This window comes from Rathayibacter sp. Leaf296, assembly GCF_001423045.1.
Taxonomy (GTDB): Bacteria; Actinomycetota; Actinomycetes; order Actinomycetales; family Microbacteriaceae; genus Rathayibacter; species Rathayibacter caricis.
This window is the reverse complement of sequence record NZ_LMNR01000001.1, coordinates 1466129-1579734: the sequence shown is the minus strand read 5'-3', so window position 1 is coordinate 1579734 and position 113606 is coordinate 1466129. Positions and strand designations below refer to the sequence as shown.

Here is a 113606-nt window from a genome sequence, read left to right as displayed (position 1 = left end):
CGCCTCGCCGCCCGCGCCCTCCGGGTCCGCGACGACGCCCTGCGGAACCTGCTCGACGCGGCCCGCGAGGAGCTGTCCGGAGCGGAGGCGGCGGCGGGCGTGCGCGGCTTCACCCTCGAGCGTCCGCGCCGGGGCCGGAGAGCGGTGTCCCGGGACGAGACAGGCGAAGGGGCCGTCGCTTAGGCTGGAGTGCATGTCCCGCTCCCCTCTCGGCCTCCGCGTCGCCTCGCGCACGCGTCGACGCCTGATCGCGGCGGGTACCGGGACTCTCCTCGTCCTCTGCGCGTCCCTCGCCTCGCCGCTCACCGCGTCCGCCGCGTACGATCCGGCCGACTACCCGTCGTGGTCCGACGTCGAGGCCGCGAAGGACAGCGAGGGCGCGACGGCGGCCGAGGTCGACAGGATCACGGCCTTCCTGGCCGATCTCCGCGATCAGGCCGCTGAGCTGACCGACGCCGCAATCGCCCGGGCGTCCGAGGCCGACGCCGCTCGGACCGCCCTCGACGAAGCGGGTCAGCGCGTCACCGCGCTCGAGAGCCGCGCCGATGCGGCGCGCTCCGCCGCCGACGCCGCGAAGGAGCAGGCCGGTCGGCTCGCCGCCCAGCTCTACCGCACCGGCGGCACCGACGCCACGCTGAACCTCCTCGTCGGCGGTCAGGAGTCGGACGAGCTGCTGTACCGCATCGGCACGATGAGCCAGCTGACGCTCCAGACGAGCACTCTGCAGACGGCGGCCGAGACGAGCGAGAACGAGGCCGGCGCTCTCGCCGCCCAGGCCGAGAAGGCCCGGTCCGAGCGGGTCGCCCTCGCCGACGCGGCCGGCCGCGCCCTCGACGAGGCCGAGGCGGCGCAGGCGGCGGCCGACGCGAAGGTGGCCGAGCAGGAGCAGTACAGCTCGACGCTCTACGCCCAGCTCGCCGAGCTCAAGGACACGACCGCGGCGCTCGAGGAGCAGTACGCGACCGGGCAGCAGGAGAAGGCGGTCTTCGAGGACCAGCAGCGCCGCGCCAGGGAGGCCGCCCAGCAGGAGGCGAACCGCACCGCGCCGTCCGCCGGCTCGCGCCCCGTGGTCGCTGCTCCCGCCCCTGCCGCTCCCGGCGGCGGGCCGCTGCAGCTCGGGAACGACGACCCGACCGGAGCGCGCAACAGCTCCGCCGAGACCATCGCGGCACTCAGCACCTACGCCGGCCGCACCGACGGCCTGTCCCCCTCGCAGGCGCAGGCGTACGCACGGACGGTCCTCGGGAACTACGGCTGGGGCCAGGACCAGATGGACTCGTGCCTCGTCCCGCTCTGGAACGGCGAGTCCGGCTGGCGCTGGAACGCCCTGAACCGCTCCTCCGGCGCCTACGGGATCCCGCAGGCGCTGCCGGCGAGCAAGATGGCCTCGTCCGGGTCCGACTATCAGACCAGCGCGGCGACCCAGGTGAACTGGGGCCTCTCGTACATCAAGAGCTCGTACGGATCGCCCTGCAACGCCTGGGCGAAGTGGAACTCCCGCTCGCCGCACTGGTACTGATCCCGCGTCTCACTTCGCCTCGTCGTAGGCGTCGACCACCGCCACGGTCACGGGGAAGTCGATGTCCGCCCCGCCGAAGAGGGCTTGGCCCGCGCGAGCGGCCGACTCCCGGACGATCCCGGCGACCTGCTCGGCGACGTCCGCCGGTGCGTGCACGATCACCTCGTCGTGCAGGAAGTACACGAGGTGCGCCCGATCCAGGCCCGGGCCGCCGTCGCGCAGTCGGGCGCGCAGATCGCCCATCCAGCAGAGCGCCCACTCGGCGGCGGTGCCCTGCACGACGAAGTTCCGGGTGAAGCGGCCCCAGTCCCGCGCCCGCTGAGCGCTGCGCGCGTCGGGACTCTCGTCGTTCGCTCCGACCGCTCCCGGAGGGGAGCTGCGGCCGAGCCAGGTCGAGACGCTCTCGCCCCGCTCCCCCGCGCGGGCGGCGGCCTCGACGTGCGCGACGGAGCGCGGGTAGGCCCGGGTGAGCCGCGGCAGAAGGCTCCCCGCCTCCCCGCTGGTCGCTCCGTACATCGCACCGAGCATCGCGACCTTGGCCCGCGGACGGTCGGGGACGACTCCGGCGTCGACGATGCCCTGGTAGAGGTCGCGCCCGCGCCCGGCTGCGGCCATGGCGGAGTCCCCCGCCAGTGCGGCGAGGATCCGGGGCTCCAGCTGGGCGGCGTCGGCCACGACGAGCTTCCAGCCGTCGTCGGCGACCACGGCGGTGCGGATCTGCCGTGGCAGCTGCAGCGCGCCTCCGCCGGAGGTCGCCCAGCGGCCGGTGACCACGCCTCCCACGACGTACTCCGGCCGGAACCGGCCGCCGTGCACCCAGGCGTCGAGCCACGCCCAGCCGTTGGCGGTCAGCAGCCGCGAGAGCTTCTTGTACTCCAGGAGCGGAGGGATCACCGGGTGCTCGAGGGACTGGAGCTCCCACGAACGGGTCGACTCGACGGCCAGGCCGGCGCGACGGAGCGAGCGGATGAGGTCGGCGGGCGAGTCGGGGTTGAGCTCGGGTGCCGCCAGAGCCGAGCGGATGCGATCGGCCAGCGCCTCGAGACGGGCGGGGCGACCGCCGAAGACGGGCCGCGGACCGAGCGCCTCCGTCAGCACGCGGTCGTGCACGTCGGCGCGCCAGGGCAGGCCCGCGGCGGCGATCTCGCGCGCGATGAGCGCGCCGACCGACTCCGCCGCGAGGAGCAGGCGCAGTCGGCCCGGCTGCGAGGACGCCGTGACCGCCTCCTCCTGCCGGGCGAGCTCGACGACGGGGTCGAGCTCGGCGGGGTCGGCGTCGGCCTCCTCGAAGCCGACGAGCGTGTCGGCAGCGGCGGGCGCGACGGCGTCCGAGTCCCACGCGTCGCGGGGAGCCCGGGCGAGCGGCGAGCCCGCTGCGGCGACCGAGCGGCGGAGGATCGCGCGGCCGAGCCGCAGATCGTGGCACCGCGACACGCGGACGTCGGCATCGAGCAGCGCGGGATACCAGCGCGACGTGTCGTCCCACACCCAGCGCGGACGCCGGGACTCGTTCGCCCGGACGAACCGGGCGAGGTCCCCGGCGCCGCGACCGCTCCCCTCGGGCGACGACTCTCCCGTCTCGGCGACGGAGACGGCCCACCAGGCACCCGAGGGGGAACCGGCGAGGACGAGGAGCATCCGTCCATTCTCCTCCGGCGAGCGGACGTCCCCGGTGCCGGGACCGCTCATCCCTGACGCTGCGAGGCCGGGTAGCCGGGGAAGGGCTTCTCCTGCGCGGTCGGCGGCTGACGCTCCCAGAGCGCCTTCGCGATGGTCTCCATGTCGCGGGAGTAGCCGACGAGCGTCCGCTTCTCGGGCTCGGCCGCCCAGGTCACCGCACGGAACCATGTCTCGCGGTACGGGCCCGTCTCGATCCGGCGCACGAGTCCGATGCGGCCGGTGCGCACGGCGTCGACCATGACCCACTCGTCCGGGCCGCTGCTGCGCAGCATCTGCAGTGGACTCCACTCGATCATCGCGCCTCCCCGCCGTTCGCTCGTGGCCGTGGCGGGTGACTTCGCCGCGGCGTACACTCGCAGACTATCGAACACATGTTCGAACGGCCAACCGGCACCGGAGCATCCGGGCGGGTCGCCGACGAGGAGGAACGGGGCGCGAGGATGGCGGTGATCGACGAGACGGCGCTGGTCTCGACCGACGGCGAGGGCGTGCCGATCGCACTCGACTGGCGGGGCGGGCGCTACCGGGTGACCGACCGGCCGACGGTGTGGACCTGCACGAGCGCCTGGTGGGCACCGCTCGAGGGCTTCCGGCCCACCTTCGGACGACCGCCCGTGAGCATCGGGGGCTGGCGGTTCCAGGCCACCCACGTCGAGACGGGCGGATCGTTCGTCCTCGACGTCATCGCGTCGACGGAGCCGAGCTGGAGCGTCGTGCGGGTGTACGAGTGAGGCGCGACGGCGCCGGTGCTACTTGTCGGCCGACCAGGGCGCCACGGTCATGGCGATCAGGGCGGCAGTGCCCGAGACGAGGCCTGCGGCGGTGATACCTGCGATGACGAGCCAGAGCACGAGTTCCATACGACGAGTCTACCGAGCGCGTCGAGTCCTCCTTCCATCCCCCGGCTATGGAATACCGTCGGAGGAGTGACCGACGCCCCGACCCGTGCCAGCGTCGGACTGCGCTCCGAGCGCGGTCCGATCCTCCTCTCGCTGATGATCTCGACCGCGCTGGTCGCCCTCGACGCCACGATCCTCGCGACGGCCGTGCCGTCGATCGTCGACGACCTCGGCGGATTCGCCCAGTTCCCCTGGCTGTTCTCGATCTACCTGCTCGCGCAGGCCGTCTCGGTCCCCCTGTACGGCAAGCTCTCGGACGTGATCGGGCGCAAGCCCATCATGCTGATCGGCATCGGGCTGTTCCTCCTCGGCTCCCTGCTCTGCGGGCTGGCCTGGAGCATGCCGGCGCTGATCGCCTTCCGGGCCTTGCAGGGGCTCGGCGCGGGCGCGATCCAGCCCATGGGCATCACCATCGCGGGCGACATCTACACGGTCGCCGAGCGCGCGAAGACCCAGGGCTACCTGGCGAGCGTCTGGGGGATCTCCTCCGTCGTCGGGCCGACCCTCGGCGGTGTGCTGTCGGACCTCGGCGCCTGGCGCGGGATCTTCCTGATCAACATCCCGCTCTGCCTCCTCGCCGCGTTCCTCCTCATCCGGAGCTTCCGCGAGACGACCAGAGGCGAGCGGCAGCCGATCGACGTCGCCGGAGCGGCCGTCCTCGCCGTCGGCACCGCACTGCTGATCCTCGGCCTGCTCGAGGGAGGGACCGCCTGGCCGTGGCTCTCGCCGGCCGGGATCGGCGTGTTCGCGCTCTTGGCCCTCGCCTTCGCCGTGTTCGTCGCGATCGAGCGGCGCGCCGCCGCCCCTGTGCTGCCGCTCTGGGTGCTCAGCCGACGACTCCTGCTGTCGACGAGTCTCGCGTCCGCCGCGGTCGGCGCGATCACCCTCGGCGTCACGTCCTACTTCCCGACCTTCGCCCAGGGCGTGCTCGGCAGCTCGGCGCTCGGAGCGGGCTTCGCCGTGGCCGCGATGACGCTCGGCTGGCCCGTCGCGGCGAGCCTGTCGGGGCGCCTCTACCTCCGCATCGGCTTCCGCAGCACGGGGTTCATCGGGGCGGGGCTCGTCGTCGTCGGCACCGCGCTGACGATCCTCCTCGGCAGCACCTCGACGCTCTGGCAGATCGCGGGGTTCTGCGTGCTGATCGGTGCGGGCATGGGTCTCGTGGCGACTCCGACCCTCATCCGGGCGCAGTCCAGCGTCGAGTGGAGCGAGCGCGGCGTCGTGTCCTCGACCAACTTCTTCGCCCGCAACATCGGCAGCGCGGTCGCCGTCGCGGTCTTCGGGGCGATCGTCAACGCCGCGACCGGCGACGGCACTCCCGCCCCCGAGGATCTGGCCGCCGGGACGCGGTTCGTGTGCATCGCGCTCGCGGTCGTCGCTCTCGGCATGCTGATGGCGGTCGCGGCGATGCCGAAGGAGGGGCGTCCCGTCGCCGACTGATCAGTCGCGCGTGCGGTCGGCCCGTGCGGCAACGGCACGGCGCGACGCGGCGATCCGCTGCAGCCGCTCGATCCGGGAGCGACGGACCCGGTGCGTCCAGCGCAGCACGGGGTCGCCGAGACCCGGGTGCCGGCGGAGCGTGTGCAGCGCGCGGTCGAGGCGGCGCATCATGTCCCTCGCGGCGCCGAACGGCCGCGCCGAGATGCCGACCTCGAGGTGGCGGTCGAGCACGATGCGGTGGCGCACGCCGAGGTGCACGCTGATCTCGACGTCGTCGTGCACGTACGAGTCCTCGCGGTGCATCTCCTCCGCGATCTCCTGCCACGCGGAGCGGCGGATCGCGCAGTTCGACCCGAACAGCGGCCAGTGGGACAGGGCGGAGCCCATCAGGGCGAAGTACGCGTCCATGTAGACCACGCGGGCGAGCAGGCGCGGCACGGGGCTCAACTCGACGAAGCGGCCCGGGCCGGTCACCGCTCCGACCGTCGGATCGGCGAAGTGGCCGGAGAGCCGCGCGATCCAGTCCGGTCCCGGCTGCGAGTCGGCGTCCAGCCGGGCCAGCACATCACCCTCGGCGGCGTCGAAGCCGAACGCCGTGCTCGCGGGGATCCCGCTCCCGTCGTGCACGACGACCCGGGCGCCGAAGGCCCGGGCCACCTCGGCGCTGTCGTCGGTGCTGCCGTCGTCGACGACCACGACCTCGAGGGGGGCGAGGGTCTGCTCGGCGAGGAGGGCGAGCAGCCGCTCGAGGTGGCGGGCGTCGTCCTTGACGGGGACGACGACCGAGATGCGACGGTGTTCCATCCGCCCAGTCAACGCGATGCGAGGGGCCGGAGTGACCCTCCCACGCCGGACGCGCGTCTCGCGCTCGTGTCAAGCCGGTCCCGTCGGCCTCCTCCGGATGCTCGGATCGAGGTGACGACGACGAACCCACTCGGCATCAGGAGACGACATGACCCACGGACCTCGAGACTTCCAGCCGACGCGCGCCGTCGTGACGGCATCGGACTCCGGCATCGGCCGAGCGACGGCCGTCGCCCTGGCCCGGGCCGGGATGGACGTCGGCATCACCTGGCACAGCGACGAGGAGGGAGCGAACGGCACCGCGGAGGAGGTCCGCTCCCACGGCCGCCGCGCCGAGATCGCGCAGCTCGATGCGACAGAGCTCGACCGGGCGGGGGACGTGATCGACGATCTCGCCGAGCGCCTGGGCGGCCTCGACGTGTTCGTGAACAACGCGGGTGGCGGAGGCGGCGAGCCGTTCCTTGAGCAGAGCGTCGAGAGCTGGCGGAGCACGGTGGCGCTGAACCTCGACGGGGCCTTCGTCTGCCTGCAGCGTGCGGCGCGGCGGATGATGGACGCGGGCACCGGAGGACGGCTGATCGCTGTCACCAGCGTGCACGAGCACCAGCCCCGCGTCGGAGCCGGAGCGTACGTCGCGGCCAAGCACGGACTCGGCGGGCTGCTCAAGGTCGCCGCACTCGAGCTCGGGGCGCACGGGATCACCGTCAATGCCGTCGCTCCCGGCGAGATCGCGACCCCGATGAACGACGCGGACGACGTCGATCCCTTCACGATCGACCGTCCCGGCATCCCGCTCGGCCGTCCCGGCGACGCGCGCGAGATCGCCGCCGTCATCGCGTTCCTCGCCTCCCCCGGAGCCGCCTACGTCACCGGCTCCTCGTACGTGGTCGACGGCGGCATGCTGCAGATGGGCCCGCAGGCCGGCTCGCACCTGCTGCAGGACGACTGGCGCGAGGCCTGAGCGGCTCCCCGCGCCGCTCCCCCGACCGGTACTCTCGAAGAGGTGCTCCGGCGGGCGGAGCGCCGGGCTCGGGATGTAGGTGACGCGCGTGTGGTTCCGCCGTCGACGCCGACTCAAGATGCGGCCGTACGACCCCGATGAGAACCCCTCGCGCGAGCCGGTCTCGGTCGAGGAGGCCACCGAGGAGGGTCTGATGCTCGCCGAGTACGCGAGCCGGATGGCCGTGAAGAACCGCGTGCTGATGGACGGGCTCACCGCCGACGTCCCCTTCGACGTGGGCCACTACTCGCGGGCCGCCGCGCTCGAGCTGACGAAGCTCGCCGACGAGTCCGTGGCCGCGGCCGAGCGCCTGCGCGCGATCGCCGCCGAGGCGACCTCGGTGGGCGGTCGCTCCGACCACGTGCACGACTACCGCTCGGCCGACGTCGACAATCTCGACCACCGCGAGCGGCTCTCGATGGCGGTCGCCGACACCCTCCGCCGCCGTGCCGAGGACGACGAGTACCTCGCCGGACTCGTGGACGGAGCGCGGCAGGACGCCTGGCGCGAGCTCTCGCAGTCGATCGAGGAGACCCTCGACCGCGCACCGCGGATCGATCCGGACGACGAGGAGTACCGGCGCGACCGCTCCGTGCGGATGGCGCTGGTCGTCATCGACGACCTCGCCAAGCTCGCCCAGGACCGCGGCGTCGACCTCGAGCCCTGAGCCGGGCGCGCTTCGGTTCAGGCCCAGCCGGCGCGGAACGACTCCGTCGCCTCGGTCGACCTCTCGCGCACGGCCTCGAGCAGCTGCTCCATCGACTCGCTCCGGAGGAACGCCAGCCGGTCGAGCTCCGTCACCGGGGCGACGCCCGCGAGCTGCCACGCGTGCGCGGCCGGATCCTCGGCGAGCTCGACGACGGCGCCGTAGCGCTGCTCGACGAACTCGCTCGCCACGGCCAGCGCCGTGCGCACCGCGGACTCCGCGGCGGTCAGCGCCTCGGCGAGACGCGGCTCCCACTCCAGGTCGGGCAGCAGACGGACCTCCGCGCGCGGGTACGGGTCGTCCTCGTACCACCGGACGACCTCGAAGCGGTGCTCGCCGACCGAGTCGAGGGTGACGAACGACTCCGCGCCGTCGACGTTCAGGATGCGCGCCACCGTGCCGACCGCGAAGCGCTGATCCCCGCCGCCCACCTCCTGGCCGCGCTCGATGAGGACCACGCCGAAGGACAGGCTCTCGTCCTCGAGCACGTCGCCGAGCATCCGCAGGTACCGCGGCTCGAAGAGCCGGAGCGGGAGCGGCATGTGCGGCAGGAGCACGGAGCCGAGCGGGAACATCGGGAGGTCAGGCACAGGACCAGGGAATCATGTCCGGCAGTCGGCGGCCAGTACGGGCGTCCGGGCGGCGGACGTGCTAGCGATCACGCGGTGGACTCCGGACGCTGTCCGAGCACGGCGACCACGAGCTCGTCGGCGTCCGCCAGGTAGCCGAGCAGCTCATCCGTCTCCCGGGCCTCCGCGAGCCCGGCGATGGTCGGTGCGCTGAACACCCCGTCGGCGGGGTCGCGGAGCAGGATCCCTCCGCGAGCGAGCGCCACCGCCGTGTCGTCGTCGAGCAGCCACGCGTTCACCCCGGCCGTCTCGACCGTCGCGTCGACGGACCGCCGCCCTCGGCCGGTGTGAACCCGGGTCGCCGACCGGACGGGGAGCGGCGCCACCGTCAGATCCCCCCGGTTCACCGCGCGGGTCACCGCGTCGGACAGGACGCCCCGCCCCAGGTCGTGCAGCCGCGTCGCGAGCTCGATGTGCTCCACCGGTGATCCTCCGTCGTCCCTCGCGGCCGGCGGGGACGAGACGGGCGGGCCCACTCGCCCGCGGCAGGCCTCCTGCAGTGCGGGTGAACGCTCCGTCGCCTCCACGACCAGGGTAGAGAGGAGAGGTCCCGCGCCGCGCCCCCCGTCGTGGACGGCGGCACCTGCTGTTCACCCGGCTGGTGCATCATTCTCCGGTGGCTGCTGACGTGAACCTCGACGAGATCGCCTCCGAAGTATCGGCGCGCCTGCGCGCCCGCTTCCCCGACCACTCGGCGGAGGAGGTCGACGCGACCGTCCGCGCCGAGCTCGACGCCCTCGCCGACCGCCCGGTCCGCGACTACCTCTCGGTGCTCACCGAGCGCGCCGCCAAGTCCCGCCTGAAGAAGTCGCCCTCGGCCTGACGGCCCGGAGCCCGCTCGGGCGGCGGTACGGTGATCCCGTGCTCCGCGACTCCGTGACGGTCGACGCGATGATCGATGCGACCCCTGAGGTCGTCTGGCGCTTCCTGACTCTCGAGCGCAGCTCCTGGTGGCCCGATCTGCGCTTCGACCCGGTCGTCGGCTCCCCGCTCGTCGAGACGTGGCTCGAGGACGGACCTCCGATGAGCGCCTCGGGAACGGTCACCCGCTGCGAGGAGCCGCACCTCCTCGGCTTCACCTGGACCGAGCCGACGTGGGTCCGCCCGCTCGACGTCGAGATCCGTCTCGTCACCGCAAAGCGATCCACTGCGGTGACGCTCACCGAGGCCGGCTTCCTCGGCGCGCGGACGGTGCCGACGCTTCCCGACGAGCACGAGGAGGGGTGGCGCTACCACCTGGCACGACTCAAGCGGGCCGTCGAAGTCGCGTCGATCGAGGACTCCCGCGACGACGGCTCCTGAGCCTGCGTCGGGCACCGGCGGCAGGAGCTCGCCGCGAGCGGTCGTGCGGAAGTAGGGCGTACGGGACTTGAACCCGTGACCGACGGATTATGAGTCCGCTGCTCTGACCGGCTGAGCTAACGCCCCGCGGACCCCGCCGGCGGGTGAGCCGTCAGGCTCGGCCAGCCGTGGCGGAGGCTGCGTCGATGGTCGGATCGGCCACCGGCTCCCCACGATACAGGCTCTCGAATGTGCTGATCGTGCGGGTGATGTCGTGGGCGGCGACGATGCGCAGGGAGGCGCGCTTCATCTCCTCGAGGCGCTCGGGGGTGCTGGTGAGGACGTCGGTCAGGCGGTCGGCGAGGGCCTGCGCGTTGCCGGGCTCGAAGAGGTGGCCGTTCTCGCCGTCGTGCACCAAGTGCGGGAGGGCCATCGCGTCGGCGGCGACGACGGGGAGGGCCGAGGCCATCGCCTCCATCGTGGCGATGCTCTGCAGCTCGGCGATCGAGGGCATCGCGAAGACGGTGGCGCGCGAGTACGCCTGCTTGAGCTCGGCGTCCGAGACGTAGCCGGTGAAGCGGACGCGCTCGCCCAGCTGGAGGCTCGCGGCCAGCTGCTGGAGGTTGCGCATCTGGTCGCCGCCGCCGACGATCTCGAGCTGCGCGTCGAGGGACGGATCGAGCAGGGCGACGGCCCGCAGGAGGACGTCGATGTGCTTCTCGCCGGTCACGCGGCCGACGAAGAGGATGCGGTTCTCGCCGCGCGGGGTGAAGTCGGGGGTGTAGTTGTCCGCATCGATGCCGCAGGAGATGGCGTGCACGCCGCGGAGGCCGGTGTACTGCTCCAGGAACTGGGCGGCCTTGCGGGTCGGAGTGGTCACGGCCTCGGCTCGGCCGAAGGTGCGGCGGGCGGCGCGCCACGCCATCTGCACGGCCTTCGCCTGGACGGCCTTGGGAAGCAGCGTGAACTCGAGCATGTTCTCGGGCATGAAGTGGTTGGTTCCGATGATGCGGATGCCGCGCTTGGCCGCCTCGATGCCCAGTCCGCGACCGACGATGATGTGCGACTGGAAGTGGACGACGTCGGGCTTCACCTCGTCGAGGATCCGCGCGCTGTTCTGCTTGATCCGCCACGGCATCGCGAAGCGCAGCCAGTCGTGCGGGAACCAGCGCCAGCTGTGGAGGCGGTGCACGATCATCCGCTGGCCCTCGTGGGTCTCGAACCGCGTGCCGCTCCAGCCGTCGGCCGACGGAGCGACGACGTGCACCTCGTGCCCGCGGGCGACGAGGCCGGCGGCGAGGCGCTCGGCGAACTTCGCGGCGCCGTTGACGTTCGGGGCGAACGTGTCGCAGCCGATGACGACCTTCAGCGGTCGGGCATCCGAGTGCGAGGAGGAGGTCGCCTCGGCGCTGCGCGGGGCGGACCCGTCGGGAGCGTCCGAGGCCTCGCTCTGCACGGGCGACTCCGGTCCTGAGGCGGCGCGGGGGTCTGACACGGGGTGGTTCCTCACGGTGTGGTCCGCTCGTGGCGGGGTGACGATCGGCGAGTGGTCGGTCGGCTTCGGATCACCTCGGCGCGGTCCCAGTGTAGACAGCGGGCCTCGGGGATCCGCGGATTGGCGGGCCGCGTCGCCCGGGTCAGCGGGCCTGCGGGTGGTGCTTCGCGAGCAGCAGGACGCCCCAGATGGCGACCGCTCCGGCGATCACGAAGAGCGGGATCGCCCAGGGAGCCGCGTACTGCGCCTCGCCGAGCACGATGATGCCGATGGCCACGGCGACCAGCGGATCGATGACGGTGAGACCGGCGACGACGAGGTCGGGAGGGCCGGACGAGTAGGCGTTCTGCACGAAGTAGCCGCCGAGCGCGCTCGCGGCGAGGAGGGCGACGATGCAGACGACGGTGAGCGGGTCGAACTCGCCGAACTTGATCCGGTTGAGGACGACCTTGGCGAGCGTCGCGACGAAGCCGTAGACGACTCCGGCACCCAGGATGTAGAAGATGGCGCGCGCCTTCCGCCGGAACACCCGGAACGCGACGACGAACACCACGAGCACGACCCCGAGGATCACGAGGATCGTGATCAGCTGGGGCGTGCGGATCGACTTGTCGACCGCGTTGAAGGCCGCGACGAGGACGAACGTGCCCACGCCGCCGACGCACAGCACGATCGCCCGGATCGACGCCGTGTTGAGGCGGACCCGGCTCACACGCGCGTTCATCACGGCCGTGATGACCAGGGCGACCGCGCCGAGCGGCTGCACCACGATGAGCGGCGAGAAGCCGAGGCTCGTGAGCTGGAACACGACGGCGAGGCCGAGCATGAGCGTCCCGGCGACCCACGAGGGTCGCGAGAGCAGGGCGAAGAGCTGACCGCCGTTCAGACCCGAGGAGCCTGAGCGGCCCGAGAACCGCTCCACCTTCGCGACTCCTCGGTGCTGGAACTGCGCCCCGAGAGAGAGGAAGACGGCCCCGACGAGAGCGATCGGGATGCCGATGAACTGCACCGGGTCGAGCGTGAACTGCTCGGTCAACTCGGTCAGATCTGCGGACATGCGCTCGACCCTACCGACATATCCTCCCTGGGCCGTCCGGCGCACGGGTGACGCGGGAAGCCCAGCGGATGACCCCTTGAACGGGGCTCGAGGACCCCCGCGATACCCTGGACGCCATGGCCGTCCTCCCCATCCTCATCGCCGGCGACCCCGTGCTGCACTCCCCCGCCGCGCCCGTCACCGTGTTCGACGACTCCCTCCGCACGCTCGTCGCCGACATGTTCGAGACGATGGAGGCGGCTCCCGGAGTCGGCCTCGCCGGCCCGCAGGTCGGAGTCCCGCTGCGCCTCTTCGTCTACGACTACGCCGCCGACGACGGCACTCCCCGCCGCGGCGTGGCGATCAATCCGGAGCTCTTCGTCTCGCCCGTGCCCCTCGGCGAGGCCGACGAGGACACGGAGTCGGAGGGGTGCCTCTCGTTCCCGGGCGAGCGGTTCCCGCTGCGCCGCTCCGAGAAGGCGATCCTGCGCGCTGTCGATCTCGAGGGCGCGCCCTTCGAGATCGAGGCGGAGGGCTGGTTCGCGCGGGTGTTCCAGCACGAGTTCGACCACCTGGACGGCGTCCTCTACACGGACCGCCTCGAGCACGAGTACCGGAAGCCCGTCGCGAAGATCACCCGCAAGCGCGGCTGGGGCGTGCCCGGCACGTCGTGGATGCCGGGAGTCGACGGCCTGGAGGACTGACCTCCGCTCAGCCCAGGTCGACCCCGTGCACGCCGTTGTGGTGGCGCAGCGCGGGGAACGAGGCGGTGACGGAGCGGCCCACGCCCGGCGTGCGCTTCTCGGTCACGTCACCGCCGAAGAGGGCGGCGCGCTCGCGCAGCTCCAGGAGGGCGGGGCTGTCGATCCGCTCGGTCAGGGCGTGCAGATCGGCTTCGACGGCGCTCGCGTCCGCCTGCGCTGCTCCGTGCCGCTCGCGATCGTCGTCGATCTCGACGCGCAGGCCCGTCGACGTCCAGCGCGAGCTGATCCGGACCTCGGTGCCGGTGCCACCGGTCGCCGACGCCTGGTCGAAGGCGTACTCGAGGACGCGCAGGACGGCCACCTCGGCTCCGTCCTGCAGCGGGAACGGCTCGCCGAAGGTCTCCTCGTGGACGGAGAGGCCGCGGTCGCGGGCGAGGGCGGTCAGGGTCTCGGCGCCGTCGGTGGCGGGCAGCTCCCGGGGATCGACCGCGGCGACGACCGCGATGCGCCGCAGCTGCGCGAGCGAGGACTCGGCGGCGCGCACCGCTCTCACGGCGGAGCGCTCGGCCGCGGCCGGGTCGCGCTCGATGGTCAACCGCACGCTCTCGGCCTCCTCGACGACGAGCGAGGCGCTGCGGACGGCGAGCTGCTCGAGCTCGCCCACGATGCGCAGGCGCGCCTCCTGCTCGCCGACGGCCAGCTCGAGGCGCGCGACGCGCTCCGTCTCGCGGGAGTGCCGCTCGCGCAGCTCCTTCTCGGCGGTGGCGGAGCGGCGCCACAGGCCGATCGCGCCGATGGCGACGATCAGTGCCAGGACGAGGACGACTTCGAGCACGACGGCCTCCGGTGCGGTGACGGGGATCGGCGCGAGGGCACGCCGGAGAGCGATGGTACCCGCGTGCGGCGGCCGCTCGCTGAGCCCGCGACGGGGCTTGCGCTCAGCGGTCGGCGCCGCGGACCGAGCGGGTGACGGTGAACTTGCGATCGCGGGCCACGACGGACGTCGCTCCGATCGACCGGCGCAGCTCGGCCGGGTGGGCGAGGTGGGAGTTGAACACGGTCCAGAGCTCGCCGCCCGGGCGCAGGAGACGGCCGGCCGCGCGGATCATGCGCCGCGCGACGAGGTCGGTGACGGCTCCGTCCGAGTGGAACGGCGGATTGCAGACGACGACGTCGACCGATCCGGCGTCGAGCGTCGAGGCGTTGTCGTCGCGGAGGACGCGGTAGCGCAGGCCGTTGGCCTCGGCGGTGGCGCGCGCCGACTCGGTCGCGGCGCGCGAGGTGTCGGTGGCGACGACGTCGAGGTCGGGGCGGGAGCGGGCCAGCACGGCGGCGAGGATCCCGGTTCCGCAGCCGAGGTCGACGGCGGTGCCCGCGGGCAGCGTCCGGAGGTCGAGAGCGGCCAGCAGCGCCCGGGTGCCGATGTCGAGGCGGGCGCCGGCGAAGGCTCCGGGGACGGCGACCACGTCGAGGTCGAGCTCGTCGAGACGGCGGCGCTCCGGCCCGGGGGCGGGGGCCTGGTCGGCACGGGCTGTGGTCGCGAGCAGGGCTCGCGACTTCTGCCGCGCCGGGCTGACGTCGACGCGCTCGTAGCGGGCGAGCAGCACGTCGTTCATGCCGTGGCTCATGTGCTTGATGCGGCCCGCGGCGATCAGGGGGGCAGCGGGGGCGGCCCGCGCGGTGCCGGCGGCGATCGCGGCGAGGGCGTCGAGCGAGCGGGGCAGCCGGAGGAGTACCGCGTCGCTCCCGCCGACGGCGGCCTCGACGCTCTCGGCGACGGTCACGGCGGCGAGCTCGATGCCCGCTGCGCGCACCGCCTCGGCGTTCGCGGCGAGGGCGCGCTCGGCGGTGATCGAGTCCTGGACGACGCTCACCGCGACGCCCTCGGCGGCGAGGGCGAGAGCGAGTGCTCCGTAGGCGTCTCCGACGACCGCGATGCGGCCGCGCTGCTCGAGCAGGTCGAGGAGGAGCCGATCGGACGCGTCGACCGCCACGAGGGACGGGGCCTCGACGTCGGGGCGTCGGCGGAGGAGGCCGAGGACGTCCTCGCGCATCGCGCCTCCGTTCCGGGATGGGCGCGGGATCGTGGAGCCGCGACCCTCACCAGGGCAAAGAAAAAGGGCCCGAGAGTGGAGTCCCAGGCCCTTCGCTCCCCGACTTGGACTCGAACCAAGAACCTACCGGTTAACAGCCGATTGCTCTGCCAATTGAGCTATCGAGGATCATCCGACCACCCGGAGGCGATCAGCGCAGGACTACTTTAGCAAACTCTGCGGGAAGACCAAATCGAGCGGCGGGGTCCGTCAGTAGCCCGCGACCGGGTCGACGACGCCGACCAGGTCCTCCCCCGCGGCGAAGGCAGCGGTGTTCCTCCGGACGCGCTCGGCGAGCAGCGGCGCGGTCATCTCGGGGGTGTCGGCGGAGTGAGGGGTGATGAGGCATCGCGGCTCGCTCCAGAGCGGATGCCCGTCGGGCAGCGGCTCCGGGTCCGTGACGTCGAGCGAGGCTCCCGCGAGCCGGCCGTCTGCCAGCGCGGCGACGAGCGCGTCCGTGTCGACGAGGCTCCCCCGCGCGATGTTCACGAGGACCGCGTGCGGCGCGAGTCGCGAGAGCAGCTCCGCGTCGACGAGGTGCCGTGTCCCACCCGTCGCAGCGGCGGCGAGGATCAGCACGTCGGCGTCGGCGACGACCTCGGCGAGCCTGTCGCCCGTCACGGTGCGCTCGGCGCCCGGCATCGGATCGGCGCGGCGCCGAACCACCGTGACGTGCGCGCCGAAGACCGAGAGAAGCCGCAGGAGCTCCTGCGCGATGCCTCCGGCGCCGACGACGACGACGCGGGCGCGGTGCAAGGTCGCGGCGTGCTTCGCACCCCACGAAGTCGCCCGCGCACGCTCGGGGAGGGACCGCAGCAGCGCCAGGGTGAGGGCGAGCGCGTGCTCGGCCACAGGCTCGGAGTAGGCGCCCTTCGCACTCGTCCAGGTCAGACCCGGTCGCGTAGCGCTGCGCAGGGTGGACGCGAACGCGTCGACTCCGGCCCAGGGCAGCTGGACCCAGCGGATCGACGGGTGCTGCTCGAGGACGTCCTCGAGCTCGTCCACGCGGCCGTACGAGAGCCAGAGCAGGGCGTCGGGCGTGCCGTCGAGCCCGACGATCCGGCCGCCGCCGTCCTCGATCGCCCGGGTGAAGACGTCCTTCGTGCGCGGCAGCACCGCCACGCGCGGCGTCGTCACAGCACCTCCTCGACCGGAGCGACGCGCTGGGCGCGCGAGGCGTCGAACCGCTCGTACTCCGCGAAGGCGGCGCCCAGCTCCCGCACGTACGGGTGGCGCGCCTCGACCAGCACGTCCAGGAGCGGACCGTAGGCGACCACCTCGCCGCCGACGAGCACGGCGATGCGGTCGGTCGCGCGGCTGAGCACGTCGATGTCGTGGCTGACGACGACCGCGGCGAACTCGTCCCGCCGGCGCAGGTCGGCCAGCAGATCGACGATCGACTCGCGGACGGTGGCGTCGATGCCCGAGGTGGGCTCGTCGGCGACGAGGACCTTCGGACCGAGGACGAGCGCCCGGGCGATCGCGACGCGCTGACGCTGGCCGCTCGAGAGCTCGTACGGGAAGCGGTCGAGCAGGAAGAGCGGCAGGTGCACCGAGTCGAGCAGGGTCGCGACGCGCACGGCGGCGCTCTTCGGGTCGTAGTGGCGGTCGCGGAGGAAGATCGGCTCGGCGATCAGCTCGGAGACGGTCAGCTCGGGCCGGAGGGTGGCTCCCGCGTCCTGCGCGAGGTAGGCGACGTCGAACGTGAAGCGCTTGATCTCGCGGGCGGGCAGGTGGCGGAGCCGGTGGCCCGCGACGGTCGCGTCGCCTCCGACGATCACCGGGCGGGCCCGGTCGCCGTCTCCGCCCAGTCCGTCGCCGCCCAGGACCCGGGCGAGCGTCGACTTGCCCGAGCCGCTGCCGCCGAGGATCCCGAGCACCTCCCCCGGCTCGACGCGGAGGCTGATGCCGCGCAGGGCCGTCCAGCGGCGGCTGATGCCGCGCGGCGGGTACTCGACGCTGAGATCGTCGACGACGATCGGCGCGGACCCGGTGCTCACGCGTCGCGCTCCGCGTGCGTGATGCGCCGGAGGAGCTCGCGGCGCTCGGCCTGCTCGGCGGGGTCCGGGACGGGCAGGGACGCGAGCAGGCGCTGCGTGTAGGGGTGCTTCGGCGTCGCGAGGACCTCCTCGCCCGTGCCCTCCTCGACCAGCTCGCCCCGGTAGAGCACCGCGATCCGGTCGGCCAGGAGGTCGACGACGGCGAGGTCGTGGCTGATGAACAGCGACGCGAAGCCGAACTCGCGCTGCAGCTCCGAGAACAGCTCGAGCACTCGGGCCTGCACCGAGACGTCGAGCGCCGAGGTGGGCTCGTCGGCGATCAGCAGCTTGGGCTGGAGGGCGAGCGCCCGTGCGAGGCTCGCGCGCTGACGCTGCCCGCCCGAGAGCTCGTGCGGGTAGCGGTCGCCGTAGGACTTCGGCAGCTGCACCGCCTCGAGGAGCTCGTCGACGCGCGATCTCGCGGAGCCCGCATCCGGGAACCGCCCGTGCACGATCAGCGGCTCGGCCACGCACTCGGCGATGGTGAGCAGCGGGTTGAAGCTCGACGCCGGATCCTGGAAGACGAAGCCGATGTCGCCGCGCACCGGGCGGAACGACCGCTCCCGGATGCCGCGCATCTCCTTCCCCAGCACGCGGAGGGATCCGCCGGTGACGGTGGTCAGGCCCGCGATCGCGCGCCCGATCGTCGTCTTGCCCGACCCGCTCTCGCCCACCAGGCCCAGGACCTCGCCGGCGCGGATGCGGAACGAGACTCCGTCGACCGCGACGAAGCCGGAGCGGCCGAGTCGGCCCGGGTACTGGATCCGGAGGCCGTCGGCCTCGACCAGAGTCTCGGCCTCGGGCAGGCTCGCCCGCTCGATGGCGCGGTCCTTCGCCCGCTCGACGCCCTGGCCGACGTGCGGCACGGCGGCGAGCAGCTTCTTGGTGTACTCGGCCTTCGGCGAGGCGAAGAGCTGGGCGACGGGCGCCTCCTCGACGAGCTCGCCCTGGTACATCACGGCGACGCGGTCGGCGAGATCGGCGACCACGCCCATGTTGTGGGTGATCAGCACGATCGAGGTGCCGAAGTCGTCGCGGCAGCGGCGGAGGAGATCGAGGATCTCGGCCTGCACCGTGACGTCGAGCGCAGTGGTCGGCTCGTCGGCGACGATGAGCCCGGGATCGAGCACGAGCGCCATCGCGATCACGACGCGCTGCTTCTGCCCGCCCGAGAACTGGTGCGGATAGTAGTCGACCCGCTTCTCCGGCTCGGGGATGCCGACCGTGCGCAGGACGTCGATCGCGCGGGCGCGCGCCTCCTTCCTCGAGACGCTGCCGTGGGCGCGCAGCCCCTCGGCGATCTGCCAGCCCACCGTGAAGACGGGGTTCAGCGCGGTCGACGGCTCCTGGAAGACCATCGCCACATCGGTCCCGCGAATCTCGCGCAGGCGCGCCTTCGGCACCGACACGACGTCGGTGGAGGAGCTGCCGTCCTTCTTCGAGAGCAGCACGACCCCCGAGGCGGTCGCGGTCTCGGGCAGGAGACCCAGGATCGTCTTGGCCGTCACGGTCTTGCCGCTGCCGGACTCGCCGACGATGGCGAGCACCTCGCCGCGCTCGACCCGCAGGCTCACCCCGGCGACGGCGCGCACGGCTCCCCGGTCGCTGGCGAAGGCCACCTCGAGATCGGTGATGTCGACGATCGGCCTCTGGTCGCTCATCGCGTCCCCTCCACTCCGGCGACGGGGTCGTGCCCCGGCGTCTCCAGGCCGTCCGCGGCGAGCACGCCGCCCGGGACGACGGACGTCGCGGCGACGTCGCCGGCTCCGGCGGCCACTGCGCGCCGACCGCGCAGGCGCGGGTCGGCGAGGTCGTTCAGGCTCTCGCCGACGAGCGTGATGCCCAGCACGACGAGGACGATGGCGAGGCCGGGGAAGACCGAGGTCCACCAGATGCCGCTCGTCACGTCCGAGAGCGCCTTGTTGAGGTCGTAGCCCCACTCGGCCGCCGAGGTCGGCTCGATGCCGAAGCCGAGGAAGCCCAGTCCCGCGAGGGTCAGGATCGCCTCGGACGAGTTGAGCGTGAAGATCAGCGGCAGGGTGCGGGTCGCGTTCCGCAGGACGTGACGGAACATGATCCGGCTGGTCGAGGCTCCGACGACCTTCGCGGACTCGACGTAGGCGTCGCCCTTGATCCGGACCGTCTCGGCGCGGATCACCCGGAAGTACTGCGGGATGTAGACGACCGTGATCGAGACGGCGGCGGCGAAGATGCCCGCCCAGAGGTTCGACTGCCCGCCCGAGATCACGATCGACATCACGATGGCGAGCAGCAGGGTCGGGAAGGCGTAGATCGCATCGCAGATCACGACCAGCACGCGGTCGAGCCAGCCGCCGAGGTACCCCGAGACCAGCCCGAGGAACACCCCGACGAAGATCGACAGCACGACCGCGACGACGATCACGAGGAACGCGGTCTGCGCGCCCCAGAGCACGCGGCTCAGGACGTCGTAGCCGCCGACGGTGGTGCCGAGCAGGTGCTCGGCGCTCGGGGGCTGCTGGGCGCCGAACGCCCCGCTGTCCGAGCGCAGCTGCGAGTAGCCGTAGGGCGCGATCAGCGGAGCGAAGAGGGCGACCAGGAGGAACGCGCCGGTGATGACCAGGCCCGTGACGAGCATCCCGCGCTGCAGCCCCATGCTCTGGCGGAGCTGGTGCACGACGGGGAGCCGGTCGACGAGGCGCCGCCGCGGACGCGACGGAGCGGGAGCGGTGGTGCTCATGATCAGTACCTCACTCGCGGGTCGATGAGTGCCGCGATGACGTCGACGATGAAGTTGGTCAGCGCCACGATGACCGCCAGCAGGGCGACGATGCCCTGCACGGCCACGAAGTCGCGCGCCTGGAGGTACTCGGCCAGCTGGAAGCCGAGGCCCTTCCACTCGAACGTGGTCTCGGTCAGGACCGCGCCGCCGAGCAGCAGGGCGATCTGCAGGCCGATCACCGTGATGATCGGGATGAGCGCCGGGCGGTAGGCGTGCGTGCGGACCAGGCGGAACTCGCCGACACCGCGCGAGCGCGCCGCGTCGACGTAGTCGGTGCCGAGGGTGCCGATGACGTTGGTGCGCACGAGGCGGAGGAAGATGCCGGCGGTCAGCAGGCCCAGCGCGACGGCGGGCAGCACCGCGTGCGAGAGCACGTCGGACACCGCCGCCGGGTCGCCGGTCTGGAACGCGTCGATCAGGTAGATGCCGGTCTTGTTCTCGAGGAACTGCAGCGACAGCTCCGTGCTGGTCGAGGCGCGCCCGGCGACCGGGAACCACTTCAGCCAGACCGCGAAGACGAGCTTGAGCAGCAGGCCGGCGAAGAACACCGGAGTGGCGTAGCAGAGGATCGCGAAGATGCGCAGCACCGCGTCGGGAGTGCGGTCGCGGTGGTAGGCGGCCAGCATGCCGAGCGGGATGCCGACGAGGAACGCGACGAGGAGCGCGTAGAACGCGAGCTCGACGGTCGCCGCACCGTAGGTCAGCAGCACTTCGGTGACCGGCCGGTTGTCGCTCAGCGTGGTGCCGAAGTCGCCGGTGAGCAGCTGGCCGAGGTACTCGACGTACTGCACGATCAACGGCCGGTCGTAGCCGGCGGCCGCGACGCGCTCGGCGAGCTGGTCGGCGGTCAGTCGTCCGCCGAGGGCGGCCGTGATCGGGTCGCCCGTGGTGCGCATGAGCAGGAACACCAGCGTCACGAGGATGAAGACGGTGGGGATGATGAGCAGGAAGCGGACGAGCAGGTAGCGCCCGAGTCCGCCTCCGGAGCCGCGCGATCGCCGGGTGGGCGTCGTCGCCGCAGCCGTCGTGGCTGTCGTCACGTGATGCCTTTCGTGGAGAAAGGCCGGCGCCTCCCGATCGGGGAGGCGCCGGCCTCGGAGGGGTGGATCAGCCCTTGCTGAGCGCCGCGTAGCGGAACTTGAACGAGGCGTCGAGGGTGTCCTCTGCTCCGCTCACGTCGCTGCCGACGACCGCGACCTGCGAGCCCTGGAGGTACGGGACGGTCGACAGCTGCGCCGCGACCTTGTCCTGGATCTCCTCGATGACCGCGGTGCGGGCGTCGGGATCGGTCGTCGAGACCTGCTCCGCGATCAGGCCCTGGACCTCGGCGTCGTCGTAGTGGTTCGCGAGGAAGTTCTCCTTGATGAAGAACGGCGAGAGGTAGTTGTCGGCGTCCGAGTAGTCCGGGAACCAGCCCAGCTGGTAGGCCGGGTAGACGTCCGAGCTGCGGTCCTTGGAGTACTGGACCCACTCGGTGGTCTGCAGGTCGACGGTGAACAGACCCGAGGACTCGAGCTGGTCCTTGATCAGCGCGTACTCGTCGCCCGAGGACGGGCCGTAGTGGTCGTTCGAGTACTGGAGGCTGAGGTTCACCGGCTCGGTGACGCCCGCGGCCTCGAGGGTCGCCTTCGCCTTGTCGGCGTCCGGTCCGCCCTCGCCGTCGCCGTAGAGCGACTTGAGGGGCTCGGTCGCTCCGGTCAGCCCCTCGGGGACGAACGAGTAGAGCGGGGTGTAGGTGCCCTTGTAGACCTGGTCGGCGATCTCCTCGCGGTCGATCAGGTCGGCCACGGCCTGGCGCACGGCGAGCGACTTGGCCGGGTCGGCCTCGGCGGTCGTCGCACCGAAGGGCTGGGTGTCGAAGTTGAAGACGATGTAGCGGATTTCGCCGCCGGGACCGTCGACGACCTTGACCGCGTCGTTGCCGCGGAGGTCCTCGACGTCGGTGGCCGAGAGGCTCCGGAACGCCACGTCGATGTTGCCCTCCTGGATGTCCAGCTTGAGGTTCGACGAGTCGGCGTAGTACTTGACGTTGACGGTGCCGGTCTCGGCCGCGCCGAGCACGCCCTCGTAGCCCTCGTACGCCTTGTACTGGATGAGGTTGTTCACGTCGTAGTTCGCGATCGTGTACTGACCGGCGAACGCATCGCCCGAGACGATCTCGTCGTCCGGAGTGAGCGCGTCGGCCGAGAAGACGTCCTCGTCGACGATCGGGCCCGCGGGGCTCGAGAGGATCTGCGGGAACGTCTGGTCGTTCTCGGACTTGAGGGTGAAGACGACGGTGGTGTCGTCGGGAGCCGCGACGCTGTCGAGGTTCGCGAGGAGCGACGACGGGCCGTTGGCGTCCGCGATCGCCAGCTGGCGATCGAACGAGAACTTGACGTCCGAGGAGGTCAGGTCGTTGCCGTTCGCCCACTTCAGACCCTCCTTGAGGGTCACGGTGTACTCGGTGGGCGCCGAGAACTCGGCGGACTCGGCGATGTCGGGCTCGACGTCGGGGCTGCCGTACGGGGTATTCATCAGGAACGGGTAGACCTGGTTCATCACGGCGAAGGAGCCGTTGTCGTACGAGCCGGCCGGGTCGAGCGTCGTGATCTTGTCGGTCGTGCCGATCGTCAGGGCGCCTCCTGCGGCGCTGTCGCCCGCGGAGTCGGAGCCGCCGGCGGAGCAGCCCGCGAGCACGATCGCGACCGCGGCGAAACCTGCGGCGGCGGAGAGCGCGCGAGCGCCCCGGGTGGATGCGGATGTCATCGTCCGTCTACCTCTTCCTGGTAAGGATCTGTTGCGGATGCGCTCGTGGCGCGCGCGGTCGTGCGGCGGACCCGATCTCCGGGGCGCGCACCAGCGCACCCGCGCCGGGCGTCCGCAGTGCTGTTGTTCAGTGGTAACACATGTGGAAGCGCTCTCCGAACTCGAGCGCTCCGCCGCGGCGGAATCTTCACACGACTGCAACACGCCCCTGGAAGGGTGACGATTGCTCCTCCGCTGCTCACTCGCTCCGCAGAGCGCGCTTCTCGCGCTCGAGCTCGACGAGGCGCACCTGCACCGCACGCGACATCACGGGGTCGGCGGACGCGCGCTGCAGGGCCCCGCGCAGCTCGGCGATCTCGCGGAGCAGGTCGCGCTCGATCAGCGAGACCGCGACGTCGCGCGCGTAGCGGGCGAGCTTCGCCTCGTCGGCGGCCGGGATCGGCGCCACCGCGAGCTGGCGGACCAGGGAGGCGAACGGGCCGGGGACGTCGTTCGCCACGTGCTCGACCCAGTCGCGGTCCTCCGCGCGCTCGAGGTTGGCGACGACGGCGTCGCGGACCACGCGCAGGGTCTCGTTCGTCACGGCGGCATGCGCGGCGCGGGTGAGCAGCTCGACGCCCATCGCCTGAGGGAGCTGGAGCATCGCCATGAGCGCCTCGCGCTCGATCCGCGTGACCACGTCGACGGGGAGATCCGCGAGGCGCGCGCCGGCGGGCGGCTCGGTCGCCGCGGTCTCGCGCTCGGGTTCGCGGCGCTCCTCGCGGGAGCCGCGGGGACGGGAGCCGGCGGAGCGCACCGCGGAGTTGACCTCGGACATGTCCAGGCCGAGCATCCGGGCGAGCTCGCGGGAGTAGCCGGGCCGGAGCGCGGGATCGCGGATCTCGGCGACCACCGGTGCGGCAGCACGCAGGGCGGCGACCCGGCCCTCGACCGTCTCGAGGTCGTACCGCGACAGCAGCTGGCGGATCACGAACTCGAACATCGGCTTCTTGTCGTCGATGAGGCGGCGGACCGCGTCGTCGCCGCGGTTCAGCCGCAGGTCGCACGGATCCAGTCCCTCGGGCGCGACGGCGACGAAGGTCTGCGCGGCGAAGCGGTGCTCCTCCTGGAACGCGCGCATCGCCGCCTTCTGACCCGCGGCGTCGGGGTCGAACGTGAAGACGACCTCCCCCACTCCGCTGTCGTCGCCCAGCACCCGCCGCAGCACCTTGATGTGGTCGACGCCGAAGGAGGTGCCGCACGTGGCGACCGCGGTCGTCACTCCCGCGAGGTGGCACGCCATCACGTCGGTGTAGCCCTCGACCACCACGACCTGGTGCCCGCGCGAGATGTCGCGCTTGGCGAGGTCCAGCCCGTACAGCACCTGCGACTTGTGGTAGACGGGCGTCTCGGGGGTGTTGAGGTACTTCGGGCCCTTGTCCTCCTCGAGGAGGCGGCGGGCGCCGAAGCCGACCGTCTGCCCGGTGACGTCGCGGATCGGCCAGACGAGGCGCCCCCGGAACCGGTCGTAGACGCCTCCGCGGTTGCTGCTGCTGACCAGGCCCGCCGCGCTGAGCTCGGTCTCGGAGAAGCCGCGCCGCTTGAGCGCGGTCGTCAGCCCGTCCCAGCCGTCGGGCGCGAAGCCGACGCCGAAGCGATCGGCGGCGGCGCGATCGAAACCCCGCTCGCCGAGGAACCTGCGGCCGACGTCGGCGCCCGGAGTGGCCAGCTGCTCGCGGAAGTACTCCTCCGCCGCCCTGTTCGCCTCGAGCAGGCGCACGCGACCGCCGGTCTCGGGCGCCTGACCGCCGCCCTCCTCGTACTGGAGGACGATGCCGACGCGGGCGGCCAGCCGCTCGACCGTCTCGCTGAAGGACGTGTGGTCCATCTTCATGATGAAGCTGTAGACGTCGCCCGACTCCTGGCAGCCGAAGCAGTGGTAGAAACCGGCCTGCGGCCGCACGTGGAAACTGGGGCTGCGCTCGTCGTGGAAGGGGCAGAGACCCTTGAGCGACCCGACACCCGCCGACTTCAGGGTGACGTACTCGCCGACGACATCGCCGATGTTGACCCGCGCCTTGACCTCCTCGACATCCTGTTGTCGAATCCGTCCTGGCACGGTGTCCATCGTAGTCGCCGGTCCTCGCCCGACGCCTCGCGGTCGGCTTTTCGACGGTGCAGGTTCCATGGAGCGTCCTCCGGCCGCCTACGGCGATCCGCTCGCACGCGGATCGCCGGTTCGGCTGAGCTGTCGTAGTCGCCCGTCCTCGCCCGGCGACTCGCGGTCGCCTTTCCGACGGGGCGGATCCCGCAGAACGTCCTGCGTCCGCCTACGGCGATCCGCTGACACGCGGATCACCGGTTCGGCTCGGATGGGGCTACGGCGGCGCGCACTAGGGCGCTGCGGCCGGGGTGTGCTGCGCAACATGAGCTGACGAGGGGGTTCGACCGCTGACAGGCTTTAAACCCCCTCGTAAGCGGACGTTGCGCATCGCGCTGCCGGTCCCGAGTCGCTCTCGTCTTCTTCTGCTGGTCGAGTAGCGCCGCAGGGGCGTATCGAGACCACCCCTGTACGACGCGGATCTCGATACGGCCGCTCCGCGCCCTACTCGATCACCGAGAGGCGAGCGGACGACCCGCCGACCCTCTCCGAGCCGAACGGGTGATCCGCGTGCCAGCGGATCGCCCTAGGCGCACACGCCACGCTCTGCAGAAAGCGACCACCCGCGACAGCCGACGGCGCGGAGCCGGGCAGGGACCGGCTCCTCATGAGCACAGCCGACCGCGCAGAGCCGGGCAGGGACCGGCTCCTTATGGGCACAGCCTCTCGAACCAGGCGAGGGCGCTCTGGTCGGTGAGGTTGGCGACCTGGTCGACGACGACGCGGCGGCGGGCGTCGTCGGAGTCGCTCGCTCGCCAGTCCTCGGCGAAGCCGGGCTCGAGGACGCCCTCGCCGCGCTCGAGGAGGGTGTCGGCGAGGCGCGTGAGGACCTCGCGCTGCTGGGCGTAGATGGGCTGGCGGGTGTTCCGCGACATCACGAACGTCGCGACGATGCCCTTGAGGACCGCGATCTCGGCCTGCTGCTCGCGGGGCACGACGACGTGGCCGCCGAAGCGGACGAGGTCGGGGTGCGAGTAGGCCTCGCGGGTCGCCTCGGTGGCGGCCGCAGCGAAGCGGCCGATGAGCTGGCTGGTGAGGTTCTTCAGGCGAGCCTGATCGCGGCGCGACCCGTCCCACGAGTCGAGCCAGACGTCGAGCGAGTCGAGGCGGTCGAAGGCGGAGACGAGCTCGGCGTGCTCGATCTCGTCGCCGACCCACGCGTGCATCGACGCGACGAGATCGTCGTGGTCGCTGCGGGAGCCGAGCGCCTCGACGTCGATGTAGCCCGAGACGACGGCGTCCTCGAAGTCGTGCACCGAGTAGGCGATGTCGTCGGACAGATCCATCACCTCGGCCTCGATGCAGCGCACGCCCTCGGGGGCGCCCTCGCGCATCCAGGCGAACGCCGGTGCGTCGTCGGCGTAGAACCCGAACTTCGCCCTCCCGGAGGGATCCGCGACGGACCGGGTGTCGGGCCAGGGGTACTTGCAGCTGGCGTCGAGGCTCGCGCGGGTGAGGTTCAGACCGTAGGGGCGGTCGTCGTCGCCGAAGACCTTCGGCTCGAGGCGGGTGAGCAGGCGGAAGGTCTGGGCGTTGCCCTCGAACCCGCCGATGCCGTAGGCCCAGGCGTTGAGCGCGCGCTCGCCGTTGTGGCCGAAGGGCGGATGGCCGATGTCGTGCGCGAGGCAGGCGGTGTCGACGACGTCGGGGTCGAGGTCGAGACTGGTCGCGAGCTCACGGCCGATCTGCGCCACCTCGAGCGAGTGGGTCAGCCGGTTCCGGGCGAAGTCGACTCCGGCCGTAGGGCTGAGAACCTGGGTCTTGGCCGCGAGGCGGCGCAGGGCGCTGGAGTGGAACAGCCGCGCGCGGTCACGCGCGAAGTCGGACCGGCGGGTGGAGTGCTCCTCCGGCAGGAACCGCTCGACGTCGACGAGCGAGTACCCCCAGAGCGCGCGGTCATCCACCGCTGTGGTGGACTTCGGCGGCGGACACGTCGGCGCGCTGGCCGGCGTCGAGCTCGCGGGACTCGAGCCAGCGGTCGGGCAGCGACGGGACCTTCGGCGATCCGGCGCGGCCGCGCTGGCCCTCGGCCGCCCCACCCGGGTAGGGCTCCTCGGGGTCGAGCTGCGCGAGCAGCTCGTCGAGCTCGGCGAGGGTCTCGGCCGACGCCATGCGGGCGCGCAGCTCGCCGCCGACGGGGTAGCCCTTGAAGTACCAGGCGACGTGCTTGCGGATGTCGCGGCAGCCGCGCTCCTCGCTCTCGAAGAACTCGCAGATCAGCTCGGCGTGGCGGCGGAACGCGACGGCGACCTGGCCGAGCGTCGGGCGGAAGCGCTGGTCCGAGCCGGCGAAGGCCGCGGCGAGGTCGCCGAACAGCCACGGCCGACCGAGGCAGCCGCGGCCGACCACGACACCGTCGCAGCCGGTCTCGGCCATCATCCGCAGCGCGTCCTCGGCCGACCAGATGTCGCCGTTGCCGAGAACCGGGACGCTCGTGATCGCCTCTTTCAGAGTCGCGATGGCCGACCAGTCGGCGTGGCCGCTGTAGAACTCGGACGCGGTGCGGGCGTGGAGGGCGATGGAGGCGACTCCCGCCGCCTCTGCCGCACGGGCCGCCTCGAGGTAGGTGAGGTGATCGGCGTCGATGCCCTTGCGCATCTTGACGGTCAGCGGGACGTCGCCCGCCGCCTTCACTGCACCCTCCACGATCTGCCGGAACAGGGGCAGCTTCCACGGCAGCGCCGCTCCCCCGCCCTTCCTGGTCACCTTGGCGACCGGGCAGCCGAAGTTGAGGTCGATGTGGTCGGCGCGGTCCTCCGCGACGAGCATGGTGACCGCTTCGGCGACCGTCTTCGGATCGACTCCGTAGAGCTGGATCGAGCGGACCGACTCGCTGGGATGGTGGCGGATGAGGCGCATCGACTCCGGCGTGCGCTCGACGAGCGCGCGGGAGGTGATCATCTCGCTCACGTAGAGCCCCGCGCCGAACTCGCGGCAGAGGCGGCGGAACGCGGTGTTGGTGATCCCCGCCATGGGAGCGAGGACGACCGGCGCGTCGAGTTCGAGGGGGCCGATGCGCAGCGCCGGCGCGGGTCGCGCGGGCGGTGGGGCCAGAAGAGTGGAGGACATCGGTATCGATTCTCCCAGATCCTGTGTTGGGGAAGGCGAGACGAGCAGAGGAGGCGGATCGATGAGCACGATCGATGCTGGGGAGGACGGGCCGGCGCGCTTCGAGGCGGACGCCCGGGCGCGCGGACTGGACGTGGAGGTCGTCGAGAGGCCCGAGGCCGGGAGCCTCGAGGAGGCCGCCCGGCTGCTCGGCATCGAGCCGGGCACGATCGTCAAGTCGCTCGTCGTCAAGCGCCACGACGGCGGTCTGCTCTTCGCGCTGATCCCCGGCGGACGGCAGATCTCGTGGCCGAAGCTGCGCGCGGTGGTCGGAGTGAACAAGCTGAGGATGCCCGAGGAGTCGGTCGCGTTCGAGGCCACCGGCTACCGCCGCGGGACCATCACCCCGATCGGATCCACGACCGCCTGGCCCGTCGTCGCCGACGAGCGGATCCGGGGTCGGCGCATTGCGATGGGCGCCGGGACTCCGGGTCGCAGCGCCTTCGTCGACGCCGACGCGCTGATCGAGGCCTACGGAGCCGAGGTGGCCGACATCAGCGTCGAGGAGCCTCCGCGCTGACCGCAGCAGGATCGGGCGCCACAGTCGGCACGGCGCAGACCCCGTCCTCGCAGACGGGCACGCCGGCGGCTCCGAGCATCTCGAAGCTCACGACGCGCTCACCCTCTGCTCGAGGACGTGCTCGAGCACCTCGGTGAAGGCCTGCGGCTCCTGTGCGCCCGACACGCCGAAGCGGCCGTCGAGGACGAAGAACGGCACGCCGTTGATCCCGTACTCCCGTGCCTGCGCGATGTCGGCCTGCACGTCGGGCAGGTGGCGCTGCTCCGCGAGGACCTGCGCCGTCTCGGACTCGTCGAGGCCCACCTCTGCGGCGAGCGAGGCGAGCACCGCCGGATCCGCGAGATCGCGGCCCTCGACGAAGTACGCGCTGAGGAGCCGTTCCTTCAGCTCGAGTTGCAGGCCCTGCGACTTCGCGTGGTGCAGCGCCTGGTGCGCGGTGACGGTCTTGACGTGCCGGACCGTCTCGAAGTGGTAGTCGAGCCCGACGCTCGCCGCGATGGCGGTCACGGTGTCGAGCATCTGCTGCGCCTGCGCCTCGGGGATCCCCTTGTGCTCGGCGAGGAACGCCGCTTCACCGCCGCGGTAGTCCTCGGGGGTGTCCGGCGACAGCTCGAAGCTGCGGTACTCGATCGCGACGGCGGGCGCGTCCGGGTGGGCGAGACGGAAGGCCTCGAGCCCGCGCTCGAACTTGCGCTTGCCGATGTAGCACCAGGGGCACGCGATGTCCGACCAGATGTCGACGGTGATGGGGGGCTGGGAGTCGGTCACTCCGAGGACAACCGAGCGGGGCCGCCGCTATTCCCTCAGGAGTCGGACCAGCTCGTCCACGTCGGACTCGTCGTTCCAGACGTGGAACGCGACCCGGAGCCGCCCGCCGCGTCCTGACACCTTGATCCCCGCCTCGAGCAGGCGCGCCAGGTCCGCGCCGTCCTCGTCCGGCCACGAGACGATCGCCCGGCGCTGGGGGTCGCGATCCAGCCGCTCGCAGAGCAGGTCGCCGAGACCGGAGGCGTGCCGCCACACCTCGTCGACGTCGAGCGACCCGAGCAGGGCGAGCGACGCCTCCGCTCCCACGAACGCCTGCCAGGCGGGCGAGACGTCGAAGCGGCGGGCGTTCTCGGCGAGGTGCATCGCCGGCCCGTAGCAGGAGGACCAGACGTCCTCTCCGGAGTACCAGCCGGCCTGCAGCGGCACGAGCTCGGCGGCGTACTCCGGCGAGACCGTGAGGAACGCGACTCCGCGGGGCGAGCACAGCCACTTGTACGCGTGGGTGAGCGTCGCGTCGAAGCGGGAGGCGTCGACGGGCAGCACGCCCGCCGCCTGGGTCAGGTCGCACGCGGTCCGCGCACCGCACCGGGCGGCCGCCTCGAGCACGGAGTCGAGGTCGGCGAGCGCCCCGCTCCTGGACTGCACCGCCGAGAAGACGACCAGGTCGTCGGCGGGCTCGACGGAGTCGGCCAGTGCCTCCAGAGGCACCGAGCGCACGACGACGCCGCGGTGGGCCTGGGCGAGGAACGGGAAGACGATGGAGGAGAAGTCGCCGTCGACGCAGAGCACGCGCGCGCCGTCCGGCAGAGAGCCGGCGAGGACGGAGGCCATCGCCGAGGTCTGCGAGCCGATCGCGACGCGCTCGACGGGGACGCCGACGATCCCCGCGAAGGAGGCCCGGGCGCGCTCGGCGACGTCGCCGTAGCCGGCGGCCGTGTTCTCACCCGCGGACCAGCGGTCGAGATCGAGACGCAGCGCCTCCACGCTCTCGCGAGGCGGCAGGCCGAGCGTGCAGGCGTTGTGGTAGCCGCGCGCGCCGGCGAACCGCTCGCGCAGGGCGGTCACGGACGGGCCTGGAGTACTCACCCTTCGAGGATCCCCCTCCCCCGTCGGATCGCCAAGAGCGCTCCCACGCCGGGCGCGTCGATCCTCAACGGGCGGCGAGGGCGTGCGCCTGCTCGATCGCCGTGACGACGGCGAGGGCCTCGTGCACGTCGACGGGGGCCGGGGCGCCGTCCTGCAGGGTGCGGGCGACACCCTCGTAGAACGACGCGTAGCGGCCGCGCTCACTGGGCACGGGGCGGCGTCCGGAGTCGTCCGTCAGCACTCCCCACTCCTCGCGCGGGACCTCGCCGAAGCCGACGTCGTCGACCCGTGCTCCCCCGTGCCGCAGCGCGGTCTCCTGCGGGTCGAGCCCGTCGACCGAGAAGGCGGCTCCCGTGCCGAGGACGCGGAACCGCGGTCCGGTCGTCCGCGCGACGCGGCTCATGGTCAGATGCGAGCGGACCCCGCCGCGGTGCAGGAGCGAGACGAAGGCGTCGTCCTCGCTCGCGCCGCCCGCGTGCACGGTCCGCGTCTCGGCGGCGGTCACGGTCGCGGGTCCGAAGAGCACGAGCGCCTGGTCGACGAGGTGGCTGCCGAGGTCGAAGAGGATCCCGCCGCCCTGCTCAGGGCCGATGGCGCTCTGCCAGCGCCCGGTCTTCGGCGCGCTCCAGCGCTCGAACGTCGACTCGAAGCGCACGACCTCGCCGAGGACGCCCTCATCGAGCAGTCGCCGCAGCGTCAGGAAGTCGGCGTCCCAGCGCCGGTTCTGGAACACGAGGACGGGAGCGCCGCTCGCCTCCGACGCCGCGAGGATCACCTCGGCGTCGGCGACGGTCGGAGCGAACGGCTTGTCGACCACGACCGCGACACCCGTCTCGAGCACGGCGACCGCCTGCTCGCGGTGCACCGACGGCGGAGACGCGAGCACCACGAGGTCAGGGCTCTCGGCGAGGGCCGCGGCGGTGTCGGCGACGATCCGCGCTCCGGGATGCGCGGCGGCGGCGCTCGCGGCGCGCTCTGCGTCCGACGTCGCCACCGCGACGATCTCGAACGAAGGATCGGCGGCCAGGAACGGAGCGTGGAACACGCTGCCGGCCAGCCCGTAGCCGACGATCGCGACGCGGATCACGTCGAGGCGCCCGGCACGTCCACGGCACCGCCGAAGCGGCGGGAGCGACCGGAGTAGTGCTCGATCGCCTCCCACAGGTCGGTCCGCGAGAAGTCGGGCCAGAGGCGGTCGAGGAACACCATCTCGGCGTACGCGCTCTGCCAGAGCAGGAAGTTGCTGGTGCGCTGCTCGCCGGAGGAGCGCAGGAAGAGGTCGACGTCGGGCATCTCGGGCACGTAGAGCGCCTTCGCGATCGTCTTCTCGGTGATGCCGGACGGCTTCAGCCTGCCCGCCGCGACCTCGCCGGCGAGACGCTGCACGGCATCCGCGATCTCGGTGCGGCCCCCGTAGTTGACGCACATGGTGAGGGTCAGGACGTCGTTGCCCGCGGTCAGCTTCTCGGCGAACTGCAGCTCGTTGATCACCGAGGCCCAGAGGCGGGGCTTCCGCCCGGCCCAGCGGATGCGCACGCCCCACTCGTTGAGCTGGTCGCGTCGGCGGTGCAGGACGTCGCGGTTGAACCCCATCAGGAAGCGCACCTCCTCTGGCGAGCGCTTCCAGTTCTCGGTCGAGAACGCGTAGACGCTGAGGTGCTTGACCCCGATCTGGATCGCTCCCGCCACGACGTCGAGCAGCGCCGCCTCTCCGCGCTTGTGCCCCTCGATGCGGGTGAGCCCGCGCCCGTTCGCCCAGCGGCCGTTGCCGTCCATGACGATGGCGACGTGACCGGGGACCGCCTTCCGCGGCACGTCCGGCGGGTAGAGCCCGGTCCAGTCGAGCTCGCGGTAGGGCTCGGCGTCCTTGTGCGTGAAGGGCTTCATCGGGTGACGTGCTCCAGTGATCTCAGTCCTCGTTCGAGGTGGAACTGCGTGTAGGCGGCGACGACTCCGCTCGCGCGCGATCGGGTCGAGGGCTCGGTGGACTCGGCGTGCGCCCAGTCTCCGGAGAGCAGCGCGCCGAGCAGCACGACGACCTCCGGGGCGACGCGCGGAGCGCCGGGAGGAGTGCAGTCCTCGCAGACCACCCCTCCCAGCTGCACGACGACCGCGCCGTGCGGGCCGGGGGCACCGCACTTGGCGCAGTCCTCGAAGCTCGGCGCCCAGCCCGCGATCGACAGGGCGCGCAGGAGGTAGGAGTCGAGCGTCAGCACCGGCTCGTGCTCGCGCCGCGAGAGCGAGCGGAGCGCCCCGACGAGCAGCAGGTACTGCTGCAGCGAGGCGTCGGAGTCGGTCAGCCGGTCGGCCGTCTCGACCATCGCGTTCGCCGCGGTGTAGCAGTCGTAGTCGGCGGCGATCAGGGCGCCGTACGCCCCGATCGACTCGGCCTGGGTGACGATGTCGAGGCTGCGGCCCTCGTAGAGCTGCAGATCGGCGACCATGAACGGCTCGAGCCGCGAGCCGAACTTGGAGCCGGTCTTGCGGACGCCCTTGGCGACGGCGCGGATCTTGCCGTGCCCGCGCGAGAGCAGCGTCACGATGCGGTCGGCCTCGCCCAGTTTGTGCGTGCGGAGCACCACGGCTTCGTCACGGTAGGTGGGCATGACTCCGATTATCCTCCCCGCCACCGACAACCTCCCGGCCACCGGGCCGGTCGACCGACGCGGGCGTGGAACGATGGGCCGGTGGCCGCCACCCTCTTCGTGATCCCCGCCTGGGCCGACCTGCTCGCGATCGCCATCGGCTGCCTCCAGGGCGCGATGTTCGCGGGCGAGTTCCGCGACCGCCGCATCGACCTGCTCGGCGTGACGATCATCGGCACGGCGACCGGTCTGGGAGGCGGCGTGCTGCGCGATCTGCTGCTGCAGACCCCGCTCGTCGCCCTGCACACCAACGCCTACCTGATCGTGGCGGTCGCCGCCTCGCTCGTCGGGATGCTCCTCCAGCACGTGCTGAACCGCGTCGACGGCACGATCACCGCCCTCGACGCCCTGACCCTCGGGCTCTTCGGCGCGATCGGGACGACGAAGGCGCTGGCGCTCGGCGTGCCGGAGGTGCCCGCCGTCTTCGTCGGGACCGTGTCGGCGGTCGGCGGGTCGGTCATCCGGGACGTGCTGCTCAACCGGCCGATCGCGCTGATGCACGTCGGCTCGCTCTACGCGATCGCCGCGACCGCGGGCACGGCCGTGCTCGTGGCGGGACTGCGCTTCGGGATGCTCATCGACTTCGCCGCGCCGCTCGCGGTGGGCGTCACCACGCTGATCCGCCTGCTCGCCGTGCGCTACGGCTGGAGCCTGCCCGAGCAGCGCGCCCTGAACCGCGTACCCCGCCTCCACTGGCGCCGCCGCGCCTAGACCGGCGCCCTGAACCGAGGGAACCCCGACCCGTCGAGGGAACCCGCTGATGCAGGCTCCCTCGACGGGCCGGGGTTCCCTCGGCCGGACGGGTCAGACCGAGGTGGCGGCCAGCTCGAGAGCCGGCACCTCTTCGCGCAGGGCGCGGTTCACGGCCGAGACGATCGCCTTGAGGGAGGCGGTCGAGATGTCGGCGTCGACGCCCACGCCCCAGAGCGTGCGGCCGTTGACTGAGCACTCGACGTAGGAGGCGGCCAGCGCGTCGCCGCCGGCGCTGAGGGCGTGCTCGACGTAGTCCAGCACCCGCACCTCGACGCCGTGCTGGGCCAGCACGGACTCGAAGGCGTTGACCGGGCCGTTGCCGGAGGCGTTCGCCTCGATGATCTCGTCGCCGACGCGCAGCACCGCAGTGAGGGCGATCGTGCCGCCCAGGTCGCTCGAGGTGCTCGTGCGGGTCAGCTCGAAACGTCCCCACTTCTCGTCGGCGCGGTGCGCGGGAGCGGGCAGGTACTCGTCCTGGAAGATCGTCCAGATCTGCTCGCTCGTGACCTCGCCGCCCTCGGCGTCGGTCTTGGCCTGCACGACGCCCGAGAACTCGATCTGGAGGCGGCGCGGCAGGTCCAGCGCGTGGTCCGTCTTGAGCAGGTACGCGACTCCGCCCTTGCCCGACTGCGAGTTGACGCGGATGACCGCCTCGTAGGAGCGCCCCAGGTCCTTCGGGTCGACCGGCAGGTAGGGAACGGCCCAGGTGAGCTCGTCGACGCCGCGACCGGTGCGCTCGGCCTCGGCCTCCATGGCTTCGAAGCCCTTCTTGATCGCGTCCTGGTGCGAGCCGCTGAACGCGGTGAAGACCAGATCGCCCGCCCAGGGGCTGCGCTCGGGCACGGCCAGCTGGTTGCAGTACTCGGCGGTGCGCTTGATGCCGTCCATGTCGCCGAAGTCGATCTGCGGGTCGATGCCCTGAGTGAACAGGTTGACGCCCAGCGCGACGAGGTCGACGTTGCCGGTCCGCTCGCCGTTGCCGAAGAGGCAGCCCTCGATGCGATCGGCACCGGCCAGGTAGCCCATCTCGGCGGCGGCGACGGCGGTGCCGCGGTCGTTGTGCGGGTGCAGCGACAGGATGATGTTCTCGCGCTGCGCCAGGTTCCGGCTCATCCACTCGATCGAGTCGGCGTAGACGTTCGGAGTCGCCATCTCGACGGTGGCGGGCAGGTTCAGGATGACCTTGCGGTCGGCGGTCGGCTCGAAGACCTCGACGACGCGGTCGCAGATCTCCCGGGCGAACTCGAGCTCGGTGCCGGTGTAGCTCTCGGGCGAGTACTCGTAGTAGACGGTGGTCCCGGGGACCGACGCCTCCATCTCGCGGCACTTGCGCGCCCCGGCGAGGGCGATGTCGATGATCCCCTGGCGGTCCTTGCGGAACACGACCTCGCGCTGCAGCACGCTGGTGGAGTTGTAGAGGTGCACGATCGCCTGGCGAGCGCCGCGGATCGACTCGTAGGTGCGCTCGATGAGGTGGTCGCGGGCCTGGGTCAGCACCTGGATGGTGACGTCCTCCGGGATCGCGCCCTCCTCGATCAGGCTGCGCACGAAGTCGAAGTCGGTCTGGCTGGCGCTGGGGAAGCCGACCTCGATCTCCTTGTAGCCCATCGAGACGAGCAGGTCGAACATGATCCGCTTGCGCTCGGGGCTCATCGGGTCGATCAGCGCCTGGTTGCCGTCGCGGAGGTCGACGGCGCACCAGCGCGGCGCCGTGGTGATCCGCTTGGTCGGCCACGTGCGGTCGGGCAGATCGACGGTGATCTGCTCGTGGTAGGGCCGGTACTTGTGGATCGGCATGGACGAGGGCTTCTGCGTGTTCTTCATGGGGTCTCCTGACGCGGATGCGCGCCCGTGTCGGTCTCGCGGGGATCCGGTGTCGGATGCGACCTCGCGAAGGGAACTGCGATCAGGCGTCGACGGACTCCGCGACGAGGGAGGCCTGGGGGTTAGGACTCGTCGCGGCAGCTAAGAAGGAGCAGACCGAAGCGCACGCGGCCAGGCTAGCACTGCGCGGCGCCCGGGTCACCCGCGGGGGCTCAGGCGACGAGGCCGTTCTCGTAGGCGTAGACGACGAGCTGCACGCGGTCGCGGAGCCCGAGCTTGCCGAGGGTCCGGCTGATGTGGGTCTTCACCGTCGCCTCGCTGAGGAACTCCGCGGTCGCGATCTCGGTGTTGCTCAGACCCCTCGCGGCGTGGTGGAAGATCTCGCGCTCGCGATCGGTCAGCGTCGAGAACGCGGCGGGCGTCTCGCGTCCGCTGCCCGGCGCACCGAAGTGCTCGAACAGCTCCCGGGTCGCGGAGGCGGCCACGACGGCCGTCCCGGCGTGCACCGTCCGCACGGACGCGAGGAGGAACCCCGGCTCGGTGTCCTTGAGGAGGAAGCCGCTCGCCCCGGCGCGGATGGCCCGGGCGGCCGCCTCGTCGAGGTCGAAGGTCGTGAGGACGAGGATGCGCGGCGGCTCGGTCCCCGTCTCGGCAGCCCGCGCGAGGATCCGCCGGGTGGACTCGATGCCGTCGACACCGGGCATGCGGATGTCCATCAGCACCACGTCCGGTGCGACGCGGCCCACCAGATCGGCGCCCTCGGCGCCGTCCGACGCCTCGCCGACCACCTCGAGGTCGGGCTGGGAGCTCAGGAGCATGCGGATGCCGGCGCGGAAGAGCGCCTGGTCGTCGACGAGGACGATGCGGATGGGGTCGGTCATGACGGGGTGCCTCCGGAGGCGAGCGACGGGTCGAGCGGGACGGGTGCGGTGCGCGGCGGGACGACGGGAGCGGGCAGCCGGGCGTCGACGACGAAGTCGTCGCCCACCGGTCCGGCCTGCAGGGCTCCGCCCGCGAGGACGGCGCGCTCGCGCATCCCGATGAGACCGTGGCCCTCCCCCGGGGTCGCGAGCGCGTCCTCGCAGCGGGCGTTGCGGACGGTGAGCACGACGTCGGCGCCGTCGCGTCGCAGAGCGACGTCGAGAGGAGCGCCGGGGCGGCCGTGGCGGAGGGCGTTGGTGGTCGCCTCCTGAGTGATCCGGTAGAGCGCCAGCCCGGTCGCGCGCGGCACGGACTCGAGGTCAAGCCCGATCTCCGTGCGCACCGGCGCACCGGTGCCGCTCACGCTCTCGAGCAGCGCGGGCAGGTCGCGCGCCTCGGGCTGGGGGCCGTCGGCCTGGCTGTGCCGGAGCTGCGCCAGGAGCTGGCGGACGTCGCCGAGCGCGTCGCGCGCGACTCCCGAGATGGTGAGCAGCGCCGCATCGGTCTGCTCGGGGCTGCCCGCGCCGAGGTAGCGGGCGCCGTCGGCCTGGGCGATGACGACCGCGAGCGAGTGGGCGACGACGTCGTGCATGTCGCGGGCGATGCGGTTGCGCTCCTCGACGGTGTCGAGCTCGCGCTGGGCCCGTGCCCGCTCGCGCTCCGCCTCGTCGCGGAGCGCCTGCCCCTCGCGGGCGCGTCGCGCGGCGCGGGAGAGGAGCCCGACCGTCCACGAGAGTCCGAGCGTCGCGAGGATCCCGCCGAACGACGCCACGACGGTGATCAGGCTGCTGGGCGAGTCCTGCGCGAGGCCGAAGGCGATCGAGAGGTAGCCCACCGCGACCGTCGAGCCGACGACGGCTGAGACTGCCCCTGCCGTCCGCACCGTCTTCGACGCGGCGGCTCCCGCTCCGAAGAGCACGACGAGGATCGCCAGATCGGAGGGAGCGGGCTCCAGCCGGACGCTCATCTGCAGAACGGCGCCGACCCACGCGATGCCGAGGGCGAGTCCGGGCGCGCGCCGGTGCAGCACGAGCGCGACGGCCAGCACTCCGGCCACGAACGGGTGCAGCGAATCGACGTCCACCGAGTACGGGACGACCGAGATCGCGAGCAGGACGAGGGCCTGTGCACCGGCCGATCCGACCGCGAAGGCGTCCTGGGGCCCGGCGAGGCGGACCAGGAGGCGTTCGGTCGGGTCGTCGATGCCGACCGGCGAGCGGAGCCCGCGGAGGAAGGACAGCACCGCGACCGCCGCCAGGACCGCGGCGACGAGCACCGCCACCGCGACCAGGACGAGGAAGTCGATGCTCGGCGACGGCTCCGGGGCGTCGAACGACGGTCGGAGCGACGCCGACGCGACGATCCCGCCGATCCCCGCGAGCAGCAGCGCTCCGACCAGCGCCAGCGACCGGGTCCACGGGCCCAGGCGGCGCGCCGTCGACCAGAGCACGACCGCTCCGACGACGACGCCGTCGAGCGGAAGCCCGGCGACCGGGACCGCGCCGCCGAGGAGCATGCCCGAGGCGGCCAGGGTCGGCGCGAGCGCGGGCAGATAGCCGGCCAGCGCCAGGGCGAGGCCGAGCAGCAGGCCGGCGGACGGATGCGCGCTCGACACGCCGCTCGTCAGCGCCAGCAGGTGCGCGGCCGCGAGGAGCGCCCCCGCGATCGGGAGCGTCGCCGGACGGTCCAGGAGCACGCGCATGCCTCTCACGCTAGACGTCGAGCACGGCGGCGTCGTCGTCCCGGCGGCTGATCGGCGTGCGCCGACGGGATCAGAAGCCCAGTCGGCCCAGCAGCTTCGGGTCGCGCTGCCACTCCTTCGCGACCTTCACCCGGATCGAGAGGAACACGCGGCGGCCGAGGAGCCGCTCGATCTGCTCGCGGGAGACGGCGCCGACCTCGCGCAGGCGCTGACCGCCCTTGCCGATGATGATGCCCTTCTGGCTGTCGCGCTCGACGAAGACGTTGGCGTAGATGTCGATGAAGGAGCCGTCCTCGCGCTCGACCATGTCGTCGAGGGTCACGGCGAGCGAGTGCGGCAGCTCGTCCGAGACGCCCTCGAGAGCGGCCTCGCGGATGAACTCGGCGATGCGGGAGCCGAGGTCCTCGTCCGTCACGGCCTCCTCGGGGTAGAGGGCGGGCGACACGGGCATCAGGCGGAGGAGCTCCACGGCGAGCACGTCGAGCTGCTCGTCGGTCACGGCCGAGATCGGGACGATCGTGTCCCACTCCCGCAGCTCCGAGACGGCCAGCAGCTGCTTCGCGACCGACTTCTTCGACGAGAGGTCGACCTTCGAGACGATCGCGACCTTGCGGGCGCGCGGGAACGCATCGAGCTGCTCGTTGATGAAGCGGTCGCCGGGGCCGATCGGCTCGTCGGCCGGGAAGAGCATCCCGATCACGTCGACGTCGCCGAGCGTGGAGGTGACGAGGGAGTTGAGCCGCTCGCCGAGCAGGGTGCGGGGGCGGTGGATGCCCGGGGTGTCGACCACGATGAGCTGGCCGTCGGGTCGGTGCACGATGCCGCGGATCGCGCGGCGGGTCGTCTGGGGCTTGGAGCTCGTGATGGCGATCTTCTCGCCGACGAGGGCGTTCGTCAGGGTCGACTTGCCGACGTTCGGGCGGCCGACGAACGACACGAATCCCGCTCGGAAGGGCGTCGTGGGCGGGCTGGTGTCGGTCATCGTGCGTCCTCGTTCTGTCTGTCCTCGGCGGGGGTGCCCGCTGCCCGGGCCCGCTCGGCACGGGCCTGGGCGGCCCGTCCGTCCCGCGCACGCGTGTCGCGCGAGCGGGGGTCCCGGCTCCGAGTATCCCCGGTCCGCGCGCCCTCGGCGGCGTCCTCGCCGCCCTCGACCACGATCGGCACCGGGCCGGTGCCCGACTCGTTCGCCGGATCGTGGTCGGGATCGCGCCGCACCAGGACCGTCGAGATCGTGCCCCGGCGGGCGTCGGCCTGCTCCGCTTCGAGGATCACACCGCCGATTCGGGCGCTGGATCCGCGATCAGGCAGTCGTCCGTACGCCTTGGTGAGAAGTCCGCCGACCGAGTCGACGTCGTCGTCCTCGAGGTCGATCTCGAAGAGCTCGCCGAGCTCGTCGACCGGGAGGCGCGCCGAGACGCGGTACACGCCCGGCTCGATCTCCTCGAACAGGTCGACCTCGCGGTCGTACTCGTCCGAGATGTCGCCGACCAGCTCCTCGATGAGGTCCTCGAGCGTGACGAGGCCGGCGATGCCGCCGTACTCGTCGACGACCATCGCGAGGTGGTTCGACTCCAGCTGCATCTGGCGCAGCAGCTCGTCCGCCTTCTTCGACTCCGGCACGAACAGGGCCGGCCTCGCCAGGTCGGCGACGACGTCGTCGTCGTCCGGTCGCTCGTAGGTGTGGCGGGCGACGTCGCGGAGGTAGAGCACGCCCAGCACGTCGTCGACGCCCTCGCCGATGACCGGGAGCCGCGAGATGCCGCGGCTGAGGAGCAGCCCCATGCCGGCTCCGATCGACGCGGTCGCCTCGATCGTCACCATGTCGGTGCGCGGCACCATCACCTCGCGGACGAGGGTGTCGTTGAACTCGAAGATCGAGTGGATGAGCTCGCGGTCGTCCTGCTCGAGGACGGACTGCTCGGTGGCCTCGTCGACCATGCTGAGCAGCTGCTCCTCGGACGAGAAGCCCGCCGAGCGACCCGTTCCCGGAGTGACGCGGTTGCCGAGGGCGACCAGTCCGTGGGCCACGGGGCCCAGCGCGACCCGCAGGACGTGCACCAGCGACGCGCTCGTGCCCAGGACCGCCCGGGCGTGCGCCCGGCCGACGCTGCGCGGGCTCGAGCCCACCAGGACGAACGAGACGGCCGCCATGATCAGGATCGCCAGCAGCAGGGCGAGCCAGAGCTGGTCGACGACCACGACGAGCACCGTGGTGACGAACACGGCGGCCGTCGTCTCGGCGGCGATCCGCGAGAAGTTGACGACGTTGACGTGCGCGCTCATGTCGCCCGCGATGGCGCGCAGGGCGCGGGCGCTGCGGGAGTGGTTCGCCATCTCGAGCACGTCGCTGCGCGAGAGGACGCCCAGAGCGGCGTCGGTGGCGGCGAACCAGCCGCCGACGGCGACGAGCGCCAGAGCGGCGATGAGGAGCTGGAGGGTCAGCACGGCGAGGCCTAGCGGCGTCGCTCGCTGATGTGGAAGCCCACGAGGATGTCGCGCTGGATGCCGAACATCTCGCGCTCCTCCTCCGCCTCCGCGTGGTCGAAGCCGAGCAGGTGCAGGAGCCCGTGCGCGGTCAGCAGCAGCAGCTCGTCGAGGACGGAGTGGCCCGCGGCCTCGGCCTGGGTCTGCGCGACCTGCGGGCAGAGCACGATGTCGCCGAGCAGGCCCGCTGGGGTCTGCTCGTCCTCGGTGCCGGGTCGCAGCTCGTCCATCGGGAAGCTGAGCACGTCGGTCGGGCCCGGCTCGTCCATCCACTGCACGTGCAGCTGCTCCATCGCGCCCTCGTCGACCAGGACGATCGCGAGCTCGGCGTCGGGGTGCACGTGCAGCGAGTCGAGCGCGTACCCGGCGAGGCGCAGCAGCGCCGCCTCGTCGACGGGGACGCTCGACTCGTTGTTGATCTCGATGCTCACGGGGGCGGTGTTCCTCTTCGTCGGAGTGGGTCGGGTGCGCGGGTCAGCCGCGCGGGCGCTTGGGCTGCGCGTCGCCGGCGGAGCGGGGCGAGCCCGCGCGCCGCTCCGCGCGGTTGGCGAACTCGCGCGCCTGATCGCGCTCGTAGTGCTGCGCCTGCTTCTGCTGGTCGTACTCGGTGTAGGCGTCCACGATGCGTCCGACGAGGCTGTGGCGCACCACGTCCTCGCTGGTCAGCCTCGAGAAGTGGATGTCGTCGATCCCGTCGAGCACGCGCGTGACGAGCCGCAGACCGCTGGCGCCGGTGGGCAGGTCGACCTGCGTGATGTCGCCGGTGATGACCATCCGGGAGCCGAAGCCGAGCCGGGTGAGGAACATCTTCATCTGCTCGGGCGTGGTGTTCTGGGCCTCGTCGAGCACGACGAACGAGTTGTTGAGCGTGCGACCGCGCATGTAGGCGAGCGGAGCGACCTCGATCGTGCCGGCGGCCAGGAGCTTGGGCACGATCTCCGGGTCCATCATCTCGTTGAGGGCGTCGTAGAGCGGGCGCAGGTAGGGGTCGATCTTGTCGGTGAGCGAGCCGGGCAGGTAGCCGAGCCGCTCCCCCGCCTCCACCGCCGGGCGGGTCAGGATGATCCGCTCGACCTCCTTGCGCTGCAGGGCCTGGACGGCCTTCGCCATCGCGAGGTAGGTCTTGCCCGTTCCGGCGGGGCCGATGCCGAACACGATGGTGTTCTGATCGACGGCGTCGACGTACTCGCGCTGCCCGAGGGTCTTCGGCCGGATGCTCTTGCCGCGTGCGGTCAGGATCGCCTGCCCGAAGGCCTCGGACGGGCTGACCGGCCCGCCGCTCTCGAGGATGCGAGCGGACTCGCGCACCCCGTCGGGGTCGAGGTCGTGGCCGCCTGCGGTCATGGTCACCAGTTCTTCCACCAGTCGCGCCGCCGCGGAGACGGGTGCGCGCTCGCCCTCGAGCGTCACCTCGTTGCCGCGCACGTGCACCTGGACGTCGGGGAATCGCGATTCGACCGCTCGGATGAGGCGGTCCTGAGGTCCGAGGAGGCGCACCATGGCGACTCCGTCGACGGCGACGACGCGCCGCGTCGTGCCGGGTGTCGTCGAGCCGGTCGCGAGCGACTCGGCGGTGGTCGGAGGGACGGGCTCGTCGCCCGCGTGGTCAACCGGTGGCAAGGGAGCCTTCCGTCAGGTGTCCGCCCAGGACGTGGGCGTGGACGTGGAACACGGTCTGGCCGGCCGCTTCGCCCGAGTTGAAGACGAGGCGGAACTGCCCGCCGCAGTGGGAATCGGCCAGGGTCTGCGCGACCTGCACCAACTCTGCGAGGAGGGCCGGATCGGCGGCGCCGAGCTCGGCGACGGTCGCGTACTCCTGGCTCTTGGGGAAGATCAGGAGGTGGACCGGCGCTTTCGGCGCGATGTCGGTGATGGCGAGAACCCGCTCGTTCTCGAACACCACGTCGGCGGGGATCTCGCCCCGGACGATGCGCGTGAAGACGGTGGGTTCGCTCATGCCTTCATCTTAAACGGCGTGCGGCCCCGAACGGGGCCCCGTTCGCCGTCAGCGCGCGCTCCGGCTACCAGCGGCCCAGTCGCGCCGAGAGCACTGCGATGGCCGCGGGGCCGGCGGTGGAGGTGCGCAGCACGGTGTCGCCGAGCGCGACGGCCTCGGCGCCCGCCTCCGCGAGCAGCCGCAGCTCCTCCGGAGCGACGCCGCCCTCCGGACCCACGACGAGCACGAGATCGCGGCCGTCGGGCTCGATCGCCGACAGCCGGACCTCGGCCGAGGGCTCCAGCACGAGGACGCGGTCGGTCGCCGCGCGGTCGGCGAGCGCACGCGTCGACGCGAGCGGCGAGACCTCGGGCACCCTGGCCCGGAGCGACTGCTTGCTCGCCTCGCGGACGATGCTGCGCCAGCGCTCGCGGCCCTTCTCCTCCTTGGGGCCGCTCCAGCGCGAGATCGAGCGGGCGGCCTGCCACGGCACGACCTCGTCGACGCCCAGCTCGGTCGCGGCCTGCACCGCGAGCTCGTCCCGGTCGCCCTTCGCGAGGGCCTGCACGAGCACGAGCCTCGGCGACGGCGGGGCCGCCTCCTCCACGGACTCGACGACGAGCACCACCCTCGACGGCTCCGAGCTCTCGACGACGGCCGTGGCGACGCGGCCGCGCCCGTCTCCGACGCGGATCGTCTCCCCGGCGCGGATCCGGCTCACCGTCGCGGCGTGACGCGCCTCCGCGCCGGTCAGCGCGAGCCGGCCGCCGACGACGACGTCGCCGGAGTCGAGCGACTCGTCGATGTAGTGGTGGGCCACGACCGCGCTCCGATCAGCCGAGGAAGCGGTCGCGGAGCTTCGAGAAGAGGCCCTGCTGGAAGTGGGTCAGCGCGGGCTTCTGCGGCTTGTAGTGCTTCGCGAACTCCTGCACGAGCTCGCGCTCGCGGTGCCCGAGCTTGGTCGGAGTCACGACCTGGATGCCCACGCGCAGGTCGCCGCGGCCGTTGCCGCGCAGCTTGGTCACTCCGCGCCCCTTGATCGTGACGATCTCGGTGCTCTGCGTGCCGGGCTTGATCTCGATCTCGATGTCGCCGTCGAGCGCCGCGAGCGTCGTCGTGGAGCCGAGGATCGCATCCGTCATCTGCACCTCGAGGGTGGCGAGCAGGTCGTCGCCGTTGCGGCTGAAGACGTCGTGGTGCTTGACCTTGATCTCGAGGTAGAGATCGCCGTTGGGCCCGCCGGCCGGGCCGACCTCGCCGCTGCCGGGCATCTGCAGGCGAAGGCCCGTGTCGACGCCCGCGGGGACGTCGACGGGGATCGTGCGGCGCGCGCGCACGCGACCCTGACCCTGGCAGGTCGAGCACGGGGTGGCGATGACGGTGCCGTAGCCGCGGCACGTACCGCAGGGGCTGGCCGTCATCACGTTGCCCAGCAGCGAGCGGACGGTGCGCTGGATCTGGCCGGAGCCGTGGCAGATGTCGCAGGTGACCGGCGAGGTGCCGGGCTGGCAGCACGAGCCCTGGCAGGTCTCGCAGAGCACCGCCGTGTCGACCTCGAGGTCGCGGTGCGTGCCGAAGATGACCTCGTCGAGCGACACCTCGACGCGCAGCAGCGCGTCCTGGCCGCGCTCGCGACGGGAGCGGGGCCCGCGGGACGAGCCCTGCGCACCCTGGCCGAAGAACGTCTCGAAGATGTCCCCGAACCCGCCGAAGCCCTGCGCGCCGCCGGGGAAGCCCTCCTGGGGTCCGCGGTCGTACTGCTGGCGCTGCTGCGCGTCGCTCAGGACGTCGTAGGCGTGCGTGACGAGCTTGAAGCGCTCGGACGCGTCGGCGCTCGGGTTGACGTCGGGGTGGAGCTCGCGGGCGAGTCGGCGGTACGCCTTCTTGATCTCGTCGGCGGAGGCGTCGCGGGCGACGCCCAGCACTTCGTAGTGATCGGCCACAGGTGGCTTCGTCCTTCGTTCGTGGGTCGGTGCACCGGGCACGGCGGACCTGATGGGAGCCGGGGCGACCGGCGAGTCGGGAAGAGCGGGCTAGTCCTCGCCGAGGAGGCGGGAGAGGTAGCGGGCGACGGCGCGCACCGCGGCGATGTTGCCGGAGTAGTCCATCCTGATCGGTCCGAGGACCCCCAGGCGCGAGACCTGGCCGCCGGCGGTGTTGTAGCCGCTGGTGAGGACGGACGTCTCCTGGAGGCCGAACGGCGCGTTCTCGCGGCCGATGCGCACCGAGATGCCGCGCGGATCCGGGACCATCTCGGCGAACAGGCGCAGCAGCTCCACCTGCTCCTCGATCGCCTCGAGCACCGGGTAGATGCTGCCCGAGAAGTCCTCCTCGGTGCGGACGAGGTTGGCCGCGCCGGCCATCACCAGGCGGTCCTGGCGGTTGGCGCCGACCTGCTCGAGCAGGGTCTGCAGGATCGGCGCCAGGACGTCGCGCCGCTCGGGCGTGAAGCGCTCGGCGGCCGACTGCAGGGTCTCGGCGGCGGCCTGGAGCCCGAGGCCCAGGACGGCCGTGTTCAGCTTGGCGCGGATCTCGCCGAGGAACTCGTCGTCGATGTCGGCGGGGGTCTCGAGGACGCGCTGGTCCACCCGGCCGGTGTCGGTGATGAGCACCGAGAGCAGCCGGCGCGGCGCGAGGGCGACGAGCTCCACGTGGCGGATCCGCGCGGCTCCGAACGAGGGGTACTGCACGAGGGCGACGCTGTTCGTGAGCTGCGAGAGCAGCCGCACGGTCTTCACGAGTACCTCGTCGAGATCGGGGCTCTGCCCGAGGAAGGTCTCGATGGCCTGGCGCTGCGCCGCGGTGAGCGGGCGCAGATCGGTGAGCCGATCGACGAAGAGGCGGTAGCCCTTGTCGGTCGGCACGCGTCCGGAGGAGGTGTGGGGAGCCGCGATGAGCTCCTCCTCCTCGAGCTGCGCCATCTCGTTCCGGATGGTCGCCGCCGAGACGCCGAAGGCGTGCCGCTCGACGATCGACTTCGAGCCCACGGGCTCGCGATGGGCCACGTAGTCCTGCACGATCACGCGCAGGACCTGGAGACCGCGCTCCGTCACCATACGACCGACCTCCCGCCGAGCTCCGCGTGCCTCGCGGCACGGACCACCGCGGCGCCGTCGCGCCGCTCGGAGCTTGGCACTCCGCAACTCCGAGTGCCAATCATACCCGCGAGCAGGGCCGCGGAGGGGTCCGACCGCGATCCGCGCGGTGGCGGGACAGCGCGCCGCACGACGTGCCACGATGGACGCCGTGCGCACGGGGTCGCCCGGCGCGATCACGTCGGAATCAGGAGCCCACATGTCGACCACGCCGCCCCCTCCCCCGCCCCCCGCCTACAGCACTCCCGCGCCGCCGCTGAACCCGGCCGATGAGAAGACCTGGGCGATCGTCACCCACGTCCTCGGCATCTTCTTCAGCTTCATCCCGTCGCTGATCGTGTACCTGGTCTTCAAGGGCCGCGGGCCGTTCCTGGAGGCGCACGCGAAGACCGCGCTGAACTTCCACCTCACGACGCTGATCGCCTACGTCGCGGGCACGATCCTGTCGTTCGTGCTGGTGGGCTTCATCGTGTTCCTCGTGGTGCCGATCCTCGTGATCGTCTTCGCGATCATCGCCTCGGTGCGCGCGAGCGCCGGCGAGTACTACACGTACCCGCTGAGCATCCCGTTCTTCAAGTAGAGGGAGTCGGGGAACCCTCCCTGCTGGTCGGGTAGCCGCCGGAGGCGGCGTATCGAGACCCACGTCCCCTGCAGGGGCCGGTCTCGATACGCCCGCTTCGCGGGCTGCTCGACCAGCGGGCGGCTGGATCCCGCTCAGCCGTCGGTCAGGCGCCGCACGACGGCGTCGGCCAGCAGGCGGCCGCGCAGCGTGAGCACCACGCGGCCGTGCAGCGCCGCACGACCCTCGATCAGCCCGTCGGCGATGAGGCCCGCGACCTCTCGGCGGCGCTCCGGATCGATCGAGTCGATCGGCAGCCCGTCCGACAGGCGCGAGCGCAGCAGCACGTCCTCGACTCCGCGCGTCGCCTCGTCGAGCGTCTCCCGGCCGGCCGCCGGAGAGGACCCCGCGCGCAGCCGATCCGCGTACGCCGCCGGGTGCTTCACGTTCCACCAGCGCACGCCGCCCACGTGGCTGTGCGCGCCCGGACCGACGCCCCACCAGTCGTGCCCGAGCCAGTAGGACAGGTTGTGCCGCGACCGGTGCGCGTCGTCGATCGCCCAGTTGCTCACCTCGTACCAGGAGTAGCCCGCGCTCGCGAGTCGGGCATCCGCCAGCTCGTACATGTCGGCCGTCAGGTCGTCGTCGGGGGTCGCGACCTCGCCGCGGCGGATCTGACGGGCGAGCTTCGTCCCGTCCTCGACGATCAGCGCGTACGCCGAGAGATGGTCGGGACGGTTCGCGAGGGCGGAGTCGAGCGATCGCTCCCAGTCGGCGAGCGACTCCCCCGGCGTGCCGTAGATGAGGTCGAGGCTCACCTGCAGGCCCGCCTCGCGCGCCCACTCGACCACCAGCGGGACGCGCTCGGGGTCGTGCGTGCGCTCGAGGGTCGCGAGCACGTGCGGCACGGCCGACTGCATCCCGAAGCTGACCCGCGTGAATCCCGCGTCGGCGAGCGTGCGCAGATAGGCGTCGTCGACGGAGTCGGGGTTCGCCTCCGTCGTGATCTCGGCGCCCTCGGCGATGCCGAAGCGTGAGCGCAGCCCGTCGAGCATGCGGACGAGGTCCTCGGCCGGGAGGAGCGTGGGCGTCCCTCCGCCGAAGAAGACCGTGGCGGCGGGCCGCTCGGGGAGCCCGGCACGCCGGAGCACCTCGGCGCCGAGCGTCATCTCGGCGACGGCCTGCTCGGCGTAGTCCGACTGCTTCGCTCCGCGCAGCTCGGTCGCGGTGTAGGTGTTGAAGTCGCAGTAGCCGCAGCGCACCCGGCAGAACGGGACGTGGACGTACAGGCCGAGGTCGCGCTGGTCCGCGCCCGCGGCGACGGAGGCGGGCAGGAGCCCGTCGAGCGGAGCGGGATCGGCGAGAGGGAGGGCGCTGCCCACGTCAGCTGACGCGCGCCGGGAGCAGGGCGCGCAGGTACTTCTTGACCTGCCTCTTCTGCACCGCGCGCAGCACGGGCGTGCCGAGCCGGTAGAGGCGGGTGGAAGGACGCGAGAAGACGCGGATCACGAGCCAGACGGAGTCGTCGGCCCGCTTCTCGACCACGAACGACTCCTCGCCGCTCTCGGGGTGCCCCTCGAGCGTGCCGTAGGCGAAGCCGACCTGGTCGGGCTCGTCGACGACGTAGACGACGCGGACGGGAGCGTCGAAGGTCCGGCCGAGGAGGTCGATCTTGAGCACGGCGGTGACGCCGGCGGTGATGTAAGGGGTGCCGTCCGGGCCGAACCGCTCCTCCGTGGGGCGGCTCGTGAGGTCGATGGGGGTGCCGGCCGAGTCGAAGTTGACGCCGGTGTACTGCACGCCGCTGCCGGTGGTGATGTCCTCGACGCGGATGCCGCTGCCGCGCTGCACGCCCCACGTCATGAGCGACGCGGTCGTGATGGCGAAGCGCTCGTCGCCCGAGCCCAGGCGGGCCTCGAACCGCTCGGCGGTGAAGCCGTCCGGCGGGTACTCGAGCAGGTCGGGGGCGAGGGTGCCGCCGACGGCCGCGTAGGTGACCTGCGGCTGCCCCTCGAAGCTCGAGCGCCGGACGCTCACTTCGCGGCCTCCGTCGCCGGTGCGTCCTCGCCGAGAGGTGAGGTCCTCGAGTCCGTCAGCATCGCCGATCCCGTCCCGCGGGCATGTCCGTCCATTTGACCCAGCGTATCCGACAGTGTGCCGGGTGGGCCCGGTGCACGGGAAGAGCCCGGGCCCTCCTGCCGTCGGCAGGGAGGACCCGGGCTCCGGGGAGTCGACTCAGGCGCAGGGCGTGAGCTTCGCGACGGCGTCGGACAGGGTGCCCTCACCGCCGAGCAGGACGACCCGCGTCGTTCCCGCGTTCTTCAGGTCGTTCAGGACGGCCTGGGGCACGCAGTCCGGGCGGACGGCGAACAGGGGCGCGTTGGCGTAGCCCGCCGCAGCCGCACCCGCGAGTGCGTCGGGGAACTTCTCACCGGTCGCGAAGAAGGCCGTCTTGGCCTTGCCGAAGGCGGCGCGGTTGAGCTGCTCCGACGTGTCGTAGCGGTCCGTTCCGCCGATGCGGGTCTTGTTCGCCACGGTCAGCGAGTTCTCGATGCCGGTGCTGACCGACAGCGCGCTGCCCGCGATGGTCAGATCGGACACGCGCAGGCCCGAGACGATCCGCTGCGTCGTCACGTCGGCCGACGGCAGTCCGCCGTTGACGAGGACCACCGGGGCGTCGGACGAGCCGGCCGCCGCGCTGGCGCTCAGGGCGTCGGGGAACTTCTCACCCGTGGCGAGCCACGCGTCGGACGATCCGCCGGAGAAGACCCGCGAGATGAGCTGACGGGACGTGTCGTAGCGGTCCACTCCGCCGATGCGCACGGTCTTGCCGGCCGGCGCGTAGGCGGAGAGCTGGCCGAGGAGGCGGTCGCTGACGCTGAGCGCGGAGCCGACCACGACGATGTTCTTCGGCGCGAGGCGCGTCAGCTCATCCGTGACGACCTTGCTCACCGAGTCGGTGTCGACGAGCAGGAGCGGTCCGCCCTGCTTCGCCGCCGCCGGGCCGGCGCTGAGGGCGTCGGGGAAGTTCGAGCCGGTGGCGATGTAGACGACCGGGACGCCGGGGGTCCGGAAGACCGACTTGGAGACCTCGACGGCCGTTCCCTGGCGGTCGGTGCCGGCGAGGCGGGTGACGGTCGGGCCGCCGGCGGGCGGCGGGGTGACCGGGGTGCCGTCGACGGTGAGGGGGGCCTTCACGCGCACGACGGAGCCTGCAGGCTGCTCGTCGCCCTTGCTCACACCCGTGATCACGACGGAGGGGCCGGCGTCGGGCGTGGTGCCGACCTGGCCGGCGTAGCGGTCGAAGAAGGCCTGCGGAGGCGTGACCGAGATCGCCGACGCGTCGCTGTCCACCGTGAACGGCGCCGTGATGTCGGGGTTGGCCCCGATCCCCACCTTCGCACCGGCGCCCTGCAGGTCGAAGAACCCGGGGACTCCGGATTCGAGCACGAGTGCGTCACCCGAGGCGACGGGAGACAGGCGTCCTCCGCCCGCCCAGAAGATGCCGCCGTTGACCTTCGTAGCGGCGGTGGAGGTCGACAGGTCGATGACGTTGTCGGCTCCCGCACCGGGTGCCCCGACGCTCACGAAGGTGTCGATGTCGAGGATGAAGCCGGTGTTCGTGGCGGCTCCCTGCGGAGTGACGGCGTCCGTGGCGGGGCGGACCGCGTCGACGAGGGAGATCTTGGCCCCGGGCAGGCCGAAGGAGCCCAGCGGCTGAGCCAGGGCCAGAGTGATCGAGTTCGTCGTCGCATCCAGAGTGGACTCGCCACTGAGGAGTATGCCGTCGCCGTTCTCGATCTGCCATCCGATGGTCTCGTAGGCGGGGTGCGACCACTCGGTGAACGCTGCGGGCTTCGCGGTCGACGGCAGGACGATGTCGAGCGTCGTCGCGTCCCCTGACACGGCCTCCACCTGCGCAGTCGAGTACTTGTACGTGTCCGACCACACGTACGGCGACGGCGAGACCGGCACCGTCCGGTTGATCGCGGCCGCCGGTCCTGCCGCGGCGAGCGTGCTCGCCGCCACTGCCGCGACTCCGGCGAGCGCTACTGCCGCTCGCACTCTGTTCCTGTTCGAGACTTGCGCGCGCGTGAGCTGCACGGTCCCCACCCTCCGTTGAATCGATGAAGGGCCGACCATCGACGCTCGAGCCCCCCGTGCAGATGACCTGCAGCCGCGTCTGGCGTCTGAAAGCTATCGGGGTATCCGGTACGGCCGCAACGTCCCCCGTCCGGGGACGTCACACAGGCGCGGCTGCAGCCCTACTTCTTGTCCTTGGTCTCGACGTCGCCCGAGAGCGCGGCGATGAACGCCTCCTGCGGCACCTCGACGCGGCCCACCATCTTCATGCGCTTCTTGCCCTCCTTCTGCTTCTCGAGGAGCTTGCGCTTGCGGGTGATGTCACCGCCGTAGCACTTGGCCAGGACGTCCTTGCGCATCGCGCTGATCGACTCGCGCGCGATGATCCGGGCGCCGATCGCGGCCTGGATGGGGACCTCGAACTGCTGACGCGGGATGAGCTTCCGCAGGCGTCCGGTCATGAGGACGCCGTAGGCGTAGGCCTTCTCACGGTGCACGATCGCGCTGAACGCGTCGACCTGCTCGCCCTGGAGCAGGATGTCGACCTTGACGAGGTCGGCCTCCTGATCGCCCGCCGGCTCGTAGTCGAGCGACGCGTAGCCGGCCGTCTTGGACTTGAGGTTGTCGAAGAAGTCGAAGACGATCTCGCCGAGCGGCATGTGGTAGCGGATCTCGACCCGGTCCTCGCCGAGGTACTCCATGCCGATCAGGGTGCCGCGCCGGCTCTGGCACAGCTCCATGATCGTGCCGACGTAGTCCTTCGGCGCGAGGATCGCGGCCTTGACGATCGGCTCGGTGACCGAGGCGATCTTGCCGCCGGGGAACTCGCTCGGGTTGGTCACGGTGACGGTCTTCTTGTCCTCCGTGGTCACCTCGTAGATGACGGAGGGCGCCGTGGTGATGAGGTCGAGGCCGAACTCGCGATCCAGGCGCTCGGTCACGATCTCGAGGTGCAGCAGCCCCAGGAAGCCGCAGCGGAAGCCGAAGCCCAGCGCGACGGAGGTCTCGGGCTCGTAGACGAGCGCCGCGTCCGACAGCTTGAGCTTGTCGAGGGCCTCGCGGAGATCGGGGTAGTCGCTGCCGTCGATCGGGTAGAGGCCCGAGAAGACCATGGGGAGCGGCTCGGTGTAGCCGGGAAGCGCCTGCGTCGCCGGCTTGGCCGCGGTCGTGACCGTGTCGCCGACCTTCGACTGGCGGACGTCCTTCACTCCGGTGATCAGGTAGCCGACCTCGCCGACCGCGAGGCCCTTCGTGGCGACCGGCTCGGGGCTGGAGACGCCGATCTCGAGGATCTCGTGCGTCGCCCGGGTCGACATCATCTGGATCTTCTCGCGCGGCGAGAGCTTGCCGTCGATCATGCGGACGTAGGTGACGACTCCGCGGTAGGCGTCGTAGACCGAGTCGAAGATCATGGCGCGCGCGGGGGCGTCGGCGTCGCCGACGGGCGGCGGGATGAGCTGTGTGACGCGGTCGAGGAGGGCCTCGACCCCCATGCCCGTCTTGCCCGAGACGCGCAGCACGTCGTCGGGATCGCCGCCGATGAGGCTCGCGAGCTCCTTCGCGTACTTGTCCGGGTCGGCGGCGGGGAGGTCGATCTTGTTCAGGACCGGGATGATCGTGAGGTCGTTCTCGAGCGCGAGGTAGAGGTTCGCGAGGGTCTGCGCCTCGATGCCCTGCGCGGCGTCGACCAGGAGGATCGCGCCCTCGCAGGCGGCCAGCGAGCGGCTCACCTCGTACGAGAAGTCGACGTGCCCGGGGGTGTCGATCATGTTGAGGGCGAAGGTCCGGCCCTCGTGCTCCCACGGCATGCGCACGGCCTGCGACTTGATGGTGATGCCGCGCTCGCGCTCGATGTCCATCCGATCGAGGTACTGCGCGCGCATCGCCCGGTCCTCGACCACGCCCGTGATGCCGAGCATGCGATCGGCGAGGGTGGACTTGCCGTGATCGATGTGGGCGATGATGCAGAAGTTGCGGATGGACGCCGGATCGGTCGCGGCGGGCTCGAGCCCGAGGTGTGCACGTGGAGACATCGTGGGGCCATTGTCCCACGGCCGGGGTGCGGCGGCGGGCGGGGGCCGCGGAGGGACCCCTCGGTGGTCTACAGGTCGAGGCCGTAGGTGCGCGTCGGCTCGACGCCCAGCGGGTTCTCGCGCTCGGCCAGGCGGACGAAGCCCATGCTCTCGTAGAGGGCGTGCGCGGCGACCATGTCGGTCCCGCTGTTCATCACGACGCGCTCGAGGCCGCGCTCGGTCGCGAGCATCACCACGAACTCGGTGAGCAGGCGCCCGAGGCCGCGCCCGCGCACCTCCGGGGCGACCGCGAGCAGCCGCCAGTCGAGCTCGCCGGGGCGGCCCAGGGAGTACAGGTTGGCTCCGGGAGCCGCCGTCGTGACGGTCGCGAGGATCCGGCCGTCGCGGTCCTCGGCGACCCAGACCTCGCCCTCGCGGTCGTGCCGGGCGACGTCCGCGACATCCGCCGCGTACTCCTCCCCCAGCTCGTAGTCGTGGGCGTACGCGGCGAGACGGAGCCGCGACACCTCCGCGTGCTCGTCCTCGCGCACGCGGCGCACGAGGATCCCGTCCGCGCTCACGGGCGGACCGGAGCCGGCAGCGTGCGCAGGCCGTGCTCGATGTCGGCCGGATCCGCCGCGAGGCAGATCCGGATCCAGCCCTCGCCCGCGCGGCCGAAGGCGCTGCCCGGAGCGACGGCGACGAGCGTCTCGAGGAGGAACGACTCGACCCACGAGGCGACGTCGCCGCCGGTGGCGTGCGACATGTCGATCCAGAGGTAGAAGGCGCCCTCGGGCTCGCGGAAGCGGATCCCGCGCTCGTCGAGGATCGCCGTGGCGAGCCGCAGGTTCGCGAGGTAGTGCGCGGACGCCTCCGCCACCGCCTCCTGCGGACCGGTCAGGGCGGCGAGGGCCGCGCGCTGGTCGGGAGAGGCGACGCAGCTGATCGCCGCCTCCTGCACGGTGACCATCGTCGAGGTCATCCCGGGCGGGGTGACGAGGTAGCCGACGCGCACGCCGGTCATCGCGTACGACTTCGAGAACGAGAAGACGCTGAAGACGCGGTCGTCGTCGTGGCCCAGCTCCTGCGCGATGCTCGCGAGGCTCGTGTGCGGGCGTCCGTAGGTGAAGTACTCGTAGACCTCGTCGCTGATGATCCACAGGTCGTGCCGGCGCGCGAAGTCGAGGAGGCGCTCGAGCAGCGGGCGCGGGAGCACGACGCCGAGCGGATTCGACGGGCTGTTCACGATGATCACGCGCGTGCGATCGGTGACGATGCGCTCGAGCTCGTCGAGATCGGGGAAGAAGCCGTTCTCGGGACGGAGCGTGTACGGCACAGGGACGGCCTCGATCATCCGCGCGTTCATGGTGAACGTGGTGTAGCCCGGATCCGGGACGAGGACCTCGTCGCCCGCGCGGAGCGTCAGCGTCATCGCCTGGTAGAGCGCCTGCGTGCCGCCGACGGTGAGCCAGACCTGCTCGACGTCCGCGCGGATGCCGTTGTCGCGGGCGAGCTTGTCGACGATCGCGCGCCGCAGCTCGGGAATGCCTCCGTTGGGGCCGTAGTCCGTGTCGTCGGCCGCCCACGCGGCACGAGCGGCCTCGATGATGTGCGGCGCGGTCGGCACGTCGGGCTCGCCGACGCAGAGGAACGTGACGCCCTCGAGGCGGAGGGCGATCTCGAAGAGGCGGCGGATGCCGGACGGCGGCACCGCGGGGATGTGATCGGCGAGACGTGGCATCGCTGATCACCGTATCGCCCGAGCGCGTTCCCGCCCGCTTCGACCCGGCGGGGCGCGGTTGAAGAGGGAGGACGGGTGCGCTAAAGTTCCTTGTTGGCTTGCGCTCCACCACCGGCACGTGTGTGGAGTGATCAGAAGCCGGCGACCTCCAGTCGCACCGGGACGGCCCGCGCCGCCCGGAAGGGGCACTCCGACGAGTAGCCGGCTGCACACACGCACATTCGAGAAAAGGTAATCCACGTGGCAAACATCAAGTCGCAGATCAAGCGCAACCTCACCAACAAGAAGGCGAACGAGCGCAACAAGGCCGTCAAGAGCCAGCTCAAGACCGCCGTCCGCTCGGTGCACACCGCCATCGCCTCCGGCGACGCCGCCCAGGCCGCGACCGCCCTCGCGTTCGCCGCCAAGAAGCTCGACAAGGCCGCCAGCAAGGGCGTCATCCACAAGAACCAGGCCGCGAACCGCAAGTCGGCCATCGCGAAGCAGGTCGCGGCGCTGTAATACTGCGCTTCGCTGCAACGACGAAGGGTCCGGCCGATGGCCGGGCCCTTCGTCGTTTCCGCTTCGCGGTCGACGAGCTCCTCGTTCCTCGTCGCTCGTCGCGCGGTCGGCTTCCCGGAGTGGTTGCGGTGGGAGGAGCGTGCTGCGTTCCGCGTACCTCGATCCGCTCGCACGCGGATCGAGGGTGACGCTGCGGGGACGCGGGCTGGTTGAGGAGGGCTCCCGCTGCGCGGGTCGAGTAAGCCTGCGAGGGCGTGGGGTGATGCGGACGACGAGGAGGGCTCCCGCTGCGCGGTTCGGGTGGGCCTGCGGGGGCGTGGGGTGATGCCTCCGTCCAGGGGGTTCACCGTCCGGTGACGGTGGTGCCGCTGCTGCTTCCGGAGGACGGGGATCTCGATACGTCCGCCTTGCGGACCACTCGATCAGCGAGGGAAGGGGGACGGAGCAGCGCCTCGCCGGGCCGCGCCCTCCGTACCCGGTGGTCGAGTAGCCCCGCAGGGGCGTACCGAGACCCCGAGACCCCCGTCAGGGGTGCAGCCCGCGGGCGGAGATGACGGAGACCATGCGCTCGAGGGCGTAGACGGGGTCGCGGCCGCCGCCCTTGACGTTCGCGTCGGCGTCGGCGACGGTCTCGATGGCGGTGCCCAGGCCGTCGCCGGTCCAGCCCTGCAGGTCCCGGCGGGCGCGGTCGACCTGCCAGGGAGCGAGGCCGAGGCGCGAAGCGATCTGGCCGGAGCCCTCGCGGGAGCCGGCGACCTTCGCCATGGTGCGGAGCTTGCTCGCGAAGGCGGCGACGATCGGCACGGGATCCGCTCCGGACGCCAGCGCATGGCGCAGGCCCAGCAACGCCTCTCCGTGCCGCCCCGCGATCGCGGCATCGGCGACGGTGAACGCGGTCGTCTCGACGCGGCCGCCGTAGTACTTGGCGACGGTGGCCTCGGTGATCTCGCCCGAGGCGTCCGAGATCAGCTGCTGGCACGCGGAGGCGAGCTCGTCGAGGTCGTCCGAGAACGCCGACACCAGGGCGCGGACCGCGCCGGTCGTCGCCGTGCGGCCGGCGGAGCGGAACTCGGCGACGGCGAAGTCGACCTTGTCGCTCTCGCGCTTGAGCTCGGCGCAGACGATCTCGATGCCGCCGCCCTCGCCCGAGCGGATCGCGTCGAGGAGCTTCTTGCCGCGGTTGCCGCCGCCGTGCCGCAGCACCACGGTCGCTCCGTCGGCGGGCGACGACAGGTACTCCACCGCCTCGATCAGGAAGGCATCGGTGCACTTCTCGACGTTCGAGACGCGCAGCAGCCGCGGCTCGTCGAACAGGGACGGGCTCGCGAGCGTGAGGAGCTCGCCGGGCGCGTAGCCGCCGGCGTCGATGTCGCTGACCTCGAGACTCGGATCCTCGGCGCGGAGGAAGTCGCGGAGGAAGCGCAGCGCGCGATCGGCGAGGAACTGCTCGGGTCCGGTGATCAGGACGACGGGGGCGGGCCTCGTCTCGTTCCAGGCGAGCTGCGGGATCGCCGCCTTCGAGGGCGCCGCCTTCGCGCGCGTGGGGGCTCTGCCTGCCATGCCGTCGTCCTTCCGTCGCCCGCCCGATCGAGCGCCCTCCACCCTACGGTCTGCCCGTGCCCGCCCGAGGCGGCGGGAACGGCCGTCGGACCGCTCGCCCACACCGCGATCCCGTCGCCGCGCGAGGCCAGGACGACCGTACCCTCGACATCCGACCTCAGCGCCTCGACCCCGCGCTCGGCGAGGAGGGACAGCAGCGACGGCGCCGGATGCCCGTAGTCGTTGTCGGCACCGACGGAGACGAGGCCGGCACCGGCGTCGAGTGCGTCGTAGAGGGCGGGCGCCTGATCCGCCGAGCCGTGGTGCGCGACCTTGACCACGTCGACGGGTCCGATCGACAGCCGCGCGAGGCGCCCCTGCTCCTCCGCGCCCAGGTCGCCCAGCAGGGCGATCGAGAGAGGCCCGCCGACCGAGTCGGGGCCGATGTCGACGCGCAGGGTCACGCTGGCCGCGTTCCCCCGCAGCGAGCTGCCCTGCTCGGGCCAGAGGACCCGCCAGCGGAGCGATCCCAGGACGCCCTCCTCGCCCCGCTCCGTCTCGCGCACCTCCGCCCCCGCGTCGCGGAGGACGCTCCGGTCGCGCTCGTCGCCCATCTCGGCGGAGGGACCGACGAGCGCGGAGTCGACCCGGTGAGCCGCGGCCTCGAGCCCGCCGACGTGGTCGAGGTCGTAGTGCGTCAGCACGAGCAGGGCGATCCGGTCGACCCCGAGCAACGAGAGGCAGGCGTCGAGACGCTCCGGGAGCGGCCCCGTGTCGACCAGCAGCACTCCCCCGTCGCCCCGGAGGAGGATCGCGTCGCCCTGGCCCACGTCGCACATCGCGACCCGCCAGTCCTGGGGAACGGACCCGGAGCGCAGCAGCGGCGTGGCCACTCCGGTCGCCGCCGTGCCCGCGAGCAGGGCGGCGAGCACAGCCGCGACCGCGCGGCGCAGCACGGCGAGGCGACGCGTCCGCGTCAGCAGGAGCAGAGCGAGGACGGTCAGCACGGTGAGGGCGAGCACCCCGGCGAGCCCGGGCCACCAGGCGAGCCGGGGCATCGGCCAGCTCGACACCGCGCGGGCGATCGACGCGATCCACCAGGTCGGCACCGCGGCGAAGCGGATGGCCGCATCGGCCCCCCACGGCCACCACGGCGCCAGCAGGCACCCGATCAGTCCCAGCCCCGTCGCGAGCGGAGCCGCCGGCTCGGCGAGCAGGTTCGCCAGGACGCCGTAGACGGGGACGGTGGGATCCACCAGCAGCACGACGGGCTGGCAGGCGAGCTGGGCGGCCGTCGGCACGGCGAGCACCAGCGCGAGGGGCCGGGGCAGCACCTCGCCGAGTCGGCGCGCGATCGGCTCCGCGAGCAGCAGCAGACCGGCGGTGGCCAGCACCGACAGCACGAAGCCGAGCTTCCCCGCGATGGCCGGATCGGCGATCACGAGCAGGACGACGCTCGCGAGCAGCGCCGGCACCGCGGCTCCCGACCGCCTCCCCAGACGGGCCAGCAGCACGACGGTCGCCATCGTGGCCGCCCGGACGACGCTCGGCTCGGGGGTGACGAGGACGACGAAGGCGGCGAGGGCGAGCAGGGCGCTGAGGGTGCGGAGGAGGCGGTTCACGCCGAGGAGCGACGCCAGCAGCCAGCCGGCGACGACCACGACCGCGCAGTTCGCGCCGGAGACCGCGGTCAGGTGGGTGAGCGAGGCCGTCCGCATGTCCTCCTCGAGGTCTGCGGTGAGCGCGGTCGTGTCACCCGTCGCGAGCCCGGGCAGCAGACCCGCCACATCACCGCCGAGGACAGCCGTGCGCTCGAGGAAGCTCGAGCGCAGCACTTCCGCGACGGCGGCGATCCCCGTCGGCGCGCTCCGGTCGAGGATCCCGGACGCCGTGACGAGTGTGCGCTCTCCCACGGGGTCCCGGGGTCCGCCGTCGGCCCGCGCCTCCAGCAGCAGATCGGAGCCGACCGGGACGCGCGCGCCGGGGTCCGCCAGGAAGACCCTCACCGGCGCGGCGACGTCCTCGTGATCGATCGAGAGCGCGACGGCGTCGAACCACACGCCGCCCGTCGCGAGCGGGCGCGCCGCGGTCTCGACTCTGACCTCGAGTGCGATCCGGGTGCGCCGCTCGGCCGCCTGCACGAGCGGCTCCGGATGCGCCCCCGGCGCCGAGAGGACGACCGCGGTGATCGCGAGGGCCGCTCCCGCCGCCGGGACCGCGAGGACGGCGAGGAGCGCCCGGCGACCCGGGAGGAGGACGAGGAGCACGAGGAGGAGGGCCACGGCGGCCCAGGCCGCGAGCAGGACCCCCGGGCCGGCCGTGAGCACGACCGAGACCGGAAGCAGTCCGCTGAGCGCGGCGGCCGTCCAGGTCAGCACGGCCACCGGGAGCAGCCGCAGGTCCGCCGCCCTCACGGCGCCACCCGGTCGCGGAAGCCCTCGAGCGTCTTCTCGCCGATCCCCGGGACTTCGAGCAGCTGATCGACGGAGGCGAAGGGACCGTTCGCCTCGCGGTAGGAGATGATCTTCGCCGCGGTCGCCGGGCCCACCTCGGGCAGCTCCTCGAGCTGGGCGGCCGTCGCCGTGCTGAGGCTGATCGGCCCCGAGCCGGCGACGGCATCAGGCACCGCTCCGGGCGCGGGAGCCGCACCGACCTCGGGCACGATCAGCTGCTCGCCGTCGACGATCCGTCGTGCGAGGTTCACCGCGTCGCTCTCCGCCGCCTCGGTCAGCCCTCCGGCCGCCGCGAGCGCGTCCGCGACGCGGGCTCCCTCCTTCATCAGGTACAGCCCCGGAGCGACCACCTCCCCCGCGACGTGCACGTACAGCGTCGGGGGACCGACGGTGGCGGCCGCGGAGGGCGGCACGGAAGCGGCGGACGACGCCACCGGCAGCACGCGGCTCCTGCCGCTCGCCTGAGCCCCGGCCAGGAGCACGGCGATCACGGCCGCCGCGAGGACGAGCACGACGGCGGCGCCCATCCCCATCCGCCAGCGTGCCCGGGGGCGCCGCGGGCGCAGCAGGAGGGCGAGGTCGTCGGTCCCGTCGCTCGTCTGCATCCGAGAACGGTAGGAGCGCGACACCGCCCGGAGAGGCGGCACCGCGACGATCCGTGGACGACGAAGGGGCTCCTCCGCTGTGGAGGAGCCCCTTCGAGAGGACGGGTTAGACGGCCTTCGTCACCAGGTTCACCAGGCGCGGCGCCCGCACGATCGCCTTGACGACCTCGCGGCCCTGCAGGGCTCGCGCGACGCCCGCCGTGGCCCGCGCCTTCTCCTCGAGCTCGTCAGAGGAGATCTTGGGCGACACCTCGAGGCGGTCGCGGACCTTGCCGTCGACCTGGAGGATCGCGGTGACCTTCTCCTCGACGAGCAGCGTCGGGTCGGCCTTGCGCCAGACGACGTGCGCGACGGGGCCCTGGTAGCCCAGGCGGCTCCACATGTCCTCGGCCGTGTAGGGCGCGAACAGGTTGAGCGCCATCGCGATGACCTCGGCGGCCTCGCGCACGGCGGCGTCGCCGCCTCCGGCACCCGAGTCGATCGTCTTGCGGGTCGCGTTGACGAGCTCCATCAGGCGCGCGACGACGACGTTGAACTTGAAGGCCTCGATCAGCGACGGCGACTCCGAGAGGAAGCGGTGCGTCTGGCGGCGGAGCGCCGCGTCGCCGTTCTTCCACTCGATGTCGGGCTTCGAGGTGACGTCCTTCGCGAGGCGCCAGGCGCGCGCGAGGAACTTCGCGCTGCCCGACGGCGAGACGTCGGCCCAGTCGATGTCGTCCTCGGGCGGGCCGGCGAACGCCATGGTCAGACGCACCGCGTCCACGCCGTACTCGTCGAGCTGCTCCGACAGGCGCACGATGTTGCCCTTGGACTTCGACATCGCGGCGCCGTCCATCTGCACCATGCCCTGGTTGAGCAGCGCCGTGAACGGCTCGGTGAAGGACACGTAGCCGAGGTCGAAGAGCACCTTGGTGATGAACCGCGCGTACAGCAGGTGCAGGATCGCGTGGGTCACGCCTCCGACGTACTGGTCGACGGGCGCCCACTTCTCGGCGAGCTTCGGATCGAACGCCTGCGTGTCGTCGTTCGGCGACAGGAAGCGGAGGAAGTACCAGGAGGAGTCGACGAACGTGTCCATCGTGTCCGGGTCGCGGCGCGCGGGGCTGCCGTCGACCGGGTTCGGCACGTTGACCCAGTCCTCCGCCGCGCCCAGCGGCGACGAGCCCTTGGGCTGCAGGTCGAGGCCCTCGGTCGGCGGGAGCACCACCGGCAGCTGGTCCTCGGGAACGGGGATCAGCTCGCCGTTCTCGCCGTGGATGATCGGGATGGGCGTGCCCCAGTAGCGCTGGCGAGAGATCAGCCAGTCGCGCAGGCGGTAGTTCTTCGCCGAGCGGCCGCGGCCGCGCTCCTCGAGCAGCTTGATCACGCGCTCGATGGCGGTGCGCTTGGAGAGGCCGTCGAGCGGGCCGGAGTTCATCAGGCGGCCGTCGCCGGTCAGCGCCTCGCCGGTGATCGCGGGGTCGGCCGAGTAGCGCGCCTCGAGAGCGGCGAGCTCCTCCGGGTCCTCGGGGATCACGGGGATCGCACCGGTGACGGGCGCGGAGGTGTCGACGACGACGCGGACCGGCAGGTCGAAGGCGCGGGCGAAGTCGAGGTCGCGCTGGTCGTGCGCGGGCACGGCCATGACCGCGCCGTGGCCGTAGTCGGACAGCACGTAGTCGGCGGCCCAGATCGGCAGGCGCTCGCCGTTCACCGGGTTGATCGCGTAGCGGCCCAGGAACACGCCGGTCTTGGGGCGGTCGGCGGTGAGGCGCTCGATCTCGCTCGACTTCTGCACCTTCTCGAGGTACGAGCGGAACGCGTCGCGCAGCTCCGGCTCGGATCCCTCGACCAGCTCGGTGGCGAGATCGGAATCGGGGGCGACGACCATGAACGTCGCCCCGTACAGGGTGTCGGGACGCGTCGTGAACACCGTGACGCGCTCGTCGCGGCCCTCGATCTCGAACTCGACGTCGGCGCCGATGGAGCGGCCGATCCAGTTGCGCTGCATCGCGATGACCTTCGACGGCCAGGAGCCCTCGAGCTGGTTCAGGTCGTCGAGCAGGCGGTCGGCGTAGTCGGTGATCTTGAAGTACCACTGCGTGAGCTTCTTCTTCACCACGACGGCGCCCGAGCGCTCGGACGTGCCGTCGGCGAGGACCTGCTCGTTCGCGAGGACCGTCTGGTCCACCGGGTCCCAGTTGACCCAGCTGTCCTTGCGGTAGGCCAGGCCCTTCTCGTACATCTTCAGGAACAGCCACTGGTTCCACTTGTAGTAGTCCGGGTCGGACGTGTGGATGACGCGGTCCCAGTCGAAGGAGGCGGCGTAGCGCTTCATCGAGCGCTTCTGCTGCTCGATGTTGTCGTAGGTCCAGGTGCGGGGGTTCAGTCCGCGCTTGATCGCGGCGTTCTCGGCGGGCAGGCCGAAGCTGTCCCAGCCGATCGGGTGGAGCACGTTGAAGCCCTGCTGGCGCCAGTAGCGCGCGATGACGTCGCCTAGCGCGTACGCCTCAGCGTGGCCCATGTGCAGGTCGCCGGAGGGGTACGGGAACATGTCGAGCACGTACTTGCGGGGGCGCTTGTCGTCGGGGAGGTCCGTCGAGAACGGACGGGTCTCCTCCCAGATCGGGAGCCACTTCTCTTGCAGTGCGCGGAAATCGTAGCGGTCCTCGTCGTTCGCGCCGGTCTGCTGGGAGGTCTCGTCTGCCACAGGTGTGTCCTACTTCATCAGGGTGGGATCGGACGCGCAGCGCCCGTCGGGGGCGGCGTCCGACGAACAACCCTACTGGCCCTCAGCGACCGGGCGACGAATCCTCCGCGACCTCGCGGGGCACTCCGAGCACGGCGAGCAGGGCCCGCGCCTTGAGCAGCGTCTCCTCGACCTCCTCCTCGGGCACCGAGAGGGCGGTGATGCCGCCGCCGGTGCCGAGGCGGGCGCACTCGGGCTCGATGACGAGGCTCCGGATGGTCATGGCGAGGTCGATCGAGCCGTCCGAGCCGAGGCGGCCGAAGGCTCCGGAGTAGACACCGCGCGGTCCGCCCTCCCACTCGCGGAGGAGTTCCACGGCCCGCCGCTTCGGCGCCCCCGTCATCGAGCCGGCCGGGAACGTCGCGGCGATCAGGGCGGCGACGCCGATCCCCTCCGCGGGCAGCGCCGACACCTCGCTGACGAGCTGGTGCACGTGCGGGTAGGTCTCGACCTCCAGCAGCCGGTCGACGCGGACGGAGCCCGGCTCGGCGATGCGCGCGAGGTCGTTGCGGACCAGATCGACGATCATGACGTTCTCGGCCCGCTCCTTGACGCTCGCCAGCAGCTCGGCGCGCAGGGCCTCGTCCTCCGCGGCGTCGCGGCCACGGGGCCGGGTCCCCTTGATCGGATGCGTGGCCGCGCGCCCGCCCGCCTCGCGCGTCAGGAAGCGCTCGGGCGACGCGCTCACGAGCGCCCGGCCTCCGAAGCGGATCAGCCCGCCGTGGTGGCTGGGGCTCGAGCGGCGCAGGCGCCGGTAGCACTCGACCGGGTCGAAGCGTCCCTCCACGACGACCTCGTTCGTGAGGCAGAGCTGGTAGGCGTCGCCCGCGCGGATCGCGGCCTGGCAGCGCGCGATGAGAGCGGAGTAGGCGGCTCGGTCGTGCCGGCGGCGCACGGAGGCGACGGGCTCGGCGGGAGCGGGATCCCCCAGCGGCTCGTCGGCGAGCGCCGCCAGGGCCGCGACCAGGCGGTCCGCCTCCTCCCGTCTGTCCGCTGACGCCACGACGCGCAGCGTGCGGGCGGCGTGGTCGAACTCGAGCACGGGGTCGCCGCGGAGCAGGACCAGCGCGGGCGGATCGCCCTCGGTCGCTCCGACGGCGGGCAGAGACACGAAGGGCGCGCCCGCCTCGTAGGAGAGGTGGCCGTAGCGACCGAGCGCGCGGTCGCGACCGCTCGACTCCGCCTCCACGCGGGCGAGTGCCGCGGACACGTCGCGGCCGGCCTCGACGACGATCGCATCGGAGGGGCGGCAGGACCCGAGGTAGGAGCGACCCGCGACCGCGTCGGGGCCGGAGTCGAGCCAGAAGGCGGCCTCCACCTCGCGGTAGAGGGCGAGGAACGCCCGCTCGGGGTCGACCCACGGCAGGACGACCTCGTGCAGGTCTCCGGGGAGCAGGGCGCCGACCACTGGGCTAGCGTAGGCCGTCGTGGACGGCGAGCAGGTGCGGCACTGGGACGGGCGGGAGCTCGCCTCCCCCCGCGAGCCCGGCACGGCGGCGCTGCTGGCCGCCGACTCGTGGCTCGTCTCGGACGGCCGCGTGCGCGGACTGGAGCTGCACCGCGAGCGCTTCCTCGACGCCGTCCGGGCGGCGGGCGGACCGGACGACGCGGGCGCGTTCTTCGATGCCTCCGTCGCCGCGCTCCCCCGCATCGGCGACCACTTCCCCCGCGTCGAGCTCGACTCCGCCGGACTGCACCTGCGCCTGCGACCGGCACCGCCGCGCACCCGCTCGGTCGTGCTGTGGACGAGTCCCGTGGATCCGCGGCGCGTGCCGGAGTGGAAGGGACCCGACATCGCCCGGCTCGCGCTGCTCAGGCAGCGGGCGATCGCGAACGGAGCCGACGAGGCCGTAATCCTCGACGCCGACGGCGCGATCCTCGACGGCGCGACCAGCGCGGTGCTGTGGTGGCTCGGCGACACCCTCGTCGTCCCCCCGCCCACGAGCCCCCGGGTGCGCAGCGTCACCGCCCGCACGATCTCGGTGCTCGCGGGCGCCCTCGGCGTCGACGTGCTGGAGGCCCCGACGGAGCCGGAGTCGCTCGACGGCCGCGAGGTCTGGGTCGTGAACGCCCTGCACGGCGCGCGCCTGGCGACCTCGTGGGTCGGCGGACCGGCGCTCGCCGCGGAGCCGGGCCGGCTCGATGCCTGGCGTCGTCGCCTGGACGCGCTGCGCCGCCCCCTCCCCTGACGCCCGCCGCCGCGGGTGTCCCCGTGGCCCTCCGGATCGACGCAGAATGGAGGGATGAGCGGGCCCGGTGACTTCCTCCGCCAGGTGCTCGCCTACGAGGGCGATCACTGGCGGGCGCAGGACGTGCGCGAGAGGCTCGGTCACGGACTCGACGCGACCGGGGCGTCCGTCGGAGCCGTCCGCGGGGGCGTCCGCGACGCGCTGAACAAGTTCCGCGGCCTGACGCACGACGACGTCACCGCGCTCTCCTCGGAGCTCTGGGACCCGCCCGTCTTCGAGCACCGCCTCGCCGCCGTCGTCCTGCTCCAGACGCGCGTCGCGCTCCTGCGCGCGTCGGACCTCACCCGGCTCGAGGGCTTCGTCCGCGACGGACGCGTGCCCGAGCTCGTCGATCCGCTCGCGGTGGACGTCGTGCGTCCGCTGCGCGCCGCCCTCGACGACCGAGCACGACGGCGGATGGACGCGGTGCTCGACCGGTGGGCCGACGAGGGCGGGATGCTCGCCCGGGCCGCGGCGCGCGTCAGGGGCTGACGGCGGTCCCGTCGGTCACGGCGACGCGCCGGTCGAACACGAGCGACGGATCCACGCGGTGCGCGATCAGGACGACCGTGCGGCCCTCCGCCGCGACGAGGAGGTCGGCGAGCAGCGCATCCGCGACCGGAGCGTCGACCGAGGCGGTCGGCTCGTCCAGCACCAGCACGGGGAAGTCGGCCAGCAGCGCCCGCGCGAGGGCCAGGCGCTGCGCCTGCCCGCCGGACACGAGGGAGCCGCGCTCCCCCACTCGTGCGTCGATCCCTCCGCGGGACGCGGTCCACGCACCGAGCCCGACGCGGTCCAGCACCGACAGGAGCTCCTCCTCGTCGGCGGCGGGCCTCGCGAAGAGCAGGTTCTGCCGGATCGTGTCGTCGAACAGGTAGGGCTGCTGCTCGACGAGGCCGACCAGCCGGCGCACCCGGGCCTGCGGGAGCGTCCGCGCCTCGACTCCGCCGACGAGGTACGAGCCGGAGTAGTCGAGGAAGCGCACGAGCGCGTGGGCGAGCGTGGTCTTGCCGGATCCGCTCGCGCCGGTCACGAGGATCCGCTCGCCCGCTCGCAGTTCGAGCGACACGTGCGCGAGCGCGGGTGCCGGGGAGCCGGGCCAGGACACCGAGAGACCGCTCAGCACGAGATCCGATCCGTGCGGGTCGGGGGCGAGCGGATCGACGTCGTCGTCGGTCGCGAGGGCGGGCGACGACGCCTCGCGGTCGAGGTCCGCGAGGCGCTGAGCGCTCGAGAGCGCGGTGCGCGCCGACTGCACGGCGAGCGGAGCGGCGGCGGCCACCTCGAAGACCGCGAGCGGCACGAGGGCGAGGACGCCGAGCGCCGGCCCGCCGAGGGCGTCCAGCGACGGGATGCCGAGGGCGAGCGACGCCCAGACCGCCCCGCCGGAGCACAGCGCGAGCACCGCGGCGGCGAGTCCCGCCGACGCGGCACGGCGGCGGGCGGCGCGGGCGACCGCCTCCTCCGCCTCCGCCACGTCGGCCACGGCGCGGTCGGCCGCGTCGAACGCGATCAGCACGTCGAGACGGGTGACGAGGAGGTTGAGGCGCTCGGCCAGCTCTCCGCGCAGCGGCGCGAGCTCGCGGTCGGCGCGCGCCGACACGAGACCGGAGCCGACCGCTCCCGCCCCGAACGCCAGCAGGAGGAGCGCGAGCAGCACGATTCCGGCGGCCGGGAGCAGGAGCCAGACGCCCACCACCGCGAGCGTCGAGACGACGAGCGCCACCACGAGCGGCTGCACGATCCGCAACGGCACGTCCTGCTGCGCGTCGACGTCGGCGACGACGCGCGACACGAGATCGCCGCGGCGCACGCGGCCGAGTCCGTCGGGGGCGACCGGGACGAGCCGCTCGTAGACGCCCGCGCGCAGCTCCGCGAGCGCTCTGAACGCCGCGTCGTGGCCGCTGAGCCGCTCGAGGTAGCGGAAGAACGCGCGCGCGAGCGCGAAGGCGCGCACCCCGACGACCGCCATCGAGAGGAAGAGGATCGGCGGCTGCTCCGCCGCGCGGACGATCAGCCAGGCCGAGCAGGCGAGCAGGGCGACGACCGACGCCGAGGAGAGCAGTCCGAAGGAGAGTCCGGGGAGGAAGCGGCGCGCCGGCGGCATCGCGGCGCGGAGGACGTCGGCGCGCCTCACCGGAGCACCGCCTCGGCACTCGAGAGCGCGAGCACGGCGTCGGCGGCGGCGATCGTGGCGGGACGGTGCGTGGCGACGATCACGGTCGCGCCCTCGTCGGCCAGCGTGCGGAGCCCCGCGAGGAGCCGCCGCTCCGACGCGTCGTCCAGCGCCGCCGTCGGCTCGTCGAGCAGGAGCAGCGCACCGTCCCGCTCGAGCAGTCGGTGGATCGCGCGGGCGACGGCCACGCGCGCGCTCTGACCCCCCGAGAGCCCGGTGCCCTCCGCGTCCACGCGGCGCGTCGGATCGACGTCCACGGCGGCCAGCCGGAGCGCGCGGTCGAGTCGTGCTTGATCGACCGATCGCGCGCCCAGAGCGACATTCGAGGCGACCGTTCCCGGAAGCAGATCGGCGCGCTGCCCCGCCCAGGCGAGCCGATCGCGGACGGCGCGGGGCGCTACCGGCTCCCCGCCGAGCAGCACGGTCCCTTCGGCGGCCACGAACCCGGCGAGGACCGCGAGGAGGGTCGACTTGCCCGAGCCGCTCGCTCCGGTGACGGCGGTGATCGTGCCGACGGCGAAGGTCGCGTCGACCGGCGCGAGTACGCGGCCCGAGCCGTCGTCGACCGAGACGCCGCGCAGCTCCAGGTCGCCGCACGTCGCCGTGCCTCCGGCCACCACGGGCAGCAGTGCCGCCCGCTCGATCACCGCGAACGCATCGTCGGCCGCCTGCACGCCGTCCGCCGCCGCGTGGAACTCGGCGCCCACCTGGCGGACCGGCAGGAACACGTCCGGCGCCAGCACGAGCACGAAGAGCCCGACCGCCAGCGCCAGCGATCCGTCGACCAGCCGCAGGCCGATCGAGACCGCGACGAGGGCGACCGAGAGGGACCCGGCCAGCTCGAGCACGAATCCGCTCACGAAGGTCACCCGCAGCACCTTCATCGTGTGCACGCGGTAGTCCTCGGTCAGGCTGCGGATCCGCGCCGACTGGCGCTCCGCCCGGCCGAAGATCTTGAGCGTCGCGAGTCCGCCGACCGTGTCGACGAACCCCGACGCGAGCGCCTGGAGCCGATCCCACTGGCGCTTCTGCACCGCCTGCGTCGCCCAGCCGATCAGGATCATGAAGACCGGGATGAGCGGCAGCGTGACGATCAGGAACAGCGCGCTGAGCGGATCCGCGAGCAGCACCACCCCGACGAGGATCGGAGTCGTGACCGCCGTCGCGATCAGCTGCGGCAGGTAGCGGGCGAAGTAGCCGTCCAGCGCGTCGAGCCCGCCGCCCAGCAGCGCGACGACGCCGCCGGAGCCGCCGGCCGGCCGCCCCGACGGACCGAGCGCCACGAGGGCCTCGAGCACCGCCGCGCGCAGCTGCGCCTTCGCCCCCACTCCGCCGCGCACCGCGTTCACCTCGGTCGCCCACGCCAGGGCCGCCCGCGCGGCGATCGCGGCGAGCAGCGCGCCGAGCAGCGGAGCGAGCTCCTGGGGTGAGCGCCCGTCGACCGCTCCCGACACGAGCTGCGCGACCAGCCACGCGAACGCGATAGCGCCCAGCGTGCGGGCGAGCGCGAGGGCGCCGCCGAGCACGAGGAACACGCGCGCGGCGCGGGCGTAGCGGAGCAGCCGCGGATCGAGGGGCTTCACGGACGGGGTGCGGTCACGTCAGTGCGCGTCCACCGGGATCTGCGTCCGGGTGATGCGCTTGCGGAAGATCCAGTAGGTCCAGGCCTGGTAGCCGACGATGAGCGGCACGAACACCAGGGCGGTCCAACTCATGACCGTCAGCGTATACGGGGTGCTCGAGGCGTTCTCGATCGTGAGGCTGTTCGCGATGTCGTTCGACGCGGGCATGACCGCCGGGAACAGCGTGGTGAACAGCGCGAGCACCGCGAGGGCGATCGTGCCGGCGAGCAGGGCGAAGGCTCGTCCCTCCCTGCCCCGGAGGTTCGCGAGCCACGCCAGGATCAGCGCGCCGGCGGCGGCGAGCGAGAGCAGCCACGAGGGGCTGTTGCCCGACTGCAGGTTCGTCCAGGCGAGGAACACCGCCGCGACCACGATGGTCAGCAGCCCCGCCTTCGTCGCCAGCCGTCGCGCCCGCTCGCGGATCTCTCCGTCGGTCTTGAGCGAGACGAAGACCACTCCGTGGGTGAAGAACAGCAGGAGGGTCGTCAGTCCGCCCAGCAGCGCGTACGGGTTCAGCAGGTCGAAGACGGTGCCGATGTAGTTGTGGTCGGCGTCCAGCGGCACGCCCTGCACGATGTTCGCGAAGGCGACGCCCCAGAGGAACGCGGGCAGCGCCGAGCCGACCACGATCATCCGGTCGAACCGCGACTTCCACTGCGCCTCCGGACGCTGATGGCGGTACTCGAACGAGACGCCGCGCGCGATCAGAGCGAGCAGGATCAGCAGCAGGGGCAGGTAGAACCCGCTGAAGAGCGTCGCGTACCACTCCGGGAACGCCGCGAACATGGCGGCGCCCGCGACGATGACCCAGGTCTCGTTGAGGTCCCAGACCGGGCCGATCGTGTTGATCAGGACGCGGCGGTCGGTGTCGTCGCGACCGAGGAACGGGAGCGACATGCCGACGCCGAAGTCGAAGCCGTCGAGGACGAAGTAGCCGATGAAGAACGCGGCGACGATCCAGAACCAGAGAGTGGGGAGATCCACGGGTGCCTCCTAGTAGACGGTGCCGACGAGCTGCGGGCGACCGCTCTCCTCGTCGACCTCGGGAGCGTCGTCCGGGCCGGCCTGGGCCGCCCGCTTGATGAGCCGGAACTCCACGACCGCGAGAGTGCCGTAGATGGCGGTGAACGAGAGGAGCGAGATCAGCACTTCGACTCCGCTGACGCCGGGAGAGACGCCGTCGGCCGTCTTCAGCAGGCCGAAGACCAGCCACGGCTGGCGGCCCATCTCGGTGAAGACCCAGCCGACGATCATCGCGAACAGGGGCAGAGGAGCGGCCCAGATCGCGATCCTCCACATCCACTGCTTCGGCTCGCGGCCCTTGCGGGTGAACCAGAGGCCGGCCGCGGCGACGCCGATGGCGAGGACGCCGAGCGCCATCATCCAGCGGAACGACCAGTAGGTGACCCAGATGATCGGCGTGTAGTCGCCGGGTCCGTAGACCTGCTCGTACTGCGCCTGCAGGTCGTTGATGCCCTCGACGGTGCCGGTGAAGGTGTGGGTCGAGAGGAACGACAGGAGGTAGGGGATGCGGATCGAGAACAGCTCGCTCGAGCCGTCGGGCGTGCCCCAGGTGAAGACCGAGAACGAGGCGTCGACGCCGGTCGAGGTGCGGTAGAGCGCCTCGGCGGCGGCCATCTTCATCGGCTGCGTGTCGACCATGGCGAGGCCGAGCTGGTCCCCGGTGAGGAGGGTGAGGCCGCCGCTGATGAGCATCATCCAGGCGCCGAACTTCAGCGCCGGGCGCATGGTCTCGAGGTGCTGGCTGCGCGAGAGGTGGTAGGCGGCGACGCTGATGATGACCGCGGCCGAGACCATGAAGCAGGCGAAGATCGTGTGCGGGAACGCGGCGAGCGCGACCTTGTTCGTGAGCAGCGCCCAGATGTCCGTCAGCTCGGCGCGGCCCTTCGCCTCGTTGATCCGGAAGCCGACCGGGTTCTGCATGAACGCGTTCGCGGCGATGATGAAGTAGGCCGAGAGCGTCGTTCCGAGCGAGGTGAGCCAGATGGTGGCGAGGTGGAGCTTCTCGGGCAGCTTGTCCCAGCCGAAGATCCAGAGGCCGATGAACGTCGCCTCCAGGAAGAACGCGAGCAGCCCCTCGAACGCCAGCGGAGCGCCGAACACGTCGCCGACGAAGCGGGAGTAGTCGCTCCAGTTCATGCCGAACTGGAACTCCTGGACGATGCCGGTGACGACGCCCATGGCGAAGTTGATCAGGAAGAGCTTCCCGAAGAACTTGGTGAGCTGCAGGTAGTGGATCTTCGAGGTCCGCACCCAGGCGGTCTGGAAGATCGCGACGGTGAGCGCCATGCCGATCGTCAGCGGCACGAAGAGGAAGTGGTAGATCGTCGTCAGGCCGAACTGCCACCTCGACAGCAGGAGCGGATCCAGGAGTTCGTTCACGGCCCAGAGCCTAGGTCGGCGGGGAGAGGCCGAGGGCCTCCGATCCCAGTAATGGAGCGGATGTGCGACCCGTGGACCCCCTCCGACGACACCCTTCCGCGGGCCGTCCGCGAGTTCTTCTCGACGCCCTCGTGCAGGAGGTCTGTCGACGTCGAGACGGACTGTCTCGACGTCGAGGGACACCACCGCCGAGCGACGGGCGAGCGGCCCTCCCCGTCGTCGGAGCCGCTGCCGCACTCCTCTCGACGGCGAGCAACTCCGTTGACGCGTCGAACCTGAGGATTGCATTCATTCAGTCACGGTCGATTCCCAGGTTGCACGAACCGCAGAAGAGCGGTGAACATCCGTTCGCCGCCCCTGCTGCCGGCATCGGCCTCCTCGCACCGGACGCCCTGCGACGACCCGTACGCTTTATCCATGCCGAGCAAGGGGAGCTACGCCAAAGGTGTCGCCAAGCGCGAGGAGATCCTGCAGACCGCACTCGAGGTGTTCTCGCGCCAGGGGTACCGCAAGGCCTCGCTGCGCGAGATCTCGGAAGCCGTGGGTCTGACGCAGGCGGGCCTGCTCCACTACTTCGACTCGAAGGAGGAGCTCTTCGCCGAGGTCCTCCGCAAGCGCGACGAGCTCGACACCGCCGCCTACGATCTGGGGCGCACCGGCGATGCGGCGATCGAGCAGCTGGTGCGGCTCGTCCGGCACAACAGCGACGTCCCCGGCCTCGTCCACCTCTACGCCACGCTCTCGGCCGAGGGGACGGACGAGTCCCACCCCGCGCACCCCTTCTTCGTCGAGCGCTACCGCACCTTCACCGGGACGCTCGCCGACCGGGTGCGCGAGGACCAGAACGAGGGCCTCATCGCCGAGGACGTCGACCCCGAGACCGCCGCGCGCATGATCATCGCCCTGTCCGACGGCCTGCAGGTGCAGTGGCTCCTGGACGACTCGGTCGACATGGGCTCGATCGTCGAGACCTTCTGGGCGCTGCTCAAGCGCGTGCGCTGAGGCCCGGGTCCGGATGAACGACGCGCTGAGTGCGATCCTCGACTTCGTCGTCGCGGTGCCGCCCGTGTGGCGCACGCTCCTGGCGGGCCTCGCGATCTTCCTCGAGACCACGATCCTCGCGGGGCTGATCGTCCCCGGCGACACGGTCGTCATCGTCAGCGCGACCGGCGTCACCACTCCCCTGCAGTTCCTGGCGCTCGCCCTCACGGTGATCCTCGGGGCGCTCGGAGGCGAGTCCGTCGGCTTCGCGCTCGGCCGCTTCTTCGGGCCGCGGATCCGCGCCTCGCGTCTCGGGCGGCGCCTCGGCGAGAAGAACTGGCTGCGCGCCGAGCGCTACCTCGCGCGGAGGGGCGGGATCGCCGTGTTCCTCTCGCGGTTCCTCCCGGTGCTGCACTCGCTCATCCCCCTCACGGTCGGGATGAGCGGCATGTCGTACCGCACGTTCATGGCGTGGACGACGCCCGCGTGCGTCATCTGGTCCTTCGCGTACGTCGGGGTCGGCACGGCCGTCGCCGGCGGGTACCGCGAGCTCGCGGACACGCTGCACTGGGCCGGCTACCTCTTCGTCGGCGTGATCGTGCTCTTCGTCCTGCTCGTCGTCGGCGGCAAGAAGCTGCTCTCACGAGCAGAGGCGCGCCACCTCGACGAGTGACGCGCCTCTGCGCGGTGCGATCGGCCGGAGCCGCTCAGGGCATCGAGACCGGGGTCAGCCCAGCAGGCCGGCCGAGGTGAGCCACTCGGTCGCGATGGACGCGGCCGACTTCTGCTCGTTGACGCTCTCGGAGTTGAGCGAGACCAGGTCCTCGGCGGTCAGCTTCGCGCTGACCTCGTTCAGGACCTCGGCCGCGTCGTCCTCGACCTTGTCGGAGACGATCGGCACCACGTTGTCGGCCACGAACAGGCCGTCCGGGTCCTCGAGGGGCAGCAGATCGTTCGACTCGATGTTCGGGTCGGCGGTGTAGATGTTCGCCAGCTGGATCTGGTTGCTGGTCAGCGCGTCGACCGTGGTCGATCCGCCGCTGTCCTCGATCGCCTGGAAGGTGGTCTCGACGCCGTACTTCTCGAGCAGCGCGTCCGGTCCGTAGGGGCGGGTCTGCAGCTCGGAGTTGCCGCCCAGCACGATCGGGTCGGTCACCGAGGAGAGCGAGGCGATGTCGGTGAGGCCCCACTGGTCGGCGAAGGCCTGGGTCACGGTGTACGAGTTCTGGTCGCTGGCGTCGGCCGCGTCCAGAGCGCGCAGGCCGTCGGGCAGCGCCTCGGTCAGCGCCGAGTACACGTCGTCGGCCGTGGTCGCGGTCGTGTCGGGCTCGAGCGCCTGGAGCAGGCTGCCGCCGTACTCGGGGAAGACGTCGATCGATCCGCTCTCGATCTCGGGGAGGTAGATCTCGCGCTGGCCGATGCGGAAGTCGCGCTGCACGGTGAAGCCGCCGTCCTCCAGCGCCTGCGCGTAGATCTCGGCGATGATCTCGTTCGAGTAGTAGTCCTGCGAGCCGATGACGATCGTGTCGCCGCCCTCGGCGGCACCCGATCCCTCGTCCAGCGGATCGCTCGAGGAACACCCTGCCAGTGCCACGACGGCACCGACCGCGAGTGCGCCCAGCGCGACACGGCCCTTCGTGAAGTGTGCTGTGAACATTGCTATTTCCTCTCCTCGGTGGGATTCCCCACCACCGCGCGTCGTCGGGGCGACGAGGCGCGGATGCTCGAACGGCCGGCGGCGCTGCCGGCGAGACCCAGGACCACTCCGCGCGGGACGGCCACCCGCTGGAGGACGGCGTAGACGACCTCGCTGATCAGAGTGAGCACGATGACGATGATCGACCCGGCGAGCATCTGCGGGTAGTCCCCCGCCTTCACTCCCTGGAAGATGTAGCGGCCGAGGCCGCCGGCGCCGATGAAGTCGGCGAGGGTGGCGGTGGCGATGATCTGCAGCGTCGCCGAGCGGAGGCCGCCCATCAGCAGCGGCAGTCCGAGCGGGATCTCGACCTTCGTCAGGATCTGCCACTCCGTCATGCCGACCGAGCGGGCGGCGTCGACGGTGCGCCGGTCGACCGCCTCGAGGCCGGAGTAGGCGCCGGCGAGGATCGACGGGATCGCCAGGATCACCAGCGCGATCAGCGGCGCTCCGAGCCCGAGGCCGAGGCTCATGGCCGCGAGCACGAGGACGCCCAGCGTCGGCAGGGCGCGCAGTCCGCCCGCGACCGGGACGGCGATGCCCTTGCCCTTGCCGGTGTGGCCGATGAGGTAGCCGATCGGGATCGCGATCACCGCCGCGATCACGAGCACGAGCAGGCTGATGCCCAGGTGCTGCGCCACGCGGGTGGGGATCCCGTAGATCCCGGTCCAGTGCTCGGGATCGCCGATCCAGGCGAACGCCTCGAGGATGAGGTTCACGCCGCCACCGCCGTCCGGTCGGCCCGGGCCCTGCGCGCCGAGCGGGCGCGGTCGGCCGTTGTCCACGGCATCAGCAGGCGGCCGAGGAGCACCAGGAGCGCGTCGAGCGCGAGCGCCAGCGCGATGGTGAGGACGATGCCGGAGACGATCTCCCCCGTGATGCCGCGCTGGAACCCGTCGGTGAAGAGCAGCCCCAGGCTCTGGATGCCGAGCACGGCGCCGACCGTCACGAGGCTGACCGTGCTGACGGTGACGACGCGCAGTCCCGAGAGGAGCACGGGGCCGGCGAGCGGGAACTCGACCTTCCAGAACCGGGCCCAGGCGGAGTAGCCCATCGCCGTCGCCGACTGGATCACGTCCTCCGAGACGGCCGACAGCGCATCCGCGGTCGTGCGGACCATGAGGGCGATGCCGTAGAGGGTCAGGCCGATGATCACGTTCGCCGTCGAGCGCAGCGGGATGCCCAGCACGGCCGGCAGCAGGATGAACATGGCCAGCGACGGGATCGCGTAGAGCACCCCGAGCGCGGTGAGCAGCGTGCCGCGACTCCAGCGGAACCGGTTGGCGAACCAGCCGAACGGCACCGAGATCACGAACGACAGCAGGATCGGCGGCACCGAGAGGACCAGGTGCGCGATCAGGTTCGCGACGATCGAGTCGACGTTGTTGACGACCCAGTTCACGCGGTGCCACCGTCCGCGGGCCGGAGCACCCCGGTCGCCCGCCCGTCGCCGTCGACGACGAGTCGCGCGCCGTCGCGCTCCTCGATGTGCAGCGAGCGCTTGCCGCGGTCGGCGCCGATGAACCCGGCGACGAAGTCGCTCGCGGGGGCGGCGAGGATCTCGGCGGGCGAGCCCTTCTGCGCGATCCGGCCGCCCTTCTCGAGGATCACGACCTGATCGCCGAGCAGGAACGCCTCGTCGATGTCGTGGGTGACGAAGACGACGGTCTTGTCGAGCTCGCGCTGCAGGCGGAGGGTCTCTCGCTGCAGGTCGGCGCGCACGAGCGGGTCGACGGCGCCGAAGGGCTCGTCCATCAGCAGGATGTTGGGGTCGACGGCGAGGCCGCGGGCGACTCCGACGCGCTGCTGCTGGCCGCCCGAGAGCTGGCTCGGATAGCGCGCGGCGAGCGCGCGGTCCAGGCCCACGGTGTCCATCAGCTCCAGGGCGCGGTCATGGGCGGTGCGCTTCGCGACCCCGTTCAGCCGCGGCACGGTCGCGATGTTGTCCACGACCCTCCTGTGCGGCAGGAGGCCCGAGTTCTGCATGACGTAGCCGATGCGCCGGCGCAGCGCCACGGCGGGCAGCGTCGAGATGTCCTCGCCGTCGATCTCGATCGTGCCGCCGGTGGGCTCGATCATGCGGTTGATCATCCGGAGGATCGTGGTCTTGCCGCAGCCGGACGAGCCGACGAAGACGGTGGTGCGCCGCGACGGGAGGACGAGCGAGAAGTCGTCGACCGCCCGGGTGCCGTCCGGGTACTGCTTGCTCACTCCGCGGAATTCGATCACGCCTGTGCCTGCCCTCGCTCCGCCGTACCGGGCTCGTCCCGTACTCGGCCCCGTCGGGCCCGGCAGTCAGCCAAACATCATTCGGAGGCACCCGCCAACCGGATGGCGGAGTGTTGCGGACCGGGCCCGGAGGGACTAGGCCCCGGAGGGACTACGGTCCGGACGGACCGGGCCCCGTCAGCCCTCGACGGGCCCGTAGTGCATCGACAGGTAGTTGCGCAGCAGCGCGCGGCTCTCGTCGATGAAGCGCTGGTCGCCGTTCGGGTCGATCAGGAACGCCCGCGTGAGCAGGGCGTCGGCCACCTCGACCGTGACCTCGAGGCGGAACGAGAGCTGGGCGCCGCCCGGCAGTCCGTACTCGGAGGCGAGGATCTCGGCGAACCGCCGGGCGAAGAACCCGGCCTCGAACGCCTCGCCCGCGACCTCGGGGGCGTGGATGGTGTCGACGAACCGGATCGAGCGGAAGCCGGCCTCGGTGCGGTGCATGTCGCAGAAGGCGTCGACCGCGCAGTCGACAGCGCCCCACCAGTTGTCGGGGTGCGTGTCGCGGATCTCGGTGATGACCTTCTTGCGGAAGCGCTCGAGCGCGCGCTCGCGCAGGGCCTGCAGCACCGCGATGCGGTCGGGGAAGTAGCGGTAGACGGTGCCGATCGCCGCGCCGGCGCGCTCGGCGACCATGGCGGTCGTCAGCCGGTCGAAGCCGACCTCGTCGACGACCGCGGCGGCGGCGTCGAGGAGCGAGGCGAGGCGCGCGGCGCTGCGGACCTGGACGGGCTCGTTGCGGACCTGGGGGGATTCGCCGAAGGGTCGATCCACGAGATTTCCTAGAGGCACGGCGGGCTCCTTCGCTGACGGTTCCTACAATCGTACGCACGCGGACACGCCGTCCGCGTCACTTCGCCGAATGTCCCTCGTGTTTGTCGCCCCCCGAAGGGCGACGCCGCGCGCGGACGGACCGCCCTCATCAGGAGGACCCATGTGCGGACGCTTCGTCCTCTCGCAGACCACGGCCGACCTCGTCGCGCTCTTCGACATCGACGACGTCGGCGAGGACCTGCCCGGCCCGTCGTGGAACATCGCGCCGACGCAGCGGATCCCGGTGGTCGCCGAGTCGATGAAGGGCGTCGAGGAGGGCAGCCCGCCGAGGCGGCGACTGGCCGGAGCCCGCTGGGGCCTGGTTCCCCGGTCCGCGGCCGATCCGTCGGCCGGTGCGCCGCTGTTCAACGCGCGGATCGAGTCGGTCGCCGAGAAGCCGGCTTTCCGCGAGTCCTACGCCGCCCGCCGGGCGATCGTGCCCGCGTCCGGCTGGTACGAGTGGCGCGTCGGCGCCGACGGCGCGAAGACCCCGGTCTTCGTCTCTCCCGGCGGCGACTCCGTGGTGCTCTTCGCGGGCGTGTACGAGTGGTGGCGCGCGGCGGCCCCCGGGTCGCCGTGGCTGCTGTCGGCCACGATCCTCACCCGCCCCTCCGCGGGTGCCCTGACCGACGTGCACGAGCGGATGCCGGTGCTGCTGCAGCCGGAGCTCATCGAGGACTGGCTCGACCCGATGGCCGAGCCCGACGGCTCGCTGCTGCGCGCGGCCGCCGACGGCGCGGCGGAGCTGGCGGAGGAGCTCGGGATCGCGGAGGTCGGCGCGGCGGTCGGCGCCGTGTCGAACAACGGCCCGGAGCTCATCCGGCCCCTCTGACGGTCGCCGCCCGGAGCACTCGGCGGCAGGAGGCACCGTCTGCCAGACTGGGCGGATGCCGCTGACGCCTGCAAGCAAGCCCATGAGCGCGGGAGCGGCCGAGGTCATGCACCGCGCCGCACGCCTCGAGGACGCGATCCACCGCTTCCGGATGCGCCGCGTGAAGCGCCGCGGCTACGTCGCCCGCGTGATCCCCTACACCGGCTACGGCTCGACCGGGCAGCTCCGCGTGCTCGCCCGCGTCCTCTACACGCGGCCGACCCCTCCCGGGTCCGAGGAGGTGCGGCCGGTCGAGGGCGTGCGCGGCTGGCGGAGCTTCACGAGCGTCTTCGTGAGCGGAGCCGTCGTGTCCGTCGAGGTCGACGGGCAGCGGCACGACATCGTGGCCGACCGCGGCGGGGTCGTCGACTCCGACATCCCCATCACGCTCGAGCCCGGCTGGCACACGATCACCTTCACCACGGCCGACGCGAAGCCGGTCGAGGCCCCGGTGTTCATCGTGCGGCCGGAGGCGCGCATCGGCGTCGTCTCGGACATCGACGACACGGTCATGGTCACCGCGCTCCCCCGCCCCTTCATCGCCGCGTGGAACACCTTCGTGCTGAACGAGCACGCGCGGATGCCCACGCCGGGCATGGCGGTCTTCCTCGACCGCTTCTCGCGGCAGAACGACGGCTCGCCCGTCATCTACCTCTCCACGGGAGCCTGGAACGTCGCTCCGGCGCTGACGCGCTTCCTCTCGCGCCACCTCTACCCCGCCGGCGCGCTGCTGCTCACCGACTGGGGTCCGACGCACGACCGCTGGTTCCGCAGCGGCAAGCAGCACAAGGAGCAGAACCTCCGCCGCCTGGCCGCCGAGTTCCCCGACGTGCAGTGGCTGCTCGTCGGCGACGACGGCCAGCACGACGAGGAGATCTACTCGGACTTCGCGAGCGAGCACCCCGACAAGGTCGCCGCGATCGCGATCCGGCAGCTGTCGACGGGTGAGGCCGTGCTCGCCGGTGGCCGCTCGAAGGCGGCCGACCGCTCCGAGACCAGCGGCACCCACTGGGTCTACGCGCCGGACGGCGCCGGCATCGCGGAGCAGCTGACGGAGCTCGGACTGCTCTGATCGAGCGGTCGCACGACCCCGGGAACGCCGACGCCGTCCGACTCCCGAGGGAGCGGACGGCGTCGGAGCGGACGGAGCGGACTACGCCTGGTGCGCGGCCTGCAGGTCGAGGGTGATGGTGACCTTCTCGCCGATGAGGACGCCGCCGGTCTCGAGCGCGGCGTTGTAGGTGAGGCCGAAGTCGGTGCGGTCGATGGTGGTCTTCGCGGTCAGACCGGCCTTGTAGTTGCCGTAGGGGTCGGTGCCGAAGCCGCCGAACTCGACCTCGAAGGTGACGGGCTTGGTGACGCCCTTGATGGTGAGGTTCCCGTCGACGAGGAAGTCGTCGCCGTTCGCGCGCACGCCGGTCGAGGCGAAGTGGATCTCGGGGTAGGTCTCGGCCTCGAAGAAGTCGCCGGTGCGGAGGTGTCCGTCGCGGTTGGGCTCGTTGGTGTTGATAGAGGCGACCTCGGCGGTGGCCTCGACGGTCGAGTCGAGCGGGTTCTCACCGGTGGTGAACGTCGCGGTGAAGCGCTCGAACTTGCCCTTGACCTTGCTGATCATGAGGTGGCGGACGCTGAAGGCGACCTCGCTGTGCGTGGGGTCGATGACCCAGGAGCCGGCCTTGTAACCGGGGATGGAAAGCGTGTCGGTCATGATTACTCCTCGAGGATGTGGTCGATGCGGAGAGCTGCTCCCCGTCCGATACATGCAAGCGTATCGAGGATCCGGCTATTCCATGTAGCTACAACTAATTTCCCGACGGCCCGGGCGTGGCGGAAGCGGACTCGAGCGCCGGGTTCCGGATCCCGAGCAGCGAGACCAGCCCGCCGAGGATCAGCAGGACCGCCGTCGCCAGAGCCGCACGGGAGAAACCGCCGTCGTCGAGGGTGTCGCCGACCACCAGGGTGGTCGCCGCGATCGCGACCAGCCCCGCGATCCGCGAGACCGCGTTGTTCACGGCGGAGCCGACTCCGCTGTGCTCGCTCGCCACCGCGCCCAGGATCGTCGACGTCAGCGGAGCGACCGTGACCGCGAGCCCCAGGCCGAACAGCAGGATCCCCGGCAGCAGCTGGGTGAGGTAGTCCGCCGGCTCGCGGACCCCGACCATCAGGAGGAACCCGCCGCCGGCGACGAGCGGCCCGAGCCCCATGAACAGCCGCGGCCCGAAGCGGGCCGACAGCGATCCGGACACCTGCGAGAAGAGCAGCAGCAGGATCGTCGGCGGCAGCGTGGCGAGGCCGGCGAGCGTGGCCGAGAAGCCGAGGCTCTGCTGGAGGAACAGCCCGAGGGCGAAGAATCCGAACGAGAGCGCGCCGTAGACGAACGCGGTCGCGATGTTGCCGACGGTGAAGTTGCGCGAGGCGAACAGCGAGAGCGGCAGCATCGGATGCGGTGCCCGCCGCTCCCAGACGACGAACGCGACGAGCGCCGCGAGCCCGACGACCAGCGCTCCGAGCACGAGCGGATGCGTCGCGCCGAGCCGCTCCTGCTCGATCAGCGCGAAGACCGGACCGCCGAGCCCGACGACCCCGAGCACCGCGCCCACCCCGTCGATCGGCACCCTGCTGCCGGTGTCCACGTGCCCGAGGCGGCGCAGGAGCACGATCGTCACGAGGATCGGGAGCACGTTGAGCGCGAAGACGTAGCGCCACGAGCCCGCGTCCACGAGCAGTCCGCCGAGCACCGGACCCGCGATCGTGGCGGTGCCCGTCCACGCGGTCCAGGCGCCGATCGTCTTCGCCTGCGCGGCACCCCGCACCGTGGCGATGATCAGGGCCAGCGAGCTCGGCACGAGGATCGCTCCGGCCGCGCCCTGCAGCATCCGGGCGACGATCAGCACCTCCGCGGTCGGGGCGGCGGCGCAGAGCAGCGACGTGACTCCAAAGCCGACCAGGCCGATCATCATGCTGCGGGCCCGGCCGATGCGGTCCGCGAGCGACCCCGCGACCAGGATCAGCGCGCCGAGGGTGATCAGGTAGCCGTCGACCACCCACTGCTGGACGGCCAGCCCGCCGCCCAGCTCGTCGGTGATCGCGGGCAGGGCGACGTTGACCACGGTGCCGTCGAGGAAGGCGACGAAGGAGGCGAGGATCGCGACGACGAGGACGGCCCGGCGGCGGCGCTCCTCCTCGGGCGAGGCGGGTGCGGCGGCGGTCACGTGCGGGTCCGGCTCATCCGCTCACGCTACTCCCGGGCGCTCCGGCGAGCGCTCCTCAGGCTCGTCGCCTACTCTCGTAGCCATGTCTGCGCAAGGAACCGCCCGCGGCGGCGTGCTCGCCCGCGTCCTCGGGATCGTCGGGGCGAGCGTCGCCGGGGGTCTGCTGATCACGGTCGGCGTCACCCCCGCTCTCGCCGTCACCGGTCTCGCCTCGAACAACCCGATCGGCCTGTTCGAGACGGTGCCCGAGTACCTCGAGCTGGGGCAGCTGGCCCAGAAGACCGAGATCTACGCGAAGAACGCCGACGGCACCGACGGGCTCCTCGCCTCCTTCTACGCGCAGAACCGCGAGGAGGTGGCCTTCGACCAGGTGGCCCAGTCCGTCAAGGACGCCGCCCTCGCGACCGAGGACCCGCGGTTCTACGAGCACGGCGGAGTGGACCTGCAGGGCACCATCCGCGCCGTGGTGAGCAACGTGATCGGCGGCGACCTGCAGGGCGGCTCGTCGATCACGCAGCAGTACGTGAAGAACGTGCTCATCCAGCAGGCCGAGGCGCTGAGCGACCCGGCGGCCTCGCAGGCGGCCTACGACGAGGCCACCGCCACCACTCCGGCGCGCAAGCTCAAGGAGATGAAGCTCGCCGTCGACCTCGAGAAGAAGTACAGCAAGGACGACATCCTGCTGGGCTACCTCAACATCGCCGGCTTCGGCGGTCAGGTCTACGGCATCCAGGCCGCGGCCGAGTACTACTTCTCGACCACCGCGTCCGCGCTCACGCTCGCGCAGTCCGCGAGCCTCATCGCCACCGTCAACAACCCCAACGGGCTCCGCATCGACGTGCCCGAGAACATCCCCGCGAACAAGGACCGCCGCGACTACGTGCTGGGCCGCATGCTCGAGGAGGGGAAGATCTCGCAGGCCGACCACGACGCCGCGGTCGCGGAGGAGGTCGTGCCCGCGATCAAGGAGACGCCCACCGGCTGCCAGACGGCGGGCAACGCCGCCTTCTTCTGCGACTACGTCTCGCGGGTCATCCAGAACGATCCGGCCTTCGGCGCCGACGAGGCGACGCGCCTGGCGAACTTCCAGCGCGGCGGCTACAAGATCTACACCACCCTCGACCGCGACCTGCAGGACGTCGCCACCGCCGCCACGAACGAGTGGGTGCCGAAGACCCCGATCGACGAGGTGAACATCGGCAGCTCGACCGTCTCGATGGAGGTCGGTACGGGCCGGATCCTCGCGATGGTGCAGAACAAGGACTACGACGCGGCGGGCTCGGTGAACGGCGAGAACTTCTCGGCGATCAACTTCAACACCGACACGGCGTACGGCGGCTCGAACGGGTTCCAGGTCGGATCGACCTACAAGGTGTTCACGCTCGCGCAGTGGATCGCGAACGGTCACACCATCTACGAGACGGTGAACGGCCGCGAGCGGACCTTCGAGGAGTTCCCCGCGTCCTGCGCTCCGGACGGCGAGTGGTACGGCGAGTTCCCCGTGAGCAACGACGACGACGAGACCGGCACCTTCAGCGTGCTGCAGGGCACGATGCGCTCCATCAACACCGTGTTCGTCGCGATGGCCCAGCAGCTCGACCTGTGCGCGATCCGAGATCAGGCCGCCGCGTTCGGCGTGAAGACCGCCTCCGGCGCGCAGCTCGACTACATCCCCTCCGCGATCCTCGGTTCGGCCGACCAGATCGCCCCGCTCTCGATGGCCACCGCCTTCGCCGGCTTCGCCAACAACGGCGCCGCCTGCACCGCGATCGCGATCGACACCATCACCGATGCGGCGGGCGCGCCCGTGCAGGCGCCCGTGTCGACCTGCACGCAGGCCCTCTCCCCCGAGCTGGCCGCCGTGGCGAACGACGCGCTGCAGGACGTCGTGACCGGCGGCACCGCCGCCGCGTCCGATCCCGACGACGGCATCGAGCACATCGGCAAGACCGGCACGACCGACGACGCGATCCACACCTGGATGGACGGCGCGTCGACGAAGGTCGCCACGGTGGTCTGGGTCGGCAACATCACCGGCGACGCCTCCATGCGCCAGGTGCGCGTGCGCAGCACCGAGACCGGGAACCGCGCCTACGCCTCGAACCTCCGCCACTACATCTGGAACGCGGTGATGACCCGGGCCGACGAGAAGTACGGCGGCGACGACTTCGCCGACCCGAGCTCGGCCCTGCTGAACGGCCGCCAGGTGACCATCCCGAACGTGACGGGCCGATCGGTCGACTCCGCGACGGAGGTCCTCGAGGACCTCGGCTTCGACGTGGAGGAGGGCGCCACCGTCGACTCGGCCGCTCCCGCCGGCACGGTCGCCGGAACGGACCCCGCGTCGGGCACCGCCATCGCGCGCTACTCGAGCATCACGCTCCTGATCAGCAACGGATCCCAGGTGCCCGCCCCGGCGCCCGAGACGCAGGAACCGGCGCCGACCGCCACCGCGACGGCGCCGCCCGCGACCGAGACGCCGGTACCGGAGCCCACCGCCACGGCCACCGCGGTCCCGACGGCGACCGCGACCCCGGACGTCGACGAATGAGCACCGGATTCGACCCGGCGTTCCTCGGTGCGCCGCTCGTGGCGCCGGCTCCCGCGGCCGACCGCCCGGTCCGCGTGCTGGCGTACACGCACTTCGAGGTCCTGCTGGATCCGGTGCGGCGCCTCGCGCTCTCGACCGCGGTGAACATCGACGGGGTGGCGCTGCTCGACCTCGGGCGCGGCGACGACTGGCACCTCGACGAGAGGGTGCCCGAGTCGGAGCAGACCGGTCCCGAGGTCTACGCCCGCAACGACCTCGACCGCGGGCACCTCGTCCGTCGCCGCGACCCCGTGTGGGGCGCGCCGGCCGAGGCCCGCACGGCCAACTACGACAGCTTCTGCTACACGAACGCGGCCCCGCAGGCGAGCGGTTTCAACCAGTCGAAGGAGCTGTGGCTGGGGCTCGAGGACTTCGTCCTCGAGTACGCGCAGACCTCGCGGTCGCGCCTGAGCGTGTTCACCGGTCCCGTGCTGGCCGACGGCGATCCGGTCTACCGCGGTGTCGGCGTCCCGCGCCGGTTCTGGAAGATCGCGGCCTGGAGCCCGGACGGCGAGAGCCTCGCGACGAGCGCGTACCTGCTCGACCAGTCGGAGCTCGTCGAGACGGTGCGCGAGAGCGCGGTCGTCGGCCTCGGGGCGTTCAGGACGTTCCAGGTGCCGGTCGCCGAGATCGGCGCCCTCACCGGGCTCGACATCTCCTCGCTCGCCGCCGCGGACGTGCTCGTGAGCGCCGGCGTCCGCCCCGAGGAGCGCCACCGCGAGCTCTCCTCCCCCGAGGACGTCCGCGCGGGACTCGCCGGGCGCTGACCAGTCGCGCGGACCAGGATGGGGGCATGACCTCCCCCGTCCTCGTCGAGATCGACGACTCCGGCACCGCCGTCCTGCGCGATCCCTCGAGCGGACTCGTCGCGGTCGACGAGCCCGGCTACCTGCGCGGCGACGGCGTCTTCGAGACCCTCGCGGTCATCCGGGGCCGCCCGCACGGTCTCGACGAGCACCTGAGCCGACTCGAGGCCTCCGCGGCGGCCGTGGACCTCGCCCTGCCGCCCCGGGCGGCCTGGGAGGCGGCGGTGGCGCTCGCGGTCGCCGAGCACGACGCCGTCGACGATCTGTCGGTGCGCCTGGTCGCCGGCCACCGCGCCTCCGCCGCCCGCTGCACGGTGCGCGCCGAGCCCACCGCCGACACGAGCGCCCTCCGGCGCGACGGGGTCGCGGTCGTCGTGCTCGACCGCGGCTACGCGAGCGGAGCGCAGGAGGCGGCTCCGTGGCTCCTCGGCGGCGTCAAGTCGACCTCGGGCGCGGTCACCCGGGCAGCCCTGCGCGAGGCGCACCGCCGCGGAGCCGACGACGTCGTCTGGCGCACGAGCGACGGCCTGCTCCTGGAGGGGGCCACGTCGAGCCTCGTGCTCCTCTCCGAGGGTGCGCTGCTGACGCCCTCCGCGGGCTCCGGCATCCTCGACGGCACGACGGTCGCCCGGATCCTGGCGATCGGCGCCGGCCGTGGACTCGAGACCTCGCGACGGGAGCTGCCCGCCGCGGCCCTCGGGGATGCCGACTCCGCGTGGCTCGTCTCGAGCACCCGCCGCGCCGTCCCGATCCGCTCGGTCGACGGAGTCGGGCTGCGCCTCGACCGCGAGCTCACGGACGCCTTCGAGCGGGGACTGCTCGCCGACTGAGCTCAGGCCGCCGCGGCGAGCACGAGCGCGGTTCGGCGGCCGACTCCGGCCGCCTCCGCGTCCCTCAGGTCCTCGACCGTGTCGACGTCGAGGCGCAGGGTCGACCCGACGGGGACGTCGATCACGCGGCAGCCCGCCGATCGGTGACGGGCGAGGGATCCGGGTCCGAAGGCCGGGTCGACGCGCTCCACCGACCCGACCAGGAGCGCCGTGGTGCCGGTTCCCGCGCGGTCCGCGACGACGGCGGGCAGCGGTGCGGCCGCCGCGAGCACCCCGTCGAGCGCAGCGGGAACGAGCGCCGGAAGGTCGCCGGTCAGGGCGACGACGGGCGCGGTCGGGTCCAGGAGGAGGGCGGCCTCGATCCCGGCCGTCACCGCCGGGTTCAGCGCGCCGGGATCGGGCACGACGACGAGCCCGGGTGTCTCGTGCCGGGCGAGCGAGGCGGCGGCCTCGTCCGAGGTGACGAGCACGATCGTTCCGACGCGGTCCGCGGCGGCGACGGCGGCGAGCGTGTCGAGCAGGAACGCCTCCGCGAGCGCGGCCCTCCCCTCGAGCTCGAGGCGGGTCTTGGATGTGCCGCGGCCCTTGAAGACCACGACGGCGCTCCAGCGGCCGGTCACTCCGGAGCCGCCCCGAGCTCCGCGCGAGCCGCCGCCCGACCCTCGGCGTAGGCCTCGTCGGCGCCGAGGCGGAACATGTCCTCCGGCCCGGTCCGGGTGAGACTCCGGGCTCCCGGAGCGTCCAGCCCGGTCACGTAGCGCCCGAGCCCCCGCACGACCGCCACCGGGCGACCGCTCGACTTGCCCTTCACGAGGTCGCCCAGCGCCGCGATCTCGTCCGCGACGGCGGGCATCGTGACCCCCAGAGTGCGGCCGAGCGCATCGACGGCACCGCGCAGGTCGTCGATGACGTGCAGACCCGCCGCGCCGATCGCGGCGTCGGTCTGCCCGACCCGCCACGCGCGGCCGAGGGTGTCGCTGACGACGACGCCGACCTCGACTCCGAGACGCTCGCGGAGGCCCGCGCACAGAGCCCGCGCCGAGGCGTCGGGATCCACGGGGAGCAGCAGCACGGTGCCCTCGGCGACGTTGCTGGCGTCGACGCCGGCGGCCGCCTGCACGATGCCCAGCCGGTTCTCGACGATGCGGGTGACGCCGTGCGCGTGAGCGCGGGTGGCGACGACGCGCACGGTCTCGGCGGTGATCGCCTCCTCGCGGTCCTCGGCGGCGACGGCGCGACCCTCGGCCTTCGAGACGATCTTGCTCGTGACGACGAGCACGTCTCCGCCCCGCGGGCGGTCGTCCTCGGCGGCGCCGGCGACGGCCGCGAGGATCAGCTCGAGCAGGTCGTCACCGGGCGAGACCTCGGGGATCCCGTCGAGGGCCCAGGCCTGGACGCGTGTCGCACTCATCGCTCCATTCTCCCCCGCCCCGGGGCGCTCGCCCGCCGAGGCGCTCAGGCCGAGAGGTACGCCGCGACCGCCGGGGGCACGTAGGGAGAGACGTCGCCTCCGAGCGAGGACACCTGCCGGACGAGGGAGGAGGAGACGTGCGCGTGCGCCGGGTCGGGCAGGAGGAACACCGTCTCGACGTGCGCGAGGTTGCGGTTCACGATCGCCATCGGCGTCTCGTAGGCCACGTCGACCTGCGAGCGGATGCCCTTCACCAGGATGCTGGCGCCGACGTCGACGCAGTAGTCGACCAGCAGCCCCATGCTCCACGACGCGACGACGATCGAGCCCTCGATCCCCGCTTCCCGGATCGACTGCTCGATCAGGGCGACGCGCTGGGCGATGGGCAGCAGCGCGGTCTTCGACGGGTTGTGGACGACCACGACGTGCAGCTCGTCGACCAGTCGGGCGGCGCGCTCGATGACGTCGAGGTGGCCGAGGGTGACGGGGTCGAACGAGCCGGGGACGACGGCGATGCGGGCCATGCCGACAGCGTACCGGCCGACTCCGGCACCCTCCCGGGAGCGGGTGCCACCCGTCCGGGTTCAGCTCTTCGCGAGGAACTCGCGATCCCGGTCCTGCACGCGCCGCTCGAGCGCCGCGCGGAGCCGGTCGTGCGCCGAGAGCGAGGGGTCGTCCTCGAGCAGCCGCTCGGCGAGGGCGCGGGCCTCGACGATCAGGTGCGCGTCCTGCACGACGCGCAGCAGGCGGAGGGAGGAGCGGCCGCCGGACTGCGAGTCGCCCAGCACATCGCCCTCCCGCCGCAGCTCGAGATCGACCTCGGCGAGCTCGAAGCCGTCGAGCGTCGCGGCGACGGCCTCGACGCGCTCGCGGGCCGTGGTGCCCGCCTCCGCCGCCGTGACGAAGAGGCACACCCCCGGCACGCCTCCGCGCCCGATGCGCCCCCGCAGCTGGTGCAGCTGCGAGACTCCGAAGCGCTCGGCGTCCAGCACGATCATCATCGACGCGTTGGGCACGTCGACGCCCACCTCGATCACGGTCGTCGAGACGAGCACGTCGATCTCGCCCGCGGCGAAGGAGCGCATGACCGCGTCCTTCTCCTCCGCGCTCATCCGGCCGTGCAGGGCGGCCGAGCGGCGGTGCTTGAGCAGGGCGTGCGACCGCACGCCCTCGAGCGTCTGCGCGACCGTCGACAGCGGGGTGGCAGCCTCCTCGGGAGCCGTCGCCGCGGCGCCCTCCGCGACCTCGCCGGGCTCGATGGCCGGGCAGACGAGGTACACCTGGTGGCCCTGCCGGATCTCCTCCTCGGCGCGCTCCCACGCCCGGGCGATCAGGCCGGGCTTGTCGGTGAGCGGGACGACGTGACTCGTGATGCCCGGGCGCCCCGCCGGCAGCTCGCGGATCGTGGACGTGTCGAGATCGCCGAAGACCGTCATCGCGACCGTGCGCGGGATGGGCGTGGCCGTGAGCACGAGCACGTGCGGCGGCTGCGCCCCCTTGCGCCGCAGAGCGTCGCGCTGGTCCACTCCGAACCGGTGCTGCTCGTCGATCACGACGAGGGCCAGGTCGTAGAACGAGACCTTGTCGCCCAGGAGCGCGTGCGTGCCGACGACGATCTTCGCCGTGCCCGAGACGATCCGCAGGAGCGCTGCGCGCCGCTCCGCCGCTCCGAGACCGCCTGTCAGGAGGGTCGGCACGAGCGCGGTGGACAGCTCGGGCCCGAGCGTCCGCACGATCGAGCGCAGGTGCTGCCCGGCGAGCACCTCGGTCGGCGCGAGCAGCGCGGCCTGCCCGCCGCTCTCGGCGGCCGCGAGCATCGCCCGCAGCGCCACGAGGGTCTTCCCCGAGCCCACCTCGCCCTGCACGAGTCGCGACATCGGGCTCTCGCCCGCGAGGTCGGCGGCGATCTCGGCGCCGACCGAGCGCTGGTCGCCCGTGAGCGAGAACGGCAGCGCCGCGTCGAAGCGCTCGAGCCAGCCTCCCGGCCCGGGCACGCGAGGGGTGGCGGGGGTCGCCCTCGCGGCGGCCCGGCGCTCGAGGAGCGCGAGCTGCAGGAGGAACGCCTCGTGGAACCGCAGCGTCTCGCGCGCCCGCCTCTCCTCGCCCTCGCGCGCGGGGCGGTGGATCAGCTCGAGCGCCTCGCCGAGCGGCATCAGCGAGCGACTCGCGCGCACCGACTCCGGCATCGGATCGGGCACGTCACGCAGACCGTCGAGGATCACGCCGATCGCGGCCTGCAGCTGCCAGCTCGAGATCGCGCTCGTCGCCGGGTAGATCGGGATGGGGCGCTCGGCCCAGTCCTTCGCCAGCGCCGACCCCTTGTCGGCCTCGGCGGTCGCGGCCTCCTCGTCCTCGAAGAGCCGGTAGTCGGGATGGGTGAGCTGCACCGTCTCGCGGAACATCGAGACCGTCCCCGCGAAGATCCCGCGCACGCCGCGGCGGAGCTTCGCCGCCCGCCACGGCTGCCCGAAGAACGTCAGCGACAGCGTGCCCGTGCCGTCAGAGATGACGACCTCCAGGAGCGAGCCGCGGCGGTTGCGCATCGGGCGCTCCCGCACCTCGCGCACCTCCGCCACGATCGTGACGCTCTCGCCGACCGGGAGTCGCGAGAGCTCGGTGAGCTCGCCGCGCTGCGCGTAGCGGCGCGGGTAGTGCCCGAGCAGTTCGCCGACGGTGCTGTAGCCGAACGCCTTCTCGACCGCGGTGGCCGTGCGCGGGCCGATCACCGGCGCGAGGGAGGCGTCGAGGGGGTCCGGGATCACCCGTCGATCATAGGTCGGTGCTCGGACGTCCGACGCGGGAGAACACGCCGAGCGCCGACCGCGGGAGCCCCGCGGCGAACGTGCGGCGCGGAGTGCCCGCCGCGGTCCGCAGCGCCCGCACCACCCGCGCACCGGCGGCCCAGCCCGCCGCATCCGAGGCGGGCACGGGAGCGTAGCGCGCCCGCTCGACCGTGTCGCGAAGGAGCGACAGGTCGTTCCGAGCGGCCGCGTCCTCGCCGAGGGCGTCGCGCATCAGCGCCTCCTGCGCACGCGGGGAGTCGGTCTCCTCGACCGGCACACCGAGGTCCCTGGCGCTCGCCAGCACCTCCGCCCAGGCCGCCTCCGCAGACCCTGCCGCGGCCGCACGCCGCCGGAGCGAGCGCTGCACGACGCGGAGGAGCCACGGCACCAGCAGGAGGAGCAGGAGGAGCACCCACGCGGTGACGACGGGCGCCGTCGCCGTCGTCGAGGAGCCCACCGCACCGGGGGTCGCCGTGGCGGAGGACGCGGTCGGCGTCGGCGTCGCCTCCTCCTCCTCGGACTGCTCGGGAGCGGCGCCGGCCGACGCTCCGGGCGTCGCACCGGCCGAGGACGTCGCGCTGGGCAGCGTGTACGACGCCGGAGCGCCCCGGCTCGGGGTGGGCTCGAAGGGCAGCCAGCCGACGCCCTCGAAGAACAGCTCGGGCCAGGCGTGCAGATCGGAGGAGAGCAGTCGGTAGTCCGTCAGGTCGCTGCCCGAGGACGGCACCACGGATCCCGGCTGGTAGCCGATCGCCAGGCGGGACGGGATCCCGAGCTCGCGCGCCATGACCGCCATCGCCGAGGCGAAGTGCACGCAGTAGCCCTCGCGCACCTCGAGGAACGCCTCGAGGACGCCCACGCCGTCGCCGTCGTAGCCCTCCTCGGCCGGGGTGTCCTCGGAGTAGGTGAACTCGGAGGAGCGGAAGAACGACTGCAGCGCGCGCGCCCGGTCGTAGGCGTTCCCCGCCTCGGCCGTGACCTCGGCCGCGGTGGTGCCGACCACGTCGGGCACGTCGGCGGGGAGGGCCAGGTAGCGCTCGAGGGCGTCGCCCGGCGCAGGAGCGGCGAGCAGCTGCTGCGGGTCGGGCGCGAGGCGCAGCGCCTCGACCCGGTACTCGTCGCCGGCCCGGGTGGTCGCGTCGCCGCGGATCGAGCCGTCCTGCACGTCCTGCAGCCAGCCGTCCCCGACGCCCTCGAGCGAGGACACGGGGTAGGGCACCGGCAGCCACTGGCTGCGGAGGGTCTCGACCTCGACCTCGACCTGCTCGGTCTCGCGCGGCACGCTCTCGGCGAGGCCCTCGGGAGCGATCGGCTCCTCGACCGGGGCCGTCGCCTCCGTGCCGCTCGGCGCCCAGTTCTCGCCGTCGAAGTCCGAGACCGTGAGCACGCGGAGGTACACGGGCAGATCGGAGTCGGTGGAGTAGCGCAGCACCGTCACCGGGTTCGGCCGGCGCAGGTCGTCGCCGAGCGCCACGACGGGATCGATCGACCCGTTGAACAGCGTGCCCGAGACCCCGGAGGAGGTCGGAGTGCGGACGTAGCCGGAGGCCGAGCCGGCGAGCAACCCCGCGGAGACGACGACGACCCCGACGACCGCGACCGACGGCAGGGCGGAGGCGGCGGACAGCCGGCGGGCGGGAGCCCGGCGCTCGGGACGCGATCCCGCGGCGAGCAGCCCCGCGTAGGCCAGCGCGGTCAGCACGAGACTCGGCCAGGACACCTCGGAGGGGTCGATGATCGCCGGCACCGCGAGCAGCGCGAGGAGGAAGAGCCCGGTCAGCGCGGGCAGCCGCACCGAGAAGGCGAAGAGGTCGGCGGCCCAGGCGAGGACGACGACGCCGCCCACCAGGAGGAACGCGATGCCGCTGTCGGCGGTGGCGGGCAGGCCCTGCTGGGCGATCGAGGTGAATCCGGCCTGCGCGAGGGTCTGCGCGTCGGCGATCGCCGCCGGGGTCGGCAGGAGGAACAGCAGTGCGCGCGCGGGGACGAACATCGCGGTGAGGACGACGACCGCCGTGAGCGTGCCGAGCACGGGCGGCACGACGGGGTGCGCGCGGAGGACCCGCGCCCCGGCGGGCACCGCGAGCACCAGTCCGACGGCGAGGGCCAGCTGGATCAGCCAGCCGACGCCCTCGAGCAGTCGGCCCGTGCCCGACGCCGCCGAGACGAGGGCGAGCCAGAGCAGGAGCGAGAGCAGGACGGAGCCGGCCCGCGGGTCGCGATCGGTGCGCCGGCTCATGCGATCGCCCTCAGCGCGAGGGCCTCGGACCAGGCCTCCTCGATGCTCGTGCGCACGGTCGTCGCGACCGGGTACCAGCCCAGCGACGAGAGCGCGGCCTCCTCCTCCGCGGTCCCCTCGACGAGGAACGCGATGGCGGGACGGGCGTGCGAGGCGAGCGACGAGAGCGCGTCCAGGTCCTCCTCGCGGAGGCGGGTGAGCACGGCGAAGACCGGACGCACTCCCCCGGCCTCGCGCATCTCGCCGGCGATCCGCGCGGCGGCGTCGGCCGAGTCCTCGGACGGCACGAGCTCCGCGAGCCGCAGCAGCACGTCGTGCGCGACCTCGCGCTCGTCCTCCGAGTGCTGCACGTCGGGCCCCGCGCCGGTCTCGACGAGGTGGGTCTCGAATCCGCGGTCGAGCAGGTGGACGGCCAGCGAGGCGGTCATCGAGACCGCCCACTCGAGCCGCTCGCCGTCGCCGCGCGCTCGGCGGCCGTCACCGGCGGGCCGGTCCAGGACGCGGCTCGCCCGCGACTCGAGCAGGATCCACGCGTGCGGATCCGTGTTCTGCTCGTCCTGGCGCACCATCAGCTCGCCCGAGCGCGCGCTCGCCCGCCAATGCACCCGGCGCATGGCGTCGCCCGGACGGTAGTCGCGCGGGATCACGTCGTCGGTGCCCGAGCCCGCCGTCGCATGCGCGACCGGGCTCGATCCGCCCGCGCCGAACGCGTCGAGCACGTCGCTCTCGAGCGGCACGGCGCGCGGAGTGACGACGAAGGGCTGCGCCGAGCCGACGATGCTCTCGCGCAGCGCCAGCCCGAGGGCCTCGCTGCGCACGATCCGCAGCGGGCCGAGGCGGTGGATCCCGCGTCGTCCCGCGGGCAGGCGGTACCGGGCGCGGACCCGGCTCGACCGCTGCCCAGCGCGCGCCACGGGAGGCAGTCCGAAACCGCCGCTCGCGACGGAGCGGCCGGAGTCGTCCCCGCGGTCCCTCCGCGTCAGCCGGTCCTCGGCGCGGGCCGAGCGCAGCGGCCCGCCGCGGTTCTCGAGCACCACGTCGACGTCCACGACGTCGCCGACCGCCACGACGCGCGGCTCGAAGCGCCGCTGCACCTGCAGGGCCGGCGTCGAGACCGCGAGCGACACGACGGCCCCGAAGGGCAGTCCGAGGAGCACGAGCCCCAGGAACAGCAGCTCGCGGAAGTCCACCAGCGGCGCAGCCACGATCGCCGCCGTGCCGAGCACGACGAAGGCCCAGCCGCGGAGCGTGAGCGCGACCCCGCCCAGCGCGGGGAGGGAGCCGATGCGCGGAGAGGGCCCGTCGAGGCCGCGGCGCTCAGTCGCCACGGCCGCTGAAGGGCACGGGCGTCGACGCCAGGATCCGCTGCACGATCTCGGTCACCGAGTGCGAGGCGCCCGATCCGGAGCGTCCCGGCAGACGGGTCGCGGGGAGCAGGCGGTGGCCGAGGACGGGCACCGCGAGCGCGTCGATGTCGTCCGGCACGACGAAGTCGCGGTCGTTGATCGCCGCGAGCGACTTCGCCGCGGCGATGAGCTGCAGCGTCGCGCGGGGGCTGCCGCCCAGGCGCAGCTCCGGATCGATGCGCGTCGCCTGCATGATCGCGACCACGTACTCCTGCACGGGAGGCGCGACGTAGACCGACTGCACGTAGTCGATCATCCGCTCGAGCTCGTCGCGCGTGACGACGGGCCGCAGAGCGTCGAGCGGGCTGGCCGCGTCGCGGGTGCGGATCATCTCGAGCTCGGCGCGCTCGTCGGGGTAGCCGAGCGAGAGCCGGGCCATGAAGCGGTCGCGCTGGGCCTCGGGGAGGCTGTAGGTCCCCTCCATCTCGACGGGGTTCTGCGTCGCCACGACCGCGAAGGGGCGAGGGAGGAGGTGCGTGATGCCGTCGACCGACACCTGGCGCTCCTCCATGCACTCGAGCAGGGCCGACTGCGTCTTCGGCGAGGCGCGGTTGATCTCGTCGCCGATGAGGATGTTCGCGAAGACCGGGCCGGGCTTGAACTCGAAGTCCCTGGTCGCCTGGTTGTACACCGAGACGCCGGTGACGTCGGAGGGCAGCAGGTCCGGCGTGAACTGGATGCGGGCGACGCTGCCTCCGACCGAGGCGGCGAGTGACTTCGCGAGGACGGTCTTGCCGGTGCCCGGGACGTCCTCCATCAGCAGATGGCCGCCGGCGAGGAAGACGGTCAGCGCCATCGAGACCTCGGCGTCCTTGCCGTCGATCACGCTGGTCAGATTGCGGAGGATCGCGCCGCAGTGGGCGGTGAACTCCTCGCGGGACATCGGCGCCCGCGCCCCGCTCGGGCCCGCGGGGCCGCCGACAGGGGCGAGGGTGTCATCGAGGGACGTCATGATCATCGATTCTCTCAGTCTCGAACCGGTAACGGGCGGTCGGATCGGGCGGTCTCCCAGCTGGGGGCGCCCACCGTATCCTCGGACGGTGACCAGGATCATCTCCGGCTACGCCGGGTCGCTCACCCTCAAGGTCCCGCGCGCCGGCACCCGTCCGACCAGCGATCGTGTCCGCGAGGCCGTCTTCTCGGCGCTCGAGGCGCGCGACGCCGTCGACGAGGCGACGGTCCTCGACCTCTATGCCGGATCCGGAGCACTCGGGCTCGAGGCCGCCAGCCGCGGAGCCGCCTACGTGGTGCTCGTGGAGCGCGATCCCTCCGCCGCCCGGACGGTCGATGCGAACGCCCGGGCGGTCGTCGCGGCGGCTGCGGCCGGACGGCTGCCGCGCCCGCGGATCGAGGTGGTCACGTCGTCCGTCCGCTCGTTCCTCGACCGCGCCGCCGGGCTGCTCGCCGACACGGTGCTCCTGGACCCGCCGTACGACGTCACCGAGGAGGAGCTCGCGGCCGATCTGGCGGGAGTGCTGCCGCTGCTGCACGAGCACGCCGTCGTGGTCGTCGAGCGGAGCTCCCGCAGCCCGGAGCCGACGTGGCCCGCCGGACTCGAGCGCGAGCGCCGCAAGGACTACGGGGACACCACGATCTGGTGGGCCTCCCGGCCCTAGGTCACCCGGCGGCGCCGTCCCAGCCGAGGTAGGGGTCCCATCCGCCGCGGTCCTCGAGCGCCGCTCCGCCGAGCCGGACCTCGGGAGCGCCCTCGCGGACCCGCCCGAGCACGGTGAAGCCCTCGGGGAGCGCGACGCCCTCGGGGAAGCAGGCGAGCATCGCGTGGTCCTCGCCGCCGCCCAGGACGAGCGAGCGGGCGAGCGCCGCGTCGATCCCCTCGACATCGGTCAGTGGAGCGGCGTGCGCGTCGACCGTCGCCGGGTCGAGGTCGAGGACGACTCCGCTCGCGCGCGCCATCCGCCGCGCGTCGAGGACGACGCCGTCCGAGACGTCCATCATCGCGGTGGCGGAGGCGCCGGCGGCGATGCCGGCCGCGATCGGCGAAGTCGGCCGCAGCTGCGCGTCGAGGACCGCCGGCAGCCGCTCCCGGAGCCGCGCCGCGAGTCGCGCGGACGGCACCCCGTCCTCCTGCGCCCGCTCGAAGAGCAGCCGCAGTCCGAGGCCCGCCGCCCCCAGGATCCCTGCCACGGCCAGCACGTCGCCCGGACGGGCTCCGCTCCGCAGCACGGGCGCGCGGTCGTCGAGCGAGCCGAACGCGGTGATCGAGAGGGTGAGCGTCGCCGACGCAGACAGGTCTCCCCCGACGACCCCGCAGCCGGGAGCCATCGCCGCGCAGCCCGCGGCCAGACCGTCGGCGATCCCCTCCAGCACGTCGACGCCGAGCTCCTGCGGCGCGGCGATGGCGACCACCAGCGCCGTCGGGCGCGCGCCCATCGCCGCGACGTCCGAGAGGTTGGACGCCGCCGCCTTCCAGCCCAGGTCGAACGGCGTGGACCACGCGAGCCGGAAGTCCGGGCCGTGCACCATCATGTCCGTGGTGACGACGAAGCGGCCGTCCGGAGCGCGCACCACGGCGCAGTCGTCACCGGGGCCCACCAGCGTCTCGGTGCCCGCGGATCCGGCGGACAGCCGGGCGAGCACCCGGGCCAGGACCTCGCCCTCGCTCAGCTCGGCCAGCGACGGGGCGGCCGGCGAGGAGGCGGCGTCGGCCGCGGTGAAGCTCTGATCCGGTGCCATGGTTGACACGCTAGCCTGGCTCGCGATGTCCCCCCGCCGCCTCGCCAGCCCCCTCGCCGCCCTGTCCGCCGTGCTCCTGCTCAGCGGCTGCTCCGCCCCGGTCGCACTCGAACCGGCCGCGGACGCGACGAGCACCGAGTGCGCCGAGGTCTCGGTCCGGCTACCGGACGTGGTCGCGGGCCAGCCCGAGCGCGAGACGAACGCGCAGGGCACCGGCGCCTGGGGCACCCCGGCCGCGGTCATCCTGCACTGCGGAGTCGAGGTGCCCGGCCCCACGACCGACCTCTGCGTCTCGGTCAGCGGGGTCGACTGGATCATCGACGAGTCGCAGGCGGCCGACGACGTCTACACGCTGACGACGTACGGTCGGGATCCCGCCGTCGAGATCACCGTCGACCAGAGCCGCGCCTCCGGCACGTCGGCCGTCGTCGACCTGGCCGAGTCGGTGTCCTACTTGCCGAAGGTCGGCGAGTGCACCAACGTGTCCGAGACCGACACCCTCGACACGACCGGGACGCCCGAGGGCTGACCTCAGCGGCCGAGCGCCGTCCGCACCATCCTCAGCGCCTCGTCAGAAGCGACGCCGAGCGCGCGCATCCGCTCGGCGAACGCGACCGCCGCGAGCTGGGCCTCGTGCCCCACGCCGTCCGCTCCGCGCGCGACGACGGTGCCGGAGCGACCGCGCGTCTCGACGACGCCGGCCGCCTCGAGCTCCTTGTAGGCGCGTGCGACCGTCCCCGCGGCCACGCCCAGCGTCTCTGCCAGGGCGCGCACCGGCGGCAGCCGCGTGCCCACGATCAGCGCGCCGTCGGCGACCTGCGCGGTGATCTGCTCCCGGATCTGCTCGAAGGGAGCGGTCGGTCCCGCCTCGAGGCGGAGCCCCAGGGCCGGATCCGTCACGCCACCGCGACCGGGCGGCGCTCGAGGGCCAGCTCGATCAGCTCCGTGATGAGGTCGGGGTACTCGACGCCGCTCGCCCCCCACATCCGCGGGAACATCGAGATCGGCGTGAACCCGGGCATGGTGTTGATCTCGTTCACCACGAAGCCGTCGGCGGTGAGGAAGAAGTCGACGCGGGCGAGACCCTCGGCCCCGATCGCCTCGAACCCGCGCACCGCCAGCTCGCGCATCTCGGCGAGCTCGTCGCCGGTGAGGTCGGCGGGGCAGACCAGGTCGATGCCTGCCGCCCCGAGGTACTTGGCCTCGAAGTCGTAGAAGCCGCGGCCCGAGATCACGATCTCGCCGGCGACGGAGGAGCGCGGCAGCTCCCCGCGACGGCCGCCGAGCACGCCGATCTCGACCTCGCGGCCCACGATCGCCGATTCGACGAGCACGCGGGAGTCGTGCGAGAACGCCTCGTCGAGAGCCGCAGCGAGGTCCGCGCGGTCGTCGACCCGGCTCACTCCGACACTGGAGCCGGCCCGCGCCGGCTTGACGAACGCGGGCAGCCCGAGCTCGTCGAGCGCCGCCTCGGCGTCTCCGGGGGCGGCGCGCCACTCCGCCTCGGTCACCGTGTACCAGGGCGCGACCTCGATGCCGGCCGCGCGCAGCACCGTCTTGGTGAAGTGCTTGTCCATGCCGAGCGCCGAGGCGAGCACGCCCGAGCCGACGTAGGGAAGCCCCACGAGCTCGAGGAGGCCCTGGATCGTGCCGTCCTCGCCCCACGGCCCGTGCAGGATCGGGAACACGACGTCGACGTCCCCGAGCGACTCGCTCGAGCCGTCGGCCCGGGTGACGCTCAGCTCGCGCGAGAGCGTCGACTCCGGCCAGCGCACACGGCTGCCGTCGTCGTGCACGCGGGGCAGGGCCGCCGCGTCGAGCGCGAACTTCTCGGGGCGGTCCTCCTCGAGCACGAACGCGCCGTCGACGGTGATCCCGACCGGGATCACCTCGAAGCGGTCACGGTCGATCGCCCTCAGGACCCCTGCCGCCGTGGCGCAGCTGATCGAGTGCTCGCTGGAGCGCCCCCCGAACAGAACGGCGACGCGGAGCTTGCTGGTCATCGAGGTTCCTCTCACCCTGTGGCTCGTCCGAATCCGTGGTCAGGTGCGGCGCGATGTCCTTCGGGTCGAGCGTACCGGCGAGCACCTGCGACACCTGCTGGACGATGGGCATGTCGACTCCGCGCGCGCGGGCGAGCTCCAGGACGGGGGCCACGGACGCGAGTCCCTCCGCGGTCTGCTGCATCGACTTCACCACGTCGGTGAAGCTGTAGCCCTGCCCGAGCAGTCGCCCCGCGGTGTTGTTGCGCGAGAGCGACGAGCTCGAGGTGGCGATGAGGTCGCCCAGCCCCGCGAGACCGGACATCGTCTCGGGCCGGCCCCCGTAGGCGACCGCGAAGTCGGTCATCTCGGCGAGGCCGCGCGTGATGATCGACGCCTTCGTGTTCTCGCCGTAGCCGACCCCGTCGACGATGCCGATGGCCACCGCGATCAGGTTCTTCAGCACGCCGCCGAACTCCGTGCCGATCACGTCGGTGTTCACGTAGGAGCGGAAGTAGCGGTTGGTGGCGGCGAGGGCCACCTCCTGAGCGGTGACGAGGCTCTCGGAGGCGATGACCGCGGCCGTCGGCTGCTCCTTCGCGATCTCGAGGGCGAGGTTGGGCCCGGAGGCGACCGCGATGCGGCTCGGATCGATCGGCAGCATCTGCGCGATCACCTCGCTCATCCGCAGTCCCGTGCTCTTCTCCACGCCCTTCATCAGGCTGATGAGCACCGTGCGCTCGGTGAGGAACGGAGTGATCGCCTCGAGGTTGCCGCGCAGCGACTGCGACGGGATCGAGAGGTACACGTGGTCGGCGCCCTCGAGCGCCTCCTCGATGCGCGGTGTCGCGCGGATGTTGCGCGGCAGGTTGATGCCGGGCAGGTAGTCGCTGTTGCGCTTGGCTTCGGTGATCTCCCGGGCGAGCTCGCTCCGGCGCGCCCACATCACGACGTCCGATCCTCCGTCCGCCAGGATCTTGGCGAACGTGGTCCCCCAGCTCCCCGCTCCCAGCACCGCGACGCGACGCGGGACGGGGATCGGAGCGGATCTCCTACTGCTCGGACTCAAAGCGTCCCGTCCCCTTCTGGTTGTGCTCGGACGGGTTCCACCGGGTGGCCGGCGCGGTCTCGCCGCGCAGCTCCTCGAGCAGCGCGGTGATCGCGGCCATGACCACCGCCGACGCCTCGTTCAGCGTCACGGAGTCGAGGCTGCGCCCGCGGAACGCCGACAGGTCGACGGGATCGCCGATCAGGATGTCGACGCGCTTGCGCCGGAAGAGCGTGAGCTTCTTGGAGTAGCGGCCCATCAGCTGCTGCGTGCCCCAGTGCGCCGCGGGGATCACGGGCAGGTCGTACTGCAGCGCCATCCGCACCGCCCCGGTCTTGCCGCGCATCGGCCAGAGCTCGGGGTCACGGGTGAGCGAGCCCTCGGGGTAGATGATCACCGAGCGCTGCTCGTCGACGAGCGCCTTCGCCGCCTTGAGCGGCTCGTTGCCGCGGACGGTCCCGGCGCGTTCGACCGGGATCTGCCCCGACGCGCGCAGGAGCGCCCCGACGACGGGGACCTTGAAGAGCGAGGCCTTCGCGAGGAACCGCGGCGCGCGCCCCAGCTTCCACAGCGTCCACCCGGTGATGATCGGGTCGATCTCGCTGTAGTGGTTGGGCGCGAAGACGAAGGCGCCGGTGCTCGGGACCTTGTGGCCGTCGCGGACGCGGAGGTCGACCGAGGCGGTCATCGCGGGGATCACCGCGGCCGCGAGGAACCAGAAGACGGACGGACGGCTGCGTTCAGACACCCGCCCATCCTGCCATCGACCCTCGTCGACGCGGCCCGCCCACGCCCGCCGCGCCCGGGCCGGTGCTCCGTTCCGCGGGGCTGTAGCGTTCGATCGTGCCCGAGCGACCGCTGAATCCGAGTGCCTCCGGCACTGTGAGGGCGGCGGGCCGGGTCTTGCGCGAGAGCCTCCCGGCGCTCGCCTTCCTCGGCCCTCTGCTTCTGTGGGCGGTGCTCTCCGCCATCGGAGTCGACAGCGGGTCTCGCGACGCCGTGCTGGAGCAGATCCTGAGCACGACCCCGATCGTCGCCGGCGCGATCGTCCTCGTCCTCGTGCTCGGCCTTCTCGCGACGGTGATCGTCCGGCACGTGGCGGGCCCGCTCGTGCTCGTGCGCGCCGAAGCCTCCGGCGGAGTCGCCGCCGTCGGGACGCGTCGCCTGCACCGACTGCTGCGCTGGCTGGACCCGGACGCTCCGTCACCGCTCCTGCGCACGTTCGTCGTCGTCCGCCCGGAGCCGGACCACCTGGTGATCGCCACCGGCGAGCACGAGTCGCGCATCCCGTGGTCGCGCACTCGAGGAGTGGAACGCCACGGCTCGGTCCTCGTGCTCGGCGTCACGAGGGGAGCCCGTGCCCGCCTCCTGACACTTCGTCTCGTCGAGGGACCCGGGCTGCTGGGACTGCGGCGAGCTCCTGAGGAGACGGCTGACCGGCTGCACGCCCGACTGGCACAGCGGATCCCCGCTGTCGGTCGGCCGAGGCCCCGCGCAGTCTGGGGCTCGCGTCGCGGCTGACGCTCCCGCTACCGCGCGTCGCGGTAGCGCCACATCGTCAGCGTCCCGAACACCGCGACGAGCCCCGCCGCCCACACGAGCGTCAGCACGAGCTCCGCACCAGGATCCGCTCCCGCCATCAGCGCCCGCACGGCGGTCACCAGGTGCGAGACCGGATTGACCTCGACGAAGGACTGGAGCCAGCCGGGCATCGTGGCGGGGTCCACGAAGATGTTGCTGCCGAAGGTGATCGGCGTGATCACGAGCATGCTCACGCCCATCACCGAGCCGGAGGTGCGCAGCACCAGGCTGAGGAACGTCCAGATCCAGCCGAGCGCGAACGCGAAGACGAGCAGCAGGAGCACCCCGAGCACGACGCCGATCACTCCTCCGCCCGGTCGGAAGCCCAGCAGGAGGCCGAGGCAGACGGTGATCACGGCCGAGATGGTGAAGCGCACCGCGTCGCCGAGCAGCATGCCGACGAGCGCGGAGGGACGCCAGATCGGCAGCGACCGGAAGCGGTCGAAGACCCCGCGATCCAGATCGGTCCGCAGCGTCGTACCGGTGTACATCGTGATCATGATCACGCCCTGCACGAGGATCCCGGGCAGCAGGAACTGGATGTAGTCGACCGTGCTTCCGGCCAGCGCCCCGCCGAAGAGGAAGGTGAAGAGCAGCGTGAACATGATCGGGAACACCGTCACGTCGAACAGCTGCTCCGGCACGTGCTTGATCTTCAGCAGCGCGCGCCAGCCGAACGTGAGGGACGTCGAGACGGGCCCGGGTGGAGTCGGCCGCTCGCCCTGCACGAGGACGGCGAGGAGCGCCTCGCGATCCGGCGCGGTCTCGCGGGCGGTGTCGAGGCTCATGCCGCCTCCTCCTCTGTCGTGGCCTGCGGTCTGCCGGTCAGCGCGAGGAACACCTCGTCGAGGGAGGGCTGGCCGAGCGAGAACTGGGCGAGTTCGATGCCCGCGCCCTCCAGCGCGGTCAGGGCGCGGGTGACGTCGCGGGCGGAGCCGTCCACGCGCGCCGCGAGGGCCGCCGGATCGGCCTCCTCCCGCACCTCGACTCCGAGCACCGCCTCGAGCAGGCGCCGCGCCTCGCCCCGGGTCGCGGGATCGAGCACGCGGACGTGCAGCGACCCGGATCCGACCGACGCCTTCAGCTCCCCCGGCGTGCCCTCGGCGATCACCCGGCCGGTGTCGATGACACTGATGCGGTCGGCGAGCCGATCGGCCTCGTCGAGGTACTGGGTCGTCAGGAGCACCGTCGTGCCGCTCGCCACCATCGCCCGGACGATGTCCCACACCTCGTTGCGGCTGCGCGGGTCCAGCCCGGTCGTCGGCTCGTCGAGGAACAGCAGCTCCGGAGTGACCACGATGCTCGCCGCGATGTCGATCCGGCGCCGCATCCCGCCCGAGAACTTCTTCACCTGCCGGTCGGCCGCCTCGCCCAGGTGGAACGCGTCGAGCAGGTCGTCGGCCCGTCGCGACGCGCGCGAGCCGGTGTAGCCGAAGAGCCGCCCGATCAGCCGGAGGTTCTCGCGGCCGGTGAGGTCCTCGTCGACCGAGGCGAACTGTCCCGTGAGGCTGACCTTCCGCCGCACCTCCTTCGCCTCGGTGACGACGTCGTGCCCCAGCACGAGGGCACGCCCGGCGTCCGGCCGCAGGAGTGTCGCGAGGACGCGGATGGTCGTCGTCTTGCCGGCTCCGTTCGGGCCGAGGAAGCCGTGGACCCCGCCGCGCGGGATCTCGAAATCGACGCCGTCGATCGCTCGGGTCGTACCGAAGGTCTTGACCAGCCCTTCGGTCGAGACGGCCGGATCGTCCATGGTCGCTCCTCGTCGGCGGCGGCTCCGACGGACCCCTCCGCCTGAGAATGCGCACACCGTACGCCCAGGACGAGGAGCTCGGCAAGACCCCGCAAAGGACGGAGGAGCCCGACGATGCGGGCTCCTCCGGAGGGTCTGGCAGGCGGTGCGACTACGCGTCGAGCGAGAAGTCGGCTCCGAGCAGCTCGAGCTTCGTCAGGAAGTTCTCGTAGCCGCGGCTGATGATGCCCACGTTCGAGACCGTCGAGGTGCCCTCGGCCGAGAGCGCTGCGATCAAGTGCGAGAACCCGCCGCGCAGATCCGGCACCACGATGTCGGCGCCGTGCAGCTTCGACGGGCCGGAGATGACGGCCGAGTGCATGAAGTTGCGCTGGCCGAAGCGGCACGCCTGCCCGCCGAGGCACTCGCGGTGGATCTGGATGGTCGCGCCCATCTCGACCAGGGCGTCGACGAAGCCGAAGCGCTGCTCGTAGACGGTCTCGTGGACGATCGACACGCCTTTGGCCTTCGTCAGCGCCACGACGAGAGGCTGCTGCCAGTCGGTCATGAAGCCGGGGTGCACGTCGGTCTCGATGATGACCGGCTTCAGCTCGCCACCGGGGTGGTAGAAGCGGATGCCGTCCTCCGCGATCTCGAACGCGCCGCCCACCTTGCGGAAGACGTTGAGGAAGGTCGTCATCTCCTGCTGGCGGGCGCCGCCGACGAAGATGTCGCCGTCGGTCGCGAGAGCCGCGGCGGCCCAGGAGGCGGCCTCGTTGCGGTCGAACAGGGCGCGGTGGGTGTAGCCCTCGAGGCGGTCCACGCCCTCGATGCGGATCACGCGGTCGGTGTCGACCGAGATGATGGCGCCCATCTTCTGCAGGATGTTGATGAGATCCATGATCTCGGGCTCGATGGCCGCACCCGACAGCTCGGTGATGCCCGAGGCGCGCACCGCGGTCAGCAGCACCTGCTCCGTGGCGCCGACGCTGGGGTAGGGCAGCGCGACCTTGGCGCCGTGCAGGCCCTCGGGGGCCGACATCCGGATGCCGGACGGCAGCTTCTCGACGATGGCGCCGAAGTTGCGCAGCACCTCGAGGTGGTAGTCGATCGGACGGTCGCCGATGCGGCAGCCGCCGAGGTCGGGGATGAACGCCTCGCCCAGGCGGTGCAGGAGCGGTCCGCAGAAGAGGATCGGGATGCGGCTCGAGCCGGCGTGCGCGTCGATGTCGGCGAAGTGCGCCGACTCGACGTTCGAGGGGTCGAGGATCAGCTCGCCCACCTCCGGGCCCTGCTGCACCTTCACTCCGTGCACCTCGAGGAGGCCCTTCACGACGCGGACATCGCTGATGTCCGGGACGTCGCGCAGCGTCGAGGCGGTCTCGCCGAGCAGCGCCGCGACCATGGCCTTGGTGACGAGGTTCTTCGCGCCCTTCAGCTCGATGCGGCCCTTCAGCGGGCGACCGCCGTTGATCGTGATCCGCTCGGTCATCATCCCCACCCGCGCCCCGGACGCCTTGGCATCCTGGAGGGCCTTCGCATCCTGAAGAAGTGTGTTCACGCTATTTCACCGGCAATGTCTTGGGCCGCCAGCTCTCGCGGCGGGTCTCGAATTCGGAGATGCGCGCTTCGTCGCGCAGAGTCAGACCGATGTCGTCCAACCCCTCGATCAGGCGCCAACGAGTGTAGTCGTCGACCTCGAAGGGGAAGGACTCGCCACCGGCGGTGACCGTACGCGCAACCAGATCGACGGTCAGTTCTATTCCCGGCTGCGCGTCGATGAGCTCCCAGAGGCGCTCGATCGCCTCCTCGGCGACCGCCGCGGCGAGCAGCCCCTGCTTGCCGGAGTTGCCCCGGAAGATGTCGCCGAAGCGGGAGGACAGGATGACCCGGAAGCCGAAGTCGCGCAGCGCCCAGACCGCGTGCTCGCGGCTGGAGCCGGTGCCGAAGTCGGGACCCGCGACGAGGATCTGCGCTCCCTGGAACGCCGGCCGGTTGAGGACGAAGTCCTCCTCCTGGCGCCAGCCGTGGAACAGCGCGTCCTCGAAGCCGGTCTTGGTGACGCGCTTGAGGAACACCGCCGGGATGATCTGGTCGGTGTCGACGTTGCTGCGCTTCAGCGGCGCGGCGATGCCGGTGACGGTCTCGAACTTGTCCATGGTCAGGCCTCCACCAGTTCTCGAGCGGGCTCCAGATCGGAGGGACTGGAGAGGGTGCCGCGCACGGCGGTCGCCGCAGCGACGAGCGGGGACACGAGGTGCGTGCGTCCGCCCTTGCCCTGGCGTCCCTCGAAGTTGCGGTTCGAGGTGGAGGCGCAGCGCTCGCCCGGCGCGAGCTGATCCGGGTTCATGCCCAGGCACATCGAGCAGCCGGCGAAGCGCCACTCCGCGCCGAAGTCGGTGAACACGCGGTCCAGACCCTCGGCCTCGGCCTCGATCCGCACGCGGGCGGAGCCGGGCACCACCATGACGCGCACGCCCGGCGCCTTGGTCCGCCCCTTGATGACGGAGGCGAACGCGCGCAGATCCTCGATGCGGGAGTTGGTGCAGGAACCCATGAAGACCGCGTCGACCGGGATCTCCTTCATCGGGGTGCCGGCCTCGAGGTCCATGTACTCCAGCGCGCGACGGGCGTTGGAGCGCTCGTTCGGGTCGGCGATGGCCTCCGGGTCCGGGACGGACTGCGACAGCGACACTCCCTGGCCGGGATTCGTGCCCCAGGTCACGAAGGGCTCGAGCGCGTCGGCGTCCAGCACGACTTCGGCGTCGTAGGAGGCGCCCTCGTCGCTGGGCAGCGTGCGCCAGTAGGCGACCGCGTCGTCCCAGTCCTGACCCGAGGGGGCGTGGGGGCGGCCCTTCAGATAGGCGAAGGTCGTCTCGTCGGGGGCGACCATGCCCGCGCGGGCGCCGGCCTCGATCGACATGTTGCAGATCGTCATCCGGCCCTCCATCGAGAGCGCGCGGATGGCGGAGCCGCGGTACTCGAGCACGTAGCCCTGACCGCCTCCGGTGCCGATCTTCGCGATGACGGCCAGGATGATGTCCTTCGCGGTCACCCCCTCCTTCAGCTCGCCCTCGACGGTGATCGCCATCGTCTTGAACGGCTTCAGCGGCAGGGTCTGCGTGGCCATGACGTGCTCGACCTCGCTGGTGCCGATGCCGAACGCCATCGCGCCGAACGCGCCGTGCGTCGAGGTGTGCGAGTCGCCGCAGACGACGGTGATGCCGGGCATCGTCAGCCCGAGCTGCGGGCCGACGACGTGCACGATGCCCTGCTCGATGTCGCCGAGGGAGTGCAGGCGGACGCCGAACTCCTCGGCGTTGCGGCGCAGGGTGTGGATCTGGGTGCGGCTCGTCAGATCGGCGATCGGCTTGTCGATGGCGAGGGTCGGGGTGTTGTGGTCCTCGGTCGCGATCGTCAGATCGGGCCGGCGCACGGGTCGGCCGGCCAGGCGGAGGCCGTCGAACGCCTGCGGGCTGGTGACCTCGTGCACGAGGTGCAGGTCGATGTAGATGAGGTCGGGGGTGCCGTCCTCGCCCTTGGCGACGAGGTGGTCGTCCCAGACCTTCTCGGCGAGGGTGCGCGGCCGGGCGGTCCCGGACTCGATGGAGCTGTCGTTCATGACGGGTTTCTCTTCCTCAGGAATGGTGGTCAGCCCACGGGAGACACCGCGACGAGGGAGGCCTGTCAGATCGAGGTCTCGTCGCGGCGGAGAAGAAGGAGCCGGCCGGTCAGCATCCCCAGAGACTAGCACCGCGGCGGCTCCGCTCCCGGGGACGCCACGAGCCCGCTCCCGGCCGATCGCGGCAGAGGATCCTCGAGGTTCAGCGCCGCTGCTCGAGGACCGCGTCGATCACGACCACGGTGACGTTGTCGCGCCCGCCGGCCTCGATCGCGGCGCGGACGAGGGCCGCGGCGAGGTCCGGAGCGCCGATCGCACCCGCGTCCCGGCGCGCGAACAGAGCGGCGATCTCGGCGTCCGGGAGCTCCTTCGTCAGGCCGTCGGAGCAGAGGAGGTAGCTCGAGCGCGGGAGGACCGGCAGGGTCCAGACGTCCGTCTCGACCTCGTCGTCGGCGCCGAGCGCGCGCGTGACGATGTTGCGGTCCGGATGCGTCTCCGCGAGCTCCCGGGTGAGCAGGCCCGCCGAGACGAGCTCCTGCACGGCGGAGTGGTCGACGGTGAGCTGCTCGAGATCGGATCCGTCCCAGCGGTACGCGCGGGAGTCGCCGACGTTGAACAGCGCCCAGCGCGCGGGCCCCACCCCGTCCGGCCGCACCAGGGTGAGCCCGGTGAGGGTGGTGCCGCAGAGCGCTCCTCCGACGTCGAGCCCGCGGACCGCGGCGTTCGCGGCCTCGACGAGATCGAAGACGGCGTCCACCTGACCGATGACCGCGGGGGTGTTCGCCCGCAGGGCGTCGACGGCGGTGGCGCTGGCGAGGTCGCCGCGCGCGTGACCGCCCATGCCGTCCGCGACCGCCAGGACCAGCTCGTCGGCCAGCAGCGCGTCCTCGTTGACGCGCCGCACGTTCCCCACGTCGGTGCTGCTGGTCACGCTGAGGTGCAGCACGCCCTGGGGCAGGTCGACGTCCACGGGGGTCATCCGGCCGTCACTTCTCGTCGGAGGGACGCGTCGAGTCGGCGTCCGCCACGACCTCGGGGTGCCCGTCGTGCATCTCGATGTGCGCGTGCTCGCGCCGCATCTTGACGAGGCTGGCCAGCGTGGCGACCGCCATGCTCACGATGATCACGGCGAGGGACGTCCAGGTGTCGATGTCCCACACCGGCACGGGCTCGCCGCCGTTGATGAAGGGGAGCTCGTTCTCGTGCAGGGCGTGCAGGACGAGCTTCACGCCGATGAAGGCGAGGATGAACGCGATGCCGTACTTCAGGTACTCGAGCTTGTCGATCAGGCCGCCGAGCAGGAAGTAGAGCTGACGCAGCCCCATCAGGGCGAAGATGTTCGCGGTGAAGACGATGAACGGGCTCTGCGTGATGCCGAAGATCGCGGGGATCGAGTCGAGCGCGAACAGCAGGTCCGTCGATCCGATCGCCAGGAACACGATCAGCATCGGCGTGAAGAACTTCTTGCCGTCGATCACGGTGCGGATCTTCGAGCCGTCGAAGCTGTCCGAGATGTTCACGCGGCGGCGGAGCAGGCGGATGAGCAGGTTGTCCGTGCCCTCGTCCTCGTCCTCCTTGCCGAAGGCCTGGTTGTAGGCCGTGTAGACGAGGAACGCGCCGAAGAGGTAGAAGATCCAGCTGAAGCTCTCGATCAGCTGCGCGCCCAGCAGGATGAAGACGCCGCGCAGGATCAGCGCGATGATGATGCCCACCATCAGCACCTCCTGCTGGTACTTCGGCGGCACCGCGAAGCGCCCCATGATGATGACGAACACGAAGAGGTTGTCGATCGAGAGGCTGTACTCGGTCAGCCAGCCCGCGAGGAACTGGCCCGCGTGCTCGCCGTCGCCCAGGATCAGCATCAGCAGGGCGAACATCAGCGCGAGGCTGACGTAGAAGGCGACCCAGAGGCTCGACTCCTTCAGGCTCGGCACGTGCGGCCGCTTGTAGACGATCAGCAGGTCGGCGGCCAGGATCAGCGTCAGGCCGATGAAGGAGCCGACGACGAACCAGACGGGCAGATCGAGCATGGGGGCCTTTCAGGGGTGAAGAGGATGCGGCGGAGCGGGTCCGCAGGCGGACCACGCGGACGGGGTCCGGCGCTCGCTCCGCCCGGCGCGCGCGGTGCGGCGTGATCGGAGGGAGCGGGAAGGCCGGTTCGCTCCCCTTCGCGGTTGCGATCCTACCGTCGGCGGCGTGCCGCGGGAGGGGGTCGGCCGGGGTTCCGCAGGCCCACGACCGTCGCCGGAACCGCTCGGCCCAGGTGCGGTGACGCGCTGTTAACGCAGAAGAACCCCCGGCCTGAGCCGGGGGTTCTTCTGGTGTTGCCGTGGTGACCCCAGCGGGATTTGAACCCGCGTTACCGCCGTGAGAGGGCGACGTCCTAGGCCGCTAAACGATGGGGCCGCGTTTTTGCAACTCGAAGAGTGTTGCACACGGATCCGCATCGATGCAAATCGAGGGGGCCGCCTGCCCGACCGGTGGGAATCTCAGCGCGGACAGCCCCCCTCCGGGGCGCGGGACGCAGGGCACCCGGCTCCTACGCTCGAGGTCCCCCCACCGCCGATCGGCGGGGGCACGTCCCCGAGGAGCCGTCCGATGCCGATCCGCCCGCACTCCCGACCCCGACTCCTGACCGCGATCGCCGCGCTCGGAGTCGTCCTCTCCGCACTGCTCGCCGCTCCTGCGGCGGCCGCGGCGCCGACTCCGCCGTCGATCACCCTCTCCCCCGCGTCCGGTCCGGTCGGGACGACCGTCGTCGTCACCGGCGCGGCCTTCCCGAAGAAGACGAGCGGATCCCTGACGGTGCTCGGCACGTCCGTCCGGATCACGACGAACGGCTCCGGAGTCTTCCAGGCGCCGGTCGCGATCCCGAGCGCGCCGGCGGGCCCGACCACGATCACGGCTCGCGCCGGCACCGCCTCGTCGACGGCGGTCTTCACCGTCACCGCTCCTCCTGCGGCACCCGTCATCAGCAGTGCCCGGCTCCGCTTCGGAGTCACCACCCCCGGTGGCGCCTCGGCGAAAGCCGAGCTCGACGCCGTGGCGACGCTGGCGGGCGAGAGCCCGTCGATCGTCGTCTCGTACCAGGACTTCGGGCAGTCTGCTCCGCTCGCCGATCTGCGCAGCGTCGCCGCCCGCGGCGCCACCAGCCTGATCACCTGGGAGCCCTGGCGCTGGGGCGGCGGTGTCGACCAGCCCGCGTACTCCTCCGCCCGCATCCTCGCCGGCGACCACGACGCCTACCTCACGAGCTGGGCGCGGGACCTCGCCGCCTGGGGCTCGCCCGTCCTGCTCCGCTACGCGCACGAGATGAACGGCGACTGGTATCCCTGGTCGGACGGAGTGAACGGGAACGCTTCGGGCTCCTACGCGGCCGCCTGGAACCACGTGCACGGGATCTTCCAGGCGCAGGGCGCGACGAACGTGCAGTGGGTGTGGAGCCCGAACGTGCCCTACTCCGGCTCGGTGCCGCTCGACACGCTCTACCCGGGTTCCGCCTCCGTCGATGTCCTCGCACTCGACGGCTACAACTGGGGCACGGCGACGACCTGGAGCTCCTGGACCACCGCCGGCGCGCTCTTCGCCGAGGGCCTGGATCAGGTGCGGTCGCTGTCCCCTGGCACCCCGATCATCATCGGCGAGACGGCGTCCGCCGAGGCCGGCGGCTCCAAGGCCGCGTGGATCAGCGACCTGGTCGGGTACCTGAACGTCCAGCCGGACGTCGTCGGCCTGGTCTGGTTCCACCACGACAAGGAGGTGGACTGGCGGATCGACAGCTCGCCCTCCTCCGCCGCCGCGTTCGCCGGTGCCCTGGCCGCCCGCCGGGCGTGACGGCACCGCCTCGCCTGTCGGCACCGCCTTGCGACCGGGCAGCGAGGGCGGTTAGCTCGGACCCATGCGACTGACCAAGCTCGAGCACGCCGCCGTCCTCGTCGAGGAGGCGGGATCCCGCCTCGTGATCGACCCCGGAGCCTTCACCCGCCCCGTGGAGGGCACCGCCGAGACCGTGGCCGTGGTCCTCACCCACGAGCACCCCGACCACTGGACGCCCGAGCAGCTCGAGCGCCTGCGTTCGGCGAACCCGTCGATCCGCTTCTTCGGACCGGCGGGGGTCGCTGCGGCCGCCGAGGGCTTCGCCATCGAGACCGTCTCGGACGGCGACCGCGTCGAGGTCGGACCGTTCGAGCTGCGGTTCTTCGGCTCGCGGCACGCGGTCATCCACAGCTCGATCCCCGTGATCGACAACGTCGCGGTGCTTGTGAACGGGAGCTTCTACTACGCGGGCGACTCCTTCACCCGGCCCGACGGCGTCGACGTGGAGATCCTGGCCGCCCCCTCCGGCGCTCCCTGGATGAAGATCGCCGAGTCGATGGACCACGTGCTGGCCCTCTCTCCGCGGCACGCCTTCGCGACGCACGAGGGAGTGCTGTCCGAGGCCGGCCGGGGCATGGGCCACGACCGCCTCGGCTGGGCGACCCGCGAGGGCGGCGGGGAGTACCACGCGCTCGAACCCGGCGACGTCCTCGAGGTCTGAGCTCAGCCCGCGGAGGTGAACCGGGGGACGTCGGCGGCGCGGACGGTCGCGAGGTCCTCGCCGAACTCGAAGCGGAAGCGCGCGTGCTCGCCCCGGAGCAGCACGCCCGGGAGCCACCAGCGCGCGTCGTCCCACATCCGCTCGTAGGGGACGGAGTGCAGCGGGACGAACTCGGCGGCGAGCTCGGCCGACTCCGTCACCTCGCCCCGCCAGCGGCGGCAGAGGAAGACGTGCGAGCGCTGGCTCCACGCGGGCCGGTGCGGGAACGAGTAGTCGAGGATCCCGTGCGCGACGAGATCGCCCGGCTCGGCGTGCAGCCCGACCTCCTCGGCGAGCTCGCGCACGGCGGCCTCGACCGGCGACTCCCCCGGCTCGAGCTTCCCGCCCGGAGCGACGACCCGGCCCACACCCAGACCGCGGCGCTTCTCGCCGAGCAGCACCTCGTCGGTTCCGTCGCTCTCGCGCAGCACGTAGACCACGCACACCTCGGGCAGTGGAGTCACCGCGCACCTCCGCTCCGCGCGGGCCGGAGGCCGCTGACCGCCGTCGTAGGCTAGCCCGGTGACGACCACCTCCGCGCTCGAGCGCTTCCAGGCCCTGCTGCGGGTCGACACGGTGTCGCACTCCGACGAATCCGCGACCGACTGGTCGCGCTTCGAGGTCTTCGTCGAGCTGCTCGAGCAGTTCTACCCCGCCCTGCACGGCGCGCTGGAGCGCGAGATCGTCGCCGGGCACTCGCTGCTCTGGCGCTGGCGCGGCACCGCCGACGGCGACCCCGCGGTGCTGATGGCCCACTACGACGTCGTCAGCGTCACACCCGAGGACTGGTCGAGCTCGCCGTTCGCCGCCGACACCGTCCTGCGGCCCGACGGGCGCACCTCGGTGATCGGCCGCGGCGCCCTCGATGACAAGGGCTCGCTCGTGGCCCTGCTCGAGGCGGTCGAGGCGGCGGTGCTGCGCGGCGAGCGTCCCGAGCGCGACGTCTACCTCCTCTCGACGCACAACGAGGAGACGGCCGGCGACGGCGCTCCCTCGGTCGTCGCCCTGCTCGCCGCCCGCGGCGTGCGGCCCCGCTTCGTGCTCGACGAGGGCGGCAACGTCCGCCGCGGCATCCTGCCCGGCGTGACCACTCCGATCGCCGTCGTCGGAGTGACCGAGCGCGGCATCATGAACCTCGAGCTGACCTGCCGCGACGCCGGTGGCCACGCCTCCGCTCCCCCGCCCTTCCCGGGGCTCCTCGCCACGCAGCGCCTCGCCCGAGCCATCCACCGGCTGACCGAGAACCCGTTCCCGTCCACGCTCCCGGAGCCGATCGCCGAGCTCGTGCAGGCGGCGGCTCCGCACGCCGACGCGGCGCACGCCGTCTGGTACGCCCACCCGCACGAGCACCCGGACGCGGTCGTCGGCGCTCTCGCAGCGCACTCCAACCGCTCGGCCGCGATGCTGCGCACCACCGTCGCCGTCACCCAGCTCCGCGGCAGCACCGGCGCCAACGTCCTCGCCTCGACCGCCAGTGCCGTCGCGAACGTCCGGATCAACCCGGGCGGCACGGTCGCGGGCGTGGTCGCCCGGATCCGCGACGTCATCGACGACCCGCAGGTGGAGGTCGACGTGCGGGTGGCGCACGAGCCCTCCCCGGTCTCCTCGACCGGCGAGCCCGGCGACGGCGGACCGTACGACGTGCTGCGCTCCGTGATCCGCGAGGTGTTCCCCGAGGCGATCGTGGCGCCGTACGTGCAGACCGGCGGCAGTGACGCGCGGCACTTCCACGCGATCAGCGACGGCGTCTACCGCTTCATCCCCTTCGAGATCAGCACTCAGCAGCAGCTCGGCATCCACGGGGCCGACGAGTCGGTCGAGGCCGACCAGTTCGAGCGCGCGATCGTCTTCTACGAGCGGCTGCTGCACCGGCTCTGAGCCGAGCCGTCCTCGTTCCTGCGGTTCGCGCCGGTTCCTGGGAAAAGCGTTCGATGACGCGCCGCGCCGTGTTGGCCCCTCGTTCACCCCGCGATGATGGACTGGCGTCAGCGGGTGCAGTCCTGGATCCCGCGGCCTACCTTCGCTAGTGTCGATGCTGGAACAACCGATTCAGCTCCCGCCGATCGTGAAACCCGAGGATCATGACTGTCCGTCAGGCCGAGTACCCGCGGCCCAACCACTTCATCCTTCATCTCAGCGACACGCACTTCATCGCGGGCGACGGAGGCCTCTACGGCTCCGACGTCGACAGCGAGGCGCAGCTCCGTCGGCTCTTCGACGAGCTCGAGGAGTCCGGCGGACGGCCGGAGGCGATCGTCATCACCGGCGACCTCGCCGACAAGGGCGAGCCGGAGGCGTACGCCAAGCTCCGCGCCGTCGTCGAGCCGGCGGCAGCCCGGCTCGGCGCCGAGGTGATCTGGGTCATGGGCAATCACGACGACCGCGGTGCTTTCCGCGCCGGGCTCCTCGACCAGCTCCCCACGACGCAGCCCGTCGACCGCGTGCACGACGTGAACGGGCTGCGCATCATCGCGCTCGACTCGACCGTGCCCGGCGCCCACTACGGCGAGATCTCCGATGCGCAGCTCGACTGGCTCGCCGAGGAGCTGGCGAGCCCCGCTCCGCACGGCACGATCCTGGCGCTGCACCACCCGCCGGTGCCGTCCGTGCTCGACCTCTCGGTGCTCGTGGAGCTGCGCGACCAGCCGGCGCTGGCCGAGGTCCTCGAGGGGTCCGACGTCCGCAGCATCATCGCGGGGCACCTCCACTACTCCTCCACCGCCACCTTCGCGGGCATCCCGGTGTCGGTCGCCTCGGCCACCTGCTACACCCAGGACCTCAACGTCCCGGTCGGCGGCACCCGCGCGCGCAACGGCGCCCAGGCGTTCAACCTCATCCACGTCTACGACGGCACGGTGCTGCACTCGGTCGTGCCGATCGGCACGTCGACCGAGGTCTCGTACGTCTCGGCGAACGAGACCGAGCGGATCCTCGCGGCCGCCGGCGTCGAGATCGCCCCGGCCACCGCGGCCCCCGTCACGCGCGACGAGGCGCTCTACCCGCCGCTCGAGGAGCGCGTCGGCGTCAGCGCTTAGGGTCCGTCGGGTGCCCGCCTCGCGGGCGCCCTCGTGCTGATCGAGCAGCCCGCATCTCGACCGTCCTCCCTCCCTTGCTGATCGAGTAGCCCGCGGAGCGGGCGTATCGAGATCCACGTCCTTCAGCAGGCCGGCCAGTGGACCGTTTCTGGCGCGTTCCGCCGCCGCCTGGCGCGTTCGTTCCCGTGGTGTCGGTGGTCGCTGGTGTCATCCTCGTATGGTTCCTCTGGATGTCGAGGCGCGGCCCGCGGGCGGCGGTCCGAGCGTGCGCGAGTGCTTCGATGACGCGCTCGTCGCCGCGGTGGGAGCCGCGTGCGTGGTCGACGCGTTCCGTGCCCGAGCCGAAGCCGAACGCGCCGAGCTGATCGAGCTCGCCCGTCGCACGGCGATGACGCTTCCGAACGCGCTCGTGGATCCGAGCGTGCAGGCGCACGTCGAACGCGAAGAGGCCGCGATGCGGGGCCTGATCGCCGAACTCGCCACAGGCATGCGAGTCTCCGAATCCCTCGCCGGCGTCCTCGTGGAGGAGAGCCGGATGCTCGTCAACGAGCTGCCGGAGACGCTGACGGCTCTGCGCGAGGCCGCGATCGCACCCGAGCACGCGCGCGTGGTCCTCAGGGCCGCGCTCGATCTCCCGGTGGAGGTGCGCGGCCGTTTCGACGAGGCCGCAGCGGCCATCGCCCGCGACTGCACGCCTCCGCAGCTGCGACGGCGCTTGCGCTCGCTGCGCGAACGCCTGCATCCGGAGTCACTCACCGACCGGCACACGCGGTGCGCCGCCCGCCGCGGCGTGTGGCTCGACGGCGACCTCGACGGCATGGCCACCCTGCACCTGCACCTCCCCGCTCCCGAAGCGCACGGGGCGTTCGACCGGATCGACCGCGCCGCCCGCTCACTGCACGAGGTGCCCGAGGAGGAGCGGACCCTCGGGCAGTTGCGCGCCGACGTCGCCACCGTGCTCCTC

106 protein-coding genes and 3 tRNA genes (1 of these 109 cut by a window edge) are annotated in these 113606 nt (G+C 72.1%); 30 read left to right on the top strand and 79 right to left on the bottom strand.

The genetic code is table 11. The features are described from left to right. Positions 1-183, top strand: partial view of a PadR family transcriptional regulator gene (locus ASF46_RS07310; RefSeq protein WP_056866951.1) — the 3' portion only. It extends 399 nt beyond the left edge of the window; 183 of the gene's 582 nt are visible here — the last part of the coding sequence; its start codon lies off the left edge, out of view; the stop codon is at positions 181-183. 10 nt (positions 184-193) lie between these two features. Further along, complete coding sequence (locus ASF46_RS07305) at positions 194-1519, top strand: coiled-coil domain-containing protein (protein ID WP_056866950.1); 1326 nt, start codon at positions 194-196, stop codon at positions 1517-1519. 9 nt (positions 1520-1528) lie between these two features. Here ASF46_RS07305 and ASF46_RS07300 read toward each other — a convergent pair whose 3' ends face one another. Both ASF46_RS07300 and ASF46_RS07295 read right to left on the bottom strand, forming a co-directional pair. After that, positions 1529-3157: a bifunctional 3'-5' exonuclease/DNA polymerase gene (locus ASF46_RS07300; protein WP_082485299.1), complete on the bottom strand. Its 1629-nt coding sequence runs from the start codon at positions 3155-3157 to the stop codon at positions 1529-1531. A 47-nt stretch (positions 3158-3204) separates the two neighbouring features. Then, the gene (locus tag ASF46_RS07295; protein ID WP_055792776.1) at positions 3205-3495 is read right to left on the bottom strand and encodes a hypothetical protein; all 291 of its coding nucleotides are present in this window, start codon (positions 3493-3495) and stop codon (positions 3205-3207) included. A 75-nt stretch (positions 3496-3570) separates the two neighbouring features. On the opposite strand from ASF46_RS07295, the gene ASF46_RS07290 reads away from it, so the two are divergent. Together ASF46_RS07290 and ASF46_RS07285 are read left to right on the top strand one after the other, a co-directional pair. After that, a complete protein-coding gene (locus ASF46_RS07290; protein WP_235576874.1) occupies positions 3571-3930 on the top strand; it encodes a hypothetical protein in 360 nt (119 codons plus the stop codon). Positions 3931-4194: 264 nt separating this feature from the next. Beyond that, on the top strand, positions 4195-5538 hold the full coding sequence (locus ASF46_RS07285; RefSeq protein WP_082485405.1) for an MFS transporter: 1344 nt from the start codon (positions 4195-4197) through the stop codon (positions 5536-5538). On the opposite strand, the gene ASF46_RS07280 is transcribed toward ASF46_RS07285, so the two are convergent. Continuing rightward, positions 5539-6342 carry a glycosyltransferase gene (locus ASF46_RS07280; RefSeq protein WP_082485298.1) on the bottom strand — a complete coding sequence of 268 codons (804 nt, stop codon included), beginning with the start codon at positions 6340-6342 and terminating at the stop codon, positions 5539-5541. A 148-nt stretch (positions 6343-6490) separates the two neighbouring features. On the opposite strand from ASF46_RS07280, the gene ASF46_RS07275 reads away from it, so the two are divergent. Further along, complete coding sequence (locus ASF46_RS07275; protein WP_056866948.1) at positions 6491-7303, top strand: SDR family oxidoreductase; 813 nt, start codon at positions 6491-6493, stop codon at positions 7301-7303. Positions 7304-7382: 79 nt separating this feature from the next. Then, positions 7383-8009: a hypothetical protein gene (locus tag ASF46_RS07270; protein ID WP_157602299.1), complete on the top strand. Its 627-nt coding sequence runs from the start codon at positions 7383-7385 to the stop codon at positions 8007-8009. 17 nt (positions 8010-8026) lie between these two features. Here ASF46_RS07270 and ASF46_RS07265 read toward each other — a convergent pair whose 3' ends face one another. Both ASF46_RS07265 and ASF46_RS07260 read right to left on the bottom strand, forming a co-directional pair. Then, a complete protein-coding gene (locus tag ASF46_RS07265; protein ID WP_235576873.1) occupies positions 8027-8638 on the bottom strand; it encodes an LON peptidase substrate-binding domain-containing protein in 612 nt (203 codons plus the stop codon). 68 nt (positions 8639-8706) lie between these two features. Further along, complete coding sequence (locus ASF46_RS07260) at positions 8707-9099, bottom strand: hypothetical protein (RefSeq protein ID WP_056866945.1); 393 nt, start codon at positions 9097-9099, stop codon at positions 8707-8709. Positions 9100-9293: 194 nt separating this feature from the next. On the opposite strand from ASF46_RS07260, the gene ASF46_RS07255 reads away from it, so the two are divergent. Beyond that, the gene (locus ASF46_RS07255; RefSeq protein WP_146168465.1) at positions 9294-9500 is read left to right on the top strand and encodes a three-helix bundle dimerization domain-containing protein; all 207 of its coding nucleotides are present in this window, start codon (positions 9294-9296) and stop codon (positions 9498-9500) included. 38 nt (positions 9501-9538) lie between these two features. Continuing rightward, positions 9539-9979, top strand: a complete 441-nt coding sequence (locus ASF46_RS07250) for an SRPBCC family protein (RefSeq protein WP_235576872.1) — start codon at positions 9539-9541, stop codon at positions 9977-9979. A gap of 52 nt (positions 9980-10031) precedes the next feature. Here ASF46_RS07250 and ASF46_RS07245 read toward each other — a convergent pair. The 3 genes from ASF46_RS07245 to ASF46_RS07235 form a co-directional block, all read right to left on the bottom strand. Continuing rightward, a tRNA-Ile gene (locus ASF46_RS07245) sits at positions 10032-10105 on the bottom strand. 25 nt (positions 10106-10130) lie between these two features. Next, positions 10131-11315, bottom strand: coding sequence for a glycosyltransferase (locus ASF46_RS07240; RefSeq protein ID WP_082485404.1), 1185 nt, complete (start codon positions 11313-11315; stop codon positions 10131-10133). Positions 11316-11595: 280 nt separating this feature from the next. Further along, on the bottom strand, positions 11596-12510 hold the full coding sequence (locus tag ASF46_RS07235; protein ID WP_056866944.1) for a DMT family transporter: 915 nt from the start codon (positions 12508-12510) through the stop codon (positions 11596-11598). Between the two features lie 116 nt (positions 12511-12626). On the opposite strand from ASF46_RS07235, the gene def reads away from it, so the two are divergent. Beyond that, positions 12627-13193, top strand: coding sequence for a peptide deformylase (gene def / locus ASF46_RS07230; protein ID WP_056866943.1), 567 nt, complete (start codon positions 12627-12629; stop codon positions 13191-13193). A gap of 7 nt (positions 13194-13200) precedes the next feature. Here the strand turns inward: def and ASF46_RS07225 are convergent, their stop codons facing one another. From ASF46_RS07225 to dusB, 12 genes are all read right to left on the bottom strand, one after another. Continuing rightward, the gene (locus ASF46_RS07225; RefSeq protein WP_056866942.1) at positions 13201-14028 is read right to left on the bottom strand and encodes a hypothetical protein; all 828 of its coding nucleotides are present in this window, start codon (positions 14026-14028) and stop codon (positions 13201-13203) included. 103 nt (positions 14029-14131) lie between these two features. After that, positions 14132-15247: a class I SAM-dependent methyltransferase gene (locus ASF46_RS07220; protein ID WP_056866941.1), complete on the bottom strand. Its 1116-nt coding sequence runs from the start codon at positions 15245-15247 to the stop codon at positions 14132-14134. A gap of 95 nt (positions 15248-15342) precedes the next feature. Further along, a tRNA-Asn gene (locus ASF46_RS07215) sits at positions 15343-15415 on the bottom strand. 81 nt (positions 15416-15496) lie between these two features. Then, a complete protein-coding gene (locus ASF46_RS07210; RefSeq protein ID WP_157602296.1) occupies positions 15497-16423 on the bottom strand; it encodes a D-isomer specific 2-hydroxyacid dehydrogenase family protein in 927 nt (308 codons plus the stop codon). Further along, a complete protein-coding gene (locus tag ASF46_RS07205) occupies positions 16420-17286 on the bottom strand; it encodes an ATP-binding cassette domain-containing protein (RefSeq protein ID WP_235576871.1) in 867 nt (288 codons plus the stop codon). Before ASF46_RS07205 ends, ASF46_RS07210 begins: the two co-directional genes overlap by 4 nt. Then, positions 17283-18986 (bottom strand): ABC transporter ATP-binding protein, encoded by a 1704-nt coding sequence (locus tag ASF46_RS07200; RefSeq protein ID WP_056866940.1) that lies wholly within the window; start codon positions 18984-18986, stop codon positions 17283-17285. The genes ASF46_RS07205 and ASF46_RS07200 overlap by 4 nt, the downstream gene beginning before the upstream one ends. After that, entirely contained in the window at positions 18983-20044 is a 1062-nt protein-coding gene (locus tag ASF46_RS07195; protein WP_056866939.1) for an ABC transporter permease, read from the bottom strand. Before ASF46_RS07195 ends, ASF46_RS07200 begins: the two co-directional genes overlap by 4 nt. Positions 20045-20046: 2 nt before the next feature. Further along, positions 20047-21126 (bottom strand): ABC transporter permease, encoded by a 1080-nt coding sequence (locus tag ASF46_RS07190; protein WP_056866938.1) that lies wholly within the window; start codon positions 21124-21126, stop codon positions 20047-20049. Positions 21127-21193: 67 nt separating this feature from the next. Then, complete coding sequence (locus ASF46_RS07185) at positions 21194-22834, bottom strand: ABC transporter substrate-binding protein (protein WP_055792838.1); 1641 nt, start codon at positions 22832-22834, stop codon at positions 21194-21196. A 238-nt stretch (positions 22835-23072) separates the two neighbouring features. After that, on the bottom strand, positions 23073-24941 hold the full coding sequence (gene dnaG, locus ASF46_RS07180; protein WP_056866937.1) for a DNA primase: 1869 nt from the start codon (positions 24939-24941) through the stop codon (positions 23073-23075). 683 nt (positions 24942-25624) lie between these two features. Further along, positions 25625-26878 carry a deoxyguanosinetriphosphate triphosphohydrolase gene (locus ASF46_RS07175; protein ID WP_056866936.1) on the bottom strand — a complete coding sequence of 418 codons (1254 nt, stop codon included), beginning with the start codon at positions 26876-26878 and terminating at the stop codon, positions 25625-25627. After that, positions 26871-28043: a tRNA dihydrouridine synthase DusB gene (gene dusB, locus ASF46_RS07170; RefSeq protein ID WP_056866935.1), complete on the bottom strand. Its 1173-nt coding sequence runs from the start codon at positions 28041-28043 to the stop codon at positions 26871-26873. Before dusB ends, ASF46_RS07175 begins: the two co-directional genes overlap by 8 nt. Positions 28044-28104: 61 nt before the next feature. Here dusB and ASF46_RS07165 point away from each other — a divergent pair, with 61 nt between their 5' ends. Continuing rightward, on the top strand, positions 28105-28602 hold the full coding sequence (locus ASF46_RS07165) for an aminoacyl-tRNA deacylase (protein WP_056866934.1): 498 nt from the start codon (positions 28105-28107) through the stop codon (positions 28600-28602). 87 nt (positions 28603-28689) lie between these two features. On the opposite strand, the gene ASF46_RS07160 is transcribed toward ASF46_RS07165, so the two are convergent. From ASF46_RS07160 to recO, 5 genes are all read right to left on the bottom strand, one after another. Further along, on the bottom strand, positions 28690-29370 hold the full coding sequence (locus ASF46_RS07160; protein WP_056866933.1) for a DsbA family oxidoreductase: 681 nt from the start codon (positions 29368-29370) through the stop codon (positions 28690-28692). A 27-nt stretch (positions 29371-29397) separates the two neighbouring features. Further along, on the bottom strand, positions 29398-30456 hold the full coding sequence (locus ASF46_RS07155) for an aminotransferase class V-fold PLP-dependent enzyme (RefSeq protein ID WP_056866932.1): 1059 nt from the start codon (positions 30454-30456) through the stop codon (positions 29398-29400). 64 nt (positions 30457-30520) lie between these two features. Beyond that, on the bottom strand, positions 30521-31543 hold the full coding sequence (locus ASF46_RS07150; RefSeq protein ID WP_056866931.1) for a Gfo/Idh/MocA family oxidoreductase: 1023 nt from the start codon (positions 31541-31543) through the stop codon (positions 30521-30523). Then, complete coding sequence (locus ASF46_RS07145; RefSeq protein ID WP_055792863.1) at positions 31540-32343, bottom strand: isoprenyl transferase; 804 nt, start codon at positions 32341-32343, stop codon at positions 31540-31542. The genes ASF46_RS07150 and ASF46_RS07145 overlap by 4 nt, the downstream gene beginning before the upstream one ends. Then, entirely contained in the window at positions 32340-33062 is a 723-nt protein-coding gene (recO, locus tag ASF46_RS07140) for a DNA repair protein RecO (protein WP_056866930.1), read from the bottom strand. The genes ASF46_RS07145 and recO overlap by 4 nt, the downstream gene beginning before the upstream one ends. Positions 33063-33143: 81 nt before the next feature. Between recO and ASF46_RS07135 the strand changes: the two genes are divergently transcribed. After that, positions 33144-33812: a trimeric intracellular cation channel family protein gene (locus ASF46_RS07135; protein ID WP_055792869.1), complete on the top strand. Its 669-nt coding sequence runs from the start codon at positions 33144-33146 to the stop codon at positions 33810-33812. Positions 33813-33905: 93 nt separating this feature from the next. Here ASF46_RS07135 and leuA read toward each other — a convergent pair whose 3' ends face one another. The 11 genes from leuA to hrcA all read right to left on the bottom strand — a co-directional run bounded on the left by leuA (position 33906) and on the right by hrcA (position 45777). After that, positions 33906-35678 (bottom strand): 2-isopropylmalate synthase, encoded by a 1773-nt coding sequence (gene leuA, locus ASF46_RS07130; protein WP_056866929.1) that lies wholly within the window; start codon positions 35676-35678, stop codon positions 33906-33908. Positions 35679-35890: 212 nt separating this feature from the next. Beyond that, on the bottom strand, positions 35891-36559 hold the full coding sequence (locus tag ASF46_RS07125) for a response regulator (protein WP_056866928.1): 669 nt from the start codon (positions 36557-36559) through the stop codon (positions 35891-35893). After that, a complete protein-coding gene (locus ASF46_RS07120; RefSeq protein WP_056866927.1) occupies positions 36556-38301 on the bottom strand; it encodes a sensor histidine kinase in 1746 nt (581 codons plus the stop codon). Before ASF46_RS07120 ends, ASF46_RS07125 begins: the two co-directional genes overlap by 4 nt. Positions 38302-38371: 70 nt before the next feature. Then, entirely contained in the window at positions 38372-39283 is a 912-nt protein-coding gene (gene era, locus ASF46_RS07115) for a GTPase Era (RefSeq protein ID WP_055792880.1), read from the bottom strand. Continuing rightward, on the bottom strand, positions 39280-40746 hold the full coding sequence (locus ASF46_RS07110) for a hemolysin family protein (RefSeq protein WP_082485296.1): 1467 nt from the start codon (positions 40744-40746) through the stop codon (positions 39280-39282). Before ASF46_RS07110 ends, era begins: the two co-directional genes overlap by 4 nt. 8 nt (positions 40747-40754) lie before the next feature. Next, positions 40755-41216, bottom strand: a complete 462-nt coding sequence (gene ybeY, locus ASF46_RS07105) for an rRNA maturation RNase YbeY (RefSeq protein ID WP_055792884.1) — start codon at positions 41214-41216, stop codon at positions 40755-40757. A gap of 43 nt (positions 41217-41259) precedes the next feature. After that, a complete protein-coding gene (locus ASF46_RS07100) occupies positions 41260-42285 on the bottom strand; it encodes a PhoH family protein (RefSeq protein ID WP_082485402.1) in 1026 nt (341 codons plus the stop codon). Between the two features lie 106 nt (positions 42286-42391). After that, positions 42392-42742, bottom strand: a complete 351-nt coding sequence (locus tag ASF46_RS07095) for an HIT domain-containing protein (protein ID WP_056866925.1) — start codon at positions 42740-42742, stop codon at positions 42392-42394. A gap of 64 nt (positions 42743-42806) precedes the next feature. Then, positions 42807-43541: a 16S rRNA (uracil(1498)-N(3))-methyltransferase gene (locus ASF46_RS07090; RefSeq protein ID WP_056866924.1), complete on the bottom strand. Its 735-nt coding sequence runs from the start codon at positions 43539-43541 to the stop codon at positions 42807-42809. A 13-nt stretch (positions 43542-43554) separates the two neighbouring features. Next, positions 43555-44664: a molecular chaperone DnaJ gene (dnaJ, locus tag ASF46_RS07085; protein ID WP_055792897.1), complete on the bottom strand. Its 1110-nt coding sequence runs from the start codon at positions 44662-44664 to the stop codon at positions 43555-43557. 90 nt (positions 44665-44754) lie between these two features. Then, the gene (hrcA, locus tag ASF46_RS07080) at positions 44755-45777 is read right to left on the bottom strand and encodes a heat-inducible transcriptional repressor HrcA (RefSeq protein ID WP_055792900.1); all 1023 of its coding nucleotides are present in this window, start codon (positions 45775-45777) and stop codon (positions 44755-44757) included. A gap of 238 nt (positions 45778-46015) precedes the next feature. Here hrcA and ASF46_RS07075 point away from each other — a divergent pair, with 238 nt between their 5' ends. Continuing rightward, positions 46016-46396 (top strand): DUF4870 domain-containing protein, encoded by a 381-nt coding sequence (locus ASF46_RS07075; RefSeq protein ID WP_055792903.1) that lies wholly within the window; start codon positions 46016-46018, stop codon positions 46394-46396. 134 nt (positions 46397-46530) lie between these two features. Here the strand turns inward: ASF46_RS07075 and hemW are convergent, their stop codons facing one another. The 6 genes from hemW to ASF46_RS07045 form a co-directional block, all read right to left on the bottom strand. Further along, positions 46531-47757 carry a radical SAM family heme chaperone HemW gene (gene hemW, locus ASF46_RS07070; RefSeq protein ID WP_056866923.1) on the bottom strand — a complete coding sequence of 409 codons (1227 nt, stop codon included), beginning with the start codon at positions 47755-47757 and terminating at the stop codon, positions 46531-46533. Between the two features lies 1 nt (position 47758). Then, positions 47759-48412, bottom strand: a complete 654-nt coding sequence (locus ASF46_RS07065) for a DUF1990 family protein (protein ID WP_056866922.1) — start codon at positions 48410-48412, stop codon at positions 47759-47761. Positions 48413-48610: 198 nt separating this feature from the next. Further along, the gene (locus ASF46_RS07060; RefSeq protein ID WP_162240166.1) at positions 48611-50440 is read right to left on the bottom strand and encodes a cell wall-binding repeat-containing protein; all 1830 of its coding nucleotides are present in this window, start codon (positions 50438-50440) and stop codon (positions 48611-48613) included. Between the two features lie 200 nt (positions 50441-50640). Continuing rightward, positions 50641-52491, bottom strand: a complete 1851-nt coding sequence (gene lepA, locus ASF46_RS07055; protein WP_055792916.1) for a translation elongation factor 4 — start codon at positions 52489-52491, stop codon at positions 50641-50643. A 68-nt stretch (positions 52492-52559) separates the two neighbouring features. Further along, on the bottom strand, positions 52560-53051 hold the full coding sequence (locus ASF46_RS07050; protein ID WP_056866920.1) for a GNAT family N-acetyltransferase: 492 nt from the start codon (positions 53049-53051) through the stop codon (positions 52560-52562). Further along, entirely contained in the window at positions 53048-54211 is a 1164-nt protein-coding gene (locus ASF46_RS07045; RefSeq protein ID WP_056866919.1) for a pyridoxal phosphate-dependent aminotransferase, read from the bottom strand. The genes ASF46_RS07050 and ASF46_RS07045 overlap by 4 nt, the downstream gene beginning before the upstream one ends. Before the next feature lie 240 nt (positions 54212-54451). Here ASF46_RS07045 and rpsT point away from each other — a divergent pair, with 240 nt between their 5' ends. After that, entirely contained in the window at positions 54452-54712 is a 261-nt protein-coding gene (rpsT, locus tag ASF46_RS07040) for a 30S ribosomal protein S20 (RefSeq protein WP_055792923.1), read from the top strand. A 525-nt stretch (positions 54713-55237) separates the two neighbouring features. On the opposite strand, the gene holA is transcribed toward rpsT, so the two are convergent. The 5 genes from holA to ASF46_RS07015 form a co-directional block, all read right to left on the bottom strand. After that, positions 55238-56272, bottom strand: coding sequence for a DNA polymerase III subunit delta (gene holA / locus ASF46_RS07035; protein ID WP_056866918.1), 1035 nt, complete (start codon positions 56270-56272; stop codon positions 55238-55240). Continuing rightward, entirely contained in the window at positions 56173-58665 is a 2493-nt protein-coding gene (locus ASF46_RS07030) for a ComEC/Rec2 family competence protein (RefSeq protein ID WP_056866917.1), read from the bottom strand. Before ASF46_RS07030 ends, holA begins: the two co-directional genes overlap by 100 nt. Then, positions 58662-59309: a ComEA family DNA-binding protein gene (locus tag ASF46_RS07025; protein ID WP_056866916.1), complete on the bottom strand. Its 648-nt coding sequence runs from the start codon at positions 59307-59309 to the stop codon at positions 58662-58664. Before ASF46_RS07025 ends, ASF46_RS07030 begins: the two co-directional genes overlap by 4 nt. A gap of 106 nt (positions 59310-59415) precedes the next feature. Next, positions 59416-61998: a leucine--tRNA ligase gene (gene leuS / locus ASF46_RS07020; RefSeq protein ID WP_056866915.1), complete on the bottom strand. Its 2583-nt coding sequence runs from the start codon at positions 61996-61998 to the stop codon at positions 59416-59418. Between the two features lie 82 nt (positions 61999-62080). After that, positions 62081-63445: an anthranilate synthase component I family protein gene (locus ASF46_RS07015; protein ID WP_157602293.1), complete on the bottom strand. Its 1365-nt coding sequence runs from the start codon at positions 63443-63445 to the stop codon at positions 62081-62083. Positions 63446-63464: 19 nt separating this feature from the next. On the opposite strand from ASF46_RS07015, the gene ASF46_RS07010 reads away from it, so the two are divergent. After that, positions 63465-64226 (top strand): aminotransferase class IV, encoded by a 762-nt coding sequence (locus ASF46_RS07010; RefSeq protein ID WP_157602290.1) that lies wholly within the window; start codon positions 63465-63467, stop codon positions 64224-64226. A 54-nt stretch (positions 64227-64280) separates the two neighbouring features. After that, complete coding sequence (locus ASF46_RS07005) at positions 64281-64757, top strand: DNA alkylation repair protein (RefSeq protein ID WP_056866914.1); 477 nt, start codon at positions 64281-64283, stop codon at positions 64755-64757. Here the strand turns inward: ASF46_RS07005 and cydC are convergent. From cydC to ASF46_RS06985, 4 genes are read right to left on the bottom strand one after another with little or no spacing between them, the layout of a single operon-like run. After that, positions 64747-66402 carry a thiol reductant ABC exporter subunit CydC gene (gene cydC, locus ASF46_RS07000; protein ID WP_327205458.1) on the bottom strand — a complete coding sequence of 552 codons (1656 nt, stop codon included), beginning with the start codon at positions 66400-66402 and terminating at the stop codon, positions 64747-64749. The two genes, ASF46_RS07005 and cydC, sit on opposite strands and share 11 nt — an antisense overlap. Further along, positions 66399-68024, bottom strand: coding sequence for a thiol reductant ABC exporter subunit CydD (cydD, locus tag ASF46_RS06995; RefSeq protein WP_056866913.1), 1626 nt, complete (start codon positions 68022-68024; stop codon positions 66399-66401). Before cydD ends, cydC begins: the two co-directional genes overlap by 4 nt. An 18-nt stretch (positions 68025-68042) precedes the next feature. Next, positions 68043-69047: a cytochrome d ubiquinol oxidase subunit II gene (cydB, locus tag ASF46_RS06990; RefSeq protein WP_056866912.1), complete on the bottom strand. Its 1005-nt coding sequence runs from the start codon at positions 69045-69047 to the stop codon at positions 68043-68045. A 9-nt stretch (positions 69048-69056) separates the two neighbouring features. Further along, positions 69057-70466 carry a cytochrome ubiquinol oxidase subunit I gene (locus ASF46_RS06985; protein WP_056866911.1) on the bottom strand — a complete coding sequence of 470 codons (1410 nt, stop codon included), beginning with the start codon at positions 70464-70466 and terminating at the stop codon, positions 69057-69059. 417 nt (positions 70467-70883) lie between these two features. On the opposite strand from ASF46_RS06985, the gene ASF46_RS06980 reads away from it, so the two are divergent. Both ASF46_RS06980 and ASF46_RS06975 read left to right on the top strand, forming a co-directional pair. Further along, positions 70884-71468 carry a TetR/AcrR family transcriptional regulator gene (locus ASF46_RS06980; RefSeq protein ID WP_056866910.1) on the top strand — a complete coding sequence of 195 codons (585 nt, stop codon included), beginning with the start codon at positions 70884-70886 and terminating at the stop codon, positions 71466-71468. A gap of 13 nt (positions 71469-71481) precedes the next feature. Then, positions 71482-72120, top strand: a complete 639-nt coding sequence (locus tag ASF46_RS06975; protein ID WP_055792952.1) for a DedA family protein — start codon at positions 71482-71484, stop codon at positions 72118-72120. 54 nt (positions 72121-72174) lie between these two features. Here the strand turns inward: ASF46_RS06975 and ASF46_RS06970 are convergent, their stop codons facing one another. From ASF46_RS06970 to ASF46_RS06950, 5 genes are all read right to left on the bottom strand, one after another. Next, positions 72175-73104: an ABC transporter substrate-binding protein gene (locus ASF46_RS06970; protein WP_055792956.1), complete on the bottom strand. Its 930-nt coding sequence runs from the start codon at positions 73102-73104 to the stop codon at positions 72175-72177. Between the two features lie 2 nt (positions 73105-73106). Continuing rightward, positions 73107-73862, bottom strand: a complete 756-nt coding sequence (locus ASF46_RS06965; RefSeq protein ID WP_056867491.1) for an ABC transporter permease — start codon at positions 73860-73862, stop codon at positions 73107-73109. Further along, positions 73859-74545: an ABC transporter permease gene (locus ASF46_RS06960; protein ID WP_056866909.1), complete on the bottom strand. Its 687-nt coding sequence runs from the start codon at positions 74543-74545 to the stop codon at positions 73859-73861. The genes ASF46_RS06965 and ASF46_RS06960 overlap by 4 nt, the downstream gene beginning before the upstream one ends. Further along, entirely contained in the window at positions 74542-75372 is an 831-nt protein-coding gene (locus ASF46_RS06955; protein ID WP_055792961.1) for an ABC transporter ATP-binding protein, read from the bottom strand. The genes ASF46_RS06960 and ASF46_RS06955 overlap by 4 nt, the downstream gene beginning before the upstream one ends. Positions 75373-75549: 177 nt before the next feature. Then, the gene (locus ASF46_RS06950; RefSeq protein ID WP_230671281.1) at positions 75550-76188 is read right to left on the bottom strand and encodes a TetR/AcrR family transcriptional regulator; all 639 of its coding nucleotides are present in this window, start codon (positions 76186-76188) and stop codon (positions 75550-75552) included. Between the two features lie 160 nt (positions 76189-76348). Here ASF46_RS06950 and ASF46_RS06945 point away from each other — a divergent pair, with 160 nt between their 5' ends. Both ASF46_RS06945 and ASF46_RS06940 read left to right on the top strand, forming a co-directional pair. Continuing rightward, on the top strand, positions 76349-77059 hold the full coding sequence (locus ASF46_RS06945; RefSeq protein WP_056866908.1) for an SOS response-associated peptidase: 711 nt from the start codon (positions 76349-76351) through the stop codon (positions 77057-77059). An 82-nt stretch (positions 77060-77141) separates the two neighbouring features. Further along, complete coding sequence (locus tag ASF46_RS06940; protein ID WP_235576870.1) at positions 77142-78170, top strand: App1 family protein; 1029 nt, start codon at positions 77142-77144, stop codon at positions 78168-78170. 81 nt (positions 78171-78251) lie between these two features. Here the strand turns inward: ASF46_RS06940 and ASF46_RS06935 are convergent, their stop codons facing one another. Both ASF46_RS06935 and ASF46_RS06930 read right to left on the bottom strand, forming a co-directional pair. Next, entirely contained in the window at positions 78252-78806 is a 555-nt protein-coding gene (locus ASF46_RS06935) for a YceI family protein (protein WP_055792972.1), read from the bottom strand. A 94-nt stretch (positions 78807-78900) separates the two neighbouring features. After that, the gene (locus tag ASF46_RS06930; RefSeq protein ID WP_056866907.1) at positions 78901-80310 is read right to left on the bottom strand and encodes an MFS transporter; all 1410 of its coding nucleotides are present in this window, start codon (positions 80308-80310) and stop codon (positions 78901-78903) included. A gap of 82 nt (positions 80311-80392) precedes the next feature. Here ASF46_RS06930 and ASF46_RS06925 point away from each other — a divergent pair, with 82 nt between their 5' ends. Genes ASF46_RS06925 through ASF46_RS06915 form a run of 3 tightly spaced genes read left to right on the top strand, consistent with a single transcriptional unit; the run spans position 80393 to position 84536 of the window. Beyond that, positions 80393-82861: a transglycosylase domain-containing protein gene (locus ASF46_RS06925; protein WP_082485294.1), complete on the top strand. Its 2469-nt coding sequence runs from the start codon at positions 80393-80395 to the stop codon at positions 82859-82861. Next, the gene (locus tag ASF46_RS06920) at positions 82858-83667 is read left to right on the top strand and encodes a DNA/RNA non-specific endonuclease (protein ID WP_056866905.1); all 810 of its coding nucleotides are present in this window, start codon (positions 82858-82860) and stop codon (positions 83665-83667) included. Before ASF46_RS06925 ends, ASF46_RS06920 begins: the two co-directional genes overlap by 4 nt. Before the next feature lie 26 nt (positions 83668-83693). Next, a complete protein-coding gene (locus ASF46_RS06915) occupies positions 83694-84536 on the top strand; it encodes an aminotransferase class IV (RefSeq protein ID WP_056866904.1) in 843 nt (280 codons plus the stop codon). 2 nt (positions 84537-84538) lie between these two features. On the opposite strand, the gene cofC is transcribed toward ASF46_RS06915, so the two are convergent. The 7 genes from cofC to ASF46_RS06880 are packed head-to-tail and all read right to left on the bottom strand — an operon-like array spanning position 84539 to position 93258. Further along, a complete protein-coding gene (gene cofC, locus ASF46_RS06910; RefSeq protein WP_056866903.1) occupies positions 84539-85156 on the bottom strand; it encodes a 2-phospho-L-lactate guanylyltransferase in 618 nt (205 codons plus the stop codon). Continuing rightward, entirely contained in the window at positions 85153-85947 is a 795-nt protein-coding gene (locus tag ASF46_RS06905; protein WP_056866902.1) for a coenzyme F420-0:L-glutamate ligase, read from the bottom strand. The genes cofC and ASF46_RS06905 overlap by 4 nt, the downstream gene beginning before the upstream one ends. Before the next feature lie 44 nt (positions 85948-85991). Then, positions 85992-86471 carry a pantetheine-phosphate adenylyltransferase gene (gene coaD, locus ASF46_RS06900; protein ID WP_055792997.1) on the bottom strand — a complete coding sequence of 160 codons (480 nt, stop codon included), beginning with the start codon at positions 86469-86471 and terminating at the stop codon, positions 85992-85994. A 60-nt stretch (positions 86472-86531) separates the two neighbouring features. Continuing rightward, the gene (locus ASF46_RS06895; RefSeq protein ID WP_056866901.1) at positions 86532-88709 is read right to left on the bottom strand and encodes an ATP-dependent DNA helicase RecG; all 2178 of its coding nucleotides are present in this window, start codon (positions 88707-88709) and stop codon (positions 86532-86534) included. A 7-nt stretch (positions 88710-88716) separates the two neighbouring features. After that, the gene (locus tag ASF46_RS19700) at positions 88717-90969 is read right to left on the bottom strand and encodes a DUF3488 and transglutaminase-like domain-containing protein (RefSeq protein ID WP_056866900.1); all 2253 of its coding nucleotides are present in this window, start codon (positions 90967-90969) and stop codon (positions 88717-88719) included. Continuing rightward, positions 90966-92297 carry a DUF58 domain-containing protein gene (locus ASF46_RS06885; RefSeq protein WP_056866899.1) on the bottom strand — a complete coding sequence of 444 codons (1332 nt, stop codon included), beginning with the start codon at positions 92295-92297 and terminating at the stop codon, positions 90966-90968. Before ASF46_RS06885 ends, ASF46_RS19700 begins: the two co-directional genes overlap by 4 nt. Next, on the bottom strand, positions 92287-93258 hold the full coding sequence (locus ASF46_RS06880; RefSeq protein ID WP_055793230.1) for an AAA family ATPase: 972 nt from the start codon (positions 93256-93258) through the stop codon (positions 92287-92289). Before ASF46_RS06880 ends, ASF46_RS06885 begins: the two co-directional genes overlap by 11 nt. A gap of 157 nt (positions 93259-93415) precedes the next feature. On the opposite strand from ASF46_RS06880, the gene rsmD reads away from it, so the two are divergent. Further along, the gene (gene rsmD, locus ASF46_RS06875) at positions 93416-93991 is read left to right on the top strand and encodes a 16S rRNA (guanine(966)-N(2))-methyltransferase RsmD (RefSeq protein ID WP_056866898.1); all 576 of its coding nucleotides are present in this window, start codon (positions 93416-93418) and stop codon (positions 93989-93991) included. A 1-nt stretch (position 93992) separates the two neighbouring features. Here rsmD and thiL read toward each other — a convergent pair whose 3' ends face one another. After that, positions 93993-95069, bottom strand: coding sequence for a thiamine-phosphate kinase (gene thiL / locus ASF46_RS06870; protein WP_056866897.1), 1077 nt, complete (start codon positions 95067-95069; stop codon positions 93993-93995). Between thiL and ASF46_RS06865 the strand changes: the two genes are divergently transcribed. Continuing rightward, positions 95068-95598, top strand: coding sequence for a DUF3515 domain-containing protein (locus ASF46_RS06865; protein WP_235576869.1), 531 nt, complete (start codon positions 95068-95070; stop codon positions 95596-95598). The genes thiL and ASF46_RS06865 overlap by 2 nt on opposite strands. 2 nt (positions 95599-95600) lie before the next feature. Here ASF46_RS06865 and ASF46_RS06860 read toward each other — a convergent pair whose 3' ends face one another. The 4 genes from ASF46_RS06860 to ASF46_RS06845 are packed head-to-tail and all read right to left on the bottom strand — an operon-like array spanning position 95601 to position 98787. Next, the gene (locus ASF46_RS06860; RefSeq protein ID WP_200919669.1) at positions 95601-95969 is read right to left on the bottom strand and encodes a GntR family transcriptional regulator; all 369 of its coding nucleotides are present in this window, start codon (positions 95967-95969) and stop codon (positions 95601-95603) included. Beyond that, on the bottom strand, positions 95966-97072 hold the full coding sequence (locus tag ASF46_RS06855) for a D-alanine--D-alanine ligase family protein (protein WP_056866895.1): 1107 nt from the start codon (positions 97070-97072) through the stop codon (positions 95966-95968). The genes ASF46_RS06860 and ASF46_RS06855 overlap by 4 nt, the downstream gene beginning before the upstream one ends. Beyond that, on the bottom strand, positions 96969-98120 hold the full coding sequence (locus ASF46_RS06850; RefSeq protein ID WP_055793017.1) for an NAD(P)H-dependent glycerol-3-phosphate dehydrogenase: 1152 nt from the start codon (positions 98118-98120) through the stop codon (positions 96969-96971). The genes ASF46_RS06855 and ASF46_RS06850 overlap by 104 nt, the downstream gene beginning before the upstream one ends. After that, positions 98104-98787: a lysophospholipid acyltransferase family protein gene (locus tag ASF46_RS06845; RefSeq protein WP_082485399.1), complete on the bottom strand. Its 684-nt coding sequence runs from the start codon at positions 98785-98787 to the stop codon at positions 98104-98106. Before ASF46_RS06845 ends, ASF46_RS06850 begins: the two co-directional genes overlap by 17 nt. A gap of 155 nt (positions 98788-98942) precedes the next feature. Here ASF46_RS06845 and ASF46_RS06840 point away from each other — a divergent pair, with 155 nt between their 5' ends. Further along, positions 98943-99620: a hypothetical protein gene (locus ASF46_RS06840; protein ID WP_157602284.1), complete on the top strand. Its 678-nt coding sequence runs from the start codon at positions 98943-98945 to the stop codon at positions 99618-99620. An 8-nt stretch (positions 99621-99628) separates the two neighbouring features. Here ASF46_RS06840 and ASF46_RS06835 read toward each other — a convergent pair whose 3' ends face one another. The 8 genes from ASF46_RS06835 to ASF46_RS06800 form a co-directional block, all read right to left on the bottom strand. Continuing rightward, positions 99629-100468 (bottom strand): ABC transporter permease, encoded by an 840-nt coding sequence (locus ASF46_RS06835; RefSeq protein WP_056866892.1) that lies wholly within the window; start codon positions 100466-100468, stop codon positions 99629-99631. Beyond that, positions 100465-101430: an ATP-binding cassette domain-containing protein gene (locus ASF46_RS06830; RefSeq protein WP_056866891.1), complete on the bottom strand. Its 966-nt coding sequence runs from the start codon at positions 101428-101430 to the stop codon at positions 100465-100467. Before ASF46_RS06830 ends, ASF46_RS06835 begins: the two co-directional genes overlap by 4 nt. Before the next feature lie 151 nt (positions 101431-101581). Further along, positions 101582-102901, bottom strand: a complete 1320-nt coding sequence (gene murA / locus ASF46_RS06825; RefSeq protein ID WP_170116425.1) for a UDP-N-acetylglucosamine 1-carboxyvinyltransferase — start codon at positions 102899-102901, stop codon at positions 101582-101584. Positions 102902-102971: 70 nt separating this feature from the next. Beyond that, positions 102972-103568, bottom strand: a complete 597-nt coding sequence (gene leuD / locus ASF46_RS06820) for a 3-isopropylmalate dehydratase small subunit (RefSeq protein WP_056866889.1) — start codon at positions 103566-103568, stop codon at positions 102972-102974. Between the two features lie 2 nt (positions 103569-103570). Then, positions 103571-105031 carry a 3-isopropylmalate dehydratase large subunit gene (leuC, locus tag ASF46_RS06815; protein WP_056866888.1) on the bottom strand — a complete coding sequence of 487 codons (1461 nt, stop codon included), beginning with the start codon at positions 105029-105031 and terminating at the stop codon, positions 103571-103573. Positions 105032-105233: 202 nt separating this feature from the next. Continuing rightward, positions 105234-106010, bottom strand: coding sequence for a PP2C family protein-serine/threonine phosphatase (locus ASF46_RS06810; protein WP_056866887.1), 777 nt, complete (start codon positions 106008-106010; stop codon positions 105234-105236). Positions 106011-106017: 7 nt separating this feature from the next. Further along, positions 106018-107061, bottom strand: a complete 1044-nt coding sequence (locus ASF46_RS06805) for a TerC family protein (RefSeq protein WP_056866886.1) — start codon at positions 107059-107061, stop codon at positions 106018-106020. A gap of 300 nt (positions 107062-107361) precedes the next feature. Further along, positions 107362-107437, bottom strand: a tRNA-Glu gene (locus ASF46_RS06800). A 192-nt stretch (positions 107438-107629) separates the two neighbouring features. On the opposite strand from ASF46_RS06800, the gene ASF46_RS06795 reads away from it, so the two are divergent. Together ASF46_RS06795 and ASF46_RS06790 are read left to right on the top strand one after the other, a co-directional pair. Beyond that, positions 107630-108865, top strand: coding sequence for a glycoside hydrolase family 26 protein (locus ASF46_RS06795; protein WP_056866885.1), 1236 nt, complete (start codon positions 107630-107632; stop codon positions 108863-108865). Between the two features lie 64 nt (positions 108866-108929). Then, complete coding sequence (locus tag ASF46_RS06790; protein ID WP_056866884.1) at positions 108930-109568, top strand: MBL fold metallo-hydrolase; 639 nt, start codon at positions 108930-108932, stop codon at positions 109566-109568. Between the two features lie 2 nt (positions 109569-109570). Here the strand turns inward: ASF46_RS06790 and ASF46_RS06785 are convergent, their stop codons facing one another. Continuing rightward, positions 109571-110071, bottom strand: a complete 501-nt coding sequence (locus ASF46_RS06785; protein ID WP_056866883.1) for an 8-oxo-dGTP diphosphatase — start codon at positions 110069-110071, stop codon at positions 109571-109573. 58 nt (positions 110072-110129) lie between these two features. Between ASF46_RS06785 and ASF46_RS06780 the strand changes: the two genes are divergently transcribed. From ASF46_RS06780 to ASF46_RS06770, 3 genes are all read left to right on the top strand, one after another. Further along, a complete protein-coding gene (locus ASF46_RS06780) occupies positions 110130-111485 on the top strand; it encodes a M20/M25/M40 family metallo-hydrolase (RefSeq protein WP_056866882.1) in 1356 nt (451 codons plus the stop codon). Between the two features lie 203 nt (positions 111486-111688). Further along, the gene (locus ASF46_RS06775) at positions 111689-112642 is read left to right on the top strand and encodes a phosphodiesterase (RefSeq protein WP_056866881.1); all 954 of its coding nucleotides are present in this window, start codon (positions 111689-111691) and stop codon (positions 112640-112642) included. A gap of 217 nt (positions 112643-112859) precedes the next feature. Then, positions 112860-113606: DUF222 domain-containing protein (locus tag ASF46_RS06770; RefSeq protein WP_235576868.1), on the top strand; the 747-nt coding region annotated here is incomplete at its 3' end.

Bases quoted from the DNA above. Each gene is read 5' to 3' on its own strand.
- ASF46_RS07305 (WP_056866950.1), top strand. From the start codon at position 194: ATGTCCCGCTCCCCTCTCGGCCTCCGCGTCGCCTCGCGCACGCGTCGA.
- ASF46_RS07300 (WP_082485299.1), bottom strand. From the start codon at position 3,157: ATGCTCCTCGTCCTCGCCGGTTCCCCCTCGGGTGCCTGGTGGGCCGTC.
- ASF46_RS07295 (WP_055792776.1), bottom strand. From the start codon at position 3,495: ATGATCGAGTGGAGTCCACTGCAGATGCTGCGCAGCAGCGGCCCGGAC.
- ASF46_RS07290 (WP_235576874.1), top strand. From the start codon at position 3,571: ATGTTCGAACGGCCAACCGGCACCGGAGCATCCGGGCGGGTCGCCGAC.
- ASF46_RS07285 (WP_082485405.1), top strand. From the start codon at position 4,195: ATGATCTCGACCGCGCTGGTCGCCCTCGACGCCACGATCCTCGCGACG.
- ASF46_RS07280 (WP_082485298.1), bottom strand. From the start codon at position 6,342: ATGGAACACCGTCGCATCTCGGTCGTCGTCCCCGTCAAGGACGACGCC.
- ASF46_RS07275 (WP_056866948.1), top strand. From the start codon at position 6,491: ATGACCCACGGACCTCGAGACTTCCAGCCGACGCGCGCCGTCGTGACG.
- ASF46_RS07235 (WP_056866944.1), bottom strand. From the start codon at position 12,510: ATGTCCGCAGATCTGACCGAGTTGACCGAGCAGTTCACGCTCGACCCG.
- def (WP_056866943.1), top strand. From the start codon at position 12,627: ATGGCCGTCCTCCCCATCCTCATCGCCGGCGACCCCGTGCTGCACTCC.
- ASF46_RS07220 (WP_056866941.1), bottom strand. From the start codon at position 15,247: ATGCGCGAGGACGTCCTCGGCCTCCTCCGCCGACGCCCCGACGTCGAG.
- ASF46_RS07200 (WP_056866940.1), bottom strand. From the start codon at position 18,986: ATGAGCGACCAGAGGCCGATCGTCGACATCACCGATCTCGAGGTGGCC.
- ASF46_RS07195 (WP_056866939.1), bottom strand. From the start codon at position 20,044: ATGAGCACCACCGCTCCCGCTCCGTCGCGTCCGCGGCGGCGCCTCGTC.
- ASF46_RS07185 (WP_055792838.1), bottom strand. From the start codon at position 22,834: ATGACATCCGCATCCACCCGGGGCGCTCGCGCGCTCTCCGCCGCCGCA.
- dnaG (WP_056866937.1), bottom strand. From the start codon at position 24,941: ATGGACACCGTGCCAGGACGGATTCGACAACAGGATGTCGAGGAGGTC.
- dusB (WP_056866935.1), bottom strand. From the start codon at position 28,043: ATGTCCTCCACTCTTCTGGCCCCACCGCCCGCGCGACCCGCGCCGGCG.
- ASF46_RS07165 (WP_056866934.1), top strand. From the start codon at position 28,105: ATGAGCACGATCGATGCTGGGGAGGACGGGCCGGCGCGCTTCGAGGCG.
- ASF46_RS07145 (WP_055792863.1), bottom strand. From the start codon at position 32,343: ATGAAGCCCTTCACGCACAAGGACGCCGAGCCCTACCGCGAGCTCGAC.
- recO (WP_056866930.1), bottom strand. From the start codon at position 33,062: ATGCCCACCTACCGTGACGAAGCCGTGGTGCTCCGCACGCACAAACTG.
- leuA (WP_056866929.1), bottom strand. From the start codon at position 35,678: ATGAAGAACACGCAGAAGCCCTCGTCCATGCCGATCCACAAGTACCGG.
- ASF46_RS07125 (WP_056866928.1), bottom strand. From the start codon at position 36,559: ATGACCGACCCCATCCGCATCGTCCTCGTCGACGACCAGGCGCTCTTC.
- ASF46_RS07120 (WP_056866927.1), bottom strand. From the start codon at position 38,301: ATGCGCGTGCTCCTGGACCGTCCGGCGACGCTCCCGATCGCGGGGGCG.
- era (WP_055792880.1), bottom strand. From the start codon at position 39,283: ATGACCGACACCAGCCCGCCCACGACGCCCTTCCGAGCGGGATTCGTG.
- ASF46_RS07100 (WP_082485402.1), bottom strand. From the start codon at position 42,285: ATGGTGCGCCTCCTCGGACCTCAGGACCGCCTCATCCGAGCGGTCGAA.
- ASF46_RS07095 (WP_056866925.1), bottom strand. From the start codon at position 42,742: ATGAGCGAACCCACCGTCTTCACGCGCATCGTCCGGGGCGAGATCCCC.
- hrcA (WP_055792900.1), bottom strand. From the start codon at position 45,777: ATGGTGACGGAGCGCGGTCTCCAGGTCCTGCGCGTGATCGTGCAGGAC.
- ASF46_RS07075 (WP_055792903.1), top strand. From the start codon at position 46,016: ATGTCGACCACGCCGCCCCCTCCCCCGCCCCCCGCCTACAGCACTCCC.
- lepA (WP_055792916.1), bottom strand. From the start codon at position 52,491: ATGTCTCCACGTGCACACCTCGGGCTCGAGCCCGCCGCGACCGATCCG.
- ASF46_RS07045 (WP_056866919.1), bottom strand. From the start codon at position 54,211: ATGCCACGTCTCGCCGATCACATCCCCGCGGTGCCGCCGTCCGGCATC.
- holA (WP_056866918.1), bottom strand. From the start codon at position 56,272: ATGGCAGGCAGAGCCCCCACGCGCGCGAAGGCGGCGCCCTCGAAGGCG.
- ASF46_RS07025 (WP_056866916.1), bottom strand. From the start codon at position 59,309: ATGCAGACGAGCGACGGGACCGACGACCTCGCCCTCCTGCTGCGCCCG.
- ASF46_RS07005 (WP_056866914.1), top strand. From the start codon at position 64,281: ATGAGCGGGCCCGGTGACTTCCTCCGCCAGGTGCTCGCCTACGAGGGC.
- ASF46_RS06980 (WP_056866910.1), top strand. From the start codon at position 70,884: ATGCCGAGCAAGGGGAGCTACGCCAAAGGTGTCGCCAAGCGCGAGGAG.
- ASF46_RS06975 (WP_055792952.1), top strand. From the start codon at position 71,482: ATGAACGACGCGCTGAGTGCGATCCTCGACTTCGTCGTCGCGGTGCCG.
- ASF46_RS06970 (WP_055792956.1), bottom strand. From the start codon at position 73,104: ATGTTCACAGCACACTTCACGAAGGGCCGTGTCGCGCTGGGCGCACTC.
- ASF46_RS06945 (WP_056866908.1), top strand. From the start codon at position 76,349: ATGTGCGGACGCTTCGTCCTCTCGCAGACCACGGCCGACCTCGTCGCG.
- ASF46_RS06940 (WP_235576870.1), top strand. From the start codon at position 77,142: ATGAGCGCGGGAGCGGCCGAGGTCATGCACCGCGCCGCACGCCTCGAG.
- ASF46_RS06935 (WP_055792972.1), bottom strand. From the start codon at position 78,806: ATGACCGACACGCTTTCCATCCCCGGTTACAAGGCCGGCTCCTGGGTC.
- ASF46_RS06925 (WP_082485294.1), top strand. From the start codon at position 80,393: ATGTCTGCGCAAGGAACCGCCCGCGGCGGCGTGCTCGCCCGCGTCCTC.
- ASF46_RS06920 (WP_056866905.1), top strand. From the start codon at position 82,858: ATGAGCACCGGATTCGACCCGGCGTTCCTCGGTGCGCCGCTCGTGGCG.
- ASF46_RS06915 (WP_056866904.1), top strand. From the start codon at position 83,694: ATGACCTCCCCCGTCCTCGTCGAGATCGACGACTCCGGCACCGCCGTC.
- ASF46_RS06905 (WP_056866902.1), bottom strand. From the start codon at position 85,947: ATGAGTGCGACACGCGTCCAGGCCTGGGCCCTCGACGGGATCCCCGAG.
- coaD (WP_055792997.1), bottom strand. From the start codon at position 86,471: ATGGCCCGCATCGCCGTCGTCCCCGGCTCGTTCGACCCCGTCACCCTC.
- ASF46_RS19700 (WP_056866900.1), bottom strand. From the start codon at position 90,969: ATGAGCCGGCGCACCGATCGCGACCCGCGGGCCGGCTCCGTCCTGCTC.
- ASF46_RS06880 (WP_055793230.1), bottom strand. From the start codon at position 93,258: ATGTCCCGCGAGGAGTTCACCGCCCACTGCGGCGCGATCCTCCGCAAT.
- ASF46_RS06865 (WP_235576869.1), top strand. From the start codon at position 95,068: ATGGTTGACACGCTAGCCTGGCTCGCGATGTCCCCCCGCCGCCTCGCC.
- thiL (WP_056866897.1), bottom strand. From the start codon at position 95,069: ATGGCACCGGATCAGAGCTTCACCGCGGCCGACGCCGCCTCCTCGCCG.
- ASF46_RS06855 (WP_056866895.1), bottom strand. From the start codon at position 97,072: ATGACCAGCAAGCTCCGCGTCGCCGTTCTGTTCGGGGGGCGCTCCAGC.
- ASF46_RS06845 (WP_082485399.1), bottom strand. From the start codon at position 98,787: ATGACCGCCTCGGTCGACCTCCGCGTCCGCGACGGCCACAAGGTCCCG.
- ASF46_RS06835 (WP_056866892.1), bottom strand. From the start codon at position 100,468: ATGAGCCTCGACACCGCCCGCGAGACCGCGCCGGATCGCGAGGCGCTC.
- ASF46_RS06830 (WP_056866891.1), bottom strand. From the start codon at position 101,430: ATGGACGATCCGGCCGTCTCGACCGAAGGGCTGGTCAAGACCTTCGGT.
- murA (WP_170116425.1), bottom strand. From the start codon at position 102,901: ATGACCGAGCGGATCACGATCAACGGCGGTCGCCCGCTGAAGGGCCGC.
- leuD (WP_056866889.1), bottom strand. From the start codon at position 103,568: ATGGACAAGTTCGAGACCGTCACCGGCATCGCCGCGCCGCTGAAGCGC.
- leuC (WP_056866888.1), bottom strand. From the start codon at position 105,031: ATGAACGACAGCTCCATCGAGTCCGGGACCGCCCGGCCGCGCACCCTC.
- ASF46_RS06810 (WP_056866887.1), bottom strand. From the start codon at position 106,010: ATGACCCCCGTGGACGTCGACCTGCCCCAGGGCGTGCTGCACCTCAGC.
- ASF46_RS06805 (WP_056866886.1), bottom strand. From the start codon at position 107,061: ATGCTCGATCTGCCCGTCTGGTTCGTCGTCGGCTCCTTCATCGGCCTG.
- ASF46_RS06795 (WP_056866885.1), top strand. From the start codon at position 107,630: ATGCCGATCCGCCCGCACTCCCGACCCCGACTCCTGACCGCGATCGCC.
- ASF46_RS06790 (WP_056866884.1), top strand. From the start codon at position 108,930: ATGCGACTGACCAAGCTCGAGCACGCCGCCGTCCTCGTCGAGGAGGCG.
- ASF46_RS06775 (WP_056866881.1), top strand. From the start codon at position 111,689: ATGACTGTCCGTCAGGCCGAGTACCCGCGGCCCAACCACTTCATCCTT.